We start from the raw sequence: 114,454 nt of genomic DNA, 5'->3' as shown, positions 1-114,454 counted from the left end.
CGAAGTCCGTGGCGCGCGGCGGTGGGCGCACGTCCTACCGCGGGCTCGTGCAGATCCTCGAGGGCGCGCACCACAGCGCGTCCAACGTCCTGTGCGACGCGCTGCTGGTCGACCAGATCTCCCGGTCGGACACGTACCCCTACGTCGACGTCCGCGAGGACGACGTGTCCATGGGCCACGAGGCGACGGTGTCGCGCGTGAGCGAGGACCAGCTCTTCTACCTCATGTCCCGCGGCATGGCCGAGACCGAGGCCATGGCGATGATCGTGCGCGGGTTCGTCGAGCCCATCGCGCGCGAGCTGCCCATGGAGTACGCCCTCGAGCTGAACCGCCTCATCGAGCTGCAGATGGAAGGGGCCGTCGGCTGATGACGACCACCACGAACACCCCCGCCACGACCCGCGCCCCCCGGACGCCGGCGGCCCTGTCCGACGAGGTCGCGCTGCCGCTCGAGCACGGCGCCGCCATCTCGGACACCGCGCACTCCCACGGGCCGGGCGCCGTGCCGGAGGCGTCGCGCGCGGAGCGCCGCACGTCCTTCGACGTCACCGACTTCGCCGTGCCGACCGGGCGCGAGGAGGAGTGGCGATTCACGCCCGTCGACCGGCTCGCCCCGCTGTTCGCCGCGTCGTCCGACGGCGTGCTCGACGGCCACGGCGTGCTGACGACCGTCGTCGAGGCGCCGGAGGTGCGCGTCGAGGTCGTGGAGCGCGACGACGCACGGCTCGGCACGGCCGGCGTCCCGGGGGACCGGGCCGCCGCCGTCGCGTGGGCGTCCTTCGACCGCGCCACGGTGGTGACCGTCCCGCAGGGTGCGGTCGCCTCGCAGGTGACCTCGGTCCGCGTCGAGGGCGTCGAGGGCGCCGGCACCCGGGCCCCGTCACTCGAGCCGACCGCGGCGCACCTGCTCGTGCACGCGCAGCCGCTGTCGCAGGCCACCGTGCTGCTCGACCACGTCGGGCACGCCGCGCTCACGGAGACGGTCGAGATCGTCGCCGAGGACGGCGCGCACCTGACGGTCGTGTCCGTGCAGGACTGGGCGGAGGGCTCGGTGCACGCGGCCTCGCACCGGCTGCGGCTGGGTCGTGACGCGACGGTCAAGCACATCGTCGTGACGCTCGGCGGCGACGTCGTGCGCGTCACGCCGGACACGGAGTTCACGGCCGAGGGTGCGTCGGTGACCAAGCTCGGCCTGTACTTCGCCGACGCCGGCCAGCACCAGGAGCACCGGCTCTTCGTCGACCACGCCGTCCCGAGCTGCACCTCCCGCGTCACCTACAAGGGCGCGCTGCAGGGTGAGGGCGCGCACACCGTCTGGGTCGGCGACGTGCTCATCCGGGCGGCCGCCGAGGGCACCGACACGTACGAGCTGAACCGCAACCTCGTGCTCACCGACGGCGCCCGCGCGGACTCCGTGCCCAACCTCGAGATCGAGACCGGCCTCATCGAGGGCGCGGGCCACGCCAGCGCCACGGGTCGGTTCGACGACGAGCAGCTGTTCTACCTGCGCTCGCGCGGCATCCCCGAGTCCGACGCCCGGCGCCTCGTCGTGCGCGGGTTCTTCGCGGAGCTCCTGCACGAGATCGGCGTGCCCGAGGTCGAGGAGCGCCTGCTCGCCTCCATCGAGTCCCAGCTCGAGCGCTCCATGAGCGAGCTCGTCGGCTCGACGACGGTCGCGACGGACGCCGGCGACGCCCTGCCCGGCGTCGGCCTCCTCGTCGAGAACGAGCCCGTCGCCGCCACCGCGGCGCCCGGCACGGCGGAGGCGGCGGCCGGCGACGCGGAGACCCGCGCGTGACCGCTCAGCACGTCTGCGACACCGCCGACCTGGCTCCCGCCGAGACGCTGCGCGTCGAGCTCGACGCGGCCGACGGCACGTCCGTCGAGGTCGCCGTCGTCCGCGACGAGGACGGCGACTGGCACGCGATCAGCGACGTCTGCTCCCACGGCCAGGTCTCCCTGGCCGAGGGCGAGGTCGAGGGCTGCGCCGTGGAGTGCTGGCTGCACGGGTCGAGCTTCGACCTGCGCACCGGCAAGCCGCTGGGCCCGCCCGCGATCCGCCCCGTCCCCGTCTACCCCGTGACCGTCGACGGCGAGCGCGTGCTCGTCGACGTCGACGCCCCGCTCTGACCCCCCGGAGGAACCCCGAGATGTCCACCCTGGAGATCCGCGACCTGCACGTCAGCGTCGAGACGAAGGAGGGCGCCAAGCCCATCCTGCGCGGCGTCGACCTCACGATCGGCAGCGGCGAGACGCACGCGATCATGGGCCCCAACGGGTCCGGCAAGTCCACGCTGGCCTACTCCATCGCCGGCCACCCGAAGTACACGATCACCGGCGGCACGGTGACGCTCGACGGCGAGGACCTGCTCGCCATGTCCGTCGACGAGCGCGCCCGCGCGGGCCTGTTCCTCGCGATGCAGTACCCCGTCGAGGTGCCGGGCGTGTCCGTGTCGAACTTCCTGCGCACCGCGAAGACGGCGATCGACGGTGAGGCGCCCGCGCTCCGCTCGTGGGTCAAGGACGTGCGCGGCGCGATGGACAACCTGCGCATGGACGCCGCCTTCGCCGAGCGCTCGGTCAACGAGGGCTTCTCCGGCGGCGAGAAGAAGCGCCACGAGATCCTCCAGATGGAGCTCCTCAAGCCGCGCTTCGCGATCCTCGACGAGACCGACTCGGGCCTCGACGTCGACGCGCTGCGCATCGTGTCCGAGGGCGTGAACCGCGCCAAGGCGACGACCGAGGTCGGCGTCCTGCTCATCACGCACTACACACGCATCCTCAAGTACATCCAGCCCGACTTCGTGCACGTCTTCGTCGACGGTCGCGTCGCCGAGGAGGGCGGGCCCGAGCTCGCCGAGCGCCTCGAGAACGAGGGCTACGACCGCTTCCTCACGGCAGCGGTCTGACGCGCGGGGCGCGGCCGACGGCACCCGTCGGCCGCGCCCGCCCGCACCTCGCCGGTCCCCCCGGGACCCGTGCGACCCCGCAGCACCTGCTCGATCCCCAGGAGGGGGCCCGACGTGACCAGCACGATCGATGCCGCGACGCCGTCCGTGGGCGACGCGACGCACCCCGACGGCACCGACGCGGCCGCGCCGCCCCGTCGGCGGCTGAGCGCGGCCGAGCTCGCGGCGGTCCGGGCGGACTTCCCCCTCCTGCAGCGCACGCTGCGCGACGGCAGGCCGCTGGTGTACCTCGACTCGGGGGCCACCTCCCAGAAGCCCGACGTCGTCCTCGACGCCGAGCAGGACTTCTACACCCAGCGCAACGCCGCCGTGCACCGCGGTGCCCACCAGCTCGCCGAGGAGGCGACGGAGGCCTTCGAGGCCGCGCGCGAGCAGGTCGCGCGGTTCGTCGGGGCCGACCCGGGCGAGATCGTCTGGACGTCGAACGCGACGGCCGCGATCAACCTCGTCGCGTACGCCATGGGCAACGCCTCGCTCGGCCGCGGCGGTGACGCCGCGCGCCGGTTCGCGCTGGCCCCCGGCGACGAGATCGTCGTGACGGAGGCCGAGCACCACGCGAACCTCGTGCCGTGGCAGGAGCTCGCGGCCCGCACGGGCGCCGTGCTGCGCTGGATCGGCGTGGACGACGAGGGCCGGCTGCGGGTCGACCAGCTCGACGAGGTGGTGAGGCCCCGCACGAAGGTCGTGGCCTTCTCGCACGCCTCGAACGTCACCGGCGCGGTCACCCGCGTGGCGCCCTTCGTCGCGCGGGCCCGCGAGGTCGGGGCGCTCACGGTGCTCGACGCCTGCCAGTCCGTGCCGCACATGCCGGTGGACCTGCACGCCCTCGGCGTCGACTTCGCCGCCTTCTCCGGGCACAAGATGCTCGGCCCGACGGGGGTGGGCGCGCTCTACGGCCGCCGCGAGCTGCTGGAGGCCATGCCGCCCGTCACCACCGGCGGCTCCATGGTCGAGGTCGTGACGATGGAGGCCACCACCTACGCGCCGCCCCCCGGGCGGTTCGAGGCGGGCACGCAGATGGTCTCCCAGGCCATCGGCATGGGTGCCGCGGCGACCTACCTGGCCGAGCTCGGCATGGACGCCGTCGAGGCGCACGAGCAGCACCTCACGCAGCTCCTGCTCGACGCGGTGGCCTCCGTCCCGGGCGTGCGGCTCATCGGCCCGGCGGACGCGCGCGAGCGCCTGGCGACGGTCGCGTTCGTGGTCGACGGCGTGCACGCGCACGACGTGGGGCAGGTGCTCGACGACGCCGGCGTGGCCGTCCGCGTCGGCCACCACTGCGCCCAGCCCCTGCACCGGAGGTTCGGCGTCGCCGCCACGGCCCGCGCCACGGCGGGCGTCTACACCAGCGAGGCGGACGTCACCGCGTTCCGGGAAGCACTGGCGGGGGTCCGGGCGTTCTTCGGTCTGGAGGACGCGCCCGACGACGCGTCCGGCGGCACGGCAGGCACAGACGGCAGGACGGTGGTAGGAGCACGATGAGCAGCTCGATGGAGCAGCTGTACCAGCAGGTCATCCTCGACCACGCGAAGTTCCCGCGCGGGCGGGGGCTCCCGGCCGACGGCCTCGGCCCCGTCGGCGCGTCCGCGACCGCGGTGCTCGACCACGGCACGTGCGCCGCCCAGTCGCACCAGGTCAACCCGACCTGCGGCGACGAGGTGACGCTGCGCGTCGACCTCGACACCAGCGGCACCCGGCCGGTGGTGTCCGGCGTGGCCTGGGAGGGGCAGGGCTGCTCGATCAGCCAGGCGTCCGTCTCGGTGCTGCACGACCTCGTCGTCGGCGCCGACCTGGGCCGGGTCGACGAGCTCGCCGGGCACTTCCGCCTCCTCATGCAGTCCCGCGGGCAGGGCGTGGACGAGGCCACGGAGGAGGAGCTCGGCGACGCCGCGGCCTTCACCGGCGTGTCCCGCTACCCCGCCCGCATCAAGTGCGCCCTGCTCGGCTGGGCAGCCCTCAACGACGCCCTCATCCGCACCGGCGCCACCGTCCCGACGAAGGAGCCCGCATGACGACCACCGACCCCACCGCTGCCCTCGGAGCGGACGAGGTCGCCACGGCGACCGCGGCGCCGTCGGTCCCATCCGCGCCCGCCCCAGCTGGTGCCGCCACGGCTGCCGACGTCGAGGAGGCGCTGCACGACGTCATCGACCCGGAGCTCGGCATCAACGTGGTCGACCTCGGGCTCGTCTACGGCGTGGCCGTCGACCAGGGCGCCGCGGTCATCGACATGACCCTGACGTCGGCGGCCTGCCCGCTCACGGACGTCATCGAGGACCAGTCGGCCCAGGCGCTCGACGGCCTCGTCGACAGCTTCCGGATCAACTGGGTGTGGATGCCGCCGTGGGGCCCGGAGAAGATCACGCCCGACGGCCGCGAGCAGATGCGCGCGCTCGGCTTCAACATCTGAGGGCCTCTCTCCACGACGACGACGCGCCCCGTCCCTCCGGCCGGGGCGCGTCGTCGTGCTGGGAGTCGGCGACGGGCGGGCGGGTCAGGCGCCCTCGCTGCGCCCCTCGCGCCAGTAGCCCATGAACGCCACCGACCGGCGGTCGACCCCGCAGGTGGCGACGAGGTGCCGGCGCAGCGTCTTGATCGCGCACGCCTCGCCGGCCAGCCACGCGTACAGCGCGGCCGAGTGCTGCAGGGGAGCGCCCTGGTCGTCGACCGGCACCTCCCACAGGATGCCGTGGTCGACGTCCACGTCCTCCAGCTCGAGCCCGGCGGGCACGGGCGCCTGCCCAGGCATGAGCCGGGCGCACGCGGCCTGCACCGCCGGGACGAGGCGTGCGCCGTGCGCGGCGCCGTCGCGCGGCAGCCACCGCACGGTCACGCCGTCGGGGGCGTCGTGGGGCAGGACGTCACCGGCGCAGGGGACCTCGAGCAGCGCCTCTCCGCGGGCGTCGCGCGGCAGCCGCTCCAGGACGGAGCAGATGGCGGGCACCGCGGTCTCGTCGCCGGCGAGGAGGAGGCGGTCGGCACGGGGCGGCGGGACGAAGTCGACGCCGCCGTAGGGGCCGCCGTGCAGCGCGTCGGGGCCGAGGATCACCAGCGGGTCGCCGGGACGGGCGGCACCGGCCCAGCGCGACGCCGGCCCGAGGTCCCCGTGCAGGACGACGTCCACGTCGACCTCGCGGCTCGCCTGGCGCACGGCCCGCACGGTGTACGTGCGGATCGGGTGGCGGTCGTCGTCGGGCAGGTCGCGCCACTGGGCGTACCAGTCCCCGCCGCGCGGCAGCCGCTCGTAGCCGCGGTCCGCCAGCGGGAGGAAGAACTTGATCCGCTGGTCGAACCCGTTGTCCGCGAACTCGTGCAGGTCCGGGCCGGTGAAGGTGAGGCGCCGGAAGCTCGGGCAGAGCTGGGTGACCCGCGCCACCTCGACGTCGAACAGCCGGAACGGCAGGTGCGTCGAGGGGGTGGCCGTGGTGACGGTCATGGCCTCACCGTACGCGGAAGGTAAGCCTTACCTCAACCATGTTCGGTCACGTCACAGCGCACGTCACGGCGCACGTCACAGCGCACGCCGCGGAGGGCGGCGCCGTCAGGGCGTCTGCACCGCGAAGGTGTCGCAGGCCTGCAGCGAGCCCTGCTCGTACCCGACGGTGAACCACCGCTGCCGCTGCTCGCTCGAGCCGTGCGTCCAGGTGTGCGGGTCCACGCCGCCCGACTGCGCCTGGATGTGGTCGTCGCCGACCGCGGCGGCCGCGCCCAGGGCGTCCTGGAGCTGCTGGGTGGTGACCGGCTCGAGGAACGTCACGCCGGTGTCGGGGTCGACGGTGGTGGCGGCGTCGCCGACGAACATGCCCGCGTAGCAGTCGGCCTGCAGCTCGAGCCGCACGGAGTCCGACGAGGCCCCGGTCCCGCTGCGGTCGGCGGCGTCGAAGGTGCCGAGCACGTTCTGCACGTGGTGGCCGTACTCGTGCGCCGTCACGTAGATCTCGGCCAGGGGGCCGTCCTGCGCGCCGAACCGGGAGGCCAGCAGGTCGTAGAAGCCCAGGTCGAGGTAGATCGTCTGGTCCGGCGGGCAGTAGAAGGGCCCGGTCGAGGCCGAGGCGGGGCCGCACGCGCTCTGCGTGCCCTCCTGGAACTCCACCGCCTCCGGCACCGGCAGGTCGGCCGCAGCGGTGCCGGCGAGCGCCGTGGGCCAGTACGCGTCGAGGGCCTGCAGGGTCGCCGACAGCCGGCAGTCCCGCTGCGTGTTCGCCTGCTCCGCCGTGCAGGCGCCGAGCTCCGTGCTCTGCTCGACCCCGCCGCCGCCCCCGGCGGCCCCGCCGACGGCGTTGAGCACGTCCCCGACGCCGCCGCCGTTGAGCAGCACGACGAGCGCGACGACGACGAGGCCGCCCACGCCGCCGCCGACCGCGATGCCGCGCCCGCCGCCGCCGCCCCCGCGCCGCGACTGCACGCGACCGCCCTCGAACTGGCCGCCCTCCTGGAACGTCATGCCGGGAGCGTAGGCCGGACCCGGGGGCCCCGCCCGGGCAGGGGACGCCCTCAGTCCTCGCCGAGGCCGCGGGCCGCGAGGGCCTCGCCCGTCGCGCGCGCGTGGGCGACGACGCGCACCGCCGCCGGCACGAGCAGGGCCCGCGGGTCGCGCTCGAGGCCGCGGGCCCGGGCGGCGTCGCGCGTCTCCAGCGTCGTGGCGACGAGCAGCGGCACCGTGCGCAGGGTGAGGGCCACCGCCAGCGCCACCGTCTGCGGCGCCAGGCCGACGTGCCGCAGCGGCGTCGCGGCGCGCACGAGCGCGTCGACCAGGCGGTCGGTCGGGGTGGTGGCCTGCACGACGAGGGCCCCCACGACCACCGCCAGCAGGTCCGCCGCGACCTCCACCGCGGCGCCCGCCCCGCGCGACCACCACGCCCACCCCCCGGCGAGCGCGGCGACGACCAGGAGGGGCACCAGCGCCCGCAGCGTCGGCCGCACCCGCAGCCGGGCCAGCCCGTGCGCCCCCACCGCCGCCGCGAGCAGGGCGACCGCGGTCAGGGGCCCGCGCGGCACGACCGTGAGCACGCCGAGCGCGACCAGCGCGAGGAGCTTCGGGCCCGCCGGCGCCCGGTGCAGGGGCGAGCCCCCCGGCTGGTGCACCGACAGCGGACCGGCCCATGCGGGGCGCAGGGGACCCCTCCCGGCGCCTCCTCCGGCAGCACGCCGGCGCGCACGTCCTCCTCCGCGGCCTACCCGTCGACGCCGCACACCACGTCCCGGTAGTGCGCGACGCCCTCCGCGGCGTCGCCGTCGAAGACGATGCGGCCGTCGTCGACGACGAGGACCCGGTCGGCGCGCGCCGCCGCCGCGAGGTCGTGCGTGACCTGCACCACCCGCTGCGGCAGCCCCTCGAGCAGCGCGTCGACGTGCCGGCGCCAGCGCAGGTCGAGGAGGGTCGTCGGCTCGTCGGCGACGAGCAGCGCGGGCTCCACGGCCAGCACGCCCGCCAGGGCCAGGAGCTGGCGCTGCCCGCCGGACAGCGCCTGCACGGGCGTGTCGGCGCGGTGGGCCAGCCCGAAGCGGGCGAGCACGGCCCGGGCCTCCGCCTCCCGCGCGCGGGCGTCCGGCAGCCGGCGCCGCAGGGAGAGGGCCACGTCCTCCAGCGGCGTGGGCAGCACCACCTGCGCGGCGGGGTCGGTCAGGAGGAAGCCGACGCGGCGGCGCACGGCGGGCCCGTCGGTGTCGGTGTCGAGGCCGTCCACGAGGACACGTCCCCGGCTGGGCAGCACGAGGCCGTTGAGCAGCCGGGCCAGGGTCGACTTGCCCGACCCGTTGGCCCCCACGACCGCGACCCGCCGCTCGGTCAGCCGCAGCGTCACCGGCCCGAGCAGCCGCACGACGGGCGCGTCCGCGGCGGCCGAGGCGTAGGCGGTGACGAGGACGTCGTCCAGCTCGACGACGCCCTCGGTCAGGGCCGCGCCGCCCCCTCGACTCCCGGCGCACCGGCGGCACGGCGCGCGGGCAGCAGGTCGGGGAAGGCGCGCAGGACGGCGGCGGCCACGACCGCCGCGAGGACGACCTTGGCCACGTCGCCCGGCAGGAAGGTGAGGTCGAGCGCGGCGGCCTCCCGCCACCCCAGCCCGAGACGGGCGTGCAGGCCGGCGATCCCCGCGGGGTGGTTGACGAGGAGCGTGCCGGCCAGGCCGGCGAGGACGAGCCCGGGGACGGCGCCCAGCCGCCGCAGGGCCGCTCGGCGGCCGAGCCCGGCGACGGCCGCCAGCAGCGGGAACGTCACGAGGTAGCCGACGCTCGGCCCCGCCAGGGCCCCGAGCCCCGACGCGCCCTGCGCGAAGACCGGCAGCCCCGCCAGGCCCAGCGCGAGGTACAGCAGGACGGCGAGCGCGCCGCGCCGCGACCCGAGCACGAAGCCGGCGAGCACCACGGCGAAGGTCTGCAGCGTCACCGGCACGTCGAACGGCGTCGGGATCGCCGGGACGACCGTGCAGACCACGACGAAGGCGGCGAGGACCGCCACGAGCGCGAGGTCCTGCGCGAGCGTGCGGCGACGCGCGGCCGGCGCGGGCAGGGCCGCCTCGGCCGGGAGGGCGGTCCTGCTGGCCCGCGGGGGAGGGGTCGACATGGGCGTCAAGGTAGCCGGTCGTAGACTCCTCACCGGTGGTGCCCACGGACAGGATCCGGGCCCGCCCGTGGTGCGGAGACGCCAGCCCGCCCCGGCGGCAGCCGCACGTCGTCCCGACAGCCGTCCTGATCGTCGTCCTGACCTCCGGCGAGGAGGTCGACCCGCCGCGCCCGCGGCACCCGAGGAGCCCCGTGATCGTCGCCACGTCCGTCGAGATGCGCATCGGCGCCCGCGTCCTGCTCGAGCCGACGAGCTTCCGCGTCGCCGCCGGGGACCGCGTCGGCCTCGTCGGGCGCAACGGCGCGGGCAAGACGACGCTGACGAAGACGCTCGCGGGGGAGACGCAGCCGACAGGCGGGACCATCACGGCGTCGGGGGAGATCGGCTACCTGCCGCAGGACCCCAGCAGCGGCGACCTCGACCAGCTCGCGCTCGACCGCGTCCTCTCGGCCCGGGGGCTCGACGCGATCCTGCGCGCGATGCGCGAGACCGAGGCGGCGATGGCGAGCACCGACCCCGTCGTGCAGGAGCGCGCCCTGGAGCGGTACCCGAAGCTCGAGGCGCGCTTCGTCGCCGGCGGGGGCTACGCCGCCGAGAGCGAGGCGCACCGCATCACCGCGAACCTCGCGCTCGACGACCGCGTGCTGTCCCAGACGCTCGGCACCCTGTCCGGCGGGCAGCGCCGCCGCGTGGAGCTCGCGCGGATCCTGTTCTCGGGTGCCGAGACCCTCCTGCTCGACGAGCCGACGAACCACCTCGACGCCGACTCCATCGCCTGGCTGCGCGACTACCTCAAGGGCTACTCCGGCGGGTTCGTGGTCATCAGCCACGACGTCGAGCTGCTGCGCGCCACGGTGAACAAGGTGTTCCACCTGGACGCCAACCGCAGCGCGCTGGACCAGTACGCCCTGGGCTGGGACGCGTACCTGCAGCAGCGCGAGACGGACGAGAAGCGCCGCCGCCGCGAGCGCGCCAACGCCGAGAAGAAGGCCGGCGTCCTGCTCGCGCAGGCCGCGAAGATGGGTGCCAAGGCCACGAAGGCGACGGCCGCCCAGAACATGGCCCGCCGTGCTGAGCGCCTGCTCTCGGGGCTCGACGAGGTGCGCGTCTCGGACAAGGTGGCCCGCCTGCGCTTCCCCGACCCGGCGCCGTGCGGCCGCACACCGATCACCGCCGCCGACCTGTCGAAGTCCTACGGGTCGCAGGAGGTGTTCACGGGCGTCGACCTGGCGATCGACCGGGGCTCGCGCGTCGTCGTGCTCGGCCTCAACGGCGCCGGCAAGACGACGCTGCTGCGGATCCTCGGCGGCGTCGAGCAGCCGGACACGGGGGAGGTGCGCCCCGGGCACGGGCTCAAGCTCGGCTACTACGCCCAGGAGCACGAGACGCTCGACCTGGACCGCACGGTGGTGGAGAACCTGCGCTCGTCGGCGCCCGACCTCACCGACACGCAGGTGCGGTCCGTCCTGGGGTCGTTCCTGTTCTCGGGCGACGACGCCGACAAGCCGGCGCGGGTGCTGTCGGGCGGGGAGAAGACCCGGCTCGCGCTGGCCGCGCTCGTCGTCTCGGCGGCGAACGTCCTGCTCCTCGACGAGCCGACGAACAACCTCGACCCGGCCTCCCGCGAGGAGATCCTGGCGGCCCTGCGCGGGTACAAGGGCGCCGTCGTGCTGGTCAGCCACGACGAGGGCGCGGTGGCGGCGCTGGACCCCGAGCGCGTCCTGCTGCTGCCCGACGGCGACGAGGACCTGTTCGGCCCGGACTACCTGGACCTCATCACCCTCGCCTGAGGGCGGCCCGTCCGGGACCGCCGGCACGTCAGCGGCGGTCGCCGCCCTGCAGCCAGGCGTCCACGAGCCGGTCCTCCTCCTCCTCGGCGCGGCCCTCGCGCCGGGGGGCGCGGCGGGCGCCGACGGGACGCGGCTCGGGCGCCGGCACGGGCTCGTCGCCGGCCGGGCCCGGCAGGGCACCCTCCTCCGCCTCCGCGCGCTCGTCCACGAGCTCGCGCCGGGCGAGCAGGGAGAACGACACGAGAGCGCCGAGGGCGAAGACCCACCACTGGAACGCGTAGGACAGGTGGGAGCCGAGGTCGACGTCGGGTGGCGGGAGCTGGCCGAGGGCGTCCGCGTCGGGGGTCGACGCCGTCACGGGGTCGGGACCGGCCTGGGTCCCGAACGCGCCGTAGGCGTCCCCGGCGGCGGGCGCGGGCACCCCCGCGGCGGCGGCGACCGGCGCGACGGCGATGGTCTGCACCTGCCCGGCCGGGGCGGACCGGGTGCCCGCGTCCTCCAGGGGACGCAGCCGGACCGTGAGCGTCACCTCGCCGGTCGGCGCGGCCGGCGCCCGGGCGGCACCGGTCGAGGCCGGCACCCACCCGCGGTCGACGACGAGCAGGGCCCCCGTCGACGCGACCTCCACGAGCCCGAGCACGTGGTACGCGGGGCGTGCCTCGACGGGCCGGTTCCGCAGCAGCACGCCCTCGCCGACGTACCTGCCGACGACCGTGACGGTGCGCCACTGCAGGTCCGGGTCGATGGCACCGCCCGGGTCGACGAGCTGCTCCAGCGGCACGGCGGGGGCACGCCAGTTCGTCTCGACGAGGTCCACCGCGGCGGCGCGGTCGACGTGCCGGTGCCACTGCCAGCGGCCGAGGAACGTGCAGGCCACGGCGAGCGCGACGGCGACCGCGACCAGGCCGGCGGCTCGGCGGCGCGCGGGGCTCATGCCCGCACCGCCCCGCGCGACCGCGTGATCGCCCGCACCACCCGACCGGTCACCATGCCCTCAGGATGCCCCCTCGGGGCGGTCGCCGGGCGTCGGCCCCGCAGGGCCGGGGTCCTCGGGCAGGTCCGCCACGGGGAGCGTGTCGCGGTGGAAGGCCCGCGCGCGGAGGAACTCCTCGAGCGAGCCGCGGTGGTCGTCGCACGCCAGCCACACCTTGCGGCGCTCGGGCGTGTGCAGCCGGGGGTTGTTCCAGCGGACGCCCCAGGACGCGGGTGCCCGGCACCCGCGGGCCGAGCAGGCGAGCGGGGTGCCGTCCCCGCTCACCACCCGCCCTCGAGGACGCGGGTCGGGGCGGGGGCCGCGGCGATCGCGGGCCGGTCCACGGCCGTCGGGCCCTGGCCCGGGTTCTCCCGGCCGGCGTTGGCGAGCAGGACGGCGAAGTAGGGCAGGACCGTCGCGGCGACGATCATGAGGAGCGACGCCCAGACGGGGACGACGTTCCAGGTGACCGCGGCGACGACGAAGCAGACCGCCCGGAGGGACATCTGCCACAGGTAGCGCCGCTGCCGCCGGGCGACGTCCTCCCACAGGGGCTCGGGAGCGGAGGTGATGGACTGGACGGCCTCGTCCGGCCGCTCGCGCTTGGTCACCCGGTGATCGTAGGTCGGTCGCGCTGAGGTACCGCTGTGCCGGACGGCCCCTCAGCAGGTGCGGAGCGGGAACAGGCGGGGGAGGAGTTGTCGCGTTGCGACAAACCGGCGGTGACGACACGGTCCGGGCCGGTACGCCGGGCGACCCGGGCGTCGACTAGCGTCGACGCGTGCCCGAGACGACCTCCGCCCCGCACCCCCCGCACGCCCCCCGCAGCGTCCTCGTCACCGGGGCCGCCCGCGGCATCGGCCGGGCGATCGCGGAGCGGTTCGTCGCCGCCGGGGACCGGGTGGCCACGATCTACCGCGGCGGCGACCTTCCCGAGGGCGTGCTCGGGCTCATCGGCGACGTGCGCGACACCGCCTCGGTCGACGCCGCCTTCGCCGAGGCCGAGTCCGAGCACGGCCCCGTCGAGGTGCTCGTCGCCAACGCCGGCGTGACCCGCGACGGCCTGCTCATGCGGATGTCCGACGAGGACTTCGGCGACGTGCTCGACGTCAACCTCACCGGCACCTTCCGCTGCGTGCGCCGGGCCAGCAAGGGCATGATCCGGCTGCGCCGCGGCCGCATCGTGCTCATCTCCTCCGTCGTGGGGCTCTACGGCGGGAGCGGCCAGGTCAACTACGCCGCCTCGAAGGCCGGCCTCGTCGGCATGGCGCGGTCGGTCACGCGCGAGCTGGGCGGGCGCGGCATCACCGCCAACGTCGTCGCGCCCGGCTTCATCGACACCGACATGACCCGCGCGCTGCCCGAGGCCCAGCAGGAGGTGTACCGGGCGGCCATCCCCGCCGGACGCTTCGCCGAGGCCGACGAGGTGGCCGGCGTCGTGGAGTTCCTCGCCTCGCCCGCCGCCGGCTACATCTCCGGCGCCGTCGTCCCGGTCGACGGCGGCCTCGGCATGGGGCACTGAGCGCCCGCACGACCCGCGCCTCCCGGCGCAGCCCGCACCACCCACCCCCGACGGACGGAGACCACCCCCATGGGGCTGCTCGACGGCAAGACCCTCCTCGTGACCGGCGTCCTCACGGACGGCTCCATCGCCTTCCACGTCGCGCGGCTGGCGCAGGAGCAGGGGGCCACGGTCCTGCTGACCTCCTTCGGCCGGCAGCACCGGCTCACGGAGGTCATGGCCCGCCGGCTGCCGCAGCCCGTGCCGGTGCTCCAGCTCGACGTGACGTCGGCCGAGGACCTGGCGGCGCTGCCCGAGCGGGTGCGCGAGCACGCCGACCACCTCGACGGCGCGGTGCACTCCATCGGCTTCGCGCCCCAGTCGGTCATGGGCGGCAACTTCCTGGCCGGCGAGTGGGCGGACGTCGCCACGGCGCTGGAGATCAGCGCGTTCTCCCTGAAGTCCCTCGCGGTGGCCACGCAGCCGCTGCTCACGCGGGGGTCGGCCCTCGTCGGGCTCACCTTCGACGCCCGGTACGCCTGGCCCGTGTACGACTGGATGGGCGTCGCGAAGGCGGCGTTCGAGTCGACGGCCCGCTACCTGGCGCGCGACCTCGGTCCCGAGGGCATCCGCGTGAACCTCGTGTCGGCCGGACCGATCCGCACCACCGCGGCGAAGTCGATCCCCGGGTTCGCGCAGATGGAGGGTGGCTGGCCCGACCGCGCCCCCCTGGGCTGGGACGTGTCCGACCCCGAGCCGGCGGCCCGCGCGGTCGCGGCGCTGCTGTCCGACTGGTTCCCGGCGACGACGGGCGAGGTCGTCCACGTGGACGGCGGCGTCCACGCGATGGGGCAGTGACGGGCCGTGCGACCATGACGCCGTGACCGCCGACGACCCGCGACGCCTCGTCCTGCTGCGCCACGCCCGCGCCGAGCACACCACCGGTGCGGACCACGTGCGGCCGCTGGCGGTCGAGGGGCGGCGCCAGGCCCAGGCCGTCGGTGCGACGCTGGCCGGCCTCGGGCTCGTGCCGGACCTCGTCCTCTGCTCCTCGGCCCTGCGCACGCGGCAGACCTGGGAGCTCGTCCGGCAGGGGCTCGGCACGCCTGCCGGGTCCCCACCGGTCGAGGTCCGCGACGCGCTCTACGAGTCGGGGCTGGCCGAGCTCGTGGCGCTCGTCGGCGGCGCGCCGGCGGACGCGCGCACGGTCCTCGTCGTCGGGCACGAGCCGACGATCTCGATGGCGTCGGCCGCGCTGGCCGGGCCCGGGTCGGACGAGGCGGTGGTCGCCCGGGTGCGCACCGGGCTGCCGACGGCCGGCTGGACCCTCCTCACGCTCGGGGGCGGGTGGCCGACGCTGGCCCCGCGGGCGGCGGCGCTGGTGCGCGCGGGCAGCCCGGACTGACCCGGCCGCCCGGGTCGGTCCGCGGCGACCTCAGGACGCCAGCGCGGGCAGCGTGAGGACCTCGTCGAGCCGGCCCTCGAGCGCGTGGTCGGCGGCCGCGGCGACGAGCGGCTTCGCGCGGTAGGCGATGCCCGTCCCGGCCGCCGCCAGCATGTCGAGGTCGTTCGCACCGTCGCCGATGGCGACCGTGCGCTCGAGCGGCACCCTGAGCTCGTCGGCCCACGCGCGCAGCGCCACGGCCTTGGCCGCCCGGTCGACGACCTCGCCGGCCACGCGGCCCGTCAGCACGCCGTCGGCCACCTCGAGCCGGTTCGCGCGGTAGCGGGTGATGCCCAGCCGCGCCGCGAGGGGGCCCACGACCTCCGTGAACCCGCCCGACACGAGGGCCAGCGGCCAGCCACGGGCCGCCAGCCCCGCGACGAGCTCCTTCGCCCCGGGGCTCAGCTCGACCTCGTCGAGCACGTCGGCGAGCACGGTGACGGGGACGCCGGCCAGCGTCGCCACCCGCTCGTGCAGCGACCGGGCGAAGTCGATCTCGCCGCGCATCGCCCGCTCGGTGACGGCCGCGACCAGCGCCCGCGTCCCGGCCCGCTCGGCGAGCATCTCGATCACCTCACCCGTGATGAGGGTGGAGTCGACGTCCATGACGACGAGGCGGCGTGCGGGCGGGGGGGGCACGGGCGGCAGGCTAGCCGCCGGCGCACCCCGCGCGGCCCGGGCGTTCAGAGCGCGGTGAGCAGCCCGATGAACTCGTCGGCCATGGCCAGCTTGCGGGCGAGGTCGGCCCGCCGCGTGCGGGCGGCCTCGACGTGCGCCGCCAGGCGCTCGCGGAGGTCCGTCCCGTCCGCCGCCGTGCGGTCGTCGGCCCCGTCCTGCGCGCTGCTCGTGGCCGCGATGCGGTCGGCGACGTCGAGGACGTCGCGCATCTCGCGGAGCCGGCCCGGCGCCGCCGGGGGGGCGGCACCGGGCCGGGGCCGGGCGGGTGGTGCAGGCGGGCGACGCCGTCAGTCGTGGATGACCGTGCCCTTGGGGACCACGGTGATGCCCGAGTCCGTGACGGTGAAGCCGCGGGCGAGGTCGTGCTCCCGGTCGACGCCGACCTTGACGCCCGCCGGCACCACGACGTTCTTGTCGAGGATCGCGCGGTGCACCTCGGCGCCGCGCTCCACGTGGACGTCGTTCATAAGGACGGAGTCCGTCACGTGCGAGTACGAGCGCATCCGCACGCCCGGGGACACGATGGAGCGGCTCACCTGGGCCCCCGAGACGACGACGCCCGGGGAGACGATGGAGTCGGCCGCGTGGCCCAGACGCCCCTCGCCCGCGTGCACGAACTTCGCCGGCGGCAGGCCCGTGTAGCCCGTGTAGAGCGGCCACTCGTCGTTGTAGAGGTTGAACACGGGCTCGATCGCGATGAGGTCCATGTTCGCCTCGAAGTACGCGTCGAGGGTCCCGACGTCCCGCCAGTAGTCCTTGTCGCGCGGCGCGGAGCCCGGCACGTCGTTGCGGATGAAGTCGTAGACGCCCGCGGTCCCCTTCGCGACGAACGCGGGCACGATGTCCCCGCCCATGTCGTGCTTGGAGGCGGGGTCGTCCGCGTCCGCCGTCACCGCCCGCACCAGGGCGGCCGCGTCGAAGACGTAGTTGCCCATCGAGGCGAGGATCTCCTGCGGGGAGTCCGGCACCGGGACGGGGTCCGACGGCTTCTCCCGGAACGCGGCGATGCGGGTCGGGTCCTGCGGGTCGGTCTCGATGACGCCGAACTGGTCCGCCAGGCCGATCGGCTGGCGGATGCCGGCGACCGTGAGCTCGGCACCCGAGGCGATGTGGGCGTCGACCATCTGGGAGAAGTCCATGCGGTACACGTGGTCCGCGCCGACCACCACGACGATGTCGGGCCGCTCGTCGTCGATGATGTTCAGGCACTGGTAGATGGCGTCCGCGGAGCCGAGGTACCAGTGCTTGCCGACGCGCTGCTGCGCCGGCACCGCGGCCACGTAGTTGCCGAGCAGCGGGGACATCCGCCACGTCTGGGCCACGTGCCGGTCGAGGCTGTGGGACTTGTACTGCGTGAGCACGATGACGTGTAGGTAGCCGGAGCTGATGACGTTCGACAGGGCGAAGTCGACGAGCCGGTAGATGCCGCCGAAGGGCACCGCCGGCTTGGCACGGGCGGCGGTGAGGGGCATGAGGCGCTTGCCCTCCCCACCTGCGAGGACGATCGCGAGGACGCGCGGCGCTGCCATGCCGCTCACGATAGGGGGTAGCGACGTGATGCGCGCCACCTCGCCCGGTCGGCGCTAGCGTGTCGGCCGAGGTCACCGGCGCCCGTCGGCGGTGCGCCCGCGACGAGGGGAGTCACGAAGGTGCGAGTCGATCTGCTGACCCGGGAGTACCCGCCGCACGTGTACGGCGGTGCCGGCGTGCACGTGGTCGGGCTGACGGAGGTGCTGCGCCGGACGCTGGACGTGCGGGTGCACTGCTTCGACGGCCCGCGCACCGGCGCCGACGAGGGCGCCGACGAGGGCGCCGACGAGGGCGTGGTCGGCTACGACGTGCCACCCGGCCTCGCGGGGGCGAACGCGGCGCTGGGAACCTTCGGGGTCGACCTCGAGATGGTCGCGGGGGTGGCCGCCGTCGGCGCCGACGGCGTCGCCACCGACCTCGTCCACTCCCACACCTGGTACGCCAACCTGGCCGGGCACCTCGCGGGTCTGCTCCAGGGCGTGCCGCACGTCCTGACGGCGCACTCCCTCGAGCCGCTGCGGCCGTGGAAGGCCGAGCAGCTCGGCGGCGGCTACGCGCTCTCGTCGTGGGCGGAGCGCACCGCCTACGTCGGTGCCGCCTCGGTCATCGCGGTGTCGGCCGGCATGCGCGAGGACATCCTGCGGGCCTACCCGGAGGTGGACCCGGCGAAGGTGCACGTCGTGCACAACGGCATCGACCTCGACCTCTGGCGCCGCCCGACGTCGCCCGAGGACCTCGAACGGGACGCCGCGACGCAGGCCCGGCTCGGCATCGACCCCGACCGGCCGACCGTCGTCTTCGTGGGGCGGATCACGCGGCAGAAGGGCCTGCCGTACCTGCTGCGCGCGTGCGAGCAGCTCCCGCCGGAGGTGCAGGTGGTGCTGTGCGCCGGCGCCCCGGACACCCCGGAGATCCTCGCCGAGGTGGAGGGGCTCGTCGCGGGCCTGCGCGAGCGGCGCTCGGGCGTCGTGTGGATCCGGGAGATGCTGCCGCGGGAGCAGGTCGTGGCCGTGCTGTCCGCCGCCACCGTCTTCGCGTGCCCGTCGGTGTACGAGCCCCTGGGCATCGTCAACCTCGAGGCGATGGCCGTGGGCGTGCCCGTCGTCGGGACCGCGACGGGCGGCATCCCCGAGGTCGTGGTCGACGGCGAGACGGGCTGGCTCGTGCCGATCGACCAGGTGCAGGACGGCACGGGCACGCCGACGGACCCCGACCGGTTCGTCGCCGACGTGGCCGCCGCGCTGACCACGGCCTGCGCGGACCGCGAGCGGGCGGCGGCCTTCGGCGCCGCGTCCCGCCGGCGGGTCGAGGAGCACTTCACGTGGGAGGCCGTCGCCGCCCGGACGGTGGAGGTGTACCGCTCGGTGCTCGGGTGACGGGCCGGGCCCGGCGCGTCAGGGGGTGCGCAGCTCGCTCGTCACGGCGGCGCCGAGCGCCCGGCGTGCCGAGCGGTCCACGTCGCGCAGCGCGCCGAGGCGGCGGTCGGCCTGGCCGACGGTGACGGCGGCGCCGTCGTCGACGGTGGCCAGCGCGACGACCGCGCGCAGCCGCACGGCGCTGAGCAGCAGGCGGACCCGCGCCCCCGCCAACCCCGGCGGCAGCAGGGACGTCACCGAGGAGTCCGCGCGCAGCTCGGCCAGGCGCTCGCCGAGCTCGGGGCGCCACCGGGCGACGTCCAGCCGCACGAGGGCGTCCGTGGCCTCCGCGAGGCCCGTGCGCAGGGCGCGGTCGGCCTCGTCGAGCAGCGGGACGGCCCCCAGCACGGGACGCCGCCAGTCGGGGACCGGCGCGACCTGCCACGTCACGAGGTGGCCGGGCTCGAGCGCGCTGCCGAACCGCTGCACCTCCGGCACGGCGGCCAGGCAGACGGTCGGGGTCCGCACGAGGAGGCACTCGCCCGCCGCGACCGCGGCCGCGGTCAGGGCCGGCGGGAGCCCGGGCGGCGGGTCGCCGGGGCCGGGCAGCAGGCAGGCGACCTCGCGCGGCTCGTCGGCGCACGCGTCGACCAGCCGCGACAGGGGCCGGTCGTCGTCGGCGAGGCCGACGACGCGGTGCGGCTCGTCGTCGCGCTGCACGGCCGCGACCAGGCGGGCGCGGTCGAAGGGACCGGTCAGCCAGGCGGCGAGCAGCACCGAGCGGGGGACGTCCAGGACGGGCACGCGCCCACGCTAGCGAGCGGTCGTGCCCCGGGCGCGCACTAGGGTCGGGGCCATGACCGACGTGCTCGACCTGCAGGACGTCACCGTGCGACGCGGTGCCACCACCATCCTCGACGGGCTCTCCTGGCAGATCCGCGACGGCGAGCGCTGGGTGGTGCTGGGACGCAACGGCGCCGGCAAGACCTCCCTGCTGCAGGTGTGCTCCGGCCGCATGCACCCCACGTCCGGCACGGCGCACCTGCTGGGCGAGCGCCTGGGCGGGGTCGACGTCTTCGAGCTGCGGCCGCGCATCGGGCTGTCCTCCGCCGCGCTCGCGGACCGCATCCCGTCGGGGGAGACGGTCCTCGACGTGGTGCTGACCGCCTCCTACGGCTACACCGGTCGCTGGCGGGAGAGCTACGAGGAGCAGGACGAGGCGCGCGCCCACGAGCTGCTGCGCGCGTTCGGCGTCGAGCACCTCGCCGCCCGGTACTTCGGCACGCTGAGCGAGGGCGAGCGCAAGCGCGTCCAGATCGCCCGGGCCCTCATGTCCGACCCCGAGCTCCTGCTGCTCGACGAGCCCGCGGCCGGCCTGGACCTCGGCGGGCGCGAGGAGCTGGTCGCGGCGCTCGCCGAGCTGGCCGCCGACCCCCGCTCGCCGGTGATCGTGCTGGTCACGCACCACGTCGAGGAGGTCCCGCCCGGCTTCACGCACGCGCTGCTGCTGCGCGACGGCCGCGCGCAGGCGGCGGGCCCCGTCGCGGAGGTCCTCACCGCCGACGAGCTGTCGGCCACCTTCGGCGTCCCGCTGGCCGTGCAGCGAGGCGGCGGCCGCTGGGCCGCGCGGGCCCTGCCGGCCGCGCTGACGGGGGCGCGCGCCGCCGCCCGCTGACCTCGGTGCCGCGGCCGTCCCTCCGCCGGGGCCGTCCGCGCCACGAGGCGCGACCACCAGCACTCGCCCTGCACACGGTCATGCGCTCGTGTACGCCGGGCATGGTGCTCCTCAGGTCCGCTGGGTACGGTGGGACCGCGACGCCCAGGGAGGCGCCGCGGCGTCGTCGCCCCGGGGTGGCCGCCGACGAGCGGGAGGGGGAGGCCATGGCCTGGCTCTGGTGGATGGGCGGGGCGGCGCTGCTGGCCGTCGTCGAGGTCCTCTCGCTCGACCTCGTGCTCATCATGTTCGCGGGCGGCGCCGTGGCGGGCGGGATCGCCGCCGCGTTCGGCGCCCCGCTGTCGGTCCAGGTGCTCGTCGCCGCCGTGTCCTCGGTGGTGCTGCTGACCACGTTGCGACCGCTGCTCCTGCGCCACCTGCGCGACCGCGTGCCGCTGCAGGAGACGAACGTGGCGGCCCTCGTCGGGCGACCGGCGCTGGCACTGAGCGCCGTCGACGCCGACGGCGGGCGCGTGAAGATCCACGGCGAGGTCTGGAGCGCGCGTCTCGACGGACCGGGGGAGCTGCCGGCCGACGCGCCCGCGGTCGTCCTGCGCATCGAGGGGGCGACGGCCGTCGTCGCGCCCGACCCGAGGAGGGGGACCTCATGACCGACCTGACCGCCGCGGCGGCCCACGCACCCGTGCTGGCCGCGGCCGCCGACGGGGACGGCGGCGGCGCCGTCGGCATCGCGACCGTCGTGGTGCTGGCGCTGCTCGTCCTGTTCGTCGTCGTCGCCCTCGTGCGGTCCGTGCGGATCGTGCCCCAGGCGGTGGCGATGATCGTCGAGCGCCTCGGCCGGTACTCCCGGACCATGGACGCGGGCCTGCACCTGCTCATCCCGTTCGTCGACCGGGTCCGTGCCGGCGTGGACCTGCGCGAGCAGGTGGTCTCGTTCCCGCCGCAGCCGGTCATCACCTCGGACAACCTCGTCGTCAACATCGACACGGTCATCTACTTCCAGGTCACGGACCCCAAGTCGGCGGTCTACGAGATCGCCAACTACATCCAGGGCGTCGAGCAGCTCACCGTCACGACGCTGCGCAACGTCGTCGGGTCGCTGGACCTCGAGCAGACGCTGACGAGCCGCGACCAGATCAACGGCCAGCTCCGCGGCGTGCTCGACGAGGCGACGGGCCGGTGGGGCATCCGCGTCAACCGCGTGGAGCTCAAGAGCATCGACCCGCCCCAGTCCGTGCAGGGCGCCATGGAGGCGCAGATGCGCGCCGAGCGGGACCGCCGCGCGACGATCCTCACCGCCGAGGGTGTCAAGCAGTCGCAGATCCTCACCGCCGAGGGCGAGAAGCAGGCCGCGATCCTGCGGGCGGAGGGCGCGGCCCAGTCGGCGATCCTCACCGCCGAGGGGGAGTCGCGCGCGATCCTCCAGGTCTTCGACGCCGTGCACCGCGGCGACGCCGACCCGCAGCTGCTCGCCTACCAGTACCTGCAGACGCTGCCGAAGATCGCGGCGACGCCGGCGAACAAGCTGTGGTTCCTGCCGTCGGAGCTGAGCGGCGTGCTGGGGCAGCTCGCGGACGGCTTCGCCGGGACGGGCGGCGGCGACGGGTCGGGTCGGCGGGCCCGCAAGGCCTCGCCGGTGCGGCCCGAGGACCTGCCGCCGAGCGCGCTGGAGGACCCGCGCGAGGCGCTGGAGCGCGCCCGCCGGGAGTCCGAGCGCGCGGCGGAGGAGGCCACGAGCTCCGGTACCCGCAGCGGCCGGCCGTTCAGCGCCGAGGCCGAGCGGGGGCAGGCGGCCACGGGAGCCGGCGGCCTGGCCGGGCCGGGCGGCGTCAACGGCGGGACGCCGTCGGCGGGCGGTCCTCCACCGGAGGGACCGGGGCCGTCGGGGTCGTCGGCGGCAGGGCCGGGCGGTCCCGCCTGACGTCGGCCGGGCCCGCGAAGACCACCTGGCTCTGCAGGCCGTAGGCCAGCACGAAGAGCGAGAGGTCCGCGAGCACCTTGGCGATCACGGCCGGCACGCCGAGGTCCGTCAGCGCCGTCACGACGCCGAGGGAGCCCGCGAGCAGCAGCAGCGCGAGGGCGACGTAACGCCCCGCCGCCCGGCGGAGCGGCGCCCCCGCGCCGCCGGGCGACGCGAAGACGGCGTGGCGGTTGACGAGGAAGTTCACGGCCGCCGACACCGCGCGCGCCCCGCCCACCGCGAGCGCGAGCGAGCCCGTCAGGGGCAGCAGCGCGGCGAAGGCCGCGACGTCGACCGCCGCCCCGAGCAGCGAGGACAGCGCGAAGGCGACGAGCGGCGCCATGACGCGCAGGGAGTCGGCGACGGGCCGGAAGTGCGAGGACGCGTTGCTCTCGAGGTAGATCGTGGCGATGGGGTGCTGCTCGACGACGACCCCGCTGCGGGCCAGGTGCAGCAGGAGGCGCAGCTCGTACTCGAAGCGGTCGCCGGTCACCGTCAGCAGGTCCGGCAGCAGCGCGGCCGGGTAGCCGCGCAGGCCCGTCTGCGTGTCGACGACGTCCTGGCCCGTGCTGAGCCGGAACAGCAGGCGGGAGGCCTCGTTGCCGACGCGGCTGCGCATCGGCACCGGGCCGGTGAACGCGCGCACGCCGAGCACCACCGCCCCGTCGCCGGTGGCCACGCGGCGGGCGACGGCCAGCACGTCGGCCGGCGCGTGCTGGCCGTCGCTGTCGGCGCAGACGACGTCCCGTCCGGGTCGGTGCGCCAGGACCCACGCGACGCCGGTGCGCAGCGCGGCGCCCTTCCCGCGGTTGACCGGGTGGGTGAGGACGACGACGCCCCGCGCGCGGACGGCGGCCAGCGCCGCGGCGCCGGCGGGCCCGGAGCCGTCGTCGACGACGACGACCTCGAGCGGGGGGCCGGACGCGGCGGCGGCGTGCAGCGCGTCGGCGAGGGCGACGAGGCGCTCGTCGGGGTCGAGCGCGGGGACGAGGACGATCACGGCCGGCCTCAGTAGCCCAGGTAGAGGATGTCGGAGGTGCCGCGCTCGGTGCCCTTGCCGAGCGGGTCGTTGACGAGCGCGCCGTCGAACACCATGGTCGAGGACCCGCCGCCGTCGAGGTTGTAGGCGGTGGTGGCGCCGAGGTCGAGCATCATCTGCGCCGCCTCGGTCATGGTCACGCCCGCGCTGTACCCGGGGCTGCGGCCGTCGACGACGACGAAGAGCAGGTGGTTGTCGTCGACGACCCCGACGAGCGTGCGCGGCTGGTCGCCCTGGATGGAGTGGTTGCCGACGTTCGTGTCGACCTCGACGTCCTCGATGCCGTCGACGACGGCCCCGTCCTCGACGATGGCCGGGCCGAACGACAGCGTGTTCCACACCCCGGCGGCGACCAGCTCGTCGGCGGAGGTCTCCGTCTCGTCGTACACCTCCACGTGGCCGTCGGTGTAGAACGCCAGCCCCTCGCGGGCACCCTCGTCGCGGTAGACGACGCCGTTGCGGATGACGATGCCCGTGTCGCGGAACCCGTAGTAGTCCCCGTTCACCGCGAACACCGCGTCGTTGTCGGCGGCGATGTCGCTGGTGGTCTCGGTGATATTGGTGCCGAACGCGTTCTGCGCGAAGGCGGAGCGCAGGTCGGTGGCGTCGGCCAGGACGACGTCGGCCACGTAGGAGCTCACCTGGTCGTCGCCCGAGCCGGTGACGACGGTGGAGATCGTGACGCTCGTGCCGTCGGCGGCGGTGTAGGACGTCGACGTGAGGGTGCCGGCGCCCGTGCTCGTGTCCCTGCTGGCGTCCGTGGTGGTCCCCGTCGTCGTGCCGTCCGTCGTCGTCGTGGTCCCGGCGGCGGCGGACTGCGCGGCCTCGTAGGCGTCGACGTCGGCGATCTGGACGTGGTCGACGACGAAGCGGTCGAGCGCCCACGAGGCCGTGCCGCCGGCGGCGAGCACGAGGCCGGCGGTGACGGCGACCGCGGTCCGGCGCAGGGCGCGGCGGCGCGGGCTCGTCGGGGTTGGTTCCGGGGCGGTGCGAGGTCGGTGTCGGGGCATGCGGCATGTCTAGGCAGGGCGCCCCGGTGCCCGGCCGGTCCCCGCTGTACGACCGCTGTGCGACGTGGCGGACCTTGCGAGTGAGTGCTCACTCACCATAGGTTGCTGCCTGTGCCGACCCGAGCACCCCGCATGTCCCGCGACGAGCGGCGCTCGGCCATCGTCGTGGCCACCGTGCCCCTGCTCGCCGAGCTGGGGGCGGACGTGACGACCCGGCAGATCGCCGAGGCCGCCGGCGTCGCGGAGGGCACGCTGTTCAAGGCGTTCGACGACAAGACGGAGCTCTTGCACGCGGCCGCGCTGGCCGCGATGGACGCCGCGCCCACGTGCGCCGCCGTCGCCGCGCTGCCCGACGCCCCGCTGGAGGAGCTCGTCGCGTCCGTGGCGCGCGTCCTCCAGGAGGGGATGATCGAGCGCACGCGCGTCATGCACGCGGTGCGCAGCATCTTCGCGCAGGTGCTGCGCGGCGAGGGCGCCGCACCCGGGACGGCCGGCGCCGCCGGGCCGCGACACGGCCCGCACGTCGAGCACGTGCTGGCCCTCCTGCGCTGCACCGCGGACCGGCTGGAGCCGCACGCGGACCGGCTCGGCGGGAACTCCTGGACAGCGGCGCGCGTCCTGCTCAACCTGGCGGTGGGGCTGGGGCCGCCGGGGATGGCCGGCGTCGGGCTGCTGCCGCCGGAGCTCGTGGCCGCGGTCGTGGTCCGCGGCCTGGCGCACGGCCCGGCGCCCGAGCTCCACCCCGACGACCGCCCGCTCGACGAGGTCCTGGCCGGACCCCTGCGCACCACCACCCCCGACGGCACCGACCTCGCGAGGCGACCATGCTGACCCGACTGCTGCGGACCCACCTGCGGCCCTACCGGACCGCCCTGCTCGTCGTCGTCGTGCTGCAGGCGGCGCAGGCGCTGAGCAACCTCTGGCTGCCGACCCTCAACGCCCGGATCATCGACCAGGGCGTCGTCACGGGGGACACGGGCTACGTCCTGCGGACCGGCGGGGTGATGCTCGCCGTGACCGTCCTGCAGGTGCTCTGCGCCGTGGTCGCCGTCTTCTTCGCGGCCCGCGTGGCGATGTCGGTGGGCCGTGACCTGCGCGGCGCGGTGTTCGCCCGCGTGCAGGAGTTCTCGGCGCAGGAGGTCGGCCGGTTCGGGGCGCCGTCGCTCATCACCCGCGAGAGCAACGACGTCCAGCAGGTGCAGATGCTCGTCATGATGGGGCTGGCGTTCCTCGTCGCCGCGCCCATCACCCTCGTCGGCGGCGTCATCATGGCGGTGCGTGAGGACGCGCGGCTGTCGATGGTCCTGCTCGTCATCGTGCCGGTCCTGCTCGTCGTGCTGGGGCTGACCATCCGGCGGATGCGGCCGCTGTTCGCCTCCATGCAGACCCGCCTCGACGCCATCAACCGGGTGCTGCGCGAGCAGATCACGGGCATCCGCGTCGTGCGGGCCTTCGTGCGCGAGGACGCGGAGGCGGCCCGCTTCGGCGCCGCGAACGACGAGCTGCGGGAGGTCGCCGTCGCCGTCGGGCGGCTCATGGCGCTCATGTTCCCCGTGGTGATGCTCGTGCTGAACCTGTCGAGCGTCGCCGTCATCTGGTTCGGCGGGCAGCAGATCGACGCGGGGCGGATGCAGGTGGGATCGCTGACCGCCTTCATCTCCTACCTCATGCAGATCCTCATGGCGGTGCTCTTCTCGACGATGATGCTGATGATCGTGCCGCGGGCCGAGGTCAGCGCTGGCCGCATCACCGAGGTCCTCCAGACCGAGCCCTCCATCCGCCCGCCCGCCGGCGGCGGCCGTCCCTTCGCGCAGCGCGGCGGGGTGGAGCTGCGCGGGGTCACCTTCGGCTACCCGGGCGCCGAGGCGCCGGTCCTGCACGACGTCGACCTCCTGGCCCCCGTCGGGCAGACCACGGCGATCATCGGCGCCACCGGCGCGGGCAAGACGACGCTCGTCGAGCTCGTGCCGCGGCTCGTCGACGTGACCGGCGGCGCGGTGCTCGTCGGCGGGGTGGACGTGCGCGAGCTCGACCCGCAGGTGCTGTGGTCCGCCATCGGCCTCGTGCCGCAGAAGCCCTTCCTCTTCTCCGGCACGGTCGCCTCGAACCTGCGCATGGGCAAGGGTGACGCGACGGAGGACGAGCTCTGGCACGCGCTCGAGGTCGCCCAGGCGGCGGACTTCGTCCGCGAGCTCGGCGGGCTCGAGGCGCCGGTGACGCAGGGCGGCACGAACGTGTCCGGCGGCCAGCGCCAGCGCCTGGCGATCGCCCGGGCCCTCGTCCGCCGCCCGGCGATCTACCTGTTCGACGACTGCTTCTCCGCGCTCGACGTCGCCACCGACGCCGCGCTGCGGGCCGCCCTCGTCCCGGAGACCCGGGACGCGACGGTGCTCGTCGTCGCCCAGCGGGTCAGCACGGTCCGAGGAGCGGACCGCATCGTCGTGCTCGACGACGGGCGCGTCGTCGGGACCGGCACCCACACCGAGCTCATGGCGTCGGACGAGACGTACCGCGAGATCGTCCTGTCCCAGGTGAGCGTGGAGGAGGCGGCGTGACCGCGCCGACGCGGACCAGGCCCGGCTCCCCGGCGCCCGGCGGCCCCGCGGCCGGCGGCCCGCCCCCGGGCGGACCGGCGCGGGGACCGATGGGCGGCCCCATGGGCGGGCGGCCCGGCGGGATGATGGGCGTGCCCGTCGCCAAGGCGATGGACTTCCGGGGGTCGCTGAGGCGGCTCGTCGGGATGCTGCGGCCCGAGCGCGCGGTGCTGCTCGTCGTGCTCGCGCTGACGGCGGTCAGCGTGACGCTCAGCGTGCTGGGCCCGCGGATCCTCGGGCACGCGACCGACGTCGTCTTCGAGGGCGTCGTGGGGCGCCGGCTCGGGGAGGTGTTCCCGGCCGGGACGACGAAGGCGCAGGCCCTCGCCGCGCTCGAGGCCCGCGGCGACACCGCGCAGGCGGACCTGCTGCGCCCCATGGACGTCGTCCCCGGGCAGGGGATCGACTTCGACCGCCTCGGCCAGGTGCTCCTCGTGGTCCTCGGGCTGTACCTCGCGGCGTCGCTGCTCGGCTACCTCCAGGGCGTGCTCACCACGCAGCTCGTCCAGCGGACCGTCTTCCGCATGCGCCGCGACGTGCAGGCCAAGCTCGGCCGGCTGCCGCTGTCCTACGTCGACCGGCACCAGCGCGGCGAGATCCTCTCGCGCGTCACCAACGACATCGACAACGTCGCGCAGACCATGCAGCAGACGCTGAGCCAGCTCATCACCTCGCTGCTGACCATCGTCGGCGTCCTGGCGATGATGGTCTGGATCTCCCCGCTGCTCGCCGTCGTGGCGCTCGTGACGGTGCCGCTGTCGGCCTGGGTCACGGTGCTCATCGCGAAGCGCTCGCAGCCGCAGTTCGTCGCCCAGTGGGCCTCGACCGGCAAGGTCAACGCCCACGTCGAGGAGATGTTCACCGGTCACACGCTCGTGAAGGTCTTCGGCCGGCAGGAGGCGGTCGCGGCGACCTTCCGCGCGGAGAACGAGCGCCTGTACGAGGCGTCGTTCCGGGCGCAGTTCATCTCCGGGGCCATCCAGCCGGCGATGATGTTCATCTCGAACATCGGCTACGTCGTCATCGCCGTCGTCGGGGCCCTGCAGGTGGCGGGCGGCGCGATGACGCTGGGCTCGGTGCAGGCCTTCATCCAGTACTCCCGGCAGTTCACGCAGCCGGTCACCCAGGTCGCGTCGATGGCCAACATCCTGCAGTCGGGCGTCGCGTCCGCCGAGCGGGTGTTCGAGCTGCTCGACGAGCCCGAGCAGCGCCCGGACCCGGTGCCGCCGGCGGCGGTGGCGCAGCCCGTGCGGGGCCGCGTCGCGTTCGAGGACGTCTCGTTCCGGTACGTCGCCGACACCCCGCTCATCGAGCACCTCGACCTCGTCGCCGAGCCGGGCCAGACGGTTGCGATCGTCGGGCCGACGGGCGCCGGCAAGACCACCCTCGTCAACCTCCTCATGCGGTTCTACGAGGTCGACGGCGGGCGCATCACGCTCGACGGCGTCGACACCGCCGCGATGCGCCGGGCCGACCTGCGCTCGCAGGTGGGCATGGTCCTGCAGGACACCTGGCTGTTCGGCGGGACGATCGCGGAGAACATCGCCTACGGCACGGGCGCCGACGCCGGCCCCGGCGGGCGCGACCGCGAGCGGATGCTGGCGGCGGCCCGCGCCACCTACGTCGACCGGTTCGTGCACGCGTTGCCCGACGGGTACGAGACCGTCATCGACGAGGAGGGCGGCAACGTCAGCGCGGGGGAGAAGCAGCTCATCACCATCGCGCGCGCGTTCCTGGCCGACCCGGCGCTGCTCGTCCTCGACGAGGCCACGTCCTCGGTGGACACCCGCACCGAGGTGCTGGTGCAGGGCGCGATGAACGCCCTGCGGCAGGGTCGGACGTCATTCGTCATCGCGCACCGGCTGTCCACCATCCGCGACGCGGACGTCATCCTCGTCATGGAGCACGGCGCGATCGTCGAGCAGGGGTCGCACGCGGCGCTGCTGGCCGCCGACGGCGCGTACGCCCGGCTCTACCGCTCGCAGTTCGCGGCGGCGACGGCGGCGGACGGCGTCTGACGGCGGCGTCCGACGGGCCGGGCGCCCCGGGCGGGGCTGGCAGGATGACGCGGTGCGTCACGAGCTCCTCCCGCTGACCGATCCCGACGACGCGCGGCTCGCGGACTACGTCGCGCTGACCGACGTGGCGCTGCGGCGGCGGTTCGAGCCCGAGCGCGGCCTCTACATCGCCGAGAGCTCGACGGTCCTGGGCCGGGCGCTGCGCGCCGGGCACCGGCCGCGGTCGGTCCTCCTGGCCCCGCGCTGGGTGCCGGACCTGCAGGCGCTGCTGGCGGAGCTGCCCGACGAGCCCGCCGGCCGTGACGGCGCCCCCGTGCCGGTGTACGTCGCCGACGAGGCGCTGCTCGAGGCCATCACGGGCTTCCACGTGCACCGCGGCGCGCTGGCCGCCATGCACCGGCCCGCGCTGGCACCGGTGGCGGACGTGCTGGCCGGCGCGCGGGGCGGTGCGGGCGCGCGTCGGGTGGCCGTGCTCGAGGACCTCGTCGACCACACGAACGTCGGGGCAGCCTTCCGGTCGGCGGCCGCGCTGGGCGTCGACGCCGTGCTCGTGACGCCGCGGTGCGCGGACCCGCTCTACCGCCGGTCGGTGCGGGTGTCGATGGGCACGGTCTTCCAGGTGCCCTGGACGCGCATCGACCCCTGGCCCGAGGGCCTGGACGTGCTGCGCGCGCTGGGGTTCGTCACGGCCTCGCTCGCGCTGGCCGAGCACGCCACGACGCTCGACGAGCTCGTGGCCGCGCCGCCCGACCGGCTCGCGCTGGTCCTCGGCGCGGAGGGCGACGGCCTGGGGGCGGCCACGGTCGCGGGGTCGGACCTCGTCGTGCGGATCCCCATGGCGGGGGGAGTGGACAGCCTCAACGTGGCCGCGGCGGCCGCGGTGGCGTTCTGGGCGGTGCGGGTGCCGGCGGGCTAGACGCCCAGCGGGTCGGCCGGTGCCGACGGGGCCAGGACGCGCGCGATCGTCTCGTCGACGAGGTCCTCCACGACGCGGTCGAGGGCCGGGTCGGCGTCGTGGCGCCGGTGGCCCGGGGCGCGGACGAGGTCGACGTCGACCCCGTGCCGGCGCGGGACGTACCGGAAGCCGTCCTCGGTGGACGGGTCGTAGTCGAGGACGAGGTCGGCCACCTCGAGCCGGTGGCGCCACGTCGCCAGGCGGCGGACGTCCTCGGGGGGCAGCGTCGCGCCGTCGCGCCGCGCCGCCTCGAGGTGCAGGAGCGCCAGGTCGGTGGACAGCCGGTGCTCCGGCAGCACGTGCCAGGGGACGAGGTGCCGGCCACGGTGCGCGTCGGCATGGTGCATGTCGGCCCGGTGCGTGTCGGCATGGTGCAGGAGCTGCTCGATGAGGGCGTCGACGTCGTCCTCGGGGGTGCGGACGTCGTCGTCCCGGAGCCCGCGCTCGACCGCGCTCATGGCGCCTCCTCTGTCGCAGCCGATGGTAGGGCCAGCCCGGCCACGACCTCGACCCCCGGGGCGGACCCCAGGAGCGCACCGGGCAGGGCGATCTTCGAGCGGCGGACCCCGCTGCCGACGACGACGTGGTCCCCGGCCTCGTCGGGCACGGTGACGGCCTCGTCGACGAGGACGCGCCAGCCGCCCGGCAGGCCGAGCGGGGTGATGCCGCCGTACTCCATCCCGGACTCGGTGGTCGCGCGGTCCGTGGGCAGGAACGACGCCTTGCGCACGTCCAGCAGGCGCTTGACGGCGGTGTTGACGTCCGCGCGGGTGGTGGCGCGGACCACGGCGGCGGCGATCCGCTCCTCGCCCGCGCGGCGGCCGGCGACGAGCACGCAGTTGGCCGACGCCGACGGCGGCAGCGCGAACGCCTCGGTCAGCGCCGCGGTGTCCGCCAGGTCGGGATCGATCTCCGCGACGAGGACGGCGGTGGCGACGAGGGGCTCCACGGCCGCCCACCGCTCGAGGGCTGCGCGCGTGGCGGGGGCGAGCAGGTCGGGGCGGGCGAGCGCCGGGCCCCAGGGCAGCGACCCGGGGGCGGGGGACGTGGGGGAGGGCACGGGGGCAGGGTAGCGACGACAGCGGGGCCCGGACCGGGCCGTCCGTCCCGGGCGGCCCTTCCTACGGGCACCGTCCGAGGGCCGGTGGCGGGTCGGTGCGGAGCGCGCTCGGTCCCGGGCCGACGCGCCGACGACACGCTGGAGCGAGGGCCACGGACGGCCGTGCTCCGCAGCGGTCCGCCGTCGCGCGACGGCGTCGAGGGTCGTTCGCGAGGTCGTGTCGGTGGTCGGCGGGAGGGTGTCCACGGGGGCGCTCGACGGATTGACACCGGGTCGCCGGGCGCGTGTACTAGTTATCGAACACGCGTTCGAACACGGCCGATGTGGTCGGTGCTCGGTCGCCTCCGCGACCGCTCCGAGCCGGCGGCCGGAGGGTCTTGGCGGGTCGTCAGGATGTAGCACGAGGGTACGGGAGGTGGTCGTGGTTCCGACGGCCGCCGCTGCGGAGGACCACCGCTCCCGGGCCGCCCGCGCCCGCGAGGTGCTGGCTCGTGCCGAGCTGCGGACGGGCGCCCGCAGCCTGGCGCTCGGCACCCGTCCCGGAACGCCGGCGGCCGTGACGGCGGTTCCGGCACCGGCGCCGTCCGTGCCGCCCGCGCCATCCGCGCCGTCCGGGCCGTCCTCGACCGCGCTGCCGACGGCACTGCTCACCACCGAGCGCCCGCCGCTCGCGGTGCCGCCCGCGCTGGTGCCGCTCCTGCCCGAGGGGCTGCGCCGCGGCGGGGCCACGGTGGTGACGGGGTCGACGTCGCTGCTCCTGGCCCTGCTGGCGCAGGCCTCGGCCGGCGGGGCGTGGGCCGCGGTCGTCGGGCAGCCGTCGATCGGCCTGCTCGCGGCCGCGCAGGCCGGGGTCGAGCTCGACCGGCTGGCGCTCGTGCCGCGTCCCGGTGCCGACAGCCCGGCCGTCGTGGCCGCGCTCGTCGACGGGCTGGACGTCGTCGTCGTGGGTGCGGGGGCGGTGCTCACCGACGCCGACCGGCGCCGGCTGACCGCGCGGGTGCGCGAGCGGGGGGCGGTCCTGCTGACGAGCACCGCCTGGCCGGGGGCGACGGCGGTGCTCGACGCGCGGCCGCTGGGCTGGACCGGGTTGGCCGACGGCGAGGGGCACCTGCGCTCCCACCGCCTGCAGGTGCGCCGCACCGGGCGGGGCGCGGCACCGGGGGACGTCGGGCTGGAGCTGGAGCTCCCGCTGCCCGTGCCGGGCGCGCTGCGCGTCGCACCCGCGGCACCGTCCGTGCCCCAGGTCGTGCCCCAGGTCGCGTCCCAGGCCGTGCCGCAGGCTCCCGACGAGGGCCACGAGGACGCCGACGGGTTCGTGCAGGGCCGGCTGAGGCTCGTCGGATGAGCGCACCCACTACGGGGCGCCCGACGACCCCGGCCCCGCCCCCCGCCGCCACCCGCACGCCGGAGGCACGCACGCCGGACGCACGCAGGTCCGGCCCCTCCACGACAGGCGCCCGTCCGTCCGGCACCCGCGCCCCCCGCCCGGCCGCCACCCGCACGACGGTGCTGTGGGTGCCCGACTGGCCCGTCGTGGCGGCCGCGACCCTGGAGGGCGTCCCGGCCGACGTGCCCACCGCGGTCCACGACGGCCGCCGCCTCGTCACGGTGTCCGCGGGCGCCCGTGCGGAGGGCGTGCGCCGGGGCATGCAGCGGCGCCAGGCCCAGGGGCTGTGCCCGGCGCTCGTGCTGCTCGACGCCGACGAGCCGCGGGACGTGCGGATGTTCGAGCCCGTCGCCGCGGCGGCCGAGACGGTCGTCAGCGGGGTCGAGGTGGTCCGCGCCGGCCTGCTGCTGCTGCCCGCGGGCGGGGCCAGCCGGTACCACGGCTCGGAGGACCGGCTCGCGGAGCTGCTGGTCAGCGCCGTCGCCGAACGCACGGGCCACGAGTGCGCGGTCGGGACGGCCGACGGGCTGCTGGCGGCGGTGCTGGCGGCGCGGACGGGGGAGGTGGTGCCGCCCGGGACGTCCCCGGCCTTCCTCGCGGGCCGGCCGATGGCGGACCTCGTGCACGCGGCCGTGACGGACGAGGACGCGGCCGAGGTCCTCGAGCTCGTCGACCTCCTGCACCGGCTGGGTCTGCGCCACCTGGGCCGTCTGGCCGCGCTGCCGCCCGCCGCCGTGCACGCCCGGTTCGGCCGCCGGGGCACGTGGGCGCAGACGCTGGCCCGTGGCGAGGACGAGCGTCCGCCGGTCCGGCGCCGCCCCGAGGCGGACGTGGAGGCCGCCACGGCGCTCGACCCGCCGCTCGACCGCGTCGACCAGGCGACCTTCGCCGGGCGCCGGCTCGCCGAGGAGCTGCACGCCGCGCTCGTCGCACGGGCGCTCACGTGCGGGCGGCTGCGGATCGACGCCCGCACGGAGGCCGGGGAGGAGCTCAGCCGGACGTGGCGGACGGACATGGGTGGCTGGGGCGGGCTGACCCCCGCCCGGATCACCGACCGCATCCGCTGGCAGCTCGAGGGGTGGCTGGCCTCCGCCGCGGCCGAGGCGGGACGTGCTGCTCGCGCGGCCCGGGCGCGGGCCGACCGCGAGGCGGGCCGGACGACGGGCCGGACATCGGGCCGGTCGTCGGGCCTGCGGACGCCCGGCGCCGACGGGGTCGACGCCGACGGGCCGGACGCACCTCCCGCGCTCGACGTGGACACCCCGGGCGTCACGCTCGTGCACCTCGCCGTGACGGCGCTCGACGTCGCCCCCGTCGGGGCGGAGCAGGGCCGGCTGTGGGGCGGCCCGTCGGGCGGGGACCTGCGCGCGCACCGGGCGCTGGACCGCGTCCAGGGCATCGTCGGGGTCGACGGTGTGCTGCTGGCGAGCCTGCAGGGCGGCCGCGACGTGCGCGACCAGGTGCACCTGCGTGCCTGGGGGGAGCAGGAGGCAGCCCCGCGCCCGGTGGACCGGCCGTGGCCAGGGCGCCTGCCCGACCCGGCACCGGCGTGCGTGCTCGCCGAGCCCGTGCCCGTGGAGGTGCTCGACGCGCACGGGCGGCCCGTCCGCGTCGACCCCCGGCAGTCGCTCAGCGGGGACCCAGCCGTCCTGCGCTGGACCGGCGACGGCGCCCGGGGTGACGACAGGGGTGGCGCCCGGGGTGACGACAGGGGTGGTGCCCGGGGCGACGACAGGGGCAGCGACGGGGGTGGTGGCAGCCGACGCGTCGTCGGCTGGGCCGGGCCGTGGCTGGTCCTCGAGCGGTGGTGGGTCCTCGGCGCCGCCGGGCAGGTCCGCGCGCACCTGCAGGTCGCGCTCGACGACCGCCGGGCGCTGCTGCTGACGGGCACCGCCGAGGGCTGGACCTGCGAGGCGACGTATGACTGACGCGTCGACGACCCACCTGGTGACCGGCCCGGCCCCGGCGTACGCCGAGCTGCACGCCCACTCGGCCTTCAGCTTCCTCGACGGCGCCAGCCAGCCTGAGGAGCTGGTCGCGGAGGCGGCCCGGCTCGGCCTGCGCGCCCTCGCCCTCACCGACCACGACGGGCTGTACGGCGTGGTCCGGTTCGCCCAGGCGGCGCGGGCCGTCGGCCTGCCGACCGTGTTCGGCGCCGAGCTGCACCTTCCCGCGCCCGACGGCCGGCGGCACGGCCGGGAGAGCGCGCGGGACCGCGCCCGCACGGTCCCCGGCCTGCCCGTCCTCGACCCGCCGACCGCGGTGCCCGACCCGCGGGCGGAGCACCTGCTCCTGCTGGCGCGGGGGCCGGACGGGTACCGCTCGCTGTCCGCCGCCATCGCCGAGGGTCACCTGCGCACGGGCCGCAAGGGCGCCGCCGAGTACCACCTGGAGGAGCTCGCGGCGGCCGCCGCAGGACGCTGGCTCGTGCTCACCGGCTGTCGCAAGGGGGCCGTCCGCCGGGCGCTGGCCGGGGGCGACCCGTCGGGCACCACCCCGGTGACGACGGCCGGCCTCGAGGCGGCGGGCCGTGAGCTGGACCGGCTCGTCGCCCTGTTCGGCCGGGACAACGTCGCGGTGGAGACGACCGCCGTCGGCGACGCCCACGACGCCGAGCGCGCCGACGCCCTCGCCGAGCTCGCCGCCCGGGCGCGGCTGCCCCTCGTCGCCACGGGCAACGTCCACTACGCGACGCCGCGCGACGCGGACCTGGCCGCCGCGCTGGCCGCCGTGCGCGCCCGGTCCTCCCTCGACGACATGGACGGCTGGCTGCCGGCGGCGCCGGGCGCGCACCTGCGCTCGGCCGCCGAGATGCTCGCGCGGCACCGGCGGTACCCGCAGGCCGTGGCGGCGGCGGCCGCGCTCGGGGCCGAGCTGGCGTTCGACCTCTCGCTCGTCGCCCCGTCGCTACCCCCGCATCCCGTGCCGCCCGGGCACACGGAGGCGACCTGGCTGCGCGAGCTGGTGCGGCGGGGCGCCGACGAGCTGTACGGCCCCCCGGACGACGAGACGGTCGCGGGCGCCCACGCCCAGGTCGAGCACGAGCTGGACGTCATCGAGCAGCTCGGCTTCCCGGGGTACTTCCTCGTCGTGCACGAGCTCGTCGACTTCTGCCGCCGCAACGGGATCCTCGCGCAGGGCCGGGGATCGGCGGCCAACTCGGCCGTCTGCTACGTCCTGCGGATCACCGCCGTCGACCCCGTGCGCCACGGCCTGCTCTTCGAACGCTTCCTGGCGCCCGAGCGCGACGGGCCGCCGGACATCGACGTCGACATCGAGTCCGCCCGCCGGGAGGAGGTCATCCAGCACGTCTACGAGCGCCACGGCCGCTCGCACGCGGCGCAGGTGGCCAACGTCATCTCCTACCGGCCGCGCTCCGCGGTTCGCGACGCGGCGCGCGCGCTCGGGTACGACACGGGTCAGCAGGACGCGTGGAGCGGGAGCATCGAGCGGTGGGGGACCCTGCGGGGCACGGAGAAACCCAGCCCCTGGTGGACGATGTACCGCTCGGGCACCGTCGGGGCGAGCAGCGCGGCGTCCGGGCCGTCGCCGTGGCCGGACCGCGCCGCCGACGGCGCGTGGTCACCGACGCTCGGCCGTCAGCCGACCGTCGACCGTCACGACGTGGCTCTGCCGCCGACGCCGCCGGCCGAGCTGGCGGAGATCCCCGACCCCGTGCTCGACCTCGCCGAGCGCTTCCTGCGCCTGCCGCGGCACCTGGGCATCCACTCCGGCGGCATGGTCTTGTGCGACCGGCCGGTCGTCGAGGTGTGCCCCGTGGAGTGGGCGCGGATGCCGGGGCGCACGGTGCTGCAGTGGGACAAGGAGGACTGCGCCGACGCGGGCCTGGTGAAGTTCGACCTCCTGGGTCTGGGCATGCTCACGGCGCTGCGGCTCGGCTTCGGGTTCGTCCGGGACCTCGAGGGCGTCGAGCTGGACCTGCACGCGCTGCCGCACGAGGACCCGCTGGTGTACGACCTCCTGTGCGCGGCCGACACCGTCGGGGTGTTCCAGGTCGAGTCCCGCGCGCAGATGGGCACGCTGCCGCGCCTGCAGCCGCGCCGGTTCTACGACATCGTCATCGAGGTCGCGCTCATCCGCCCCGGCCCCATCCAGGGCGGGTCGGTGCACCCGTACATCGAGCGGTACCACGAGCGGCAGCCGGTGACGTACCTGCACCCGCTGCTCGTCCCCTCGTTGGAGCGCACCCTCGGCGTGCCGCTGTTCCAGGAGCAGCTCATGCAGATGGCCATCGACGTCGCGGACTTCACCGGCGCCGAGGCCGACCAGCTCCGGCGGGCCATGGGGTCCAAGCGCTCGCTGGACCGCATGGAGGCGCTGCGCGAGCGGCTCGTGGCCGGCATGACCGCCAACGGCATCCCCGCCGACGCCCAGCAGGAGATCTACGACAAGCTCAAGGCGTTCGCCGACTTCGGCTTCCCCGAGTCGCACGCCTTCTCCTTCGCCTTCCTCGTGTACGCCAGCGCGTGGCTCAAGGTGCACCACGCCGCGGCCTTCTACGCCGGGCTGCTGGCGGCCCAGCCCATGGGCTTCTACTCCCCGCAGACGCTCGTCGCGGACGCCCGCCGGCACGGGGTGGAGGTGCTGCGCGCCGACGTGCAGGCGTCGCGCGCGCTGGCTTGCGTCGAGCGGGTCGCGCCGGCACCGCCCGACGGCGAGCCCGTGCTCGTGCCCGTCCCCGGCGGCACGGCACCCGTCCTCCCGCTGGGCGGGCGGCGCGGCGGCCGCGACGGTGCCGGCGGGTCCGGTGGCGTGAGGCCCGACGAGGGAGCCGTCGCGGGGGAGGCGCCCGCCGTGCCCGACGGCCGCACGCTGGCGGTCCGGCTCGGGCTGTCGTCGGTCCGGGGCATCGGCGAGGAGCTGGCGGAGACCCTCGTCGCCGAGCGCGACGCGCACGGGCCGTTCGTCGACCTGCGCGACCTGGTCCGGCGCGTCCGGCTCACGACGCCGCAGCTCGAGGCCCTGGCCACCGCGGGAGCCCTCGACGGCCTCGGCGTGGACCGGCGCGAAGCGCTGTGGGCCGCCGGCGCGCTGAGCCAGGAGGGCCCCGACACCCTGCCCGGCGTGTCCGTGGGCGTGGAGGCACCGACGCTGCCGGGCCTGGACCTCGTCGAGACGGCGACGGCCGACGTGTGGGCGACGGGGATCTCCGTCGACTCCTACCCCACGCAGTTCGTGCGCGAGGGGCTCGACGAGGCCGGCGTCGTGCGGGTGGCGGAGCTGTTCCGCAGCGAGACCGGCGGGCGCGTGGCCGTGGCGGGCGTGGTGACGCACCGCCAGCGGCCGGGGACCGCGCACGGCGTGACGTTCCTGTCCCTCGAGGACGAGACCGGCCTGCTCAACGTCGTGTGCTCCGCCGGGCTGTGGCAGCGGTTCCGCACGGTGGCGCGGACCTCGCGGGCCCTCGTCGTGCGCGGGAAGGTCGAGCGGGTGGACGGCGCGACGAACCTCGTCGCCGAGCACGTGGCGCCGCTGTCGCTGCGGGTCCGCTCCCGGTCGCGCGACTTCCAGTGACCAGGACGCCGGACGACGCGGTGTCCCGGGACACCCGACGCGGTGGTCGGCCGCCCCGGGTGCTGAGCCCCGGGTGCTCCGACGGCCCCGGTCCGCGTCACCGCGGGCCGGGGCCGTCGTCGTCATCAGCATCCGCCACCGCCCGCCGCACCCGCTTGTCCTCGTCGGTGCGTGCTGACCCGTCCCCGGCTCTTGGGGACCGTCGGTGGCTGCCACGCGGGCCACGTCCGTCCACCCCTCTCGCAGGGGTGCGTGCTCCGTGCCCGGTCCGAGCCGGCGACGACGGGATGCTGCACCGCCGGTCCGCTCGGGAGTCTTCAGTTGTCCTTCCTAACCGGCGGGACGTCCGATCCATTCCCGCCCGCCGGGACCAGCACGTGCCACCGCCCGCGGCGCCCGCTTGTCCTCGTCGGCGCCGTCTGACCGTCCCGGGCCCGGGGACCGTCGGTGACCGCTCCCCGGTCCGCGTCCGTCCACCCCTCTCGTAGAGGTGCGTGCTCCGCGACCGGGCCGGGCGGGACCAGGTGCTGGTGCCGGTCGCCGTCCGGGTGGTACACCCCGTCCATCGGCGGCCGCCGCCGACGGCTTGAGCCGTTCGGGTCGTGAGTTCACCCGATCGTGACGACCGGCGGCGACGGCCGCTCGACCTGTCTCGGGCAGCCCCGTGTGGCACGGTCGTCGCGTGAAGCTCGTCGACGCGACCGCCGCCCTCGCCCCCGCCGCCGTGCCGGCCGCCGCCACGGTCCTCGACGTCGTCGACTGGCGACGACGGACCGCCGCCCTGTACGCCGCCGTCCGCGAGCAGGCCGCGCAGGACCCCGCCGCCGCCCACGCCCGCTGGGTCGCCGGCCGCGACGCCCTGCTGGCCTCGCACCCGGCGTCGCCGGTCCTGCCCGACGACCGCGCGGGCTTCACCGGGGTGCCGGTCGCGCCCTACGACCCGGCCTTCCGGTTCGTCGTCGCCCTCGAGCCCGGCGCGCCGCAGCACCGGGACGTCGCGACCGGCACGGACGGCGTCGTGCCGTTCGAGAGGATCGGCACGGTGCGGCTCGGCGACCTCGGCACGCTGGACGTCTGGGCGCTGCGCACCTACGGCGGCGGGGTCTTCCTGCCGCTGCTGGACGCGACCTGCGGCCTCCCCGACCCGGCGGACGCGCCGGGGACCGCGGCCTACGGCGGCGGGCGCTACGTGCTGGACACGATCAAGGGCGCAGACCTGGGCGGTGCGCCCGACGCCCTCGTCGTGGACCTCAACTTCGCCTACAACCCCTCGTGCGCGTACGACCCGGCGTGGGCGTGCCCGCTGCCGGGTGAGGGCAACACCCTGGCCGCGCCGGTGCCCGTCGGGGAGCGCGCACCCGCCGCGCACGCCTGACGGCGCCTGCCGAGCGGGTCGAACGCCCTTCCCCCCGCTCGTCGCCCGCGCCACACTGACGTCGAGCCGGGTCCGCCGGGGGCCCGCGGAGGGAGTCCGCCGTGCTGGACCCGACGACCGCCTTCAGCGGCTTCTCCGTCGACGACGTCGAGCGCGTCGTGCCGTTCTACCGGGACGTGCTCGGCGTGCCCGTCGACGTGCGCGACGGGATGCTGAGCCTGGAGCTGGGCCCCCGCACCGTCCTCGTCTACCCCAAGGGCCCCGCGCACGCCCCGGCGTCGTTCACCGTGCTCAACTTCCCGGTCGACGACGTCCCCGGCACCGTCCGCGAGCTGACCGCCCGCGGCGTCCGCATCGAGCGCTACGAGGGCACGCCCGTCGCGACCGACGACGAGGGCGTGTTCCGCGGCGGGGTCCGCTCATCGCCTGGTTCACCGACCCCGCGCGCAACGTGCTGTCGGTGGTCGAGGCCTGATCGACGCCCCGCGCCACCCGGCGGCACCCGCCGCACGGCATCGGACGCCGGTGCCGGGAGCACCCAGGAGGTCTGCTATCGTTTCCGACCGCACGCCCGGCCAGGACGTGATCGGTACGGCCTGTCCGTGCTGGTGGGAGGGGCCGGAGCGTAACCACCTGTCCGGGTGGCGGAATGGCAGACGCGCTAGCTTGAGGTGCTAGTGCCCGAAAGGGCGTGGGGGTTCAAGTCCCCCTCCGGACACCGCCGCGGGCGCGTCCCGGGAGCATCACGACGAGAGCCCCTGCTCCGGTCATGGACCGGAGCAGGGGCTCTCGTCGTCGTGCGGCGCCCGTCGTGCCGCCGCTGCGGCCACGCGCCCCACCCGCCCGTCGTCGGAGCATGGAACGGCCGGCGCGTCCACCGCGTACGCACCTCGAGGAACGACAGCCTGCCGAAAACGGTATCGACAACGGTTGCGAAACTTTCCGGCGAAACGTACGGTCGCCAAGTCCCGGCCGGGCACCAGAGCTGGCATCCAAGTCCGGAAGGCGCCTCTTCGGCGTCGCATGCGAAGGAGCATGACGTGTCCCTCTGTCACCCCCTGCTCGTCGGCACCCTCACGCTGGCGGTCCTCACCGCCGGCGCGTCGACCGCCGCCGCAGCCCCCGCCGACCCCCGCGCGATCGACCGGTCGCCGGCCCTCCAGCGATCGACGCTGGCGAGCCTCGCCGAGGCCTCCGGCCTGGAGATCGGCGTGGCGGTCGCCGCCGACCAGTACGGCACCGACCGCAAGTACACGAAGCTCGTCGACGGGCAGTTCTCGTCGGTCACGGCCGAGAACGCCATGAAGTGGGAGTCCGTCGAGCCCGTGCGCGGGCAGTACGACTGGGCCGACGGCGACGCGCTCGTCGCCGCCGCCCAGGCCAACGGGCAGCTCGTGCGCGGCCACACCCTCGCAGGGGGCGCACCACGACGGAGAGGGGCACCGCATGGTCGCGGGCTCGGACCACGGCACGACGGACGGCACGGACGGCGCTGACGGCACGACGGACGGCACGACGCGGCGGGCGCTCGTCGTGCGTGGCGGGTGGGACGGGCACCAGCCGGAGGCGGCGACCGACCTGTTCATCCCCTTCCTGCGCGAGGAGGGCTTCACGGTCGACGTGGAGACCGACAACGAGGTGTACGCCGACGCGGACCGCATGGCGGCGACGGACCTCGTCCTGCAGTGCGTGACGATGTCGGAGATCAGCGGCCCGGCGCTCGCGGGCCTGCGCGCCGCCGTCGAGGCGGGCACGGGCTTGGCCGGCTGGCACGGAGGCATCGCCGACTCCTACCGCGCGAGCTCGGACTACCTGCAGCTCGTGGGCGGACAGTTCGCGACGCACCCGGGCCGCGAGCCCGGGCAGCGGCACGGCGACGCGTCCGACAACTTCTTGCGGCACACGGTCGAGTTCACGGCGCTGGGCAAGGAGCACCCCGTCACCGCCGGGCTGCCCGACGTCGAGCTCGAGACCGAGCAGTACTGGGTGCTGCACGACGACCTCATCGACGTCCTCGCCACGACCACCCACCCGGTGCAGCCGTGGCACCCCTGGCACCGGCCGATCGTCTCGCCGGCGGTGTGGACGCGGTCGTGGGGTGCCCGGGCGCGTCTTCGTCGCCACGCCCGGGCACTCGCCCGACGTGCTCGACCAGCCCGTGATCCGGACCGTCGTCGAGAGGGGGCTGCTGTGGGCGAGCCGCACGCGGTAGGCGTCGTCGGGCTCGGGGTCATCCTCGAGCAGTACCTCGTGACCCTGGCCGACCACCCGGGCGTGCGTCTGGCCGCCGTGGCCGACCTCGACCCCGAGCGGGCGCGGGCGGTCGCCGCGCGCGTCCCGGGGGCGCGGCCCTGCACGGTGGCCGAGCTCATGACCGACGACGAGGTCGCGACCGTCCTGGACCTGACGACCCCCAGCGCCCACGCCGACGTCGCGCTCGCGTGCTCCGCGGCGGGCAAGGACCACTACGGGGAGAAGCCGCTGGCAGCCACGTGGGAGGACGCGCAGCGCGTCGTGGCGGCCGCGGCGGCCGCCGGCACGCGGGTGGGGTGCGCGCCCGACACGGTGCTGGGGACGGGCGTCCAGACGGCCCGCGCGGCTGTCGACGCCGGGCGGATCGGCCGGCCGACGGCGGCCGTCGCCACGTGGATCTCGCCCGGGCACGAGGCCTGGCACCCGCAGCCGGACTTCTACTACCGGGCCGGAGGCGGGCCCCTGCTCGACATGGGTCCCTACTACCTGACGAGCCTCGTGCACCTGCTGGGCCCGGTCGTCGCGGTGACGGGGACGGCCGCGATGCTCCGCACCACCCGCACGATCGCCAGCGGCCCGCGGGCGGGCGAGGTCATCCCGGTCGAGGTGGCCACGCACGTGGCGGGCACCCTCGAGCATGCCGACGGCGTCGTGTCGACGGTGACGATGAGCTTCGACGGTGCCCGGACGCGGGCCCGCCCGATCGAGGTGCACGGCGAGGAGGGCTCGCTGGCGGTGCCCGACCCCAACACCTTCGCCGGGGACGTCGAGCTGTTCGCGCGGTCGTCGGGGGAGTGGGAGGTGCTGCCGCCGAGCGCGGGGTTCGTCGACGCGGGGCGTGGCGTCGGGCTCCTGGAGATGGTCGGCGCGGCCGGGCTGGGCGCGGCCCCGGAGGAGCCGCGTGCCGGCGGTGCGGTCGCCCTGCACGTCACCGAGCTCATGACGGGGCTGCTGCGGTCGGCCGACGAGGGGCGGCGGATCACCCTCACCACGGCGCCGGACCGCCCGGCACCCCTGCCCCTCGTGCCCTCGACGACCTGGCGGTCCTCGCGGGCCTGAGCCCTCGCGCCGGGCCTCGCACCCCGGCACCGTCGCCCACCGACCCCGGCCGGCCACCGCCGCGCCGGGGTCCCGTCGCGTCCGCCCCCGGTCGGCGACGCGCCTCGACGGCACGGTTCGGCGCCGGCGCCGCGGTCTGGGCGGCGTCCGGGCGGGAATGGACATCGGGCACGGCGGATGCCCGGACGGACACGCGGACCGGACCCGGTTCGTTCCGGATGACACGAGGAAGTGATTGATAGCACAGCAGAACGGGCGTCGACACAGCCTTGCCACGACGACGAGGCGAGGAGGACAGGGCCGTGTACGCACCGGAGCGCCAGCGCGAGATCGTCTCGCTCGCGCGCGCCGTCGGACGGGTGGACGTCCGCGGCCTGGCGCAGTGCCTCGAGGTGACGCAGGAGACGGTGAGGCGGGACCTGACGACCCTCGAGCAGGCCGGCCTGCTGCGCCGCGTCCACGGCGGCGCGATCCCGGCCGAGCGCCTCGACCTCGAGCCGCCGGTGGCCGAGCGCGAGGGGCGGATGATGGCCGAGAAGGAGCGCATCGCCACGGCCGCGCTCGACGAGCTGCCGGACGGCGGGTCCGTCGTCCTCGACGCGGGCACCACCACCGTCCGGCTCGCCCAGCTGCTGCCCACCGACCGCGAGCTGACGGTGGTCACGCACGCGCTGCCGGTGGCCTCGTTGCTGGCGCCGCGGCCGAACGTCACCGTCCACCTGCTGGGCGGCGTGGTGCGCACCCGGACGCTGGCGGCGGTGGGGGACTGGGCGCGCGAGTCGCTGGGCTCCCTCTTCGTCGACGTCGCGTTCCTCGGCACGAACGGGCTGAGCGCGGATCACGGTCTGACGACGCCGGACCTGGCGGAGGCGACCGTCAAGCGGGCCCTCGTCGAGCGGTCGCGCCGCACGGTCGTGCTGGCCGACCACATGAAGATCGGCCGTCGCGACTTCGCGCACGTGTGCCCGCTGGCGTCGGTCGACGCCGTCATCACCGACACCGGCCTGTCCGACGCGCTCGCCACCGAGGTCGAGGCCGCCGGCCCGACGGTCGTGCGCGCATGAGCGCCGGACCTGCAGCGACCGGCCACCCGGGCGCACCGGCGGATCGGCCGGCACCCGCACACCGGTCGGCGCCCGCCGTCCCGGCCCCCGACCCCGACCCCGCGGCGACAGCCGCCGACACGAGGAGAGTCATGAAGGTCCTACGGTTCTACGCCCCCGGCGACGTGCGCGTGGAGGACGCTCCGGAGCCCGTGGTGGGCGCGGGCGAGGTGAAGCTGCGCGTGCGGGCCTGCTCCACGTGCGGCACCGACGTGAAGATCACGAAGGCCGGGCACCAGCGCATCGTCCCGCCGCGGGTGATGGGCCACGAGATCGCGGGCGAGGTCGTGGAGGTCGGCGAGGGCGTCGAGGGCTGGGCGCCGGGCGACCGGGTCCAGGTCATCGCGGCCATCCCGTGCGGCACCTGCGAGTTCTGCCGCGCCGACCTCATGACGATCTGCCCCAACCAGCTCTCCATGGGCTACGACTTCGACGGCGGGTTCGCCGAGTACGTCATCGTCCCGCCGCAGGTGCTCGCGGTGGACGGCCTCAACCGCATCCCGGACGGCGTCTCCTTCGCGGAGGCGTCCGTCGCCGAGCCGTTCGCCTGCGCCATCAACGCCCAGGACTTCGTCGACGTGCACGCCGGCGACGACGTGGTCGTCGTCGGGTCGGGCCCCATCGGGTGCATCCACGTCCGCCTGGCCCGGGCGCGCGGCGCGGCCCGCGTGTTCCTCGTCGAGCTGAGCCGCGAGCGGCTGGACCTCGCGGCCAAGGTCGTCGAGCCCGACGCGGCCATCTGCGCCTCGGAGGTCGACCCGGTCGAGGCCGTTCTCGAGGTCACGGGCGGCCGGGGTGCGGACGTCGTCATCACGGCGGCGGCGTCGGGGGCGGCGCAGGAGCAGGCGCTGCGCATGGTCGCGCCCCGCGGGCGCATCAGCTTCTTCGGCGGGCTGCCCAAGGACCGCCCGACGATCACGCTCGACTCCAACGTCGTGCACTACAAGGAGCTGACGATCAAGGGCGCCAACGGCTCGAGCTCGGCGCACAACAAGGAGGCGCTGGCGATGATCGCCGACGGCCGCGTGCCGGTCGCCGACCTCATCACCCACCGGATCCCCCTCGAGCAGGTGCTCGACGGCATCGCCGTCGTGTCCGCGGGGACCGGCATCAAGGTCACCGTCGAGCCGTAGCCCCGGCAGGCGCACCACCCCGCGGCCCCCGGGCCGCGGGAGCACCACCCCACCAGCTCGAGGACGGTCGAGCGGAGAGTGTCGAGGATGACCACAGCAACAGCCGCCCCACGGGCGCGGGCGGGAAAGAGCGCGCAGGTGCGCGTGCAGCGGTTCGGGGCGTTCCTGACCGGCATGATCATGCCCAACCTGCCGGCCTTCGTGGCCTGGGGCCTGATCACGTCCCTGTTCATCTCGGTCGGCTGGGCGCCGAACGGGATCCTCGGCGGTTTCGCCAACGCCGACAACTCCTCGTGGAGCGGCGCGGCCACGCAGCTCGTGCAGGCCGACGACGGCACGACGTTCCGCCAGTACCTGGGCCTCGTCGGCCCGATGATCACGTACCTCCTGCCCATCCTCATCGCCAACTGATGATCGTCGGCCCGCTCGCGGGCTGGGTGATGAAGAAGGTCGACGCCCTGTGGGACGGCAAGATCCGGCCGGGCTCCGAGATGCTCGTCAACATGTACTCCGCCGGCATCGTCGGCATGCTCCTGGCGATCGCGGCGTTCTTCGGCATCGCGCCGGTCGTCACGGCGCTGAGCACGGCCCTGGGCGACGTCGTGGAGTGGCTCGCCGACAACAGCCTCCTGCCGCTCATGGGCATCATCGTCGAGCCCGCCAAGGTGCTCTTCCTCAACAACGCCATCGGCAACGGCGTCCTGGTCCCGCTGGGTGCGCAGCAGGTCGTCGAGAACGGCAAGTCCCTGCTGTTCATGGTCGAGTCCAACCCCGGGCCGGGCCTCGGCATCCTGCTGGCCTACACGCTGTTCGGCCTCGGCGCGGCGAAGGCGTCGGCCCCCGGCGCGCTCGTCATCCACTTCTTCGGCGGCATCCACGAGGTGTACTTCCCGTTCGTCCTCATGAAGCCGGTGCTCATCGTCGCCGCGATCGCCGGCGGCGCCACGGGCATCGCGACGAACGCCGTGTTCGGCAGCGGCCTCGTGGGCCCCGCTGCTCCCGGCAGCATCTTCGCCACCTTCGCGCAGACCTCCCGCGACAGCTTCGTCGGCGTGACCCTGGCCGTCGTCCTGTCCGCGGCCGTGTCGTTCCTCATCTCCGCGGTCATCCTGCGGGCCTCCCGCCGCCGCGATCTCGCGGCGGGTGAGAGCGGCGACCTCGCGGCCGCCATCGCGCAGACCGAGGCGAACAAGGGCCGCAGCAGCGCGGCGCTCGGCGCGATGAGCGCCCGGTCGACGAACGGCACGGCCGCATCCGCCACGAACGGCACGACGAACGGGACCGCTGACGGGACCGCGAACGGGACCACGGCCGCCACGCTCGACCGGCCGGTGCGTCAGATCGTCTTCGCCTGCGACGCCGGCATGGGCTCCAGCGCGATGGGCGCCAGCGTCCTGCGCAAGAAGCTGAAGACCGCCGGGGTGGAGGGCGTCACGGTCGTCAACCGGGCCGTCGCGAACCTCACGGACGGCGAGGCCGAGCTCGTCATCAGCCAGCGCGAGCTGACGGACCGAGCGCGGCACCAGGCGCCGCACGCGGTGCACCTGTCCGTGGACAACTTCATGAACAGCCCCGTCTACGACGAGGTCGTGCAGCTCGTGCGGTCGTCCTCCGACCGGGAGGGTGCGGGCCTGTGACCGCCGTGCTGACGCGTGAGCTCGTCCGGCTCGGGGGACGGGCCCGCACGAAGGACGAGGCGATCCGCGAGGCCGGGGAGCTCCTGGTCGAGGCGGGCGCCGTCGGCCCGGCGTACGTGGACGCCATGGCGGAGCGGGAGCGCACCATCTCGACGTACATGGGCAGCCTGCTGGCCATCCCGCACGGCACGAACGACGCCAAGAAGGAGATCCGCCGCTCGGCGGTCTGCCTCGTGCGGTACGACGAGCCCATCGACTGGGGCGGCGGACCCGTCCGGGTGGTCGTCGGCATCGCGGGGGCCGAGGACGAGCACCTGGAGATCCTGTCCTCGATCGCGCAGGTGTTCTGCGAGCCGGCCGAGGTGGACAAGGTCCTCGCCGCCCGCAGCGCCGACGAGATCACCGACGTCCTCGCGGCGGCGGGCGAGGAGTAGCCCACCCCTCGCGGTCCGCCACGGCCCCGGTCCCTGCGACGACGTCGCGGGGCCCGGGGCCGTCCGCCTGTTCGGCACGTCCTGGGGCCCGGCTGCACCACGGGCGCGCCCGGCCCGCGCAGAGGGCAGACTGACCGATGGGTGCCGACCGGCCCCACGGGCGACGAGGAGCGGCCAGCCATGTCCGACAGCACCGGGACGGGCGCCGGCCCGCGCACGACCGTGGCGGGACGCCCGGTGGTCCGCCGCGTCGCCGGGCACCGGCCCCGGCCCGTGCCGGCCCCCGGTGCACCGGCCCCGCAGTGGCTGCAGGTGCTCGCGGCCGTCTCGTGGCGGCTGCTCGTCGTCGTCGCCGCGGTGTCCCTCGTCTTCTACGCCACCGCGCAGGTGCAGCTGCTGTTCGTCGCGCTGTTCCTCGCGCTCGTCTTCACCGCCGTGCTGCGGCCCCTGGTCGACCTGCTGGACCGGGTGATGCCGCGGGGGATCGCCACGGCGATCGGCCTGCTGGCCGGCTTCGCGTTCTTCGCCGGTCTCGTCGCGTACGTGGCCTACTCCGTCGCCGACCAGTGGAGCGCGCTGCAGCGGCAGTTCGGGCAGGGCATCGAGCAGATCACGGACTACCTCGAGGGCGGCTCGCTGCCCTTCGTCATCGACCGTGACCAGATCGCCGAGTGGGTCGCCAACGCCCAGGTGTGGGTCCAGGAGCACTCCGGGGAGCTGGCGTCCCAGGCGGCCGAGCGGGCGGGGTCGGTCGTCGAGATCTTCACCGGGCTGGCGCTGGCGATCTTCTGCGCCGTGTTCTTCCTGGCCCGCGGCACGTCGATGTGGACGTGGTTCCTCAACCAGCTCCCCGCCCGCGTGCGCGGCACCTGGCAGGAGGCGGCGGACGCGGGGTGGAGCACCTTCTCGGGCTACACGCGCGGCATCGTCTTCGTCGCCCTGTCCGACGGGCTGCTGGCGCTCGTGTTCCTCTCGGCCCTGCAGGTGCCGCTCGCCGCGCCCCTGGCCGTCCTCGTGTTCGTCGGCGCGTTCATCCCGCTCATCGGCGCCCCCCTGGCCATGGTCGTGGCCATGATCGTCGCGCTCGCGGCGAACGGGTTCTGGGCGGCCGTGGTCGTCGGCCTGGGGATCGCGGGCATCGGGCAGATCGAGGGGCACGTCCTGCAGCCGCTCATCATGGGCAAGCAGGTGTCCCTGCACCCGGTCATGGTGGCGGTGGCGGTGACGGCGGGCACGCTGACCGCGGGAATCCTCGGGGCGGTCGTGGCCGTCCCGCTCGTGTCCGTGGCCTGGGCGATCTTCTCCCGGCTGCGGACCGTCGACCCCCCGCTGCCCGACGAGGACGAGGACCCCCTCGTCGAGCACGTCGGCGAGCGGGGGGACGGCGTGCCCGACGAGGAGGGCGCCGCACCCGCCCGCGTCTAGGGGCGGGCGCCGTCGTCGGGTCGCGTGCCACCAGGCACGTCGGGCGGCGGGACCGCGACGGGGCGCAGGCCGTGCACCACGTCGAGCAGGAGCCGGTTGAACGCGACCGGGTGCTCGCTGTTGACGTCGTGGCCGGCGCCGGGCACGACGTGCACCCGCAGCCCGGGCACAGCGCGGCGGTAGCGCCACTCGTCGAACCGGAGGGGGTCGCGGCGGCCGTTGACCACCCACACGGGCACGGTGAGCCGGCGCAGGTCGTCCAGCGGCGAGTAGCCCGCCAGCGTCGTGAGCATGTCCGTCACCACGTGCCACGTCCCGCCGCCGAGGCCGAACGTCCGCGTGACGTACCGCGACAGCTCGCGGTAGGCGCGCAGCGGCTTGCCGCGCAGCTGCGTCGAGCACCCGGCCAGCACGACGCCCGCGAGGTGGTCGCCGCCCGCGGCCGCGTACGCCAGGCACAGGTACCCCCCGAGCGAGAGCCCGACGAGCAGCGGCGGCACCTCGCACCCGCGGACGGCGGCGTCGATGGCCTCCAGGGCGCCCCGCCGGGTCAGCCGCTCCCCGCTGCGCGTGCCGTGGCCGGGCAGGTCGATGGCGTGGACGGGGTGCCCGTGCGCGGCCAGCGCCGCCGCCTGCCCGGACCAGATGGCCGACGAGGTGCGCGTCCCGTGCACGAGGACCACCGGCCGGCCCAGCACCTCCTCGGGGGTCACCGGCCCGACCACCGTCCCAGCAGCGAGCGCAGCCGGCCCACGTACCCGCCGCCGAACAGCACGGCGTGCACCGCGAGCGGGAAGAGCTGGTGCAGCGACGTGCGCCCCTGCCAGCCCGGCCGCAGCGGGTGGGCGGCGTCGTAGGCCGCGAGCACGGCGTCCAGGTGCGGCAGGCCGAACAGCGCGAGCATCGCGAGGTCGTCCTCGCGGTGGCCGCCGTGCGCCGCGGGGTCGACGAGCACCGCGCCGTCGGCGGTCCACACGACGTTGCCGGACCACAGGTCGCCGTGCAGCCGCGCCGGCGGCTCGTCGTCGCCGCCGAGGCCGGCGCGCAGCCGGTCGGCGACGCGCCCGGCCGCGGCGAGGTCGTCGGCGCCGAGCACCCCGCGCGTCACGCCCTCGCGCACGGTCGGCAGGAGGCGCGCGTCCGCCAGCAGCTCCCCCCAGGACGACGCCGTGTCGCCCGGCAGCGTGAGCGGGTCGTCGAGGGGGCCGAAGAAGAAGGGGCCGGGTGCGTCCGGCGGCGCCGCCCCGAACGCCGGCGCACCCGCGTCGTGCGTCCGTGCGAGGGCCGTGCCGAAGGCGGCGGCCGCGGCGGCGGTGGGGGCCGCCGGCTCGAGGCGGTCGAGGGTGAGCGACCCCTCGTCGACGTCCCGCACCGCGACCACGGCCGCCCCGCCCGCGGCGGCCAGCCAGCGCAGGCCGGCGGCTTCCCGGCGGAAGAACCCGGGGGGCGCTCCCGTCCGTGCCTTGCGGAACTCGGGGGTCCCGGGCCGGCGGTCGTGCGAGGTCACCGCCCCAGCCTGGCGCACGGGCAGGAGGGGAGCACGGCGACGGGCGGGTGATGATGGGGGCATGACCGACGGCACCACCGCCCCCGAGCCCGCCGACCACTCGCTGACCGACCGGGCGCTCGACCCGTCCAACCCCTTCGCGGCGCCGTCCGTGCTGCCCTACGGGCTGCCGGACTTCCGCGCGATCCGCGTGGAGCACGTGCGTCCCGCCGCGCTCGCGGGCATGGCGCAGCAGCGGGCCGAGGTGGAGGCGCTCGTCACCGACCCCGCGGCACCGACGGTGGAGAACACCCTCGAGGCGCTCGAGCGCTCCGGCCGGCTGCTGGACCGGGTGCTGTCCGTGTTCTTCACGCTCGTCAGCTCCCACGGCACGCCCGACGTCGAGGCGCTGCAGGTCGAGCTGGCGCCGCTGCTCGCCGCGCACCACGACGCCATCGAGCTGGACCCGCGCCTCTTCGCGCGCGTGGACGCGCTGCGCGCGCAGGCCGCGGCGGGCGACCTGGTGCTCGAGCCCGACACCGCCTGGTTGCTGACGCGCACCCACCGCCGGCTCGTGCGCGCCGGGGCGCAGCTCGACGACGCGCAGCGCGCGCACCTGACGGAGCTCAACACGGAGATCAGCCGGCACTCCACGGACTTCGAGCGCACGCTCCAGGCGGCGACGAACGCCGGCGCGCTCCTGCTCACCGACGAGGCGGAGACCGCCGGCATGCCGGCCGGTGCGCTCGCGGCGGCCCGGCAGGCGGCGGCCGGGCGCGGGCAGGAGGGCTGGCTCGTCGAGCTCGTCCTCCCCTCGCAGCAGCCGGCGCTGGCCTGGCTCGAGGACCGGTCCGTGCGCGAGCGCCTGTACCGCGCGACGGTCGAGCGGGGCCTGGGCGGCGAGCACGACACCCGTCCGCACCTGCTCGCCCTGGCCCGGCTGCGCGCCGAGCGCGCCCGGCTGCTCGGCGCCGAGCACCACGCGGCGTACGTGGCGCAGGACGCGACGGCGGGGTCGGCGGAGGCGGTGGCCGAGATGCTCGCGCGCGTGACGCCGCCGGCGGTCGCCAACGGGCACCGCGAGGCGGCCGAGCTGCAGGCCGCGCTCGAGCGGGACGTGCCGGGTGCGACCCTCGAGCCGTGGGACTGGGCGTTCTACGCCGAGCGGGTCGGCGCCGACCGCGGGTCGGTCACCGACGCCCAGACGCGGCCCTACCTCGAGCTCGACCGCGTCCTGCGCGACGGTGTGTTCGCGGCCGCCCACCGGCTCTACGGCCTCACCGTCGCCGAGCGCGACGACCTCGTCGGCTACCACCCGGACGTGCGGGTCTTCGAGGTGCGCGACGCCGACGGCACCGGCGTCGGCCTGTTCCTCGGCGACTGGTTCACCCGGGACACGAAGAAGGGCGGGGCCTGGATGAACCACCTCGTCCACCAGTCCACGCTGCTCGACGAGCGGCCCGTCGTGATCAACAACCTCAACGTGCCCAAGCCGCCGCCGGGCGAGCCCGTGCTGCTCACCTGGGACGAGGTCATCACGATGTTCCACGAGTTCGGGCACGCGCTGCACGGGCTGTTCTCGTCCGTCCGCTGGCCGTCCCAGTCGGGCACGAACGTGCCGCGCGACTTCGTCGAGTACCCCTCGCAGGTCAACGAGATGTGGGCGTGGGAGCCCGAGGTGCTGCGGTCCTTCGCGGTGCACCACGCGACGGGCGAGCCCATGCCGGCGGAGTGGGTCGACACGCTGCTCGCGGCCCGGCAGGACGGGGAGGGCTACGCGACGACGACCTACCTGTCGGCCGCGCTGCTCGACCAGGCGTGGCACCGGCTGGCGCCCGAGGAGGTGCCGGCCGACGTCGCCGAGGTCGAGGCGTTCGAGGCGGCGGCGCTCGAGCGTGCGGGCCTGACCGTGCACGCCATCCCGACGCGGTACCGGTCCACGTACTTCGCGCACGTCTTCGCCGGGGGCTACGCGGCCGGCTACTACTCCTACATCTGGTCGGAGGTGCTCGACGCCGACACCGTGGAGTGGTTCCGGGAGAACGGCGGCCTGCGGCGGGAGAACGGGGACACCTTCCGCGCCCGGCTGCTCTCGCGCGGGCACGCCCAGGACCCGCTCGCCTCGTTCCGCGACCTGCGCGGGCGGGACGCCAGCATCGAGCCCCTGCTCGTCCGGCGCGGGCTCACCGGGGCGGCGGCCTGACGCGCGGCCGCGGGACGGCGTCCGCCCGGGTGTCCGCCTAGGGTGGGCGCCATGGCCGCACCGCACCCCACCGCCGCCGACGAGGTCCTCGGCATCTGCCGGGACCTCATCCGGTTCGACACGTCGAACTACGGCGACGGGTCCGGGCCCGGTGAGCGGGCGGCGGCCGAGCACGTCGCCGGCCTGCTCGACGAGGTCGGCATCACGCCGGAGGTCTTCGAGTCCGCGCCCGGCCGCACGAGCGTCGTCGCCCGCATCGCGGGGGAGGACCCGTCGCGGCCCGCCCTCGTCCTGCACGGGCACACCGACGTCGTGCCGGCGCGCGCCGAGGAGTGGACCGTCGACCCCTTCGCGGCGGAGGTCGCCGACGGCATGGTCTGGGGCCGCGGCGCCGTCGACATGAAGGACATGGACGCGATGATCCTGTCCGTCGTGCGGCAGATGGCCCGCGAGGGCCGCCGGCCCGCGCGCGACGTCGTCGTCGCCATGTTCGCCGACGAGGAGGCCGGCGGCGTCTGGGGCTCGCGCTGGACGGTCGAGCACCGGCCGGAGCTGTTCGAGGGGGCGACCGAGGCGGTCAGCGAGGTCGGCGGCTACTCCGTCGACGTGCAGGGGCGGCGCCTGTACCTCGTGCAGACCGCCGAGAAGGGCATCGCGTGGCTGCGGCTGCTCGCCGAGGGGCGCGCGGGGCACGGCAGCCAGGTCGCGCCGGACAACGCCGTGACGCACCTGGCCGAGGCGGTGGCCCGCATCGGCCGGTACGCGTGGCCGCTGCACCTCACGCCCACGGTCCGCACCCTGCTCGAGGGGGTGGCCGACCTCACCGGCCTGCCGTTCGACCCCGAGGACCCGACGACGATCGACGCGCTCGTCGCGGCGCTCGGGCCGGCCGCGCGCTTCGTCGGCGCCACGCTGCGGCACACGACCAACCCCACGCAGCTCGGTGCCGGGTACAAGGCGAACGTCATCCCGCGCACCGCGGAGGCCACCGTCGACGCCCGGTTCCTGCCCGGGCTCGAGGACGACTTCGACCGGACGATGAAGGACCTCGCCGGCGACCACGTGCAGGTCGAGGAGATCAACCGCGACGTCGCCCTCGAGGCGCCGGTGACGGGCGACCTCATGGACGCCATGGTCGACGCGCTGCTGGCCGAGGACCCGGACGCCGCCGTGCTGCCGTACACGCTGTCGGCCGGCACCGACAACAAGGCCCTGTCCCGCCTCGGCATCGCCGGCTACGGGTTCGTGCCGCTGCTGCTGCCGCCCGAGCTGGACTTCCCCGGGATGTTCCACGGGGTCGACGAGCGCGTCCCCGTCGACTCGCTCGTCTTCGGCACGCGCGTGCTGGACCGGCTGCTGCGGACCTGCTGACCCGCCGCAGGCGGCGGCGTCCCCCTAGTGCTCCCCGAGCGTGCTGCGCACGCGGATGATGCGGCGGCGCAACCACACCTTGCGCAGCCCGCCCGCGAAGAGGCGGGTGCGTGCCAGCTCCCAGCGGCCGTACTCGGCCTGCTCGGACAGCAGCCGCGTGGCGTCGGAGCGGCTCGTGCTGCCAGGCAGGGTCAGCACGCGGTACTCGTAGGCCGCGCCCTGGTCCGCCCACGTGCTGCGCACCCGCGCGCCCCCCGCCGTCCCGGCGCCCGTCCCCGACCCGGTGCCTGATCCGGTGCTCGACCCGGTGCCCAGGAACGGGCGCCCGGGGACGACCCCGTCCGTGCCGTCGTCGTGCCGTCCGCGCATGCGCGCCCTCCGTCCCTCCGCGTCCCGGCAGATCCTGCCGTCGTCCGGTGACCGAACGCCACCGCTGGCCGGGCTGTTCCCGCCGGCGTCCCGCGGACCCCGTGCCGACGTCGGTCCCGAGGACCGTTCCCGCAGGTGCCGACCACGTGCCCCCGGCGCTACGGTCAGGGCATGACCGTCGACCCGCGCGCCGCCCTGGACCGCCTCATCGCCGCCCTCGAGGCGCACTACGCGGCCGTCGCCCAGCGCCAGGGGGAGGACGACCCGGCCGTCGACGACGCGTACGACGTGCTGGCGGACGCGTTCGAGGTCTACGACGACGCGCTCGGCACCGTCCACGGGGAGGCGACGCCGTTCTACCTGGCCGAGGACGACGAGGAGGGCGACGACCTCGACGACGAGGACGACCTCGAGGACGACGACCTCGACGAGGACGCCCCCGCGCCGGCGCGCTGACCCCGGGCGCCGCCCGCGCGCGGGACCGGGCTCACGGCCGGGCTCACGGCCAGGCTCACGGCCGGGCTCAGGGTCGGGCTCACGGCCGGGCGGCCGGGCCGAACCGCTCCGGGTAGCCGACGACCGGTGCCGTCACCTCGTCGAGGGCGGCGCGGATCTGCGGCGGGAGCACGACGTCGTCGGCCGCCAGGCACGCGCGGAGCTGCCCGGTGGTGCGCGGCCCGACGAGCGCCGCGGCGACGCCCGGCCGGTCCCGCACCCACGCCAGCGCGACGTCCAGCGGGGACACCTCGAGCCCGGCCGCCGCGGTCGCGCACGCCTCGACGACGGTCGCGGCGGCACGCGTGAGGTAGGGCTCGACGAACCCCGCCAGGTGGGTGGAGGCGGCGCGGGAGTCCGGCGGCACGGTGCGGCGGTACTTGCCGGTCAGCACCCCGCGGCCGAGCGCCGACCAGGCCAGCAGCCCCGCGCCCAGCGCCTGCGCCGCGGGCAGCACCTCCCGCTCGACGCCGCGCTGCAGGAGGTTGTACTCCGCCTGCACCGCGGCCAGGCCCGTGCCGTCGTCGAGCAGGCCCGCGGCCCGCGCGACCTGCCACCCGGGGTGGTTGGCGAGGCCGACGTACCGGGCCCGGCCGGTGCTCACGGCCAGCCGCAGGGTCGCCACCGTCTCCTCCAGCGGCGTGCGCGCGTCCGGCCCCTGCACCAGCCAGAGGTCGACGTGGTCGGTGCCCAGCCGGCGCAGCGACGCGTCCAGCGACGCGAGCATGGCCCCGCGCGAGGCGTCGACCACCCCGCCGCCCGCGGTCGACCGGACGCCCGCCTTCGTGCACAGCACGACGTCCTCGCGCGCCACGTCGCCGCGCAGCAGCTCGCCCAGCAGCTCCTCGGCACCGCCGTCCGCGTAGGAGGCCGCGGTGTCGACGAGGGTCCCGCCCGCGTCGAGGAAGGTGCGCAGCTGCTCCCCGGCGTCGTGCGGGTCGGTGTCGCGGCTCCAGGTCATCGTCCCGAGGCCGAGCCGGGACACCTGCAGCCCGGTCCGACCGAGGTGGCGCTGCTCCATGGCCGGTCACCCTACGCAACCGCCCGTGGGGCCAGGTGGTGTGAGGCAGCCCTCGTCACGGGGACCGGGGGCGCCGCGGCGGGGGCGGTTAGGGTCGGCGCTCGTGGAGAACGGCATGGGAGTCATCGAGGCGGCGGTCCTGGGTCTGGTCCAGGGGCTGACCGAGTTTCTGCCCATCTCCTCCAGCGCGCACCTGCGGATCGTCGGGGAGCTCATGGGCTCCGACCCGGGGGCCGCCTTCACGGCGATCATCCAGCTCGGCACCGAGCTCGCCGTGCTCCTCTACTTCCGCAAGGACATCGCCCGCATCGTCGCGGCGTGGTGGCGGGCGCTGACCGGTCGGCTGGGCACGGACCTGCGGTCCCGGCTCGGGGCTCCCCGGGGACGGGCGCAGGACCACGACGCGCTCATGGGCTGGTTCGTCATCCTCGGCTCGGTGCCCATCGTCGTGCTCGGGCTCGCCTTCCAGGAGCAGATCGAGGAGCCGTTCCGCAACCTCTGGCTCATCGCGGGGACGCTGGCGGTCTTCGCGCTCGTGCTCGGCTGGGCCGACCGCGTCGGCGCCAAGCGGCGCATGCTCGAGGAGCTGACGCCGAAGCACGCGCTGTACTTCGGCCTGGCGCAGGCGCTGGCGCTCGTGCCCGGCGTCTCCCGCTCGGGCGGCACCATCACCTTCGGGCTGCTCATGGGCTACACCCGCGAGGCCGCGGCCCGGTACTCCTTCCTGCTCGCGCTGCCGGCCGTGTTCGGCTCGGGGCTGTTCCAGCTCGTCAAGAGCGCGGGCGACCTGGGGACGGCGGGGACGCCCGGCGCGCTGCCGACCCTCGTCGCCACGGTCATCTCGTTCGTCGTCGGCTACGTGGTCATCATCGGCTTCCTCAAGCTCGTCTCCACCCGCAGCTACTGGCCGTTCGTCTGGTACCGGCTGGGCCTGGCGGCGCTCGTCGTCGTCCTGCTGCTGGTCGGCGTGCTGGAGCCGCTGTCGGGCGCCTCGGCCGCCTGAACCGGCCGCGCTCACACCGGCCCCGGGCCGGGTGAGAGACAACCGTTCCGACGAGGAAACGACGCGCACCTCGCGGTGTAACACCGCGCTCGTAGCGTCGGGGACGTCACAGGGCACCACCGCCCGCACCGCCTGACGGTGCGGAGGCACCGCCGGCACCGCCGGCCACGCACGCCCCGCTGCCCCCCGCACGCTCCCGAGGAGCCGACATGGCCGTCCCCACGCTCGAGGCGACACCCGCACCGCCCTCCCCGTCCGGCCGCCGGCGCGGCCGCTGGATCGACCACTGGGACCCCGAGGACCAGGGGTTCTGGGAGCGGACCGGTCGCTCCGTCGCCCGCCGCAACCTCGTCTGGTCCGTCCTGGCCGAGCACATCGGCTTCTCCGTCTGGCTGCTGTGGAGCATCGTCGTCGTCCAGATGACCGCCGACGCGACGACAGGGCTGTCCGCGGCGCCCGGCTGGAACCTGACCACGAGCCAGGCGCTGTGGCTCGTGGCCGTGCCGTCCGGCGTGGGCGCGCTGCTGCGCATCCCGTACACCTTCGCGGTGCCGGTCTTCGGCGGGCGCAACTGGACCGTCGTGTCCGCGCTGCTGCTCGTCATCCCGTGCCTGGGCCTGGCCTGGGCGGTGTCGAACCCCGGCATCCCCTTCGGGCTGCTGCTGGCCGTCGCGGCGACCGCGGGCCTCGGCGGGGGCAACTTCGCCTCGTCCATGGCGAACATCTCGTTCTTCTACCCCGAGCGGGAGAAGGGCTTCGCGCTCGGGCTCAACGCCGCGGGCGGCAACATCGGCGTCGCCGTCGTGCAGAAGGTCGTGCCCCTGGTGGTGGTCGCCGGCGGCGGGCTGGTGCTGGCGCGGGCCGGGCTCATGTACGTGCCGCTGGCCGTGGCGGCCGCGGTGCTCGCGTTCCTCTTCATGGACAACCTCACCGAGGCCAAGGCCGACTGGCGCCCCGTCGTGGACTCCACGCGCCGCCTGCACACCTGGGTGCTGTCCTTCCTCTACATCGGCACCTTCGGCTCCTTCATCGGCTACTCCTCCGCGTTCCCGTCGCTGCTGAAGAGCGCCTTCGACCGCGCCGACATCGCGCTGGCCTGGGGCTTCCTCGGGGCGGGCATCGGCTCCGTCGCACGGCCGATCGGCGGCAAGCTGTCGGACCGGTACGGCGGCGCGCTCATCACGGCGCTGAGCTTCGGCCTCATGACGGTGGGCGGCGTGCTGGCCATCGTGGGCGTCCAGACCGCGCGGCTGCCCGTCTTCTTCGCGGCGTTCATGCTGCTGTTCGTCGCCACCGGCATCGGCAACGGCTCGACGTACCGCATGATCCCGGCGATCTTCCGCTCCCAGGCCCTGGCCCGCGGCGCGGGTCCCGACGAGCTCGTCGCCACGAAGCGGGAGGCCGCCGGCGCGCTGGGCATCATCTCCTCGGTCGGCGCGTTCGGCGGGTTCCTCGTCCCCATCTGCTACGCCTGGGCGAAGGCGAGCACCGGCTCGATCATGCCGGCGCTGCAGCTCTACGTCGGCGTCTTCGTCGTCATGCTCGTCGTCACGTGGGCCTTCTACCTGCGCAGGGGCGCCGCCGCCCGTGCGATCGGCGCCTGATGGGCGCCGACAGCACAGCCGCCCGGCACCTCGTCGTGGTCGGGGGCGGCATGGTCGCCCAGCGGCTCGTCGAGGCCCTGCTGTCCCGGCTCGACGAGGGGTCGGCCGGGACCGGCACGCCCGGCGCCGCCGGACCCGGCTGGCGCGTGACCGTCCTGGCCGAGGAGACCCGGGTCCCGTACGACCGCGTTGCGCTCACGTCCTTCTTCGCGGGCCGGACCCCCGACGAGCTCGTGCTCGGGGACCGTGCGCTGTGGGCCGACCGCCGTGTCGACCTGCGGCTCGGCGAGGCGGCGACGGGGATCGACCGGGCGGCGCGGACGGTCGTCACCTCCACGGGGGCGGCGTTCGCCTACGACGCCCTCGTCCTGGCGACGGGCTCGTCGGCGTTCGTGCCGCCAGTGCCCGGCACGGACCTGCCCGGCGTGTTCGTCTACCGCACGCTCGACGACGTCGAGGCGCTGCAGGCCTACGTGACGGACCTGGCCGCGCGGCGCGCGGCGGAGGGCCGGCCGGTCGTCGGCGCGGTCGTCGGCGGCGGGCTCCTCGGGCTCGAGGCCGCCGGGGCGCTCGCGGCCCTCGGCGCGACGAGCCACGTCGTCGAGTTCGCCCCCCGGCTCATGCCCCTGCAGGTCGACGAGGGCGGCGGCGAGGCGTTGCGCCGCCTCGTCGAGGGCCTGGGCGTCAGCGTGCACACCGGCACGGCCACCGCGCGGCTGCACCCGGTCCCCGCGGACGCCCCCGACGCCGCGACCCGCGCCGGGCACGTCGGGGCGATGGAGTTCGCGCCCCGGCCGGGCGAGGACCGGGGCGAGGTCCTCGACGTCGACGTCGTCGTGGTGGCCGCCGGTGTGCGCCCGCGCGACGAGCTGGCGCGGGCGGCGGGCCTGCCCGTCGGGCCGCGCGGCGGGGTCGTGGTGGACGACGCGTGCCGGACCGACGACCCTGCCGTGTGGGCCGTCGGGGAGGTGGCGTGCCTGGAGGGCCGGTGCCTGGGGCTCGTCGCCCCCGGGTACTCGATGGCCGAGGTGGTCGTCGACCGGCTGCTCGGCGGCGGGGCCTCGTTCCCGGGAGCCGACCTGTCGACGAAGCTCAAGCTGCTCGGGGTCGACGTCGCGAGCTTCGGCGACGCGATGGGCGCCGCCCCCGGTGCCCTGGCGGTCGTCTACGCCGACCCGGTGGCCGGCGTCTACAAGAAGCTCGTCCTGTCCGACGACGCGCGCACCCTGCTCGGCGGCGTCCTCGTCGGCGACGCGTCCGCCTACGCCGGGCTGCGGCCGCTGCTCGGGACCGAGCTGGGCGGGGACCCGGCGGCCTGGCTGCTGCCCGAGGGCGCGGAGGGCGGCGCCGCGGCGCGGACCGCCCTGCCCGACGAGGCGACGGTCTGCTCCTGCAACAACGTCACCGCCGGCCGCGTCCGCGACGCCGTCCGCTGCGACGGGTGCACCGACGTGGGCGCCGTGAAGGCGTGCACGCGCGCCGGCACGAGCTGCGGGTCCTGCCTGCCGCTGGTCAAGCGGCTCGTGACCACCGAGCTCGAGGCCGCCGGCGTGGCCGTGTCGCGCGGGCTGTGCGAGCACTTCGCGCAGAGCCGGGCGCAGCTGTTCGACATCGTGCGCGTCACGGGCATCACGACGTTCACCGAGCTCGTCGAGCGGTACGGGTCCGGGCGCGGCTGCGACATCTGCCGGCCCGTGGTGGCCTCGGTCCTCGCGTCCCTCGTCGGCGGGCACGTGCTCGACGGCGAGGCCGCCGCGCTGCAGGACACGAACGACCACGTCATGGCCAACATGCAGAAGGACGGCACGTACTCCGTCGTGCCGCGCATCCCCGGCGGGGAGGTGACGCCCGCCGGGCTCGTCGCGATCGGGCGGGTGGCGGAGGACTTCGGGCTCTACACGAAGATCACCGGCGGCCAGCGCATCGACCTGTTCGGCGCGCGGATCGAGCAGCTGCCGGCGATCTGGGAGCGGCTCGTCGCCGCGGGGTTCGAGTCCGGCCACGCCTACGGCAAGTCCCTGCGGACCGTGAAGTCGTGCGTCGGTTCGACGTGGTGCCGGTTCGGCGTCCAGGACTCCGTGGCCATGGCGGTGCTGCTCGAGCTGCGGTACCGGGGCCTGCGCAGCCCGCACAAGCTGAAGCTCGGGGTGTCGGGCTGCGCCCGCGAGTGCGCCGAGGCCCGCGGCAAGGACGTCGGCGTCATCGCCACCGACAAGGGGTGGAACGTCTACGTCGGCGGCAACGGCGGCTTCACCCCGCGCCACGCGCAGCTCCTCGCGGAGGACCTGGACGACGAGGCGCTCGTGCGCACCATCGACCGGTTCCTCCTGTACTACGTCCGCACGGCCGACCGGCTGCAGCGCACGGCCCCGTGGCTCGAGGAGGTCGAGGGCGGGCTCGAGCACGTCCGCGCGGTCGTCCTCGAGGACTCCCTGGGCATCGCGGCCGAGCTCGACGCGCAGATGGCGCGGCACGTCGAGGGCTACACGGACGAGTGGGCGGCCACGCTCGCCGACCCCGAGCGGCTGCGGCGGTTCGCGTCGTTCGTCAACGCCCCGGACGCCGCCGACCCCGACCTGACCTACGTCCCGGAGCGGGGCCAGCGCCGCCCCGCGACCCCGGCCGAGCGCGCCGCCGGCGGCGCGGTGCTCGTCGCCGGCCCGACCCTCGAGGTGATGACGCGATGACGACGACCCTGCCCGCCCCCGCGCCTCCCGCCGGGTCGTCCGCACCCGAGGACGCGGCGGCCTCCACCGCCGACGTCATCTGGGTCCGGGTGTGCCGGCTGGCGGACCTCGTGCCCGAGCGCGGCGCGGCGGCGCTCGTCGACGGGCACCAGGTGGCCCTGTTCCGCCTCGTCGACGACGAGGTGCTGGCCGTCGACCACCGGGACCCCGTCTCGGGCGCCAACGTGGTGGCGCGCGGGCTGGTCGGGACGCGGGGCGGCCGGGCGACCGTGGCGGGGCCGCTGTACAAGCAGGTCTTCGACCTGCGCACGGGGGAGTGCCTCGACGACCCCGGCGTGCGGCTCGGGACGTACCCGGTCCGGGTGGAGGGCGACGAGGTGCTCGTGGGACGCCGGTAGGCTCGACCGGTGCTCACCTGGCCGGCCCCGCAGATCCCTGCGCTCCCGGGCCGGGGGGACCCCGTGCGGCTGCGCGACTCCGCGACGGGGACGCTCGTGGTGCCGGCCGACGGCCCGACGGCGTCCCTCTACGTCTGCGGGATCACGCCCTACGACGCGACGCACCTCGGCCACGCGGCCACCTACGTCGCCTTCGACGTGCTCGTCCGCGCCTGGCGGGACGCCGGCCTGGCCGTGCGGTACGCCTCCAACGTGACCGACGTGGACGACCCGCTGCTGGAGCGCGCCGCCGCCACCGGGCGCGACTGGCGCGAGCTGGCCGCCGAGCAGGTGGCGCTGTACGGGGAGGACATGGCCGCGCTCGGCGTCGTGCCGCCGGACGTGTGGACCGGCGCGGTGGAGTCCGTGCCCGCGGTCGTCGCCGCCGTGGAGGCGCTGCTCGCCGCCGGGGCCGCGTACCGCGTGCCGTCGCCGGACGCCCTCGACGACGACCCGGCGCGCGGCGACGTGTACGCCGACCTCGCCGTCGACCCCGCGTTCGGCGCGCTGGCCGGGCCCGGCACCCCCGCCGGGCTGGACGCGGCGGGCATGCGCGCGGTGTTCGCCGAGCGCGGGGGCGACCCGGACCGGCCGGGCAAGCGGTCCCCGCTGGACCCGCTGCTGTGGCGGCGGGAGCGCGCCGGGGAGCCCGCGTGGGACGGCGGGGTGCTGGGTCGCGGCCGGCCCGGGTGGCACATCGAGTGCGCCGTCATCGCCCGGGACGGGCTGGGCCTGCCGTTCGACGTGCAGGGCGGCGGCAGCGACCTCGTCTTCCCGCACCACGAGATGAGCTCGTCCCACGCCCGGGTGCTCGACGACGGCGCCTCGGCGCGCACGCACCTGCACACGGGCATGGTGGGGCTGCACGGCGAGAAGATGAGCAAGTCCAAGGGCAACCTCGTCCTCGTCTCCGTCCTGCGCGCGCGGGGCGTCGACCCCATGGCCGTCCGGCTGGCGATCCTCGCCCACCGGTACCGGGACGACTGGGAGTGGACCGACGAGGTGCTCGCGACGGCGCAGGAGCGGCTCGCGCGCTGGCGCGACGCGCTCGGCGGGAACGGCGGCGCGGAGGCGTCGGGCACGCTCGCCGCGGTGCGGGCGGCGGTCGCCGACGACCTCGACACCCCGACGGCGCTCGCGGCCGTCGACGCGTGGGCGGAGCGCACGTCGGCCGGTAGCGCGACCGACGGGACCGGCGGCACCGGCGGCACCGGCTGGGACGAGGGCGCGCCCGGGCTCGTGGCGCGCACGATCGACGCCCTGCTCGGCGTCCGCCTCTGACGGCCCCCGGCTCGGGCGCGTAGCGGGAGCCGTCGCCGCCCCGCGTCAGCCGTTGGTGCCGCGGTCCCGCCGGCGCAGGTAGCGCTCGAACTCCTGCGCGATCGCCTCGCCGGACGCCTCGGGCAGCTCCGCGGTGTCCTTGGCCTCCTCGAGCTGGCGCACGTAGTCGCCGATCTCGCTGTCCTCGCCCGCGAGCTCGTCGACCCCGTGCTGCCACGCGATTGCGTCCTCGACCAGCTCGCCCAGGGGCACCGTCGCCCCGATGACCTGCTCGATCTTGTGCAGGATCGCCAGCGTCGCCTTCGGCGACGGCGGGTGCGCGACGTAGTGCGGCACCGCGGCCCACAGCGACAGCGCGCGCCGGCCCTGCGCCCGCGCCTCGTGCTGCAGCACGCCGACGATCCCGGTCGGGCCCTCGTAGGTGTTGGCCTCGAGGCCGAGCGCGTCGCGCAGGTCCGGGTCGTCCGTCGTCGCCGACACCGGGATGGGGCGGGTGTGCGGCACGTCCGCCAGCAGGGCCCCGACCGTCACCACGGAGCCCACGTGCAGGTTCGTCGCGATGTCGAGCAGCTCGGCGCAGTAGCGGCGCCACCGCATCGACGGCTCGATCCCGTGCACGAGGACGACCTGGCGCCCGCCGGGCAGCGTCGCGACGGACACCTTCGTCGTGGGCCACGTCAGCCGGCGCTCGCCGTCCGGACCCGGGCCGACGGTGGGGCGGTTCACCTGGAAGTCGTGGTACTCCTCCGGGTCGAGCTCGTCGACCTGCTCCGCGCCCCACACGTCCGCGAGGTGCTCCAGCGCGAGCGACGCGGCGCTGCCCGCGTCGTTCCAGCCCTCGAAGGCCGCCAGCATCACGGTGTCGTCGGACGACAGGGTCCCGCCCTCGGCGGGCACGTGCTCGGTCACCCGCCCAGCCTAGGCGGCGGGTGCCCCGGTAGGCTGACGGTGCCCCGACGGCGTGGCCGCCCCGCGCGGGCCTCCCGCTCCGCGCGTCGCCCCCACCGTCCCGAGGAGCCCCGTGCACCCCACGCCCGTCACGCCTGCCGAGCTGCCCGCCGTCCTGCCCGCCGCCGTCCTGTTCGACATGGACGGGACGCTCATCGACAGCGAGCCGTTCTGGATCGCGGCGGAGACCGACCTCGTCACCGCGCACGGCGGCACGTGGTCGCACGCCGACGGCATGGCGCTGGTCGGCCGGCCGATGCGGTACTCCGCCGGCGTCCTGCAGGCCCGCGGGGTCGACCTCGGGGTCGAGGAGATCGTCGCCGAGCTCAACGCGCGCATGGCCGCCGCCGTCGCGGCGCGCACGCCGTGGCAGCCCGGCGCGCTGGAGCTGGTCCGCGCGGTCCGCGCCGCGGGCGTGCCCACGGCGCTCGTGACGTCGTCCTTCCGCACGCTCGCCGATCCGTTCGCCGCGGCCACCGGCCTGTTCGACGTGGTCGTCGCCGGGGACGACGTCGAGCACCCCAAGCCGGACCCCGAGCCCTACCTGCGCGGCGCCGACCTGCTGGGCGTGGACGTCACCGCGTGCGTCGCGCTCGAGGACTCGCCGTCGGGCATCGCGTCCGCGCTCGCCTCCGGGGCCCGCACCCTGGCGGTGGAGGCGGTCGTCCCCGTGCAGGAGCAGCCCGGGCTCAGCGTGGTGCGCTCGCTCGTGGACGTCGACCTCGCCGTCCTCGCGCGCGTCGCGGCGGGCGAGGTGCTGCGCCGGGCCGACGCGGCCTGACGGGCGCTGCCCCCCCCGCCGTCAGGCTGCGGGGGCCGCGTCGAGCGGCCGGACCCCCGTGGCGTGCTCGACCGCGTCGGGGTCCGGCGGCACGACGGTCCCGCCGAAGGACGGGCACCGGTCCCGGAAGGAGCACCAGTCGCACAGGCGCGAGGGCCGCGCCTCCCACCGGCCCGTGCGGGCGGCCTCCTGCACCGCGGCCCACACCGCGCGCACGCGCTGCTCGAGGACGAGCAGCTCGGCCTCCGTGGGCTCGTGCCGCACGACCGTGCCGTCGCCGAGGTACTCGAGCTGCAGGAGCTTGGGCACGACGCCCCGGGTCCGCCACAGCACCAGCGCGTAGAAGCGCATCTGGAACAGGGCGGACGCCTCGAACCCGGGCGAGGGCGAGCGGCCGGTCTTGTAGTCCACGACCCGCACCCAGCCGTTCGGCGCCACGTCGACGCGGTCGACGATGCCGCGCAGCTGGGGCCCGTCCTCGAGGTCGTGCAGCACGGCGAGCTCCCGCTCCGAGGGCTCCAGCCGCGTCGGGTCCTCGAGGCGGAAGTAGGTGTCGAGCAGCGCCTCGGCGGAGCGCAGCCACGCGGACAGCGCCGCGGGGTCGTCGAACAGGGCGGTGCAGCGCGGGTCCTCGAGCAGGAGCTGCTCCCAGCGGCCCGCCACCATCGCCCGCGCGGCGGCCGGCGTGCGCTCCGCCGCCGGCAGGTCGAACAGGTCCTCGAGCACGGCGTGCACGAGGGTGCCGCGGGCCGCGGCCGGGCTGGCCGGCTCCGGCAGCCGGTCCACCGAGCGGTAGCGGAACAGCAGCGGGCACCGCTGGAAGTCACCGGCCCGGGAGGGGGAGAGCCCCGGCCGCCGCGCGGGTCCCGCGTCGAGGTCGGGGCGGACGGGTGCGTCGATGGTCACGCGTCGAGGGTAGGTGGCCCCACCGACACGCCCCGGCAGGACACCCGCGCAGGACACCGCGCAGCACACCGCGCAGCACACCCGACAGCACACCCCGTGCCACGCCTGGCACCCGGCTGGCATCCGGCTGGCACCCGGCTGGGAACGTCCCCGCACCGCGCCGCGCCCGGACCCCGCGCCACCTACCCTGACCCGGTGAGCGACCCGGTCAGCGCGCCCCCGCCCCCCTCCGCCGCCCGGCCCGTGGCGGCCCCGGGGCGGACGGGCACGCGCAGCCCGGGCTGGGTCCTGGGGCGCGTCGCCGGTGCGCCCGTCGTCCTCGCGCCGAGCTCGGTCGTGGCCGCGCTCGTGCTCGCGGTGGTGTTCCTGCCGGTCGTCGGGAGCCAGTTCCCGGGGCTCGGGGTGGGTGCCTACGGCATCGCGCTGGTGTTCACGGTGCTGCTGTTCGCCTCCGTGCTCGTGCACGAGCTGGCGCACGGCTTCGTCGCGCGGTCGCGCGGGCAGCAGCCGCACGAGTTCGTGCTGACGCTGTGGGGCGGGCACACGTCCTTCGGGGGGGCGTCGCCGACGCCGCTGACCAGCGCGCTCGTGGCCGTCGCCGGGCCGGCCGCGAACCTCGTGCTCGCGGGGGTCGGGTTCGCGGGCGCCTCGCTCGTGGCACCGGGCGGCGTGGCGGACCTGCTCCTGTGGGGGCTCGGCGTCGCCAACGCCTTCGTCGCCCTGTTCAACCTGCTGCCCGGGCTCCCGCTCGACGGGGGACGGGTGGTCGAGGCGGCGGTGTGGGGCGCGGTCCACGACCGGTCGACGGGTACGCGCGTGGCGGCGTGGGCGGGCGTCGTGCTCGCCGTCGGCGTGCCCGTGTGGGTGCTCGGCGGGCCGCTGCTGCGCGGGGAGCGGCCGAGCCTGCTCGGTGCCGTGTGGTCCTGCCTGCTCGGCGCCCACCTGTTCCAGGGCGCCCGCGACGCGCTCGCGGCCGACCGGTGGGAGCGCCGCCGCGACGCCCTGCGGCTCGAGGCGGTCGTGCGGCCGGCGGTCACGGTGCCCGCCGGCGCCAGCGTGGCGCACGCCGTGGGCACGGCCGCCGCCGCGGGCGCGGGGGAGATCGTCGTGCTCGACGAGGCGGGGCGTCCCGTCGGGCGGGTCCGCCGGCCCGACGCCCTCGCCGTGCCCCCGGCCGCCGCGGCGACCACCCCGGTGTCGGCGGTGACCGCCGCGCTGCCGGCCGGAGCCGCGGTCGACGGGCGGCTCGCGGGACCCGCTCTCATGCGGGCGCTCGTGGCGGCCTGCGAGCACTCCGACGTGGCCGTGGCCGTGGTGGACGGCCGCGTCGTCGGGCTCGTCAGCGCCGTCGACGTCGTCGCCCACCTGAGGGCGCGCACCTAGACTGGCCCGTCGTGACCACACCCCCCGCCCCCTCCGGCCCGACGGGCGCCCACCTGCGCCGCGGGGTCTTCCGCCTCGGGGAGCGGGTCCAGCTCACGGACGCCCGGGGGCGGCTGAGCACCATCACCCTCACCGAGGACGGCGCCTTCCACACCCACCGCGGCTACCTGCGCCACGACCTGCTCGTCGGCGCGCCCGAGGGCACGGTCGTGCAGAACACCTCCGGCGTGGAGTACCTCGCGCTGCGGCCGCTGCTGGCCGACCACGTGCTGTCCATGCCGCGCGGGGCCGCGGTGGTCTACCCCAAGGACGCCGGGCAGGTCGTGGCCATGGCGGACATCTACCCCGGGGCGCGCGTGCTGGAGGCAGGCGTCGGTTCCGGCGCGCTGACCATGTCCCTGCTCCGGGCCGTGGGCGACGAGGGTGCCGTGCACAGCGTCGAGCGCCGCGAGGACTTCGCGGCCATCGCGCGCGGGAACGTCGAGGGCTTCTTCGGCGGTCCGCACCCGGCGTGGACGCTGTCGGTCGGGGACCTCGCGGACGTGGCCCCGGCGGCGCACGGCCGCGGGGAGGTCGACCGCGTCGTGCTCGACATGCTCGCGCCGTGGGAGAACATCGACGCGGTGGCCGGTGTGCTCGCGCCGGGCGGCGTGCTCATCGCCTACGTCGCGACGACCACGCAGCTGTCCCGCACCGCCGAGGACCTGCGCAGCGACGGCCGGTTCACCGAGCCGGAGGCCTGGGAGTCGATGGTGCGGGGCTGGCACCTCGAGGGGCTCGCCGTGCGGCCGCAGCACCGGATGGTCGGGCACACGGGCTTCCTGCTGACCACCCGCCGCCTGGCCGACGGGGTCGAGGCGCCGCTGCGCAAGCGGCGCCCGGCGAAGGGCTCCTACCCGGTGACGCCCGACGGCCGCCCGGGCGACGACGGCGGGGAGGACGAGCTGTGGACCGCCGAGGGCCTCGGCGAGCGGTTGCCGTCCGACAAGCACGTGCGGCGCGCGCGACGCGCCGTCGGGCAGCCGCCGGCCGACGCCTGACGGTCCGCCCCCCGGTCCTCGTCGCGAGCAGCCGCACCGCCTGCGCCCGTCCTGGCCGTCGGGGCGTGGTGGCGGTCACGCGCCGCGTTGCGGCGGTGTGACGGGCCGGATACCTGTGTGTCGGTCCGGTGACGACGCGGCCGCACGGCTCGTCGTCGGACCGCGGGCCGCACTAGGGTCGGCGGGGCCGGGTCCTCGGACCAGTCCGCGGGGGCCGGCGCGCCACGACGGACGGAGGCCGACGCGATGACGGACGCGATGACGGGCATGGACGACCGGGGCGGTGCCGAGACGGCCCGCCAGCTGGCGGTGCTCGCCGCGAAGAACGAGCGCCTGACGGAGGCGCTCCTGGCGGCGCGCGAGCAGATCGTCGAGCTCAAGCGGCAGGTGGACGACCTGGCCAAGCCCCCGGGGACGTACGCCACGTTCCTCGGGGCACGCGCCGACGGCAGCGTGGACATCGTCTCGGCGGGCCGCAAGATGCACGTGGGCGCCAGCCCGACGCTCGAGGTCGGCGCCCTGCGGCCCGGCCAGGAGGTCATGCTCAACGAGGCGCTCACCGTCGTCGAGGCGGGCGGGTACGAGAAGGTCGGCGAGCTCGTCACCGTCAAGGAGCTGCTGGGAGACGGGCGGGCGCTCGTCGTCGGGCGGGGCGACGAGGAGCGGGTCGTGCGGTTCGCCGGCCAGGTGGCCGACGCCCGCGTGCGCGTCGGCGACGCGCTGACGGTCGACTCGCGCTCCGGGTTCGTGTTCGAGGTGATCCCCAAGGCCGAGGTCGAGGAGCTCGTCCTCGAGGAGGTCCCGGACATCGAGTACGAGGACATCGGCGGCCTCGGCCCGCAGATCGAGGCCATCCGCGACGCGGTGGAGCTGCCCTTCCTGCACCCCGAGCTGTTCCGCGAGCACGGCCTCAAGCCGCCGAAGGGCGTGCTGCTCTACGGCCCGCCCGGCTGCGGCAAGACGCTCATCGCGAAGGCCGTGGCGCACTCGCTGGCGCAGACGGCGGCCCGGCTGCGCGGCGAGGAGGGCGTCACCGACACCCGCAGCTACTTCCTCAACGTCAAGGGCCCCGAGCTGCTCAACAAGTACGTGGGGGAGACCGAGCGGCACATCCGGCTCATCTTCGCCCGCGCCCGGGAGAAGGCGTCGCAGGGCAACCCCGTCGTCGTCTTCTTCGACGAGATGGAGTCCCTCTTCCGCACCCGCGGGACGGGCGTCTCCTCGGACGTCGAGACGACGATCGTGCCGCAGCTCCTGGCGGAGATCGACGGCGTCGAGCGGCTCGAGAACGTCATCGTGATCGGCGCCTCCAACCGCGAGGACATGATCGACCCCGCGATCCTGCGTCCCGGCCGCCTCGACGTGAAGATCAAGATCGAGCGGCCCGACGCCGAGGGCGCCCGCGAGGTGTTCGCGAAGTACCTCACGCCGGACCTGCCCGTCCACGCCGACGACCTGGCCGAGCACGGGGGCGACGCGCGCGCCACGGTCGAGGGGATGATCGGCCGCGTCGTGGAGCGCATGTACTCCGAGAGCGACGAGAACCGGTTCCTCGAGGTCACGTACGCCAGCGGCGACAAGGAGGTCCTGTACTTCAAGGACTTCAACTCCGGCGCGATGATCCAGAACATCGTCGACCGCGCGAAGAAGACGGCCATCAAGGACCTCCTGGCCACGGGTCAGCGCGGCATCCGGGTGGACCACCTGCTCGCGGCCGTCGTCGACGAGTTCAAGGAGAACGAGGACCTGCCCAACACGACGAACCCCGACGACTGGGCGCGCATCTCCGGCAAGAAGGGCGAGCGGATCGTGTTCATCCGCACGATCGTCCAGGGCAAGAAGGGCCAGGAGGGCGCGCGCACCATCGAGACGGTGACGAGCACGGGGCAGTACCTGTAGGGACGCCCCGGGGGGCGGGCCGTCGGCGCGACGGCCCGCCCCCGTGCCGCGCCTAGGCTGACGCCGTGACGGTGCAGCGGGTGATGGGGATCGAGACCGAGTACGGGGTGCTGCAGCCGGGCAACCCGATGGCGAACCCGATGCTGATGTCGAGCCACGTGGTGGCGGTGCACGCCTCGGCGCGGGAGGGCGCGCGGACCCGGGCGCGGTGGGACTACGACGACGAGGACCCGCTGCACGACGCGCGCGGCTTCCGCCTGGAGCGGGCCTCCGCGCACCCGTCCCTGCTCACGGACGACCCGTCGCGCGCGGCGCCGGCGGGCCCGTCCGGCGACGGGCTGCAGGACCTGCCGCGCTCGGTGGTGGAGGAGTACGACGACCCCGGCGCCGCCAACGTCATCCTCACCAACGGGGCGCGGCTGTACGTCGACCACGCGCACCCCGAGTACTCCTCGCCCGAGGTGCTCAGCCCGCGCGAGGCCGTCCGGTACGACCGGGCGGGCGAGCAGGTCATGCTCGCGTCGGTGCGGGCGCTCGCGGCCAACCCGGCGCTGCCGGACGTGACGCTGTACAAGAACAACGTCGACGGCAAGGGCGCCACGTACGGCATGCACGAGAACTACCTCGTGGAGCGTGCGGTGCCCTTCGCGTCGCTGGCCGCACGCCTCATCCCGTTCCTGGCCACGCGGCAGGTCTACACGGGCGCCGGGCGCGTGGGCCTGGGCCAGCACGGGGAGCGCGCGGGGTACCAGCTCTCCCAGCGCGCGGACTACGTCGAGGCCGAGATCGGGCTCGAGACGACCCTGCGTCGGCCCATCGTCAACACCCGCGACGAGCCGCACGCCGACCCGGACCGGTGGCGCCGGCTGCACGTCATCGTCGGGGACGCGACGATGCTGGAGGCCGCCACGTACGTCCGGCTCGGCACGACCTCGCTCGTGCTGTGGCTGCTCGAGCAGGACACCGCCGGGGAGCACGGCCCGCTGGCCGAGGCGCTCGACGCGCTCGCGCTGCGCGACCCGGTGACGGCGGTGCACACCGTGTCGCACGACCTCACGCTGACGGCCCGGCTGCCGCTGGTGGACGGCCGGTCGCTCACCGCGCTGGAGGTGCAGCGCGCCTACCTCGACGCGGTGCGCGCGGGCCTGGCGGCCGTCACCGGCAGCCCGGACGGCGCCGACGACGAGACGGCCGACGTCCTGCGACGGTGGGCCTCGCTCCTCGACCGGCTGGGCACCGACCCCGCGTCGTGCGCGCGGGAGGTCGAGTGGCTGGCCAAGCTGCGGCTGCTGGAGGGCATGCGCCGGCGGGACCACCTCGGGTGGGACCACCCCCGGCTCGCGGCCGTCGACCTGCAGTGGTCGGACCTGCGGCCGGAGCGCGGGCTGTACCACCGCCTCGTCGGGGCGGGCGCGGTGGAGCTGCTCCTGGCGCCGGACGACGTGTCGGCTGCGGTCCGGCGGCCGCCCGAGGCGACGCGGGCCTACTTCCGGGGCGAGGCCGTCGCCCGCTACGGCGGGCACATCAGCGCGGCGAGCTGGGACTCGATCGTCTTCGACGTGCCCGGGGCCGCGACGCTGCAGCGCGTGCCCATGCGGGACCCGCTGCGCGGCACGCGGGCGCACGTGGGGGACCTGCTCGACGCCAGCCCCGACGCCCGCACGCTGCTGGAGGCCCTCGGCCGGTGACGGCCGCCGCGGGCCGGGCGCGCCGACCCGCGCGGAGGTCACCTGTGGGCGGCCTGGCGACCCGCGTCACACCCGTGGGCCGCGGCCGGGCGCGCGTCCCTCGCGGGCATAGGGTGGAGCAGGTCAACGACCCACCCGGGAGGTCACCATGGCAGGCCAGGAGTACGCCCAGTCCCGCCGGGACGACGAGGAGCCGGACGACGGCGCCGACGTCCCCGTGCCGGCGGCCCCGTCCGCGCAGGACCGCGACGCCGAGGTCGACGCGCTGCTGGAGGAGATCGACGACGTCCTGGAGACCAACGCGGAGCAGTTCGTCCGCGGGTTCGTCCAGAAGGGCGGCCAGTGACGGCCGCCCGCCGTCGCTGAGCACGACAGGGAGGTCAGCATGGTCGACGGTCGCCTGCCCCAGGCGTACACCACCGCCGGGTCGGCGTCGTTCCTGGAGTTCCTGCAGGGGCACGCGCCGGACCTGGTCCCGGGCCGCCTGAGCGCGGCGGCGGGCGCGGCGGGCACGCCGCTGGCGCCGCACGGCACGACGATCGTGGCGCTGACCTTCGAGGGCGGCGCTGTCCTCGCCGGCGACCGGCGGGCGACCATGGGCAACGTCATCGCCAGCCGGGAGATCGAGAAGGTCTTCCCGGCCGACGAGTACTCGGCGGTGGGCATCGCCGGCACGGCGGGCCTGGCGGTCGAGCTCGTGCGGCTCTTCCAGCTCGAGCTGGAGCACTACGAGAAGATCGAGGGCAGCCTGCTCTCGCTCGACGGCAAGGCGAACCGGCTGTCGACGATGATCCGCGGCAACCTCGGGCTGGCCATGCAGGGGCTGGCCGTCGTGCCGCTGTTCGCCGGGTACGACCTCGACCGGCGGCACGGGCGCATCTTCTCCTTCGACGTCACCGGTGGGCGGTACGAGGAGCACGACCACCACAGCGTCGGGTCCGGCTCGCTGTTCGCGCGCGGCTCCCTGAAGAAGCGGTGGCGCCCGGGGCTCGACGCCGCCGGTGCGGTGCGCGTCGCGGTGGAGGCGCTGCTCGACGCGTCCGACGACGACTCGGCGACGGGCGGGCCGGACACGCTGCGCGACGTCTACCCGGTCGTCGCGACCGTGACGCAGGCCGGGTACCTGCGCGTGCCGGACGCGGAGCTGGCCGGGCACGTGGCCGCGCTGCTCGACGAGCGCCGTGCGCTGCACCGGCAGGCGCACCCCGCCCCCAGCACGGACCCGGAGGCCGCCCGATGAGCATGCCGTTCTACGTCTCGCCCGAGCAGCTCATGAAGGACCGGGCGGACTACGCGCGCAAGGGCATCGCGCGCGGTCGCTCGGTGGTGGTGCTGCAGTACGACGAGGGGATCGCCTTCGCGACGGAGAACCCGTCGCGGGCGCTGCACAAGGTCTCGGAGATCTACGACCGCATCGCCTTCGCGGCGGTCGGCAAGTACAACGAGTTCGAGAACCTGCGGGTGGCCGGCGTGCGCTACGCCGACCTGCGCGGCTACTCCTACGCCCGGCAGGACGTCACGGCGCGCGGCCTGGCCAACGCGTACGCGCAGACGCTCGGCACCGTGTTCACGACGGAGTCCAAGCCGCTGGAGGTGGAGATCGTCGTCGCCGAGGTCGGCGCCACCGCGGCCGACGACCAGGTGTACCGGCTCTCCTACGACGGCTCCGTGGCCGACGAGCACGGGTACGTCGTCATGGGCGGCCAGGCCGAGCGCCTGAACGGGATCCTCCAGGCGGGGTGGCGGCCGGGGCTGACGCTGGCGGAGGTGCTCGCGCTCGCGCTGCGGGCGCTGGGTGCGCCGGCGGAGGAGGGCGGTGAGCCGCGGACCCTGGCGGCGGCGCAGCTCGAGGTCGCGGTGCTCGACCGGACGCGGCCGCGGCGCACCTTCCGGCGGCTGGCCGGCGGGCTGCTGGAGGAGCTGCTGGCGGCGCCCGTGGGTGGACCGGCGTAGGTCCGCCGGCGTCGCCGTGCCCCCGACGGGGTGCGACGATGCGCACGGCACGGTGCGTGCACGGTGCCGTGCATGGTCCGGCAGCGGCAGGACCGGGACCTGGACCGGCACGACGAGGCAGCGGGAGGAGCAGCGTGGACCGACGCATCTTCGGGCTCGAGACGGAGTACGGGGTCACGTGCGCGGCCCAGGACGGACGCGGCCTGTCCGCGGACGAGGTGGCGCGCTACCTGTTCCGCAAGGTCGTCGCGTGGGGCCGCTCGTCGAACGTGTTCCTGCGCAACGGCTCGCGGCTCTACCTCGACGTCGGCTCGCACCCCGAGTACGCGACGGCCGAGTGCGACGACGTGCGCCAGCTCGTCACGCACGACCGCGCGGGCGAGCGGATCCTCGAGGGCCTCGTCGCGGACGCCCAGCAGCGGCTGGAGCACGAGGGGCTGCCCGGCCGCATCCACCTGTTCAAGAACAACACGGACTCGGCGGGCAACTCCTACGGCTGCCACGAGAACTACCTCGTGCGCCGCCAGGGGGACTTCTCGCGCCTGTCGGACGTGCTCGTGCCGTTCCTCATCACGCGGCAGGTGCTCACGGGCGCCGGCAAGGTCGTCGTGACTCCGCGCGGCGCCACCTTCTGCCTGTCGCAGCGCGCCGACCACATCTGGGAGGCGGTGTCCTCGGCCACCACCCGGTCGCGCCCCATCATCAACACGCGCGACGAGCCGCACGCCGACGCGGAGCAGTACCGCCGGCTGCACGTCATCGTCGGCGACTCGTCGATGGCGGAGCCGACGACGATGCTCAAGGTCGGCGCGACCGACCTCGTGCTGCGCATGGTCGAGGCGGGCCTGCAGCTCCGGGACCTGTCGCTCGAGAACCCGATCCGCGCCATCCGCGAGATCAGCCACGACGTGACGGGCCGTGCGCCGGTGACGCTGGCCAACGGGCACACGGTGACGGCGGTGGACGTGCAGGCGGAGTACCTGCAGCGGGCCACCGACTTCGCGGCCACGGAGATGGACGTCACCCCCACGGTCAAGGCGGTGCTCGACCTGTGGGAGCGGGGGCTGCGGGCGCTGCGCGAGGACGACCTGTCGCTCGTCGACCGCGAGCTGGACTGGGTCATCAAGTACAACCTCGTCGAGCGGTACCGCGCCAAGCACGGGCTGGACCTCGGCGACGTGCGCGTGCAGCGGCTGGACCTGGCCTACCACGACATCTCGCGCACCGAGGGGCTGTACAACCTCATGGCGGCCAAGGGGCTCGTCGACCGGGTGACGAGCGACCTCGAGGTGTTCGAGGCGACGAGCGTGCCGCCGCAGACCACGCGGGCGCGGCTGCGCGGGGAGTTCGTGCGCGCGGCGCAGGAGGCGCGCCGCGACTACACGGTGGACTGGGTGCACCTCAAGCTCAACGACCAGGCCCAGCGGACGGTGCTGTGCAAGGACCCCTTCCGCAGCGTCGACGACCGCGTGGACCGGCTGATCGAGTCGATGTGAGCCGGCGGGTGCGGGCGGTCGCGGGGCTCGCGGCCGCGCTGCTCGCCGTCGGGTCGCTGGCGGCGTGCACGGCCGACGAGGAGCCCGTGCCGGACCCCGAGGTGACGGTCCAGGGGCTGCCCGGGGAGCGGCCGACGCTCGTGTACGACACGCCCCTCGTCGTGCCGCGGACGCTGCGGGAGACGGTGTGGCCGGGGTCCGGGGACCCGGTGGCGACCGGTGACACCGTGCTGCTCGACTACCTCCTGCAGGACGCGCGCACCGGCGCGGTGCTGGCGGACACGTGGTCGGGCACCCCCGAGGTGCGCACGGTCTCGCCGGAGGAGCTCGGCGCCGACCTCGCGCGGACGCTGACCGGTGCCGCGCCAGGAGCGCGGCTGCTGCAGGTCGGGGCGGGGACCGTCGGCGCGACGGCGGCCGCGGGGGGTGGTGACCCGGCGGCGACGCCCGGGGCGACCTCCGCGGCGACGGGGGCCGCGGGACCGTCGGGGCCGACGGTGACGGTCATCGACGTGCTGCCGCTGCGGGCACAGGGGACCGCGGTGGAGGCCAGGGCCGGCCTGCCGACCGTGACGCTCGACGAGGCGGGCCGCCCGACGCTCGTCCCCGTGGCCGACCCGCCGCCGGCGGACCTCGTCGCCCAGCCGCTGCTGCGGGGCACGGGACCCCAGGTGGCCGCCGACGACGTCGTGACCGTGCAGTACGCGGGCTTCGCCTGGAACGGCGAGGGGTTCGACACGACGTGGGAGACGCGCGAGCCGGTGTCGTTCGCGCTGGCCGACGTGCCGTCCTGGCAGGCGGGCCTCACCGAGCAGACCGTCGGGAGTCAGGTCCTCCTGGTCGTGCCGCCCTCGTATCCTCTCGGGGTGACGACGGAGGGGGCCCGCCTGGCGGGTCAGACGGTGGTGTTCGTGGTGGACGTCCTGGCCGCACGGCCGGTCGGCGGGCTGCCGGCCGCGCAGGCGGCGCCGACGGCGGGGGCGACGGCGGGGGCGACGTCGTGACGCTGGCGCTGCGGGTCATCCCGTGCCTGGACGTCGACGCCGGGCGGGTCGTCAAAGGGGTCAACTTCACGCAGCTGCGCGACGCCGGCGACCCGGTCGAGCTGGCCCGGCGGTACGACCTCGAGGGCGCCGACGAGGTGACCTTCCTCGACGTGTCGGCCTCGTCGTCGGACCGCGAGACGACCTACGACGTCGTGCGGCGCACGGCGGAGGAGGTCTTCGTCCCGCTGACCGTGGGCGGCGGCGTGCGGTCCACGGCGGACGTGGACCGCCTGCTCCGGGCCGGGGCCGACAAGGTCGGGGTGAACACCGCGGCGATCGCCCGGCCCGAGCTCGTCGCCGAGATCGCCGAGCGGTTCGGGTCGCAGGTGCTCGTGCTGTCCGTCGACGCCCGGCGCGTCGTCGACGGCCCGCCCACGCCGTCCGGGTTCGAGGTCACGACGCACGGCGGTCGGCGGGGCACTGGCATCGATGCCGTCGAGTGGGCCGAGCGCGCCGCCGGTCTGGGTGCCGGGGAGATCCTGCTCAACTCCATGGACGCGGACGGCACGACCGCCGGGTTCGACCTCGAGATGCTGCGCGCCGTGCGCGCGCGCGTCGGGGTCCCGCTCATCGCGAGCGGAGGGGCCGGGACGCCGGAGCACTTCGTCGAGGCGGCGCGGGCCGGGGCCGACGCCGTGCTCGCCGCGAGCGTGTTCCACTTCGGCACCATGACCGTCGGGGACGTGAAGGCGGCGCTGGCCGCGGCGGGGGTCGTCGTCCGCTGACGGCGGCCGGGCTCGTCGTCCCCCGGCATGCAGGTGGTATCGCGTCGGCCGTGACGGCCGGATGCGCGGAGGAGTGCCGGGTGGTCGCGGGCGTCGATCAGGGTGCGCCGAGGGACGTGGCGACGTCGCGGGCGTCGGCGGGGTCGCCGGTGACCGTCACGTCGGCCACGCGGCCGCGGCCGGAGAGCCAGAGCTGCAGCTCGACGACGCCGCCCCGGACCACGACCGTGCCGCGGCCGGGGGCAGGTCGGCGCAGGGCTGCGCGACGGCCGTCGGGCAGGACCACGACGACGCCCGGACCGGGCCGGCGGAAGGCGAGGCGGCCGGTGGTGCGCACGCCGCGCCAGAGCGCGTCGCCGAGCCCGGCGTCGGCCAGGGTGCCGGGACCGCCGTCGGGACCGCCGTCGGGGGAGGCCTCGGCGGCCCAGGCGGCGAGGCGGGCGTCGCGGTCGGCGTCGTCCCTGACGGGGCCGCCGTCGGAGGCGGTCGGGTCGTCGGCGCCGGCTCCGCGGCGCACGTCCTCGGCGTGGACGACGTGCTCCACGACGTCGACGACGCGGCCGGCCCAGGAGAACGGCGAGAGCCGGGCCGGGGGCGCGGCGACCTGCGCCACGAGGGCCGCGTAGGCCACGGGGTCCGCGGACCGGTCGGCGAGGGCGTCGACGGCGGCGGCGGTGCGCCCGGCGAGCGCCGGCACGACGACGCCGGCGGCCACGAGGGGCGCGTGCTCGCGCAGGTGCAGGTGGGCGGCCAGGTGCCGCGCCTGCCACCCGGTGCACACCGTCGGGTCGGTGGGCGCGGCGGCGGCGAGCAGGGCGGCGAGGCGGGCGCGCGTGCGCAGGTGCAGGGCGGTCACGCGGGCACTCTGCCAGGGCGGCTCGGCCGGTGCCCTGAGGACCGGCGCGGAGGACCCGGCGAGGACGCCGCCGAAGGCCCCGCTGAGGACCGCGCCGAGGACCGCACCGAGGCCTCGTCCGAGGCCCCCGTCGGAGGCCCCCGTCGAGGATCCGTCGGCAGGACCGTGTCGGACGCGCGTGCGAGGATCGACGCAACCCCCCGGTACCACCTGGAGCCGCACGTGCCACCGACGCCCGACCGGCGTTCGCCCGCCCCCCACCCGCCCCTGACCACCGCCGGCGCACCGGCGGACCCGGCGCCGACGTCCGCCGCGCGGCGCAGCCACGGCCTGACGGGGACGACCACGCGGCGGGCCGCCGCGGTCGTGTGGCGCGGGATGCGGGCGCACCCGTGGCTGTACGTCGTGGCCGTCGGCATCTCCGCGGTCTTCGGCGTCGCGACCGTCCTCGTCGGGCGGGTGCTCGGGGTCGTGACGGACCGGGTCGTCGTGCCCGCCGCGCAGGGTGACGCGGCGGCGCGGGCCCAGCTGCCCTGGGCGGGGGTCGCGCTGCTCGGCGTGGCGCTGCTGCTCGCGCTGACGGTCGCCGGACGGCGCATCTACGCCGGGCAGGGGTTCGCGGCGATCCAGGCCGACCACCGCACCGGCGTGACGCGCCAGCTCGTCCGGCTGCCCATGGCCTGGCACCGCGGCCGGCCCGCCGGGCAGCTGCTGTCGCACACGAGCGCGGACGTCGAGGCGGCGACGGCCGTGTTCAACCCGCTGCCGTTCGCGCTCGGCGTCGTCGTCATGATCGTCGTGGCCGCCGTGGGGCTCGTGCTCACCGACCCGTGGCTCGCGCTGGCCGCGCTCGTCGTCCTGCCCCTGGCGACCGGGGCGAACGTCGTCTTCCAGCGCCGCATGTCCCCGCACGTGCAGGACGCGCAGCGCCTGCGGGCGCAGGTCGCGGACGTCGCGCACGAGAGCATCGACGGCGCCGCGCTCGTCAAGGCGCTGGGCCTGCGCGAGCGGGAGGTCCGCCGCTTCTCCGGACGCGCGGACGCCCTCGCCGGGGCGAACGTCCGGGCCGGCCTCGTCCGGGCCTGGTTCGACCCGGTCATCGAGCTGCTGCCGAGCGTCGGGACGCTGCTCGTCCTGGGCGTGGGGGCCACCCGCGTCGCGGCGGGCGCCATCGGCACGGGCGACGTCGTCGGTGCGGCGTACCTGCTGACCCTCCTGGGCACGGGGGTGCGCAGCTTCGGCTGGGTGCTCGGGGACCTGCCGCGCGCGCTCGTCGGCTACGGCCGGATCGCGGACGTCCTCGACGCGACGCCCCCGGCGGCCCCCGGACGGCGGCGCTGGACGCCCGAGCGCGGCGCCGCGGCCGTCCGGATGCGCGACGTGCGCGCCGGGGTCGAGACGCCGGACGGCCCGGTCGAGATCCTGCACGGGCTCGACCTGGACGTGCCTGCCGGTCGCGTCGTCGCCGTGGTCGGGCCCACGGGCGCCGGCAAGACGACCGCCGTCTCGCTCGTCGCAGGGCTCTCGCACCCGACCACCGGGGCCGTCCTGCTCGACGGCACGGACCTGCGCGAGATCGCGCCGGCGGACGTGTCGCGGCACGTGGCGTACGTGTCGCAGCAGACCTTCGTCTTCGAGGACACCGTGCGCGGCAACGTGACGCTCGCCGACCCGGGGGACCCGGGCGCGCCCGACGACGCGGCCGTCTGGGACGCGCTGCGCCTCGCGCGCGTCGACGACGTCGTCCGCGGCCTGCCCGCGGGCCTCGACACGCCGCTCGGCGAGCGCGGGGCCAACCTCTCGGGCGGCCAGCGGCAGCGCCTCGCCCTGGCGCGCGCCCTCGTGCGCCGACCCTCGGTGCTCGTCCTCGACGACGCGACCTCGGCCGTCGACCCGCAGGTGGAGCGCGACGTGCTCACCGGGCTGCGCGAACGCGGCGGCGCCGGGCCGACCGTGCTGCTGGTCGCCTACCGGATGAGCTCCGTGCTGCTCGCGGACGAGGTCGTGCACGTGCGCGACGGTCGGGTGGTCGGGCGCGGCACCCACGCCGAGCTGCTGGCGCGCGACCCGGGGTACCGGGAGCTGGCCACGGCGTACGAGGCGGAGTCCGCCCGCCGCACGCGCGAGCAGGACGACGACGCGGGCCGCCCTCGCGCGACGGCAGGGGGACGGGCGTGACCAGCACGACGACGGGGACCCCGTCCGGGACCGCCGACGCCCCGCCCGCCGCGGGGCGGGCGCTCCCGCGCGAGGGCCGGTTCACCTCCGCGAGCGAGCTCGGCGTCGGTGCGACCCTGCGCCGGGCCGCCCAGGTCTCGCCGGAGCTCGTGCAGGGGATCTGGCTGACCCTGCTCCTCGCCGTGCTGGCGGCCGGCGGGCGCGTGCTCGTGCCCGTCGCGGTGCAGCAGGTCGTGGACGGCGCGCTGCTGGCCGACGGCGGGCCCGACCTGCCGCGGGTGTGGCGGCTCCTGGCGGCCGCGGCGGTGGGGCTCCTCGTCGCCGGCGCCTGCACCACCGCCGTCAACGGGCGCCTCATCCGGCGTGCCGAGGCCGGGCTGCGCACGCTGCGGGTCGCCGCGTTCGACCACGTCCACCGGCTGTCGGTGCTCACGCAGGGCACCGAGCGCCGCGGCGCCCTCGTGTCCCGCGTGACGTCGGACGTCGACACGATCTCGCTGTTCGTGCAGTGGGGCGGGCTCATGCTGCTCGTCTCCGTGCTGCAGGTGACGGTGGCGACCGTCCTCATGGCCGTCTACTCCTGGCAGCTCACGCTCGTCGTCTGGTGCACCTTCGTGCCGCTGGCGGTCGTGCTGCACCGCGTCCAGCCGCGGGTGAACCGCCGCTACACGCGCGTGCGCGAGCGCTACGGCGCCATGCTCGCCGCGGTGTCGGAGGCCGTGGTCGGGGCGGAGACCATCCGTGCCTACGGGGTCGCCGACCGCACGGAGCGCACGCTGGACGCCCGCATCGAGGACACGCGCGCGGCGCAGGTGCGCGCGCAGAACCTCGTCGCGACCGTCTTCTCCTCGGGGACGCTCGTGGCGACGGGCGTGCTCGCGGTGGTCGTCGTGGTCGGCACGGTGCTCGCCGCCCGCGGCGACCTCACCGTCGGGGCGCTGCTCGCGTTCCTCTTCCTCGTGCAGCTCTTCACGCAGCCCGTGCAGATGGCGACCGAGATCCTCTCGGAGCTGCAGAACGCGGTGGCCGGCTGGCGGCGCGTGCTCGGCGTCCTCGAGACCGAGGTCGACGTGCCGGAGCCGACGGACGACGAGGTCCTGCCGACGTCCACCGGTCCGGGGCGCGTCGAGCTGCGGGGCGTCTCCTACGGCTACCCCGGCGGGCCGACCGTGCTGCACGGGGTCGACCTCGACGTGGCGCCCGGCTCCTCGGTCGCCGTCGTGGGGACCACCGGGTCCGGCAAGACGACCATCGCGCGGCTCGTGGCCCGGTTCGTCGACCCGCGGGAGGGGCAGGTCCTGCTCGACGGGGTCGACGTGCGCCGGCTGCGCGACGCGGACCTGCGCCGCCGGGTCGTGCTGGTCCCGCAGGAGGGCTACCTGTTCGACGGCACCCTCGCCCAGAACGTGGCCGACGGCCTGCGCCTGGCGGCCGACGCCCCCGACGGGACGGCGCCGGGGCCCGACGACCCGCGGGTCGTGCAGGTCCTCGAGGAGCTGGGGCTCGGACCCTGGGTGGCCGGGCTGCCCGCCGGGGTGCACACGCCGGTGGGGCAGCGCGGGGAGGCGATGTCGGCGGGGGAGCGGCAGCTCGTCGCGCTCGCCCGGGCGCACGCGGCGGACGCGGACGTCCTCGTGCTCGACGAGGCCACCTCCGCGGTCGACCCGGCGACGGAGGTGGCCATCGCCCGCGCGCTGGCCCGGCTCACGGCCGGCCGCACGACGGTGACGATCGCGCACCGCCTCTCGACCGCCGAGGGCGCCGACCAGGTGGTCGTCGTCGACGCCGGCCGGGTCGTCGAGCACGGGCCGCACGCGCGGCTCGTCGCGGCCGGCGGCCGGTACGCGGCGTTGCACGCGGCGTGGGTCGCGCAGACGCGGTGAGGTGGGCGCGGGGGGTTCCGGAGGTGCGTGGGAGGATGCCGCGGTGACCGTGGACCCCACCTCGACCGACGCCCCCGACCGTCCCGGCGACCCGCGCACCGACCGTCCGACCGGCAGCCCGACCGGCCACCCGACCGGCCGGTCCGCCGGCGCGCTGGACCCGGCCGTCGCCGACCGGCTGCGCCGCGACCCGTCGGGGCTCGTCGCCGCCGTCGTGCAGCAGCACGACACCCGCGAGGTGCTCATGCTGGGCTGGATGGACGACGAGGCGCTGCACCGCACGCTGACGACCGGGCGCGTGACGTTCTGGAGCCGGTCGCGCCAGGAGTACTGGCGCAAGGGCGACACATCCGGGCACGTCCAGCTCGTGCACCGGGTCAGCCTCGATTGCGACGGCGACGCCCTGCTCGTCGAGGTCGACCAGGTGGGAGCCGCCTGCCACACGGGGACGCGGACGTGCTTCGAGGCCGGGGGCGACCTCGGTGCGGTGGTCGGGACGGCGGTCGGTGCGGAGGTCGGCGCGGCTGTCGGGACGGCGGACGTCGTCGCCGCCGGGGCCGGTGCGACGGGGGGCGTCCGGTGACGGCCGGCACGGCTCCGGGCGGGGTGCGCGCCGGGGCGCAGGCGGGCACGCCGGACGGGCTGCCCGACGAGGCGCCGGTCCACGTGCCCTGGGGCGCGACGTGGCCGGACCTGCCGACCTTCCGGCGGCTCGCCCGCGACCGGCGCGTCGTGCCCGTCGTGCGGCGCCTGCTCGCCGACGACGTGACGCCGGTGGGGCTCTTCCGCACGCTCGCGGCCGGGCGGCCCGGCACCTTCGTCCTCGAGTCGGCCGAGTCGGACGGGACGTGGGGCCGGTTCTCCTTCGTCGGCGTGCGGTCGATGGCCTCGCTGACGGTCCACGAGGGCCGCGCCCGCTGGACGGGCGAGGTCCCGGCCGGCATCCCTACCGAGGGGGACGTGCTCGACGTCCTGCGCACGACGCTCGAGGTCCTGCGCACGCCGCGGATCCCCGGCCTGCCCACCCTCACGGGCGGCCTCGTCGGCTCGCTCGGCTGGGACGTCGTGCGGCACTGGGAGCCGACGCTGCCCGCGGCCGCGGTCGACGACCTCGGCGTCCCCGAGGTCGCGCTCGTGCTGGCCACGGACCTGGCCGTCGTGGACCACCACGACGGGTCGGTGTGGCTCGTCGCGGACGCGGTCAACACCGACGGCACGGACGAGCGGGTGGACGAGGCCTACGCGGACGCGCTCGCCCGCGTCGAGGCGATGCACACCGCGCTCGGGCACCCCGCGCCGCCCGCACTGGCGGCCCTCGCGGACGTGGAGGAGCCCGCGCTCGAGTTCCGCACCACCCAGGCGGAGTACGAGGACGCGGTGCGCGCCGGGCAGCGCGCGATCCGGGACGGGGACGTCTTCCAGGTGGTGCTCTCGCAGCGGCTGGACCTGGACTGCCCGGCGGAGCCGTTGGACGTGTACCGGGTGCTGCGCACGCTCAACCCGAGCCCGTACATGTACTGCGTCCACCTCCAGGACGCGGACGGGCGCGACTTCGCGGTGGTGGGGTCCAGCCCGGAGACGCTCGTCAAGGTGGAGGCGGGGCACGTCACCACCTTCCCCATCGCCGGTTCGCGCCCGCGCGGCGCCACCCCGGAGGAGGACCGGCGGCTCGGCGACGAGGTGCTGGCCGACCCCAAGGAGCGCGCGGAGCACGTCATGCTCGTCGACCTGTCGCGCAACGACCTGGCCAAGGTGTGCGACCCCCGCTCGGTGGAGGTCGTCGAGTTCATGACGGTCCGCCGGTACTCCCACATCCAGCACATCTGCTCGACCGTGGTGGGGCGGATGCACGAGCGCGCCACGGCGCTCGACGCGTTCACGGCCACCTTCCCGGCCGGCACGCTGTCGGGGGCGCCGAAACCGCGGGCGATCGCGCTCATCGACGAGATCGAGCCGACGCGTCGCGGCACCTACGGCGGGACCGTCGGCTACTTCGACTTCGCGGGGGACATGGACATGGCCATCGCCATCCGCACGGCCCTCGTGCGGGACGGGCGCGCCAGCGTGCAGGCCGGCGCCGGGATCGTCGCCGACTCCGTCCCGGTGACCGAGTACGAGGAGTCGCGGAACAAGGCGGCCGCCGCCGTGCGGGCCGTCCAGATCGCGGCGCGCCTGCGGGGGGCGGCGCGGCCGTGACGTCCCGGGGGCGCACGAGCGTCGGCGTGCTGGCGCTGGCCGCAGCCGCCGGCCTCGTGAGCCTCGCCGGCTGGGTGCGGTCCACGGTGACCACACCGGTGGACGGCACGGTGACGCTGTCCGTCACGGGGGCGGTCGCCGCGCCGGCGGTGCCCGCCGTCGCGCTGGTGCTGGCGGCCTGCGCGCTGGCCCTGCTGCTCGTCGGGCGCGTCGGCCGCTGGCTCGTCGCCGTGGTGCTCGTGCTGGCCGGGGGCGTGCTGGCCGTGGTGTCCGACGGCGTCCGGCGCGGGGCGCAGGCGGTCGCGGAGGACGCCGCCCGCGCGCGGACCGGGGTGGACGTGCTGGCCGGCCCCGTGACCGTGTCGCCGATGGTCGAGGTGGCGGTGGTCGTCGGGGTGCTGGCGGCCCTGTCCGGGCTCGCCGTGGTGCGCTCCGGCCGCAGCTGGTCGGCGCCCTCGCGCCGCCACGAGCGGACGCAGGGGCAGCCCGGCGCGGTCGCGGACGGGCTGACCCTCGGGGGGGCGTCCGGCCCGGCGCGGGACAGGGCGGCCGGCACGACGTCGCACCGCGCGGTCCGCGGCACCCCGGCGGGGACGCAGGCCGGCGATCCCCCGACGCCGGGGAGCGCGGGCCCGGGAGCCGGGGGCGATGCGTCACGGCCCGTCGATTGGGACGCGCTCAGCCGGGGCGAGGACCCCAGCTGACGCCGGCCCCACCCGGGACGCCCCGGTCCCCGGACCTCGGCCGACGCACGGCTCGGCTACGCTGGCGGGCAGCACCTGCCCGCAGCCCGTGGGCACCCACGTCTGCACGGAGGACGCCACCATGGCCGACAACTCGCTGGCGCACCGCGCGCAGAACGCCACCCGCACGGAGGCCGTCCACCTGCCGCCCGTCGCCCCGGCGACCAACCACGGCAGCACGGTCGCGGCCTGGACGACGGTGTACGGGATCCTCGCGGGCGCGGTCCTGGCCTCGCTCGGCGTCATGTTCGCGCTCGTCTGGCTGTTCTGGGTGGGCATGGGCGTCGTCGTCGTCGCCCTCCTCGTCGGCTTCGCCCTGCGCCGTGCGGGGTTCGGGCAGGGCGGGGAGAAGACGAAGGCCAAGGCGGAGGCGGCACGCCGCGAGGGCCGCGGCCACTGACGTCGGACCCGCGACGGGACGTCCGCGCGACGCCGGCGGCGACCGTCGTGGACGCCTCGGGCCGGTCGCGGGACGCGCTGGTGATCCGCCGAGGGGACGGCCGGACGGAGCCCACGGCCCCACGCGGCCGCGGGGCACGGGTGCGCGACCCGCTGGTCCTCGGCGGGCTGGCGGTGGCGGGCACGCTGGCCGTCGCGCTCCTCGACCCGCGGTCCTCCGGCGTCTGGCCCGCGTGCCCGCTGCTGTCCCTGACGGGCCTGGCCTGCCCGCTGTGCGGCGGCCTGCGGGCGGTCCACGACCTCGCGCACGGCGACGTCGCCGGGGCGTGGGGGAGCAACCCGCTGCTCGTCGCGCTCGTCGTGCCCGTCGTCCTCGCATGGCTGGCCTGGACGGTGCGCCAGGGGCGAGCGCCCCGCGACGGGCGGCCGACGCGGGTGCCCCCCGGCGGCCGAGGCCCGGACGTCACGCCGGGTCACGGGACCCTCGGGGCGACCGCCCGGCGGGCCCTCGGGCCCGTGCTGCTGGTGGTCCTCCTCGTCTTCGGGGTGCTCCGCAACGTCCCGGCGCTGGCGGGTGCGCTGGGGCCCTGACCTGCGGCACCGGCTCCGGCTGAGGGATGCAGCGGTGGGCGTCGTCCGGACGTGTCGGACGACGCCCGTACGATGAGCGCGAGTGCGGCACCGTCGTCGGGCCGGTCGCGGACGGTCGCGAGCCGGAGGGCGGGTCGCGGCAGACGGACGGACGGTGCCAGCGCCGCTCGCGGGAAGGGGTCCGATGACCGTTCTGGACGACATCGTCGCCGGTGTGCGGGAGGACCTCGCGGTGCGCGAGGCGGCCACCCCGCTGGACCGGCTCAAGGAGCTCGCCGCCCGCCGGCAGTCGGCCACGGGCTGCCGTGACCGCCTCAAGCAGGAGGACGCCGTCACCGTCATCGCCGAGGTGAAGCGGTCGAGCCCCAGCAAGGGCCCCCTGGCGACCATCGGGGACCCGGCCGCCCTCGCCGTGGAGTACGAGCGCGGTGGCGCCACGGCGATCTCGGTGCTCACCGAGCAGCGGCGGTTCGGCGGGTCGCTGGCCGACCTCGACGCGGTGCGTGCGGCCGTGGACTGCCTCGTCCTGCGCAAGGACTTCGTCGTCACGCCCTACCAGGTGTGGGAGGCCCGCGCCCACGGCGCCGACCTCGTCCTGCTCATCGTCGCGGCGCTGGAGCAGACGGTGCTGGAGTCCCTGGTGGACCGGGTGCACTCCCTCGGCATGACCGCCCTCGTGGAGGTCCACGACGAGGAGGAGGTCGCCCGCGCGGTCGACGCCGGCGCGTCGGTCATCGGCGTCAACGCCCGCGACCTGCGCACCCTCGACGTAGACCGCACGACGTTCATGCGCCTCGCGCCGTCCATCCCGTCGGACGTGGTGAAGATCGCCGAGTCTGGTGTGCGGGGGCCGCGCGACGTCATGGAGTACGCCCGCGCAGGAGCGGACGCCGTCCTGGTGGGCGAGGCGCTCGTGACCGACGACGCGCCGCGCCAGTCCGTCGCCGACCTCGTCGCCGCGGGGTCGCACCCGTCCCTGCGCGCCGTGCGCCAGTAGCCGTCCGCCGGTCGTCGGCGCCACCCGCAGCACCACGGAGCAGGAGAGCATGAGCCAGACCCAGCAGGCCGCCGTCCAGCGAGCGGGCGCCGAGGCCGTCGGGACGACGGACGGCGGCACGACGACGCCCGACGCGCCCCCGGCGACGCAGGCCGTGCCGACGGCACCGCCGACCGCACCGCACGGCGGCGCGTCCACCGGCGCCTCGCGGGCGGTGACGGACGGGCAGGCCGCCCCTCGGGTGCCCGTGCGCGCGACCGGCCCGCTCGCCACCCAGCAGGGCCCCTACTTCGGGGAGTTCGGCGGCCGGTTCGTGCCGGAGGCGCTCGTCGCCGCGCTCGACGAGCTCGACGAGCAGTACCACGCCGCCCTCGCCGACCCGACGTTCCACGCGGAGCTGTCGCGGCTGCACCGCACCTACACCGGCCGCCCCAACCCGGTCACGGAGGTCCCGCGGTTCGCGGCCCACGTCGGGGAGGGGGTGCGGGTCCTGCTCAAGCGCGAGGACCTCAACCACACGGGCTCGCACAAGATCAACAACGTGCTCGGGCAGGCGCTGCTGGTCAAGCGCATGGGCAAGACGCGTGTCATCGCCGAGACCGGGGCCGGTCAGCACGGCGTCGCCACGGCGACGGCGGCCGCGCTCCTGGACCTCGAGTGCGTCGTCTACATGGGCGAGGAGGACACGCGTCGGCAGGCGCTCAACGTCGCGCGCATGCGGCTGCTCGGCGCCGAGGTCGTCGCCGTGCAGAACGGCTCGCGCACCCTCAAGGACGCCATCAACGAGGCGCTGCGGGACTGGGTGGCCTCCGTCGACACGACCCACTACCTGCTGGGCACCGTCACGGGCCCGCACCCGTTCCCCGAGATGGTCCGCGACTTCCACTCCGTCATCGGCGAGGAGGCGCGCGCCCAGGTGCTCGACGCCGTCGGGCGGCTGCCCGACGCCGTGCTGGCGTGCGTGGGCGGCGGCTCCAACGCCATGGGCATCTTCAACGCGTTCCTCGACGACCCCGAGGTGCGGCTGTTCGGGTTCGAGGCGGGCGGCGAGGGCGTCACCTCCGGCCTGCACGCGGCGCGGTTCTCCGGCGGCAGCCCCGGCGTGCTGCAGGGCACCCGCTCGTTCGTCCTGCAGGACGAGGACGGCCAGACGCGCGCGAGCCACTCCGTCTCCGCCGGCCTCGACTACCCGAGCGTCGGCCCCGAGCACGCCTGGCTGCACAGCATCGGCCGCGTCGACTACCGGCCCGTCACCGACGCCGAGGCGATGGAGGCGTTCCGGCTCCTGTGCCGCACCGAGGGCATCATCCCGGCCATCGAGTCGGCGCACGCCCTGGCCGGGGCCGTGCAGGTGGGGCGCGAGGTGGCGGCCGCCCGCGCCGCCGACGGGGCCACGGACGAGACGGTCCTGCTGGTGAACCTCTCCGGCCGCGGGGACAAGGACGTCGCGACGGCGGCCGCCTGGTTCGACCTCATCGACGACGAGGAGCCGCTGCACGCGGGCGAGGGGGAGCAGCTGTGAGCACGACGACCGGCACGACGACCGGCACGACGACGGGCACGCCGTCGGGCACGACGACCGGCACGCGCCCCTCGCCGACGGGCGCCCGCCTCGACGCGCTGGCCGCCGGCACGGACGGCACCCCCGGCCGGGCCGCGCTCGTCGGCTACCTGCCGGTCGGGTTCCCCGACGTGCCCGGGTCCGTCGAGGCGGTCCGGACGATGGTCGCCGCGGGCGTCGACGTGGTCGAGCTCGGGATGCCGTACTCCGACCCGCTCATGGACGGACCGGTCATCCAGCACGCGGTGGAGCGGGCGCTGGCCGGCGGCACCCGCGTGCGCGACACGCTGCGCGCGGTCGAGCAGGTCGCGGACGCCGGGGCCCCCGTGCTCGTCATGACGTACTGGAACCTCGTCCTGCGCTACGGCGTCGAGGCGTGGGCACGCGACCTCGCGGCCGCCGGCGGCGCGGGCCTCATCACGCCGGACCTCGTGCCCGACGAGGGTGCCGACTGGTTGGCCGCCGCCGACGAGCACGGCCTCGACCGCGTGTTCCTCGTCGCGCCGAGCTCGACGCCGGAGCGCCTGGCGTCCACCGTCGCCGCCTCGCGCGGCTTCGTGTACGCCGCCTCCACCATGGGCGTGACCGGCGTGCGCGCCGAGGTCGGGTCCCAGGCCGAGCGGCTGGTCGAGGACACCCGGGCAGCCGGGGCTGCACGCGTGTGCGTCGGGCTGGGCGTCTCGACGCCGGCGCAGGCGGCCGAGGTCGCCACCTACGCCGACGGCGTCATCGTCGGCTCCGCGCTGGTGCGCGCGCTGGCCGACGCGGAGACCACCACCGGCGGCCTCGCCGCGCTGGAGGCGGTGACGGCGGGCCTCGCCGAGGGCGTGCGCGCGGCGGCCACCGCCCGCGGCGACCGGTGATGCCCCTCGCGGCGTGGGCCGGCGCGCTGCCGGCCGCCATCCCGAGCCCGTCCCAGGGGGTGTGGCACCTCGGGCCGCTGCCCCTGCGGGCGTACGCGCTGTGCATCCTCGCGGGCATCGTCGCCGCGACGCTGCTCACGCAGCGGCGCTGGGCCGCCCGCGGCGGCAAGCCCGAGCAGGTGCTCGACATCGCGTTCTGGGCTGTGCCGTTCGGCATCGTCGGCGGGCGGCTCTACCACGTCGTGTCCTCGCCGGACGCCTACTTCGGGCCCGGCGGTGACCCCTGGCGGGCGTTCGCGATCTGGGAGGGCGGCCTCGGCATCTGGGGAGCCATCGCCCTCGGCGCGGTCGGTGCCTGGATCGGGTGCCGACGTGCGGGCGTACGGCTGCCGCCGTTCGCGGACGCGCTCGCGCCGGGGCTGCTCGTCGCCCAGGCGGTCGGACGGCTCGGCAACTGGTTCAACCAGGAGCTCTTCGGCGGCCCGACGACGCTGCCCTGGGGGCTGCGCATCGACGACGCGCACCTGCCGGCCGGGTACGACAGCGGGACGCTGTTCCACCCGACCTTCCTCTACGAGCTGCTGTGGAACCTGGCGGCCGCCGTGGTGCTCGTCGTGGTCGACCGTCGTCGCCGGCTCGGCCACGGGCGCGTGTTCTGGCTGTACGTGGCGCTGTACACGGCCGGGCGTTTCTGGATCGAGCTGCTGCGCATCGACGCCGCGGAGACGGTCCTGGGGCAACGGCTCAACGTCTGGGTCGCCGCCCTGGTGTGCCTGGGGGCGCTGGTAGCCTTCGCGCTCGTCGGCCGTCGGCACCCCGACCGCGACACCGAGGTCCTGCGCCCCGCACCCGGGCAGCCGCAGGACCGCGAGCACGATCCCGAGCAGGACGTCCAGCAGGACGTCGAGCAGCACGTCGAGCAGGACCCCGGGGCCGCCGTGCCGGCCACGGGGACGCAGGCCGGACAGGCCGCCGGCTCCGCGGACGGACCCCTCGGGTCGCGCTGAGAGCCCCCGCCGGGACGACCCGGTCGAGCCCCTGTGCGTGGCCGTATAGTCGCCTGCACACAGGTGGGCCGACGACGTCCCCGCGATCCCCTTGCACAGCTGGACCTCGTGGGGTCCGTGAGGACGGTGCCATGTCGACGACGCCCGCGAGCCCCCCGGGGCTCGTCCCGGGAGCCCAGGGTCTCTACGACCCCGCGGCCGAGCACGACGCGTGCGGCTTCGCGTTCGTCGCGACGCTGCGCGGCACGCCGGGGCGCGACATCGTCGACGCCGGGCTGACCGCGCTGCTCAACCTCGACCACCGCGGCGCCGTCGGCGCCGAGATCGACTCCGGCGACGGTGCGGGCATCCTCACGCAGATCCCCGACGCCTTCCTGCGGGACGTCGTCGACGCGGAGCTGCCGCCGGTCGGCCAGTACGCGATCGGCATGGCGTTCCTGCCCGCCGACGAGGCCGCCCGCGCGGAGGCCTGCCGCCGCATCGACGCGATCGCGGCGGAGGAGAAGCTCGACGTCCTGGCGTGGCGCGACGTGCAGGTGACCGCCGACCTCGTCGGGCCCACGGCTCGCGCGTCCATGCCCGCGTTCCGCCAGCTCGTCGTCGCCGACCCGTCCCGCGCCCTGGCGGGTCTGGACCTCGACCGGCGCGCCTTCCGCCTGCGGCGCCGTGCCGAGCGCGAGGCGGGCGTCTACTTCGCGTCCCTGTCCTCCCGGACGCTCACCTACAAGGGCATGCTCACCACCGCGCAGCTCGAGCCGTTCTTCGCCGACCTCTCGGACCCGCGCTACGCCTCCGAGCTCGCGCTGGTGCACTCGCGCTTCTCGACGAACACGTTCCCCTCCTGGCCGCTCGCGCAGCCCATGCGGCTCATCGCGCACAACGGCGAGATCAACACCGTGCGCGGCAACCGCAACTGGGTCGCCGCGCGCGAGGGCCGGCTGGCCTCCGAGGCGCTGGGCGACCTGGCGCCGCTGCTGCCCGTCTGCACGCCCGGGGGCTCGGACTCCGGCTCCTTCGACGAGGTGCTCGAGCTCCTCCACCTGGCGGGGCGGTCCCTGCCGCACGCCATCCTCATGATGGTCCCGGAGGCGTGGGAGAACCACGCGACGATGGACCCGGCGCGGCGTGCCTTCTACGAGTACCACTCGACGCTCATGGAGCCGTGGGACGGCCCGGCCGCGCTGACCTTCACCGACGGCACGCTCATCGGCTCGCTGCAGGACCGCAACGGCCTGCGCCCCGGACGGTTCTGGGTCACGGAGGACGGGCTCGTCGTGTGCGCGTCGGAGGCGGGCGTCCTCGACCTCGACCCGGCGACCATCGTGCACAAGGGCCGGCTCGAGCCAGGCCGCATGTTCCTCGTCGACACCGGCACGGGCCGGATCGTCGCCGACGACGAGGTCAAGGGGCAGCTCGCCGCGCAGAAGCCCTACGCGCAGTGGGTGCAGGAGAACTCCGTCTTCCTCGAGCAGCTGCCCGAGCGCGAGCACGTCGCGCACTCGGCCGCCTCCGTCCGGCGCCGCCAGCGCGCGTTCGGCTACACGGAGGAGGAGCTCAAGGTCATCCTCGGCCCCATGGGCGCCACGGGTGCCGAGCCCCTGGGCGCCATGGGGTCCGACACACCCGTCGCCGTGCTGTCCTCGCGCCCGCGGCTGCTGTTCGACTACTTCACGCAGATGTTCGCGCAGGTGACGAACCCGCCCCTGGACGCCATCCGCGAGGAGCTGGTCACCTCGATCGGCGGCGCCATCGGGCCCGAGCCGAACCTGCTGGCGGACGGCCCCGAGCACGCGCGCAAGCTCGTGCTGCCGTTCCCGGTCCTCGACAACGACCAGCTCGCCAAGATCGTGCACGTCCAGCGCGAGCCCCGGTACGACTTCCGCTCGACGATCGTGCGCGGCCTGTACAAGGCCTCGGGCGGCGGCGAGGCCCTCGAGGCACGCCTGGAGGAGATCTTCGCGGAGGTCGACGCGGCGATCGCCGACGGCGTCAGCTTCCTCGTGCTGTCCGACCGCAACTCCGACGCCGAGCTCGCGCCGATCCCGTCGCTGCTCCTGCTGTCGGCCGTGCACCACCACACCCTGCGCCGGCACACCCGCACCCAGGTGTCGCTCGTCGTGGAGGCGGGGGACGTGCGCGAGGTCCACCACGTCGCGCTCCTGGTCGGCTACGGGGCGGCCGCGGTCAACCCGTACCTCGCCATGGAGACGGTCGAGGACATGGCGCGCTCCGGCTACCTGCAGGTGGAGCCGGAGAAGGCGGTCGCCAACCTCATCAAGGGCCTCGGCAAGGGCGTCCTCAAGGTCATGTCGAAGATGGGCATCTCGACGATCGCCTCCTACCGCGGGGCGCAGGTCTTCGAGGCCATCGGCCTGTCCCAGCCCTTCGTCGACAAGTACTTCACCGGCACGACGAGCCGGCTCGGCGGCATCGGGCTCGACGTCGTCGCGGCCGAGGTCGCGGCGCGTCACGCCGACGCCTACCCCGCGTCGGGCAACCGCCAGGCGCACCAGCGCCTCGCCTCCGGCGGCGAGTACCAGTGGCGGCGGGACGGAGAGGACCACCTCTTCGACCCCGAGACGGTGTTCCGCCTGCAGCACGCCACGCGCTCGCGCCAGTACGACGTGTTCCGCGAGTACACCGACCGCGTCGACGGGCAGTCCGAGCGGCTCATGACCCTGCGCGGGCTCCTGCAGCTGCGCGAGGGCGTCCTGCCGCCCGTGCCGGTCGAGGAGGTCGAGCCGGTCAGCGAGATCGTCAAGCGCTTCCAGACCGGCGCCATGTCCTACGGCTCCATCTCCGCCGAGGCGCACGAGACGCTCGCGATCGCCATGAACCGGCTCGGCGGCCGCTCGAACACGGGCGAGGGCGGCGAGGAGAGCGAGCGCCTGCACGACCCGGAGCGCCGGTCGGCGATCAAGCAGGTCGCCTCGGGCCGCTTCGGCGTCACCAGCGAGTACCTCACCTTCGCCGACGACATCCAGATCAAGCTCGCCCAGGGCGCCAAGCCCGGCGAGGGCGGCCAGCTGCCCGGCCACAAGGTGTACCCGTGGATCGCGCGGACCCGGCACTCCACGCCGGGCGTCGGCCTCATCTCGCCGCCCCCGCACCACGACATCTACTCCATCGAGGACCTCAAGCAGCTCATCCACGACGTCAAGAACGCCAACCCGTCCGCCCGGGTGCACGTCAAGCTCGTCAGCGAGTTCGGCGTGGGCACGGTCGCGGCGGGCGTGGCCAAGGCGCACGCGGACGTCGTCCTCATCGCGGGCCACGACGGCGGCACGGGCGCGAGCCCGCTGACGTCGCTCAAGCACGCGGGGACGCCGTGGGAGATCGGCCTGGCCGAGACGCAGCAGACCCTCGTCCTCAACGACCTGCGCGACCGCGTGAGCGTCCAGGTCGACGGCCAGCTCAAGACCGGCCGCGACGTCGTCATCGGCGCGCTGCTGGGCGCCGAGGAGTTCGGGTTCGCGACCGCGCCGCTCGTCGTGTCGGGCTGCGTCATGATGCGCGTCTGCCACCTCGACACCTGCCCGGTGGGCGTGGCCACGCAGAACCCCGAGCTGCGCGCGCGGTTCACGGGCAAGCCGGAGTTCGTCGTGACGTTCTTCGAGTTCCTGGCCCAGCAGGTGCGCGAGTACCTGGCGGCCCTCGGCCTGCGCTCGGTGCAGGAGGCCGTCGGGCGGGTGGACCTGCTCGACGCGCGCCAGGCGGTGGACCACTGGAAGGCTGCCGGGCTCGACCTGTCGCCGGTGCTCGCCGCGCCGGAGCCCGCCGAGGGCTCCACGCTGCACCGGTCCCGCTCGCAGGACCACGGCCTGGAGCGGGCGCTCGACCAGCAGCTCATCCGGCTGTCGGCCGACGCCCTCGAGCGCGGGGAGCCCGTCCGCATCGACCTGCCCGTGCGCAACGTCAACCGCACCGTCGGGACGATGCTCGGTCACGAGGTCACGCGCCGGCACGGCGGCGACGGGCTGCCCCCGGGCACCATCGACATCACGCTGACCGGCTCGGCCGGGCAGTCGTTCGGCGCGTTCCTGCCGCGCGGCATCACGCTGCGGCTGCAGGGCGACGCGAACGACTACGTCGGCAAGGGCTTGTCCGGCGGCCGGATCGTCGTGCGGCCCGACCGCAGCGCGCAGCTGGCCCCGCACCGCAACGTCGTGGCCGGGAACGTCATCGGCTACGGCGCGACGAGCGGCGAGGTCCTGCTCTCGGGCCTGGCCGGCGAGCGCTTCGCCGTCCGCAACTCGGGCGCCACGCTCGTCGTGGAGGGCGTGGGCGACCACGGGCTGGAGTACATGACCGGCGGCACCGTGCTGGTCCTGGGCCCGACGGGCCGCAACCTCGGCGCCGGCATGTCCGGCGGGACGGCCTACGTGCTCGACCTCGTGCACGGGCAGCTGAACCTCCAGTCCGCGGGAGGCGAGCTCGCGCTGGACCCGCTGGACGACGAGGACGCCGCGACGGTCGAGCGCCTGCTGCGCCTGCACGCCGAGGAGACCGGCTCGCAGGTCGCGACCGCGCTGCTCGACGACGCCGCCGGCTGGCGGCACCGCTTCACCCGGCTGCTGCCGCTGGAGTACGCGCGCATCCGCCGCGCCCTGGACGAGGCGGCGCAGCGCGGCCTCGACCCGATGGCGCCGGGTGCCTGGAACGAGATCCTGGAGCTGGCGCATGGCTGACCCGAGGGGGTTCCTCCGGACGCGGGAGCGCGAGCTCCCGCCGAGCCGGCCGGTCCCCGTGCGACTCATGGACTGGCGGGAGGTGCACGAGCACCTCGCGGTCCGCCCGTCGCAGGACCCCGTGCTCAACCGCCAGGCGGGGCGCTGCATGGACTGCGGCATCCCGTTCTGCCACAACGGCTGCCCGCTGGGGAACCTCATCCCCGAGTGGAACGACCTCGTCTGGCGCGGGCAGTGGGACGAGGCGATCGAGCGGCTCCACGCCACGAACAACTTCCCGGAGTTCACCGGCCGCATCTGCCCCGCCCCGTGCGAGTCGGCGTGCGTGCTCGGGATCAACCAGCCCTCGGTGACGATCAAGCAGGTCGAGGTCTCGATCATCGACGAGGCGTTCGCCGCGGGGCTCGTCGCGCCGCAGGTGCCGCAGCGGCTCACCGGTCACACGGTGGCGGTCGTCGGGTCCGGCCCCGCCGGGCTGGCCGCCGCGCAGCAGCTCACGCGCGCGGGGCACACGGTGGCGGTCTACGAGCGGGACGACGCCATCGGCGGCCTGCTGCGCTACGGCGTGCCGGACTTCAAGCTGGAGAAGCACCACATCGACCGCCGGCTGGCGCAGATGGAGGCCGAGGGCACCCGGTTCCGCCCGGGTGTCCACGTGGGTGTCGACGTGAGCTGGGAGCAGCTGCGGGCGCGGTACGACGCCGTCGTCATCGCGACGGGCGCCACGGTGCCGCGCGCGCTGCGCGTGCCGGGCAACGATCTCGCGGGCGTGCACATGGCGATGGACTTCCTCACGCCGGCCAACAAGGTCGTCGCGGGGCGCCTCGACCGGACGCCGATCTCCGCCGAGGGCCTGCACGTCGTCGTCATCGGCGGCGGCGACACCGGGTCGGACTGCGTCGGCACCGCTCTGCGCCAGGGGGCCGCGTCCGTGCGGACGCTCGCCATCGGCAAGCGGCCGCCGGAGGAGCGCCCGGAGGGCCAGCCGTGGCCCATGGACCCCGTCGTCTACGAGATCTCCAGCTCCTACGAGGAGGGCGGCGAGCGCGAGTTCCTCGCCTCGACCGTGGCGTTCCTCGGCGGGGAGGGCGACGACGCCGGGCACGTGCGCACCCTGCGCATGGCCCGCACGGAGTACCGCCCGGACGGCTCGCGCGTGCCGACCCCCGGCACGGAGCAGGACCTGCCGGCGGACCTCGTGCTCGTCGCCATGGGGTTCACGGGGCCCGAGACGGAGGCCGCGGTCGCCCAGCTCGGGCTCGAGGTCACCTCGCGCGGCGCGTTCGCGCGGCGCGACGACTTCGCCACCGCGCTGCCCGGCGTCTTCGTCGCAGGGGACGCCGGTCGCGGGCAGTCGCTCATCGTGTGGGCGATCGCGGAGGGCCGGGCCGCGGCGGCGGCCGTCGACGAGCACCTGTCCGGCTGCACGGAGCTGCCCGCGCCGGTGCGCGCCAGCACCGTCGCGCTGCGTCCCTGAGGCACGGCGACGGGCGTCCCACCGTGGGACGTCCGTCCCGGTCCGGGGGACGCGGTGGCATACGCTCTGAACATGCGTAGAGCGAAGATCGTCTGCACCATCGGTCCGGCGACCGAGTCCCCCGAGCAGATCCAGGCGCTGGTCGACGCGGGCATGGACGTGGCCCGCATCAACCGCAGCCACGGCGACACCGAGGCCCACACGCGCGTCTACGAGAACGTCCGGGCCGCGGCCCAGGCGTCCGGCCGCTCGGTGGCGGTCCTCGTCGACCTGCAGGGCCCGAAGATCCGACTCGGGCGGTTCGTCGAGGGCAAGCACGACCTCGCGGTGGGGGACGTCTTCACCATCACGACCGAGGACGTCGAGGGCACGAAGGAGCTCGTCTCGACGACCCACAAGGGCCTGCCGGGGGACGCCCGCGTGGGCGACCCGATCCTCATCGACGACGGCAAGGTGCTCGTGCGCGTCACGGCGGTCGAGGGCCCGCGCGTCGTCACCCGCGTCGAGGTGGCCGGTCCCGTCTCGAACAACAAGGGCCTCAACCTGCCCGGCGTCGCGGTGTCCGTCCCCGCGATGAGCGACAAGGACGAGGAGGACCTGCGCTGGGCGCTGCGCATCGGCGCGGACATCATCGCGCTGTCCTTCGTCCGCACCGCGGCCGACTACGACGACGTGCGCCGGATCATGGACGAGGAGGGGCGCGTCGTCCCCGTCGTCGCCAAGGTCGAGAAGCCGCAGGCGGTGGAGAACCTCTCCGAGATCGTCGCCGCCTTCGACGGCATCATGGTCGCCCGCGGCGACCTGGGCGTGGAGCTGCCGCTCGAGCAGGTGCCGCTCGTGCAGAAGCGCGCCGTCGAGCTGGCCCGCCGCAACGCGAAGCCCGTCATCGTCGCCACGCAGGTGCTCGAGTCGATGATCACGAACCCGCGGCCCACCCGCGCCGAGGCCTCGGACTGCGCCAACGCGGTGCTCGACGGCGCCGACGCGGTCATGCTGTCGGGGGAGACGTCGGTCGGCGACTACCCGATCGAGGCCGTCCGCACGATGGCGCGGATCATCGAGAGCACCGAGGAGCTGGGTCGGGAGCGCATCGCGCCCCTGGGCTCCACGCCGCACACCCGCGGTGGCGCGATCACGCGGGCGGCCGCCGAGATCGGCGGGGTGCTCGACGTGAAGTACCTCGTCACGTTCACGCAGTCCGGCGACTCCGCCCGCCGCATGTCCCGGCTGCGCTCGGCCATCCCGCTGCTGGCCTTCACGCCCATCGAGGCCGTGCGCAACGTGCTGTCCCTGTCGTGGGGCGTGAAGACCTACCAGGTCCCGCACGTGGAGAACACGGACGCGATGGTCAACCACGTGGACGAGACGCTGCAGCGCGAGGGCCTGGCGGAGGTCGGCGACTACGTCGTCGTCGTCGCGGGGACGCCGGTGGGCGTCGTGGGGTCGACGAACACGATCCTCGTGCACAAGATCGGCGACGAGAACTCGGCCGGCCGCATCGCCTGACGCGGCTGCCCCGCGCGGTCGGGCAGGACGACGACGCCGCCCCCGGGAGGAGGACTCCCGGGGGCGGCGTCGTCGTGCGGCCGTCGTGCGGCCGTCGTGCGGCCGTCGTGCGGCCGTCGTGCGGCGGCCGTGCGCTGCTCAGGTCGTGCGCGGGTTGAGCATGTCCGGGTCGGCGTCCGGGTCGCCCGAGCTGTCGCCGCCCGACGCCTCGCCCCCCGTGCGGGGGTTCAGCATGCCGGGGTCCGCGTCCGGGTCGTCCGCGGTGCCGACCTCGTCGGAGGTGGGCAGGTCCTGGTCCTGGTCGCCGGCGGTGCCGGTGGTGTCCTCGCTCATGGTCCGAGCGTGGCACCGGCACGGGCGTGCCGCACGCCGACGGGGGCGCGGGACCGGTCGTCCGCCGTCCCGTGCCTGTCCTCCCGCCCTGCCGGCCGTCCTGCCAGTGGTCCCCTCAGCTGCCGCGGTACGTCGAGTAGGCGTACGGGCTCAGCAGCAGCGGCACGTGCAGGTGGGCCGTCCGCGCCGGACCGGGCGCGTCGAGGGCCGGCACCTCCTCGGTGGCCGGGACCGTGAAGGCCACCGTCACGGCCGGGTAGAAGGTGTCCACGGCGAGCGCCGCGTAGTAGGCGCCCGTCTCGAACGTGAGCGACCAGGTGCCGGGTGCGAGGGCCGGGGGGCCGAGCTCGCCGACGCGCCCGTCGGCGTCGGTGACGGCGGTCGCCACGACCGTGCCGTCCGGGGCTGTGAGGCGGACCGTGACGCCGACGGCGGGCCGGCCGCGGGAGCCGTCGAGCACGTGGGTCGTCACGTGGCTGCGCACCGTGCCCGTCACGGGGCCACCGCCGGTGCGGGCGGGGCGGCCGGTGCGGCGGCCGGAGCGGCCGTGAGGGAGGTCCGCAGCCGGAGGAGGGCGATCTGCCGGAGCTGGTCCGCGACCTCGGCGCTCTCCTCGTCGGGGTCGGCGTCGAGGCGCCGCCGCAGGTGGGCGAGGATCTCCTCGGGGGAGCGCCCCGCGGCCCGGATGAGGAAGACGCGGTCGAAGCGGCGCTCGTAGGCGGCGTTCCCCGCGGCGAGGGCCTCGGTCACGGACGTGCCGGCACCGGCCACCGCGGCCTGCTCCCGGCGCGACGCCGCCGCCCCGGCGTCGTCCCCGACGGGCCGCTCGCCGATGCGCGGGTGGTGGGCGAGCGCGGCCTCCACCTCCGCGCGGGTCCAGGTGCGGGCGAGCGCATCGGCGCGGGCGGCGAGTGCTTCCAGGTCGCCCCAGGGGCGGCCGGCGACGAGGGCGTCGACCCAGGACGGCACGGCCGCCCACACGCCGGCCGCCGCGCGCGCCTCGTCCGGGGGAGCGGTGTCGAACTCGCTGAGGTCCACGGCGGCGACGGTAGCGGCCGGACGGCACCGGGCCGTGACGGCGGTGTGACCGGCACGTGTCCGGGACGCGGTCCCCGGACCTCAGGCCGGCGGCGCGGTGGCCGGTGCGCGCAGGGCGGGGTGCTCCTCGAGACCCGGGTGCACGATGAGCCACGTCGCCACAGCCGTCTCCGTGCCGCGGTTGCTCAGCCGGTGCGGGGTGCGGCAGCTGTAGGACACGGAGTCGCCGGGGCGCAGGACGACGCGCTCGTCGGGCAGGTCGAGCGTGAGCTCGCCGGCGGTCACCGTGCCGATCTCGTAGCCGCGGTGGGCGAGCAGCTCGTCGGCGTCCCCGGCCGTCGCACCGGGCGGGTAGGTCGACTCGAAGAAGTCGACGTCGTGGACGGGCCCGGGGGACAGGCGGCGGAAGGTCACGCCGCCGGCCAGCGTGACGGCGGGCTGCTCGACGGCCCGGCGGACGACGGCCTGCCCGGCGCCGTGCAGGCCGTGGTCGTCCGCCGTGGCCGAGGCCCCGCCCGCCGGTACGTCCCGCGGCAGCGTCGGCGGCCCCCCGGCGCTGGCGAAGACGTCGACGAGCGAGGCGTCCAGCGCGGTGACGAGCGAGAAGAGGCGGTGCACCGACGGGCGGAGCACGCCGCGCTCGATCTGCGACACGGCGCTCGTCGAGATGCCGGTGCGCCCGGCGACGTCCCGCAGGGTCAGGCCGGCGGACTCCCGCAGCGCCCGCAGCCGGCTGCCGAGCACCTCCGCGTCGAAGCCCTCGAGCGCCGCGACCTCGTCGAGCACCGTCCCGCCTCCCCTCGCAGCCGTGCCGCCCCGTGCCCCCCGAAACCGTGTCGCACACGAACGACCCGCAACGTTCACACGGACGAAACCGACCAGGGGTTGTGAAGCCATAGGTTCACCGCATCGCCCCAGCAGCCACCAGCTGCAGGAGGCGCTTCACCGTACGGGACGCCGCGGGGCCGCACCAGGCCCGTGCCCGCCCCCGAGCGCGACGCCCATCATCAGCACCGCCCCCACGCCACCCCTCCTGCCCCGAGGTGTCCCATGAGTGCTCCCACCGACAGCGCCGGCGACCGCACCGCGGTCGCCGCGACCCCGGCGACCGACGGCCACGCCGTCTACGACCCCCGCCTGACCAACGAGGACCTCGCGCCGCTGCGCGACCAGCGCTGGTCGTCGTACAACATCTTCGCCTTCTGGATGTCCGACGTGCACAGCGTCGGCGGGTACGTCACCGCCGGGTCGCTGTTCGCGCTCGGTCTCGCGTCCTGGCAGGTGCTCGTCTCGCTCGTCGTCGGCATCTGCATCGTCCAGGTCTTCTGCAACCTCGTCGCGAAGCCGAGCCAGCGCACGGGCGTCCCCTACCCCGTCATCAACCGCGCGGTGTTCGGCGTGCTCGGCGCCAACATCCCGGCCATCATCCGCGGGCTCATCGCGGTGGCCTGGTACGGGGTGCAGACGTTCCTGGCGGCCGAGTCGCTGAACATCGTCTTCCTCAAGTTCGTCCCGTCCTCCGCGGCGCTGCTCGCGCCGACGTTCCTCGGCATGTCGGCGCTCGGCTACGTGTCCTACGCGATCCTCTGGGTCGCGCAGGCCGCCCTGTTCTGGCGCGGCATGGAGACGATCCGGCGCTTCATCGACTGGGCCGGCCCCGCCGTCTACGTCGTCATGATCGTCCTGGCCGTCTACCTCGTCTCGCAGGCGGGCTGGGAGAACATCTCGCTCAACCTCTCGAGCGGGCCGCAGCTGTCGTTCGCCGCCTCGATCCCGGTCATGCTGTCGGCGATCGCGCTCGTGGTGTCGTACTTCTCGGGGCCCATGCTGAACTTCGGCGACTTCGCGCGGTACGGCCGCTCCTTCGCGGCGGTCAAGCGCGGCAACCTGCTCGGCCTGCCGGTGAACTTCCTCTTCTTCTCCGTGCTCACCGTCATCTGCGCCTCGGCGACGGTCCCGGTGTTCGGGGAGCTCCTCACCGACCCCATCCGCACGGTCGAGGCCATCGACACGCCCTTCGCGATCCTGCTCGGCGGCCTCACGTTCGTCACCGCCACCGTCGGCATCAACATCGTCGCCAACTTCATCTCCCCGGCGTTCGACTTCTCGAACGTCTCGCCGCAGAAGATCTCCTGGCGCGCCGGCGGCATGATCGCCGCGGTCGGCTCCGTGCTGCTGACGCCGTGGAACTGGTACGGCAACGCCGACGCCATCCACTACACGCTCGGCGTGCTCGGCGCCCTCATCGGCCCGCTGCTCGGCATCCTCATCGCCGGCTACTACGTCATCGGCCGCCAGCGGGTGCACGTGGACGACATGTTCACGATGGCGACCACGGGCCGGTACTGGTTCTCCGGCGGGTACAACCGCAACGCCCTGGCCGCCACGGCCATCGCCGGCGTGGTCTCCATCGCCTCGGCGGTCCTGCCCAAGACGGTCTTCGACCTCAGCGGCGGCGGCGCGGGCGCGGTGGACGTCCGCTGGATCGCCTCGTACTCCTGGTTCATCGGCTGCGCGCTGGGGTACGCCGTCATGGTGCTCCTCGAGCGCCGGAACCCGCAGATCCCGCTCCTGGACCCGACGGACCCGCAGGTCTCGGTCGGCCAGGCGGACGGCGCCCCGGCGACGAGCACGCGGGCGACCGCCTGATGCACCTCCGGGTCATCAACCCCAACACCACGGCGAGCATGACGCTGCTCGCCGGCCGGGCGGCGGCCGCAGCGGCCCCGCCCGGCGCGGTGGTGGACGCGGTGCATCCCACCATGGGACCGGCGTCCATCGAGAGCCACTACGAGGAGGCCCTGGCGGTCCCGGGCGTCCTCGAGCAGGTCGCGATCGGCGAGCGCGAGGGCGTGGACGGCTACGTCCTGGCCTGCTTCGGCGACCCGGGCCTCGACGCCGCGCGCGAGCTGGCCCGCGGCCCGGTCCTCGGCATCGCGGAGGCCGCCATGCACGCGGCCACGATGGTGGGCCGGCGGTTCTCGGTCGTGACGACGCTCGGCCGCACCGTCGGGCGGGCCCGCGAGCTCGTCGACCGGTACGGGTTCGCCGGCGCGTGCGCCGGGGTGCACGCGGTCGAGATCCCCGTCCTGGCGCTCGAGGACCCGCGCTCGGGCGCCCGCGAGGCCGTCACCGAGCGGTGCCGGCGCGCGGTGGTCGAGGACGGCGCCGACGTCGTCGTCCTCGGCTGCGCCGGCATGGCGGAGCTGTGCGCCCACGTCTCGGCGGAGGTCGGCGTGCCGGTCGTGGACGGGGTCGCGGCGGCGACCGCCCTGGTGGCGGCCCTCGTCGGGATCGGGCTGCGGCCGGGGGCCGGCGGGGAGTACGCCCCGCCGCCGCCCAAGCCCGTGGCCGGCCTGCTCGCCGGCTTCACCGTCGCGCCGCGGGTGCCGGCGGTGTCGCGGTGAGCGACCACGCCGCGGCGCTCCCCTCCGTCCAGGGGCCGACCGGGGCGACGCTCACCGTGGCCGCGGCCCGGGCCTGGGTCGGCGGGGCGTTCCTCCCGGCCCGGGTTCGCGCCGAGGACGGCGTGGTCGCCGCGGTGGAGACCCTCGCGGCGCCGCCGGGCCCTGCGGACGCGGACGTCGTGCTCGGCGCCGACGAGGTCCTGCTGCCAGGTCTCGTCGACAGCCACGTGCACGTCAACGAGCCGGGCCGCACGCGGTGGGAGGGCTTCACGTCGGCGACGCGGGCCGCGGCCGCCGGCGGCGTGACGACCATCGTCGACATGCCGCTGAACTCGGTGCCGCCCACGACGACCCCGGCCGCGCTCGACGCCAAGCTCGCGGCGGCGGCAGGGAAGCTGAGCGTCGACGTCGCGTTCTGGGGCGGGGCCGTGCCGGAGACCCTGGGGTCGCTCGCCCCGCTGCACGCCCGCGGCGTGCGCGGGTTCAAGGCGTTCCTGACGCCGTCCGGGGTGGACGAGTTCGGCCACCTGGACCCGGCGGGGCTGGCGGCCGCGCTGGCGGAGGTGGCCGCGCTGGGCACGGTCCTCGTCGTGCACGCGGAGGACCCGGAGGCGCTGCTGCCCGCCGCGCCCGACGGGCGCCTCGGCCCGGTCTACGCCGACTTCCTCGCCTCCCGGCCGCCGGCGAGCGAGCGGGCGGCGATCGCGCGCGTGGTCGAGGGCGTGCGTCGCACGGGTGCGCGGGCCCACGTGCTGCACCTGTCCGACGCCGGCGCGCTGCCGCTGCTCCGCGCGGCGAGGGCCGAGGGGCTGCCGGTCACCGTCGAGACCTGCCCGCACTACCTCGTCCTGCACGCGGAGGACGTCCCGGACGCCGGCACGCAGTACAAGTGCTGCCCGCCGATCCGCTCGGCCTCGAACGCGGACGCGCTGTGGGACGCCGTCGTCGACGGGACGATCGACGCGGTCGTGTCCGACCACTCGCCCGCGACGGCGGACCTCAAGCACGTCGCGGGCGGGGACTTCGGGCTGTCGTGGGGCGGCATCGCCGGACTGCAGCTCGGCTTCACCGTCGTGGCCGACGAGGCCCGCCGCCGCGGGGTGCCGCTCGCGGCCCTGCTGCCGGCGTTCACGACCGGGCCGGCGCGCGTGGCGGGCCTGCCCGGCCTCGGCGAGCTCGTCGTCGGGGCGCCCGCCCACCTCGTCACCTGGGCGCCCGACGAGGAGCACGTCGTCGACGTCGAGCGGCTCGAGCACCGCAACAAGGTGACGCCCTACGACGGCCGGCGCCTCGTCGGCCGCGTCCGGGACGTCTGGCTGCACGGCGTGCCCGTCGTCACGGGCGGTGCGGTCGTGCAGCCCGGGCTCGGCCGGACCCTGCTCCCGGTGCCCACCGGTGCCTAGGCGGGGCCGTCAGGCGCGGGCGGCGTCCGGTGCGGCGGGTGCCGGGGTGCGGCGGTGGTGCGCCCAGCGGTGGCCGACGGTGGCCGCGACGAGCGTCGCCACGCCCGCGATGACCATGCCCGTCCCCACGCCCGACTGCCCGCCCACGTGCAGCAGCAGCGCGCCGACCCCCGCACCGGCCAGGATGAGCACCACCGCGAGCAGCCGCCGCGCCCAGCCCGCACCGGTGCCGCCCGCCAGGCGGGAGTCGGCCGCCAGCCCCGTGAGCGTGGAGGTGACGACGACGGTGGTGACGTCCTTGACCGCGAGCCGGCGGGCGGTGGCCGCCTGCAGCCCCATCGCCACGGCCAGCACCGTCGTCACCGCGAAGGCCCAGACCGTGCGCTCGGCGGGCGGCTCGAGCAGCGCCGCGACGCCCAGCCCGAGCGCGAGGACCCCCGTCGCCGCGAAGGTGCCGGTCGACCGGCCGCTCCAGCCCTGCGGGGCCCGAGCCGTGACGCGTCCGCCGACGGCGGCCCCCAGCATGAAGCCGACCAGGGCGAGCGCCGGGCCGAGCACCGGCAGGTCGTCCGAGCCCGCGAGCGCCATGCCGAGGATGACGACGTTGCCCGTCATGTTCGCGGTGAAGACCCGGTCCAGGCCGAGGTACCCGACGGCGTCGACGATCCCGGTCGTGAAGGTCAGCGCCAGCATGAGCACCAGGTGCAGGCGGGCGGGGTCACGGGGGGCGCGCGGGGAGGTCACGGCGCACATCCTGGCAGCCGCCGACCCGGCGACCGCCGCCCGTCCCGCCCTCGCCCGTCCCGCCGCCGCCCGCCGCGCCCCGGTCCTACCGGTTCCGGTCCTGCCCGTCCCGTCCCCCGGAGGTACCCGCCCGTGACCACCCCGCCGAGCGCACCGGCCGCCGCACCGGCCGCCACACCGGTCGTCGCGGTCCTCGCGCGTCCCGCCGTGCCGGTGCTGCAGCCCGGCGAGGGCCTGCCGGAGGGCGTCGCCTACCTGCCGTCCACGCCGGGGACCGTGCTGTGGGGCCGCCTGCCGTGCGCGGCCGACGCGCCCGTGCTGCGCCTGGCCGCGGGCGACGAGCTCGTCGTCGACACCGTCAGCCACGAGGGCCTGCTCGAGGACCAGGGCTCGGACCCGCTCGCCTACTTCACGGGGCACGGCGTGAGCGCGCCGCACGTGCTGCGCGACGCCGTGGAGGTCGCGGCGGCCTGTCACCGCGACCCCGCCTCCGACGGCCCGCACGTCGTCACGGGGCCCGTGCACGTGGAGGGGGCGCAGCCGGGTGACCTGCTGGCGGTGACGGTCCTCGCCGCCGACCCCCGCGTGCCCTACGGCGTCATCTCCAACCGTCACGGCCGCGGCGCGCTGCCGGGGGAGCTGCCGCGCGGCGAGCGCGCGGTGTCGGTGTTCACGCCGGTCGGGCGTCGCGGCGACGGCCTCGTCGGGCTGCTGCCGCTGCAGGACGGCGGGGCGCGGGTGGTGGCGCTGCCGCTCGCGCCGTTCCTCGGGATCGTCGGCGTCGCCACGGCGGGCGACGAGCGCGCCCACTCCGTGCCGCCCGGCGCGCACGGCGGCAACATCGACATCAACCTCCTGCAGGTCGGCACGACGCTCTACCTGCCGGTGCAGGTGCCCGGTGGGGGCCTGTACGTCGGGGACCCGCACTTCGCGCAGGGCGACGGCGAGGTGGCGCTCACGGCGCTCGAGGCGTCCCTGCGGGTGCGGCTGCGCGTGGACGTGGTGCCGCGCGCACAGGCCCTGGCGGCCCTGGGCGAGCTCGACGGGCCGCTGCTGCGCACGCCCGAGCACCTCGTGCCGACCGGCCTCGACCCGGACCTCGACGAGGCGGTGCGCCGCTGCGTGCGGGCGGCGCTGGCCGTGCTCGTCGCCCGGTACGGCATGGCCGAGCACCTCGCCTTCGCCTACCTGTCCGCGGCCACCGACGTCGACATCTCGCAGGTCGTCGACCGCGTGTGCGGGGCGCACGCGCGCATCCGGCTCGCCGACTTCGCCGACGTGCCGCCGGCCGCCGCCCCCGTGCCCGTGCTGGGGGACCCCGGGGTGGCGGCGTCGCCCGCGGCGCCGGCGCCGGGCGTGCAGCCGTGACGGGACCGGTGACCGCGCCGTCCGCCGGCCCGGTGGTCGACCCCGTCGATACCCCCGTCGATACCCCCGTCGATACCCCCGCCGATCCCGTCGTCGACCCGCGGACGGGGGAGACCGTGCCCGCGGCGCTGCTGGTGGCTCTCGACGCCTACGAGGCCGCGCTCGCGGCGGACGACCTCGTCGCGCTCGACGACGCGTTCGTCGCCGGGCCCGGGACGCTGCGCGGCGACGCCGCGGGGCTGCTCGTCGGGCACGACGCCATCCGCGCCTTCCGCAGCGCGCGCGGTGGCGTGGCGCCCCGCCGGACGGCCCGGCTCGAGGCGCGGCGGCTCGCGCCCGGGACGTGGCTCCTCGTCGGGGTGTCCGCCTACGCCGGCGGCGGGTCGGGCCTGCAGACGCAGGTGTGGACGGACGACGACGGCACGTGGCGGGTCCTCGCCGCCCACGTCACCGGCCGGCCGGCCGCCCTCGACCGCGCCGTCTGGCGGGTGGTCGGCGACCCCCTGCACGCGGGCGCGGCGACCGGGCCGCTCGCCGGGCTGCACGTCGCGGTGAAGGACGTGGTCGCCGTGGCCGGGCACCCGGTCGGTGCCGGCAACCCCGCGTGGCTGCGCGGGGCGTCGCCGGAGCGCGCGCACGCCCCCGCGGTCGCGGACCTGCTGGACGGCGGCGCGTCGGTGCGCGGCATCGCCCGCACCGACGAGCTCGCGTACAGCATCGCCGGCGTCAACGCGCACCACGGCACGCCCGTCAACGGCGCGGTGCCGGGCGCCCTGCCGGGGGGCTCGTCGAGCGGGCCCGCGAGCGCGGTCGCCACCGGCCAGGCCGACGTGGGCCTGGCCACCGACACCGCCGGCTCGGTGCGGGTGCCCGCGAGCTACCAGGGCCTGTGGGGCCTGCGCACCACCCACGGGCTCGTGCCGCGGGAGGGGGTGCTGCCCCTGGCGCCGTCGTTCGACACGGTGGGGTGGCTGACCCGTGACGGGGCGACGCTGGAGGCCGTGGTCCGCTGGTGCCTGCCGGGGGCGACGGACGGCACGGGCGGACCCCTGCGCCTTCGGGTGCCGGCCGAAGCCCTCGCCGTCGCGGAGCCCGGCACCCGGGCGGCCTTCACCGCCTGGCTCGACGGGGTGCGCGACGGGCACGGCGTCGTGGTCGAGACCGTCGAGGTCGGCCCGCTCGACCACTGGCTCGACGCCTTCCGCACGGTGCAGGGCGCCGAGGCCTGGCGCGCCCACGGCGCCTGGGTGACCGCGCAGCCGCATGCGCTGGGTCCGGGCGTGCGCGAGCGGTTCGCCGTCGCCGCGACGATCACGTCCGCCGACGAGGCCGCCGCGCGCGCCGCCGCGGAGGTCCTGCGCGACCGCGTGCGGGCCCTCGTCGCCGACGACGCCCTGCTCGTGCTGCCGACGGCCCCCGGGCCGGCCCCGTCCCGGACGGCGGACGCCGAGACCCTCGAGGCCGTCCGCGGGGCGACCCTGCGCACGACGGCGCTCGCGGGCCTCGGCGGCCTGCCGGCCCTGTCGGTGCCGGCGCTCGTCGTGCCGTCGCCGCTCGGGCCCGCGCCGGTCGGCGTGAGCCTCGTCGGCCCGCCCGGGTCCGACCTCGCGCTCGTCGGGCACGGGCGCGCGCTCGCCGGCGTGCCCTGACCGCCTCGCCCTCGTCCACGCCCCCTGTCCCACCGCCCCGCCCCGTCACCACCCGAGAGGCCCCGCGTGACCGCCCTGCCCGCCACACCCGCACCCGCCACATCCCTGCCGGCCGCGTACCTGCCCGGCCCGGTCAACCCGCCCGCGCGCCTGCTCATGGGCCCCGGTCCCATCGACGCGGACCCCCGCGTCCTGCGCGCGCTGTCGACGCCGCTGATCGGGCAGTACGACCCCGTGATGACCGGCTACATGAACGACACCATGGCGCTGTACCGGCAGGTCTGGGCGACGACGAACGAGGCGACGTTCCTCGTCGACGGCACGTCCCGGGCGGGCATCGAGGCGGCGCTCGTGTCGCTCGTGCGGCCGGGTCAGCGCGTCCTCGTCCCCGTGTTCGGGCGGTTCGGGCACCTGCTGACGGAGATCGCCCACCGCGCGCAGGCCGAGGTGCACACGGTCGAGGCGCCGTGGGGGCAGGTCGTCACGCCGGCGGCGGTCGAGGAGGCGGTCGTGCGCGTGCGCCCGCACCTCCTGGCCGTCGTGCAGGGGGACACGTCGACGACGATGTGCCAGCCGTTGGAGGACCTCGGCGAGATCTGCGCCCGGCACGGCGTGCTGTTCTACACCGACGCCACCGCGTCGCTGGGCGGCAACCCCTTCGAGGCGGACGCGTGGGGCCTGGACGCGGCGACCGCCGGCCTGCAGAAGTGCCTGGCCGGGCCGTCGGGGAGCGCGCCGATCACCCTGTCCCCCCGGGCGGTGGAGGTCGTCCGGGCGCGCTCCCGCGTCGAGGCGGGCATCCGCGAGGAGGGCGACGCGGACGCCGACGACCCCATCCGCTCGAACTACTTCGACCTCGGCATGATCCTTGACTACTGGGGGCCGCGGCGCCTGAACCACCACACGGAGGCGACGAGCATGCTCTACGCCGCCCGCGAGTGCGCCCGGATCCTGCTCGAGGAGGGCCGGCAGGCCGTCATCGACCGGCACGCACTGCACGGCCGGGCCATGCTGGCCGGCGTGCGCGGCCTGGGCCTGCAGGTCTTCGGCGACGTGGCGCACAAGATGCACAACGTCGTCGCGGTGGAGATCCCCGCCGGCCTGGACGGCGACGCCGGCCGCGCCGCGATGCTCGCCGACTTCGGCATCGAGATCGGCACCTCCTTCGGGCCGCTGCACGGCCGCGTGTGGCGGATCGGCACCATGGGCTACAACGCCCGCCAGGACACCGTGCTGCTCACGCTCGCCGCGCTCGAGCAGGTGCTGCGCCGCGGCGGGGTGCGGGTGCCGCCCGGCGGCGGGGTCGACGCCGCGTACGCGGTGTACGACGAGGTGCGCGCCCCGTGAGCCCGGCCATCGGCACCGGCACCGGCACCGGCACCGGCACCGGCACCGGCGCCCTGCCGCCGCTGCCGCCGGACCTCGTGCACGCCGCGGCCCGCCGTGTGATGGCACGGTGCGACGAGCTCGCCGCCATCACGTCGATGACCGGCGGCATCGAGCGCGTCTACCTGTCACCCGAGCACGCCCGGACCAACCGCGTCGCGGCCCGCTGGATGACGGAGGCCGGGTTGACGACCCGGCAGGACGCCGTCGGCAACCTCGTCGGCCGCCTGCCCGGCCGCGACCCCGACGGGCCCGTCCTGCTGCTCGGCTCGCACCTGGACACCGTGCGCGACGCGGGCCGCTACGACGGCATCGTCGGCGTCCTCATGGCCGTCGAGGTCGTGCGGCTGCTGGCCGCGCACGTGCCGTCCTGGCCGTTCGGGCTCGAGGTCGTCGCCTTCTGGGACGAGGAGGGTGCGCGGTTCGGCCGGGCGCTGCTCGGCAGCGCCGCACTGGCCGGTGCGTGGGACCCCGCGTGGTGGGACCTGCGCGACGGCGACGGCGTGACCCTGCGCGAGGCCCTCACCGCCTTCGGGCTCGACCCCGCCCGCGTGGCCGAGGCCGCGCGGGCGCCCGCCGACCTCGTGGGGTACCTCGAGGCGCACATCGAGCAGGGTCCGGAGCTGGACCGGCAGGGCGAGGCCCTGGGCGTCGTCACGTCCATCGCCTCCGCGCGGCGGTACGCGCTGTCCGTCGTCGGGGAGGCGCGGCACGCCGGCGGCACGCCCTACGACGCGCGCCGGGACGCGCTCGTCGGCGCCAGCGAGGCGGTGCTCGCCGTCGAGCGCATCTGCCGCGGCGAGCACCACGTCGTCGGCACGGTCGGGCAGCTCGAGGCGTTCCCGGGAGCGGCGAACGTCGTCCCGGGGGAGGTGCGGCTGTCGCTGGACCTGCGCGGCGAGCTCGACGAGACGCGGGACGCCACCTGGTCCCGCATCGCCGCCGAGCTCGACGCGATCACCGGGCGCCGGGGGCTGACGTGGTCGGCCCGCACGGTGCACGACGCGCCGGCGGTGCGGTGCGGCGGGCTGTTCCAGGACGTCCTGCACGCCGGCATCGGCGCGACCGGCCAGCGCGAGGCGGCGTCCCTGTTCTCCCGCGCCGGCCACGACGGCATGGCCGTCGCGCGCCTCACCGACGTGGGCATGCTCTTCCTGCGGAACCCGGACGGCATCAGCCACCACCCCGACGAGGGGGTCGCCGCCGCCGACGTCGAGCGCGGCATCGCGGCGCTCGCGGCCGCCGTCGTGCACCTCGCGCACGAGCGCGCGGTGGCCTGAGCGGCCTCCGCCGGGAAGAGTGGGCGCCGGGGGACGGGCGCGGCCGCCGGGCCGCACGACGACGACGGAGGCCACGATGGGACTGCTCGACCGGCTCCTGGGACGCGTGCGCGGCGACGGGCGCGGCCACGGGCAGGGCGACGGGCGCGACAGCGGCAGCCGGGCCACCACCGCGGCGCCGGCCCCGGGGTGGAACGGCACCGGTGACCCGTGGCAGGCGCCCGGCGGGGCCGGCGCGCCCGCGCCCGGCGGCGCCGGGAGCCCGGCCGGCGGCCGCGGTGCCGCCCTGTCCGACGAGCAGGCGGTCGAGCGCTACCGCTACCTGCTGCGCACCGCACCGCCGGAGCGCATCGAGGAGGCGCACGCGGAGGCCTTCGCGGCCCTCACGCCGCAGCAGCGGCGTCAGGTGCTGGAGCAGCTCTCCGACCAGGTGCCGCCGGGGGAGCGGTCGACCGCCGACGACCCGCGGTCCCTGGCGCGCATGGCCACGCGCGCCGAGCTGCGCCGGCCGGGCACGCTCGAGCGGTCCTTCGGCGGTGGCGGGTACGGCGGCGGCTACGGCGGCGGGTTCGGGGGCGGGTTCGGGGGCGGTGGCATGTCGATGGGCGGCATGCTCGCCGGTTCGCTGCTCGCGAGCGTGGCCGGCGCCTTCGTCGGCACCGCGATCGCCGACGCGATGTTCGACATGGGTGACGGGTTCGGCGCCGGGGACATGCAGGACGCCTACGCGGACGGCTACGGCGACGGGTACGGCGACGGCGACGCCGCCGACACAGGTGGCGACGTGCAGGCGGACGGCGGCGGCTACGAGGACCCGGGGTTCGACGGCGGCGGCTTCGATGGCGGCTTCGATGCGGGCGGCTTCGATGCGGGTGGCTTCGATGCGGGCGGCTTCGACGGCGGAGACTTCTGACGGTTCGTCCCATCTGCTGGTCCCACTCGGTCCGAGTGCTGGAACGGACGTAGCGTCGCCGGCCATGTCCGTCGCACCAGCCCCCGCCCCGGCGAACAGCCGGTCCCGCGTCGTCACCGCCAGCCTCGTCGGCACGACGATCGAGTTCTACGACTTCTACGTCTACGCCACGGCCGCCGTCCTGGTCTTCCCGCGGCTGTTCTTCCCGACCGGCAACGAGACGACCGCACTGCTCGCCTCCTTCGCGGTGTTCGGCGCCGCGATGGTCGCGCGGCCGGTCGGAGCCGTGGTGTTCGGGCACCTGGGGGACCGACGCGGCCGCAAGGCGACGCTCGTCGGGTCGCTGCTGGTGATGGGCGTGGCGACGTTCCTCATCGGCGTGCTGCCGACGTACGACCAGGTCGGGCTGCTCGCCCCCGCGCTCCTGCTCGTCCTGCGCCTCGCGCAGGGCTTCGCGCTCGGCGGGGAGTGGTCGGGCGCCGCGCTCGTCGCCACGGAGAACGCGCCGCGCGGCAAGCGCGCCTGGTACGGCACGTTCCCGCAACTCGGTGCACCGCTGGGCTTCATCATCGCCAACGGGTTGTTCCTCAGCATCAACGCGGCGCTGCCGCACGCGCAGGACCCGCTCCTGCCCTCCGAGGCGTTCCTGTCCTGGGGCTGGCGGATCCCGTTCCTGTTCTCCGCGGTGATGGTGGTCGTCGGCCTGTGGGTGCGGCTGCGGCTGGTCGAGTCCACCGCGTTCACGAAGGTCGAGGAGGCGGGCGCCATCCGTCGCCTGCCGCTCGGTGACGCGGTCCGCAACCACGGCCGCGCGCTCGTCCTCGGGACGTTCATCATGCTGGCGACCTACGTGCTGTTCTACCTGATGACGAGCTTCACGCTGAGCTACGCCACCGCCGGGCAGGACGCCGCGACGCCGGGTCTCGGCATCCCCTACACGCACGTCGTGCTTATGCAGATCGTCGGCGTGGTGTTCTTCGGCCTGTTCACGCTGCTGTCCGGGCCCGTGGCGGACACCGTCGGGCGCCGGCGGCTGCTGCTCGTCGTCACGGCGCTCATCGCCGTCTTCGGGCTGACCTTCGCGCTGCTCCTCGCCGACCGGCCCGACCGGGCGTTCACGGGCGCGCTCGTGCAGGCGTTCCTCGTCCTGGGCTTCACGCTCATGGGCGCGACCTTCGGCCCCATGGGCGCGCTGCTGCCCGAGCTGTTCCCGACCCACGTGCGGTACACGGGTTCGGCCATCGCCTACAACGTCAGCTCCATCCTCGGCGCGGCGCTCGCGCCGATCGTCGCGGTCGCGCTCTGGGCGCGGGCCGGCGGCAGCCCGTGGCTGGTGGGCGTCTACCTCAGCGCCGCGGCCGTCGTGACGCTCGTCGCCCTGACGCTCTCGCGGGAGACCCGCGACGTCGAGATGGACGACGCCGTGCCCGCCGAGGGGGAGCGAGCGGCGGTCGGCGCCCGCTGACCGTCCCGCGGCGGCAGCGCCGTCGAACCCCCTCGCTCGACCGCGGGTCATCCGGACGGGTGATGTACCGGGTGACAACCGGCCACCCACCGGGACACGGTCGCGACCGGGACCGACAGTCACGGGGTGAGCGTGCTGTCGGGCCTGGTGGCGTGGGTGGTGGCGGGGGCCCTGCTCACCGCAGGGCTGCCCGTCCTGGTCGGGTGGGTGCTGGTGGTGCTGCGCCGACGATGGGCCGTGCTGCGACGCGCCCGCATCCGGGCGGCGGCGGCCCGGCGCGCCGCGGCCGCGAGCCCCGCGGGCGTGCTCGTTGACGAGGGGCCCTGACGGGTGCGTCGATGGCCGCCGCCGGCGCTCCTCCGGTGCGCCCGGCCCGAGCACGGACGCCCGCCGACGTCAGGCGAAGGTCGCCCTGCCGCTGAACCGGTCCACCCACAGGGACCCGTCGGCGGCGATGCCCACGTAGGGCGTGACCAGCCAGGACCACGGGGCCCTGCTCATGTCCGCCGCGGTCCTGCTCGTCCACACGACGGAACCGTCCGCCCGGCGCAGCTCCGCCTCGCCGTCACGACGCAGGCCGAGCTCGACGGCGACGGAGCCGACGGTGCCGGAGGACCACGTCGCGCGACCGTCGGGCGCGTACCGCACGAGGTTACCGTCGCGCTGCAGCACGAGCCGGTGGGGCGCGGGGTCGTCGGGCAGTCCGGTCCGCAGCTCGTCCCCGGGCAGGAGCACCTGACCGGTGCAGAGCGCGTTGCCGAAGGACAGGCAGTCGCCGGGCATGCGAGGCGACCATGACGAGGACCAGGCGGCCCGGCCCTCGGCCGTGTACAGGACGAGGTTCGTGTCGTCCTGGAGGACGAGCCGCACGACCCCGCGTCCCGCGGTGCCGGACTGCCACAGCGGCCGACCGCTCGGGTGGTAGGCCACGAGGTTGCCGTCGCCCTGCAGCACGAGGGTGACGTCGCCCCCGCGCGTCTGGGTGTGCCAGACCGTCGCCCCGAGAGCGCGCACGGACCAGTCGCCGGTGTCGACCGAGAGCCGGACGGCGCCGTTCGGCGAGAGCATCTGGGTCACCCGTGTGTCGAGGCCGATCTCCGCCGGGACCGTCGGCCGCCGGACGGTCCAGAGGAGCCGCCCGTCCCCCGCGTACAGATCGAGGCCCGGGCCCGTGCCCACCTCGAGGCGCACGCCCTCGCCGCGCGTCCCGGACTGCCACAGCGGGCGCCCCGCCCGGTCGTAGAGGACGGCGTTGCCGTCGGTCTGCACGGCGAAGCGGTCCGCATCGGTCCCGGCCGTCCCCGCGTGCCACGCCGCGGTGCCGGACACGTAGAGCACCAGGTTGCCGTCGCCCTGCAGGACCAGCTCGGTGCCGTGTCCGAGGAGGCGGTCACCGACGAGCAGCTCCTGCCCGACGAGCAGGGAGCTCCCGCGATCGGCCGCCGCGGCGGGCCGGGCGGCGCCGAGGGGGACGACGAGGGCCAGGGCGACGGCGACGAGCAGTGCGGCGCGGGCGCGCCGGGGCGGACGGGCGGCGCCGCGCGAGGAGGTGAGCACGGTGCGGATCGTAGGGCGGCCCGGTCGCTCAACGACCACTCGAAGTGGGCACCAACTCCTCGTACCGCTCGAACGTGTCGTCCAGGACCGGAAGCTCCAGGGTCGCCGTGCCGTGCTCAGGCGATGCGAATGTCATCTCCACGGTCGCGCCCGGAGGCTGCGGCATGTCGGCCAGACGCACGCGCGTGTCCCGCGGCCCCAACAGCACCGTCTGCCCAGCAGTCACCTCGATGGTCGCTGCCGGGTCGCGGTCCATGATCGAAACGACGACCTCAGCATCCACCTCACCGTCGTTGCTCACCGCACCGAGCAACGTCCCTGAGTTGAGTCCAGCAGAGTGGTGTACCGGTAGCCCGGTGGGCGCGTCGTCGTAGACGAGGACGCGGTCACCGCGTGACCCTTCGAGTGAACCTCTCACAGCACTCTCGAAGTGGAGCAACACGATGACCGCACCGACGAGTATCGACCCTGCCCGGTTCTTGCACGAGCACCTGGAGCAGGCTTCCCCAGATCTGATGCGTCACCTGCTGAGCACGTTCATCGACGTGCTGCTCTCGGCGGATGCCGACGCGGTGTGCGGCGCCGAGTGGGGCCAGCGCAGCCAGGACCGGGTCAACCGCCGCAACGGGTACCGGCACCGGGACCTGGACACCCGGGTCGGGACGATCGAGGTGGCGGTGCCCAAGC

The 114,454-nt window shown here is 75.8% G+C and carries 104 protein-coding genes, 1 tRNA gene and 2 pseudogenes (1 of these 107 cut by a window edge); 77 read left to right on the top strand and 30 right to left on the bottom strand.

Annotated features, from left to right (window positions below; translation table 11 throughout):
* The 7 genes from sufB to BM048_RS13360 all read left to right on the top strand — a co-directional run.
* A protein-coding gene (gene sufB / locus BM048_RS13395; RefSeq protein ID WP_090033786.1) for a Fe-S cluster assembly protein SufB crosses the window boundary here: on the top strand, positions 1-368 show its 3' portion. Its footprint begins 1,075 nt before the window's first position; only the last 368 of its 1,443 coding nucleotides appear in the window; its start codon lies off the left edge, out of view; the stop codon is at positions 366-368.
* The gene (gene sufD, locus BM048_RS13390; RefSeq protein WP_090033785.1) at positions 368-1,798 is read left to right on the top strand and encodes a Fe-S cluster assembly protein SufD; all 1,431 of its coding nucleotides are present in this window, start codon (positions 368-370) and stop codon (positions 1,796-1,798) included. Before sufB ends, sufD begins: the two co-directional genes overlap by 1 nt.
* Complete coding sequence (locus BM048_RS13385) at positions 1,795-2,130, top strand: non-heme iron oxygenase ferredoxin subunit (RefSeq protein ID WP_090033783.1); 336 nt, start codon at positions 1,795-1,797, stop codon at positions 2,128-2,130. The genes sufD and BM048_RS13385 overlap by 4 nt, the downstream gene beginning before the upstream one ends.
* Before the next feature lie 20 nt (positions 2,131-2,150).
* Positions 2,151-2,909, top strand: a complete 759-nt coding sequence (gene sufC / locus BM048_RS13380) for a Fe-S cluster assembly ATPase SufC (RefSeq protein WP_090033782.1) — start codon at positions 2,151-2,153, stop codon at positions 2,907-2,909.
* A 114-nt stretch (positions 2,910-3,023) separates the two neighbouring features.
* Positions 3,024-4,451: a SufS family cysteine desulfurase gene (locus tag BM048_RS13370; RefSeq protein WP_373308418.1), complete on the top strand. Its 1,428-nt coding sequence runs from the start codon at positions 3,024-3,026 to the stop codon at positions 4,449-4,451.
* Positions 4,448-4,981, top strand: coding sequence for a Fe-S cluster assembly sulfur transfer protein SufU (sufU, locus tag BM048_RS13365; protein WP_090033777.1), 534 nt, complete (start codon positions 4,448-4,450; stop codon positions 4,979-4,981). The genes BM048_RS13370 and sufU overlap by 4 nt, the downstream gene beginning before the upstream one ends.
* On the top strand, positions 4,978-5,379 hold the full coding sequence (locus tag BM048_RS13360) for a metal-sulfur cluster assembly factor (protein WP_090033776.1): 402 nt from the start codon (positions 4,978-4,980) through the stop codon (positions 5,377-5,379). Before sufU ends, BM048_RS13360 begins: the two co-directional genes overlap by 4 nt.
* Positions 5,380-5,463: 84 nt before the next feature.
* On the opposite strand, the gene BM048_RS13355 is transcribed toward BM048_RS13360, so the two are convergent.
* The 5 genes from BM048_RS13355 to BM048_RS13335 all read right to left on the bottom strand — a co-directional run bounded on the left by BM048_RS13355 (position 5,464) and on the right by BM048_RS13335 (position 9,534).
* Complete coding sequence (locus BM048_RS13355) at positions 5,464-6,405, bottom strand: siderophore-interacting protein (protein WP_090033775.1); 942 nt, start codon at positions 6,403-6,405, stop codon at positions 5,464-5,466.
* Positions 6,406-6,510: 105 nt separating this feature from the next.
* Positions 6,511-7,413 (bottom strand): KPN_02809 family neutral zinc metallopeptidase, encoded by a 903-nt coding sequence (ypfJ, locus tag BM048_RS13350; RefSeq protein WP_090033773.1) that lies wholly within the window; start codon positions 7,411-7,413, stop codon positions 6,511-6,513.
* 50 nt (positions 7,414-7,463) lie between these two features.
* Positions 7,464-8,054 carry an energy-coupling factor transporter transmembrane component T gene (locus tag BM048_RS13345; RefSeq protein ID WP_239078782.1) on the bottom strand — a complete coding sequence of 197 codons (591 nt, stop codon included), beginning with the start codon at positions 8,052-8,054 and terminating at the stop codon, positions 7,464-7,466.
* An 89-nt stretch (positions 8,055-8,143) separates the two neighbouring features.
* Positions 8,144-8,845: an energy-coupling factor ABC transporter ATP-binding protein gene (locus BM048_RS13340; RefSeq protein ID WP_239078798.1), complete on the bottom strand. Its 702-nt coding sequence runs from the start codon at positions 8,843-8,845 to the stop codon at positions 8,144-8,146.
* Between the two features lie 17 nt (positions 8,846-8,862).
* A complete protein-coding gene (locus BM048_RS13335) occupies positions 8,863-9,534 on the bottom strand; it encodes a biotin transporter BioY (protein ID WP_090033769.1) in 672 nt (223 codons plus the stop codon).
* A 191-nt stretch (positions 9,535-9,725) separates the two neighbouring features.
* Between BM048_RS13335 and BM048_RS13330 the strand changes: the two genes are divergently transcribed.
* Positions 9,726-11,324: an ABC-F family ATP-binding cassette domain-containing protein gene (locus BM048_RS13330; protein ID WP_090033845.1), complete on the top strand. Its 1,599-nt coding sequence runs from the start codon at positions 9,726-9,728 to the stop codon at positions 11,322-11,324.
* 28 nt (positions 11,325-11,352) lie between these two features.
* On the opposite strand, the gene BM048_RS13325 is transcribed toward BM048_RS13330, so the two are convergent.
* Genes BM048_RS13325 through BM048_RS13315 form a run of 3 tightly spaced genes read right to left on the bottom strand, consistent with a single transcriptional unit; the run spans position 11,353 to position 12,908 of the window.
* Complete coding sequence (locus BM048_RS13325; protein WP_090033768.1) at positions 11,353-12,258, bottom strand: SURF1 family cytochrome oxidase biogenesis protein; 906 nt, start codon at positions 12,256-12,258, stop codon at positions 11,353-11,355.
* Between the two features lie 60 nt (positions 12,259-12,318).
* The gene (locus BM048_RS13320; RefSeq protein ID WP_308439504.1) at positions 12,319-12,582 is read right to left on the bottom strand and encodes a hypothetical protein; all 264 of its coding nucleotides are present in this window, start codon (positions 12,580-12,582) and stop codon (positions 12,319-12,321) included.
* Positions 12,579-12,908, bottom strand: a complete 330-nt coding sequence (locus BM048_RS13315; protein WP_090033765.1) for a DUF3099 domain-containing protein — start codon at positions 12,906-12,908, stop codon at positions 12,579-12,581. Before BM048_RS13315 ends, BM048_RS13320 begins: the two co-directional genes overlap by 4 nt.
* A gap of 170 nt (positions 12,909-13,078) precedes the next feature.
* On the opposite strand from BM048_RS13315, the gene fabG reads away from it, so the two are divergent.
* The 3 genes from fabG to BM048_RS13300 all read left to right on the top strand — a co-directional run bounded on the left by fabG (position 13,079) and on the right by BM048_RS13300 (position 15,203).
* Positions 13,079-13,819, top strand: a complete 741-nt coding sequence (gene fabG, locus BM048_RS13310; protein WP_090033764.1) for a 3-oxoacyl-ACP reductase FabG — start codon at positions 13,079-13,081, stop codon at positions 13,817-13,819.
* A gap of 69 nt (positions 13,820-13,888) precedes the next feature.
* The gene (gene fabI, locus BM048_RS13305; protein WP_090033763.1) at positions 13,889-14,656 is read left to right on the top strand and encodes an enoyl-ACP reductase FabI; all 768 of its coding nucleotides are present in this window, start codon (positions 13,889-13,891) and stop codon (positions 14,654-14,656) included.
* 22 nt (positions 14,657-14,678) lie between these two features.
* A complete protein-coding gene (locus tag BM048_RS13300) occupies positions 14,679-15,203 on the top strand; it encodes a SixA phosphatase family protein (protein ID WP_090033761.1) in 525 nt (174 codons plus the stop codon).
* 30 nt (positions 15,204-15,233) lie between these two features.
* Here the strand turns inward: BM048_RS13300 and serB are convergent, their stop codons facing one another.
* The 3 genes from serB to glgC form a co-directional block, all read right to left on the bottom strand.
* Positions 15,234-15,881, bottom strand: a complete 648-nt coding sequence (gene serB / locus BM048_RS13295) for a phosphoserine phosphatase SerB (RefSeq protein ID WP_275407337.1) — start codon at positions 15,879-15,881, stop codon at positions 15,234-15,236.
* A gap of 44 nt (positions 15,882-15,925) precedes the next feature.
* Positions 15,926-16,129, bottom strand: coding sequence for a hypothetical protein (locus tag BM048_RS13290; RefSeq protein ID WP_090033758.1), 204 nt, complete (start codon positions 16,127-16,129; stop codon positions 15,926-15,928).
* A gap of 78 nt (positions 16,130-16,207) precedes the next feature.
* On the bottom strand, positions 16,208-17,449 hold the full coding sequence (gene glgC / locus BM048_RS13285) for a glucose-1-phosphate adenylyltransferase (RefSeq protein ID WP_090033757.1): 1,242 nt from the start codon (positions 17,447-17,449) through the stop codon (positions 16,208-16,210).
* Positions 17,450-17,569: 120 nt separating this feature from the next.
* Here glgC and glgA point away from each other — a divergent pair, with 120 nt between their 5' ends.
* Positions 17,570-18,826 (top strand): glycogen synthase, encoded by a 1,257-nt coding sequence (glgA, locus tag BM048_RS13280; RefSeq protein WP_090033755.1) that lies wholly within the window; start codon positions 17,570-17,572, stop codon positions 18,824-18,826.
* Between the two features lie 18 nt (positions 18,827-18,844).
* On the opposite strand, the gene BM048_RS13275 is transcribed toward glgA, so the two are convergent.
* The gene (locus BM048_RS13275) at positions 18,845-19,609 is read right to left on the bottom strand and encodes a hypothetical protein (protein WP_090033754.1); all 765 of its coding nucleotides are present in this window, start codon (positions 19,607-19,609) and stop codon (positions 18,845-18,847) included.
* Between the two features lie 52 nt (positions 19,610-19,661).
* On the opposite strand from BM048_RS13275, the gene BM048_RS13270 reads away from it, so the two are divergent.
* From BM048_RS13270 to BM048_RS13260, 3 genes are all read left to right on the top strand, one after another.
* The gene (locus BM048_RS13270) at positions 19,662-20,480 is read left to right on the top strand and encodes an ABC transporter ATP-binding protein (RefSeq protein ID WP_090033753.1); all 819 of its coding nucleotides are present in this window, start codon (positions 19,662-19,664) and stop codon (positions 20,478-20,480) included.
* 206 nt (positions 20,481-20,686) lie between these two features.
* Entirely contained in the window at positions 20,687-21,130 is a 444-nt protein-coding gene (locus tag BM048_RS13265) for an NfeD family protein (protein WP_090033843.1), read from the top strand.
* Positions 21,127-22,401, top strand: a complete 1,275-nt coding sequence (locus BM048_RS13260) for an SPFH domain-containing protein (protein WP_090033751.1) — start codon at positions 21,127-21,129, stop codon at positions 22,399-22,401. Before BM048_RS13265 ends, BM048_RS13260 begins: the two co-directional genes overlap by 4 nt.
* On the opposite strand, the gene BM048_RS13255 is transcribed toward BM048_RS13260, so the two are convergent.
* Positions 22,310-23,440, bottom strand: coding sequence for a glycosyltransferase (locus BM048_RS13255; RefSeq protein ID WP_239078783.1), 1,131 nt, complete (start codon positions 23,438-23,440; stop codon positions 22,310-22,312). The two genes, BM048_RS13260 and BM048_RS13255, sit on opposite strands and share 92 nt — an antisense overlap.
* An 8-nt stretch (positions 23,441-23,448) precedes the next feature.
* Entirely contained in the window at positions 23,449-24,489 is a 1,041-nt protein-coding gene (locus tag BM048_RS13250; protein ID WP_090033750.1) for a phosphodiester glycosidase family protein, read from the bottom strand.
* Positions 24,490-24,621: 132 nt separating this feature from the next.
* Between BM048_RS13250 and BM048_RS18260 the strand changes: the two genes are divergently transcribed.
* The 4 genes from BM048_RS18260 to BM048_RS13225 all read left to right on the top strand — a co-directional run bounded on the left by BM048_RS18260 (position 24,622) and on the right by BM048_RS13225 (position 30,017).
* The gene (locus tag BM048_RS18260) at positions 24,622-25,320 is read left to right on the top strand and encodes a TetR/AcrR family transcriptional regulator (RefSeq protein WP_175499545.1); all 699 of its coding nucleotides are present in this window, start codon (positions 24,622-24,624) and stop codon (positions 25,318-25,320) included.
* The gene (locus tag BM048_RS13240; protein WP_090033748.1) at positions 25,314-27,044 is read left to right on the top strand and encodes an ABC transporter ATP-binding protein; all 1,731 of its coding nucleotides are present in this window, start codon (positions 25,314-25,316) and stop codon (positions 27,042-27,044) included. Before BM048_RS18260 ends, BM048_RS13240 begins: the two co-directional genes overlap by 7 nt.
* A 101-nt stretch (positions 27,045-27,145) precedes the next feature.
* The gene (locus BM048_RS13230; protein ID WP_203708809.1) at positions 27,146-29,101 is read left to right on the top strand and encodes an ABC transporter ATP-binding protein; all 1,956 of its coding nucleotides are present in this window, start codon (positions 27,146-27,148) and stop codon (positions 29,099-29,101) included.
* Positions 29,102-29,153: 52 nt separating this feature from the next.
* Positions 29,154-30,017 (top strand): TrmH family RNA methyltransferase, encoded by an 864-nt coding sequence (locus BM048_RS13225; RefSeq protein ID WP_090033744.1) that lies wholly within the window; start codon positions 29,154-29,156, stop codon positions 30,015-30,017.
* On the opposite strand, the gene BM048_RS13220 is transcribed toward BM048_RS13225, so the two are convergent.
* Positions 30,014-30,514 carry a hypothetical protein gene (locus tag BM048_RS13220; protein ID WP_090033743.1) on the bottom strand — a complete coding sequence of 167 codons (501 nt, stop codon included), beginning with the start codon at positions 30,512-30,514 and terminating at the stop codon, positions 30,014-30,016. The genes BM048_RS13225 and BM048_RS13220 overlap by 4 nt on opposite strands.
* Positions 30,511-31,116, bottom strand: a complete 606-nt coding sequence (locus BM048_RS13215) for a YbaK/EbsC family protein (protein WP_090033741.1) — start codon at positions 31,114-31,116, stop codon at positions 30,511-30,513. The genes BM048_RS13220 and BM048_RS13215 overlap by 4 nt, the downstream gene beginning before the upstream one ends.
* 415 nt (positions 31,117-31,531) lie before the next feature.
* Here BM048_RS13215 and BM048_RS13210 point away from each other — a divergent pair, with 415 nt between their 5' ends.
* The 14 genes and pseudogenes from BM048_RS13210 to BM048_RS13145 all read left to right on the top strand — a co-directional run bounded on the left by BM048_RS13210 (position 31,532) and on the right by BM048_RS13145 (position 48,457).
* On the top strand, positions 31,532-32,461 hold the full coding sequence (locus tag BM048_RS13210) for a hypothetical protein (RefSeq protein WP_090033740.1): 930 nt from the start codon (positions 31,532-31,534) through the stop codon (positions 32,459-32,461).
* 170 nt (positions 32,462-32,631) lie between these two features.
* Positions 32,632-34,431, top strand: a complete 1,800-nt coding sequence (locus BM048_RS13205) for a DNA polymerase Y family protein (protein WP_239078784.1) — start codon at positions 32,632-32,634, stop codon at positions 34,429-34,431.
* Positions 34,424-38,038 carry a DNA polymerase III subunit alpha gene (gene dnaE, locus BM048_RS13200; RefSeq protein WP_090033737.1) on the top strand — a complete coding sequence of 1,205 codons (3,615 nt, stop codon included), beginning with the start codon at positions 34,424-34,426 and terminating at the stop codon, positions 38,036-38,038. Before BM048_RS13205 ends, dnaE begins: the two co-directional genes overlap by 8 nt.
* A 682-nt stretch (positions 38,039-38,720) precedes the next feature.
* Positions 38,721-39,413 carry a DUF1684 domain-containing protein gene (locus BM048_RS13195; protein WP_203708811.1) on the top strand — a complete coding sequence of 231 codons (693 nt, stop codon included), beginning with the start codon at positions 38,721-38,723 and terminating at the stop codon, positions 39,411-39,413.
* 101 nt (positions 39,414-39,514) lie between these two features.
* A complete protein-coding gene (locus tag BM048_RS13190; protein WP_308439505.1) occupies positions 39,515-40,042 on the top strand; it encodes a VOC family protein in 528 nt (175 codons plus the stop codon).
* A gap of 6 nt (positions 40,043-40,048) precedes the next feature.
* Positions 40,049-40,131: transfer RNA gene (locus BM048_RS13185), tRNA-Leu, on the top strand.
* Positions 40,132-40,453: 322 nt separating this feature from the next.
* Positions 40,454-40,909, top strand: a complete 456-nt coding sequence (locus tag BM048_RS13180; RefSeq protein WP_203708813.1) for an endo-1,4-beta-xylanase — start codon at positions 40,454-40,456, stop codon at positions 40,907-40,909.
* Positions 40,910-40,946: 37 nt separating this feature from the next.
* Positions 40,947-41,625: pseudogene (locus tag BM048_RS13175) on the top strand (ThuA domain-containing protein).
* Positions 41,604-42,725: a Gfo/Idh/MocA family protein gene (locus BM048_RS13170; protein ID WP_090033736.1), complete on the top strand. Its 1,122-nt coding sequence runs from the start codon at positions 41,604-41,606 to the stop codon at positions 42,723-42,725. Before BM048_RS13175 ends, BM048_RS13170 begins: the two are co-directional and overlap by 22 nt.
* 302 nt (positions 42,726-43,027) lie before the next feature.
* Positions 43,028-43,789 (top strand): DeoR/GlpR family DNA-binding transcription regulator, encoded by a 762-nt coding sequence (locus BM048_RS13165; protein WP_090033734.1) that lies wholly within the window; start codon positions 43,028-43,030, stop codon positions 43,787-43,789.
* 131 nt (positions 43,790-43,920) lie between these two features.
* Positions 43,921-44,961: a zinc-dependent dehydrogenase gene (locus tag BM048_RS13160; RefSeq protein WP_090033732.1), complete on the top strand. Its 1,041-nt coding sequence runs from the start codon at positions 43,921-43,923 to the stop codon at positions 44,959-44,961.
* A gap of 87 nt (positions 44,962-45,048) precedes the next feature.
* A pseudogene (locus BM048_RS13155) lies at positions 45,049-46,598 on the top strand (PTS mannitol transporter subunit IIBC).
* The gene (locus BM048_RS19185; RefSeq protein ID WP_090033730.1) at positions 46,595-47,032 is read left to right on the top strand and encodes a PTS mannitol transporter subunit IIA; all 438 of its coding nucleotides are present in this window, start codon (positions 46,595-46,597) and stop codon (positions 47,030-47,032) included. Before BM048_RS13155 ends, BM048_RS19185 begins: the two are co-directional and overlap by 4 nt.
* Positions 47,033-47,212: 180 nt before the next feature.
* Positions 47,213-48,457 (top strand): AI-2E family transporter, encoded by a 1,245-nt coding sequence (locus BM048_RS13145; RefSeq protein ID WP_090033729.1) that lies wholly within the window; start codon positions 47,213-47,215, stop codon positions 48,455-48,457.
* Here BM048_RS13145 and BM048_RS13140 read toward each other — a convergent pair.
* Positions 48,454-49,170: an alpha/beta fold hydrolase gene (locus BM048_RS13140; protein ID WP_239078785.1), complete on the bottom strand. Its 717-nt coding sequence runs from the start codon at positions 49,168-49,170 to the stop codon at positions 48,454-48,456. The genes BM048_RS13145 and BM048_RS13140 overlap by 4 nt on opposite strands.
* A complete protein-coding gene (locus BM048_RS13135; protein ID WP_239078786.1) occupies positions 49,167-49,964 on the bottom strand; it encodes a fructosamine kinase family protein in 798 nt (265 codons plus the stop codon). Before BM048_RS13135 ends, BM048_RS13140 begins: the two co-directional genes overlap by 4 nt.
* Positions 49,965-50,025: 61 nt before the next feature.
* Here BM048_RS13135 and BM048_RS13130 point away from each other — a divergent pair, with 61 nt between their 5' ends.
* Positions 50,026-52,146: a M3 family metallopeptidase gene (locus BM048_RS13130; protein WP_090033727.1), complete on the top strand. Its 2,121-nt coding sequence runs from the start codon at positions 50,026-50,028 to the stop codon at positions 52,144-52,146.
* Between the two features lie 51 nt (positions 52,147-52,197).
* The gene (locus tag BM048_RS13125; RefSeq protein ID WP_090033832.1) at positions 52,198-53,517 is read left to right on the top strand and encodes a M20/M25/M40 family metallo-hydrolase; all 1,320 of its coding nucleotides are present in this window, start codon (positions 52,198-52,200) and stop codon (positions 53,515-53,517) included.
* A 24-nt stretch (positions 53,518-53,541) separates the two neighbouring features.
* Here the strand turns inward: BM048_RS13125 and BM048_RS19060 are convergent, their stop codons facing one another.
* Positions 53,542-53,886 carry a DUF5703 family protein gene (locus BM048_RS19060; RefSeq protein ID WP_308439506.1) on the bottom strand — a complete coding sequence of 115 codons (345 nt, stop codon included), beginning with the start codon at positions 53,884-53,886 and terminating at the stop codon, positions 53,542-53,544.
* Positions 53,887-54,057: 171 nt separating this feature from the next.
* On the opposite strand from BM048_RS19060, the gene BM048_RS13115 reads away from it, so the two are divergent.
* Positions 54,058-54,342 carry a primosomal protein gene (locus tag BM048_RS13115; RefSeq protein ID WP_090033830.1) on the top strand — a complete coding sequence of 95 codons (285 nt, stop codon included), beginning with the start codon at positions 54,058-54,060 and terminating at the stop codon, positions 54,340-54,342.
* 79 nt (positions 54,343-54,421) lie between these two features.
* Here the strand turns inward: BM048_RS13115 and BM048_RS13110 are convergent, their stop codons facing one another.
* Entirely contained in the window at positions 54,422-55,402 is a 981-nt protein-coding gene (locus tag BM048_RS13110) for an aldo/keto reductase (RefSeq protein WP_090033726.1), read from the bottom strand.
* Positions 55,403-55,517: 115 nt separating this feature from the next.
* On the opposite strand from BM048_RS13110, the gene BM048_RS13105 reads away from it, so the two are divergent.
* From BM048_RS13105 to mshC, 5 genes are all read left to right on the top strand, one after another.
* Positions 55,518-56,405: an undecaprenyl-diphosphate phosphatase gene (locus BM048_RS13105; RefSeq protein ID WP_090033724.1), complete on the top strand. Its 888-nt coding sequence runs from the start codon at positions 55,518-55,520 to the stop codon at positions 56,403-56,405.
* 209 nt (positions 56,406-56,614) lie between these two features.
* Positions 56,615-58,009, top strand: coding sequence for an MFS transporter (locus tag BM048_RS13100; protein WP_090033723.1), 1,395 nt, complete (start codon positions 56,615-56,617; stop codon positions 58,007-58,009).
* On the top strand, positions 58,009-60,696 hold the full coding sequence (gene nirB / locus BM048_RS13095; RefSeq protein ID WP_090033721.1) for a nitrite reductase large subunit NirB: 2,688 nt from the start codon (positions 58,009-58,011) through the stop codon (positions 60,694-60,696). Before BM048_RS13100 ends, nirB begins: the two co-directional genes overlap by 1 nt.
* Positions 60,693-61,094, top strand: a complete 402-nt coding sequence (gene nirD / locus BM048_RS13090) for a nitrite reductase small subunit NirD (protein ID WP_090033719.1) — start codon at positions 60,693-60,695, stop codon at positions 61,092-61,094. Before nirB ends, nirD begins: the two co-directional genes overlap by 4 nt.
* A gap of 9 nt (positions 61,095-61,103) precedes the next feature.
* The gene (mshC, locus tag BM048_RS13085) at positions 61,104-62,414 is read left to right on the top strand and encodes a cysteine--1-D-myo-inosityl 2-amino-2-deoxy-alpha-D-glucopyranoside ligase (RefSeq protein WP_090033718.1); all 1,311 of its coding nucleotides are present in this window, start codon (positions 61,104-61,106) and stop codon (positions 62,412-62,414) included.
* A gap of 45 nt (positions 62,415-62,459) precedes the next feature.
* Here mshC and BM048_RS13080 read toward each other — a convergent pair whose 3' ends face one another.
* A complete protein-coding gene (locus tag BM048_RS13080) occupies positions 62,460-63,269 on the bottom strand; it encodes a PAC2 family protein (protein ID WP_090033828.1) in 810 nt (269 codons plus the stop codon).
* A 166-nt stretch (positions 63,270-63,435) separates the two neighbouring features.
* On the opposite strand from BM048_RS13080, the gene BM048_RS13075 reads away from it, so the two are divergent.
* A complete protein-coding gene (locus BM048_RS13075; protein ID WP_275407338.1) occupies positions 63,436-64,143 on the top strand; it encodes an HAD family hydrolase in 708 nt (235 codons plus the stop codon).
* A 21-nt stretch (positions 64,144-64,164) separates the two neighbouring features.
* Here BM048_RS13075 and BM048_RS13070 read toward each other — a convergent pair whose 3' ends face one another.
* On the bottom strand, positions 64,165-65,049 hold the full coding sequence (locus BM048_RS13070) for a RecB family exonuclease (RefSeq protein ID WP_239078787.1): 885 nt from the start codon (positions 65,047-65,049) through the stop codon (positions 64,165-64,167).
* Positions 65,050-65,244: 195 nt separating this feature from the next.
* Between BM048_RS13070 and BM048_RS13065 the strand changes: the two genes are divergently transcribed.
* The 10 genes from BM048_RS13065 to hisF all read left to right on the top strand — a co-directional run bounded on the left by BM048_RS13065 (position 65,245) and on the right by hisF (position 76,279).
* Positions 65,245-66,432 (top strand): site-2 protease family protein, encoded by a 1,188-nt coding sequence (locus tag BM048_RS13065; RefSeq protein WP_239078788.1) that lies wholly within the window; start codon positions 65,245-65,247, stop codon positions 66,430-66,432.
* Between the two features lie 11 nt (positions 66,433-66,443).
* Complete coding sequence (locus tag BM048_RS13060) at positions 66,444-67,472, top strand: tRNA (adenine-N1)-methyltransferase (RefSeq protein ID WP_090033715.1); 1,029 nt, start codon at positions 66,444-66,446, stop codon at positions 67,470-67,472.
* Between the two features lie 246 nt (positions 67,473-67,718).
* Positions 67,719-69,371 carry a proteasome ATPase gene (gene arc, locus BM048_RS13055; protein ID WP_239078789.1) on the top strand — a complete coding sequence of 551 codons (1,653 nt, stop codon included), beginning with the start codon at positions 67,719-67,721 and terminating at the stop codon, positions 69,369-69,371.
* Between the two features lie 65 nt (positions 69,372-69,436).
* The gene (gene dop, locus BM048_RS13050) at positions 69,437-71,059 is read left to right on the top strand and encodes a depupylase/deamidase Dop (protein ID WP_090033714.1); all 1,623 of its coding nucleotides are present in this window, start codon (positions 69,437-69,439) and stop codon (positions 71,057-71,059) included.
* A gap of 148 nt (positions 71,060-71,207) precedes the next feature.
* On the top strand, positions 71,208-71,405 hold the full coding sequence (locus BM048_RS13045; protein WP_090033712.1) for a ubiquitin-like protein Pup: 198 nt from the start codon (positions 71,208-71,210) through the stop codon (positions 71,403-71,405).
* Positions 71,406-71,444: 39 nt separating this feature from the next.
* The gene (gene prcB / locus BM048_RS13040; RefSeq protein ID WP_090033710.1) at positions 71,445-72,299 is read left to right on the top strand and encodes a proteasome subunit beta; all 855 of its coding nucleotides are present in this window, start codon (positions 71,445-71,447) and stop codon (positions 72,297-72,299) included.
* Positions 72,296-73,012 (top strand): proteasome subunit alpha, encoded by a 717-nt coding sequence (prcA, locus tag BM048_RS13035; protein ID WP_090033709.1) that lies wholly within the window; start codon positions 72,296-72,298, stop codon positions 73,010-73,012. Before prcB ends, prcA begins: the two co-directional genes overlap by 4 nt.
* 134 nt (positions 73,013-73,146) lie before the next feature.
* Positions 73,147-74,508, top strand: coding sequence for a Pup--protein ligase (pafA, locus tag BM048_RS13030; RefSeq protein WP_090033707.1), 1,362 nt, complete (start codon positions 73,147-73,149; stop codon positions 74,506-74,508).
* Positions 74,505-75,512, top strand: coding sequence for an FKBP-type peptidyl-prolyl cis-trans isomerase (locus BM048_RS13025; protein WP_090033706.1), 1,008 nt, complete (start codon positions 74,505-74,507; stop codon positions 75,510-75,512). The genes pafA and BM048_RS13025 overlap by 4 nt, the downstream gene beginning before the upstream one ends.
* Positions 75,509-76,279 carry an imidazole glycerol phosphate synthase subunit HisF gene (gene hisF, locus BM048_RS13020; protein ID WP_090033704.1) on the top strand — a complete coding sequence of 257 codons (771 nt, stop codon included), beginning with the start codon at positions 75,509-75,511 and terminating at the stop codon, positions 76,277-76,279. The genes BM048_RS13025 and hisF overlap by 4 nt, the downstream gene beginning before the upstream one ends.
* A 97-nt stretch (positions 76,280-76,376) precedes the next feature.
* Here hisF and BM048_RS13015 read toward each other — a convergent pair whose 3' ends face one another.
* Positions 76,377-77,135, bottom strand: a complete 759-nt coding sequence (locus BM048_RS13015) for a TIGR03085 family metal-binding protein (RefSeq protein WP_139224455.1) — start codon at positions 77,133-77,135, stop codon at positions 76,377-76,379.
* A 378-nt stretch (positions 77,136-77,513) separates the two neighbouring features.
* Here BM048_RS13015 and BM048_RS13010 point away from each other — a divergent pair, with 378 nt between their 5' ends.
* The 14 genes from BM048_RS13010 (at position 77,514) to pyk (ending at position 97,224) form a co-directional block, all read left to right on the top strand.
* Entirely contained in the window at positions 77,514-79,313 is a 1,800-nt protein-coding gene (locus BM048_RS13010) for an ABC transporter ATP-binding protein (RefSeq protein WP_090033822.1), read from the top strand.
* Between the two features lie 116 nt (positions 79,314-79,429).
* Positions 79,430-81,196 carry an ABC transporter ATP-binding protein gene (locus BM048_RS13005; protein ID WP_239078799.1) on the top strand — a complete coding sequence of 589 codons (1,767 nt, stop codon included), beginning with the start codon at positions 79,430-79,432 and terminating at the stop codon, positions 81,194-81,196.
* A gap of 154 nt (positions 81,197-81,350) precedes the next feature.
* Positions 81,351-81,779 (top strand): phosphoribosyl-AMP cyclohydrolase, encoded by a 429-nt coding sequence (hisI, locus tag BM048_RS13000; protein ID WP_175499547.1) that lies wholly within the window; start codon positions 81,351-81,353, stop codon positions 81,777-81,779.
* Positions 81,780-81,838: 59 nt separating this feature from the next.
* The gene (locus tag BM048_RS12995; RefSeq protein ID WP_090033821.1) at positions 81,839-83,392 is read left to right on the top strand and encodes an anthranilate synthase component I; all 1,554 of its coding nucleotides are present in this window, start codon (positions 81,839-81,841) and stop codon (positions 83,390-83,392) included.
* Positions 83,389-84,096 (top strand): Trp biosynthesis-associated membrane protein, encoded by a 708-nt coding sequence (locus BM048_RS12990; RefSeq protein WP_090033700.1) that lies wholly within the window; start codon positions 83,389-83,391, stop codon positions 84,094-84,096. The genes BM048_RS12995 and BM048_RS12990 overlap by 4 nt, the downstream gene beginning before the upstream one ends.
* Before the next feature lie 121 nt (positions 84,097-84,217).
* Positions 84,218-84,535, top strand: coding sequence for an HGxxPAAW family protein (locus BM048_RS12985; RefSeq protein WP_090033699.1), 318 nt, complete (start codon positions 84,218-84,220; stop codon positions 84,533-84,535).
* A 140-nt stretch (positions 84,536-84,675) separates the two neighbouring features.
* The gene (locus tag BM048_RS12980; RefSeq protein WP_090033820.1) at positions 84,676-85,125 is read left to right on the top strand and encodes a DUF2752 domain-containing protein; all 450 of its coding nucleotides are present in this window, start codon (positions 84,676-84,678) and stop codon (positions 85,123-85,125) included.
* 184 nt (positions 85,126-85,309) lie between these two features.
* Positions 85,310-86,122 (top strand): indole-3-glycerol phosphate synthase TrpC, encoded by an 813-nt coding sequence (gene trpC / locus BM048_RS12975; RefSeq protein ID WP_090033698.1) that lies wholly within the window; start codon positions 85,310-85,312, stop codon positions 86,120-86,122.
* 49 nt (positions 86,123-86,171) lie between these two features.
* Positions 86,172-87,644: a tryptophan synthase subunit beta gene (gene trpB, locus BM048_RS12970; RefSeq protein ID WP_239078790.1), complete on the top strand. Its 1,473-nt coding sequence runs from the start codon at positions 86,172-86,174 to the stop codon at positions 87,642-87,644.
* A 98-nt stretch (positions 87,645-87,742) separates the two neighbouring features.
* Positions 87,743-88,546, top strand: coding sequence for a tryptophan synthase subunit alpha (gene trpA, locus BM048_RS12965; protein WP_090033817.1), 804 nt, complete (start codon positions 87,743-87,745; stop codon positions 88,544-88,546).
* Positions 88,546-89,553, top strand: a complete 1,008-nt coding sequence (gene lgt, locus BM048_RS12960) for a prolipoprotein diacylglyceryl transferase (RefSeq protein ID WP_090033696.1) — start codon at positions 88,546-88,548, stop codon at positions 89,551-89,553. The genes trpA and lgt overlap by 1 nt, the downstream gene beginning before the upstream one ends.
* A 131-nt stretch (positions 89,554-89,684) precedes the next feature.
* Positions 89,685-94,241: a glutamate synthase large subunit gene (gltB, locus tag BM048_RS12955; RefSeq protein WP_090033695.1), complete on the top strand. Its 4,557-nt coding sequence runs from the start codon at positions 89,685-89,687 to the stop codon at positions 94,239-94,241.
* Positions 94,234-95,718, top strand: a complete 1,485-nt coding sequence (locus BM048_RS12950) for a glutamate synthase subunit beta (RefSeq protein WP_090033693.1) — start codon at positions 94,234-94,236, stop codon at positions 95,716-95,718. Before gltB ends, BM048_RS12950 begins: the two co-directional genes overlap by 8 nt.
* 72 nt (positions 95,719-95,790) lie before the next feature.
* The gene (pyk, locus tag BM048_RS12945; protein WP_090033692.1) at positions 95,791-97,224 is read left to right on the top strand and encodes a pyruvate kinase; all 1,434 of its coding nucleotides are present in this window, start codon (positions 95,791-95,793) and stop codon (positions 97,222-97,224) included.
* A gap of 138 nt (positions 97,225-97,362) precedes the next feature.
* On the opposite strand, the gene BM048_RS12940 is transcribed toward pyk, so the two are convergent.
* The 4 genes from BM048_RS12940 to BM048_RS12925 form a co-directional block, all read right to left on the bottom strand.
* Positions 97,363-97,557, bottom strand: a complete 195-nt coding sequence (locus tag BM048_RS12940; protein ID WP_090033691.1) for a hypothetical protein — start codon at positions 97,555-97,557, stop codon at positions 97,363-97,365.
* Between the two features lie 115 nt (positions 97,558-97,672).
* Positions 97,673-98,053, bottom strand: coding sequence for a hydroxyisourate hydrolase (gene uraH / locus BM048_RS12935; RefSeq protein ID WP_239078791.1), 381 nt, complete (start codon positions 98,051-98,053; stop codon positions 97,673-97,675).
* A complete protein-coding gene (uraD, locus tag BM048_RS12930) occupies positions 98,050-98,595 on the bottom strand; it encodes a 2-oxo-4-hydroxy-4-carboxy-5-ureidoimidazoline decarboxylase (protein WP_090033689.1) in 546 nt (181 codons plus the stop codon). Before uraD ends, uraH begins: the two co-directional genes overlap by 4 nt.
* An 81-nt stretch (positions 98,596-98,676) precedes the next feature.
* Entirely contained in the window at positions 98,677-99,381 is a 705-nt protein-coding gene (locus BM048_RS12925; RefSeq protein ID WP_239078792.1) for a helix-turn-helix domain-containing protein, read from the bottom strand.
* 264 nt (positions 99,382-99,645) lie between these two features.
* Between BM048_RS12925 and BM048_RS12920 the strand changes: the two genes are divergently transcribed.
* Genes BM048_RS12920 through allB form a run of 3 tightly spaced genes read left to right on the top strand, consistent with a single transcriptional unit; the run spans position 99,646 to position 103,405 of the window.
* Entirely contained in the window at positions 99,646-101,244 is a 1,599-nt protein-coding gene (locus BM048_RS12920; protein WP_090033686.1) for an NCS1 family nucleobase:cation symporter-1, read from the top strand.
* Positions 101,244-102,002, top strand: a complete 759-nt coding sequence (locus BM048_RS12915) for an aspartate/glutamate racemase family protein (protein ID WP_090033684.1) — start codon at positions 101,244-101,246, stop codon at positions 102,000-102,002. The genes BM048_RS12920 and BM048_RS12915 overlap by 1 nt, the downstream gene beginning before the upstream one ends.
* Positions 101,999-103,405: an allantoinase AllB gene (gene allB / locus BM048_RS12910; protein ID WP_239078793.1), complete on the top strand. Its 1,407-nt coding sequence runs from the start codon at positions 101,999-102,001 to the stop codon at positions 103,403-103,405. The genes BM048_RS12915 and allB overlap by 4 nt, the downstream gene beginning before the upstream one ends.
* 9 nt (positions 103,406-103,414) lie before the next feature.
* Here the strand turns inward: allB and BM048_RS12905 are convergent, their stop codons facing one another.
* Entirely contained in the window at positions 103,415-104,149 is a 735-nt protein-coding gene (locus BM048_RS12905) for a YoaK family protein (RefSeq protein ID WP_239078794.1), read from the bottom strand.
* 207 nt (positions 104,150-104,356) lie between these two features.
* Here BM048_RS12905 and BM048_RS12900 point away from each other — a divergent pair, with 207 nt between their 5' ends.
* The 7 genes from BM048_RS12900 to BM048_RS12870 all read left to right on the top strand — a co-directional run bounded on the left by BM048_RS12900 (position 104,357) and on the right by BM048_RS12870 (position 112,537).
* Entirely contained in the window at positions 104,357-105,517 is a 1,161-nt protein-coding gene (locus BM048_RS12900) for an acetamidase/formamidase family protein (protein ID WP_090033812.1), read from the top strand.
* An 8-nt stretch (positions 105,518-105,525) separates the two neighbouring features.
* Entirely contained in the window at positions 105,526-107,166 is a 1,641-nt protein-coding gene (locus BM048_RS12895) for an AtzH-like domain-containing protein (protein WP_239078795.1), read from the top strand.
* A gap of 156 nt (positions 107,167-107,322) precedes the next feature.
* On the top strand, positions 107,323-108,513 hold the full coding sequence (locus BM048_RS12890) for a pyridoxal-phosphate-dependent aminotransferase family protein (RefSeq protein WP_090033810.1): 1,191 nt from the start codon (positions 107,323-107,325) through the stop codon (positions 108,511-108,513).
* Positions 108,510-109,832, top strand: coding sequence for an allantoate amidohydrolase (locus tag BM048_RS12885; RefSeq protein ID WP_239078796.1), 1,323 nt, complete (start codon positions 108,510-108,512; stop codon positions 109,830-109,832). The genes BM048_RS12890 and BM048_RS12885 overlap by 4 nt, the downstream gene beginning before the upstream one ends.
* A 76-nt stretch (positions 109,833-109,908) precedes the next feature.
* The gene (locus BM048_RS12880) at positions 109,909-110,745 is read left to right on the top strand and encodes a hypothetical protein (RefSeq protein ID WP_090033806.1); all 837 of its coding nucleotides are present in this window, start codon (positions 109,909-109,911) and stop codon (positions 110,743-110,745) included.
* A gap of 64 nt (positions 110,746-110,809) precedes the next feature.
* Entirely contained in the window at positions 110,810-112,210 is a 1,401-nt protein-coding gene (locus BM048_RS12875) for an MFS transporter (protein ID WP_090033682.1), read from the top strand.
* A 126-nt stretch (positions 112,211-112,336) separates the two neighbouring features.
* Positions 112,337-112,537 (top strand): hypothetical protein, encoded by a 201-nt coding sequence (locus tag BM048_RS12870; RefSeq protein ID WP_090033680.1) that lies wholly within the window; start codon positions 112,337-112,339, stop codon positions 112,535-112,537.
* A gap of 69 nt (positions 112,538-112,606) precedes the next feature.
* Here the strand turns inward: BM048_RS12870 and BM048_RS12865 are convergent, their stop codons facing one another.
* Both BM048_RS12865 and BM048_RS17915 read right to left on the bottom strand, forming a co-directional pair.
* Positions 112,607-113,767, bottom strand: a complete 1,161-nt coding sequence (locus BM048_RS12865; RefSeq protein ID WP_139224454.1) for a hypothetical protein — start codon at positions 113,765-113,767, stop codon at positions 112,607-112,609.
* 28 nt (positions 113,768-113,795) lie between these two features.
* Positions 113,796-114,209 (bottom strand): hypothetical protein, encoded by a 414-nt coding sequence (locus BM048_RS17915; RefSeq protein WP_139224453.1) that lies wholly within the window; start codon positions 114,207-114,209, stop codon positions 113,796-113,798.
* 1 nt (position 114,210) lies between these two features.
* Between BM048_RS17915 and BM048_RS12855 the strand changes: the two genes are divergently transcribed.
* Positions 114,211-114,454: transposase (locus BM048_RS12855; RefSeq protein ID WP_175499543.1), on the top strand; the 244-nt coding region annotated here is incomplete at its 3' end.

Source organism: Cellulomonas marina (assembly GCF_900111925.1).
GTDB classification, from domain to species: domain Bacteria; phylum Actinomycetota; class Actinomycetes; order Actinomycetales; family Cellulomonadaceae; genus Cellulomonas; species Cellulomonas marina.
Note: the sequence above shows the minus strand (reverse complement) of the source record. Positions and strands in the feature narration are given on the sequence as shown.

Excerpts from the sequence above, each read along its gene's own strand:
- BM048_RS13125 (WP_090033832.1), top strand. The coding sequence starts at position 52,198 with ATGGCCGCACCGCACCCCACCGCCGCCGACGAGGTCCTCGGCATCTGC.
- BM048_RS13100 (WP_090033723.1), top strand. The coding sequence starts at position 56,615 with ATGGCCGTCCCCACGCTCGAGGCGACACCCGCACCGCCCTCCCCGTCC.
- BM048_RS13360 (WP_090033776.1), top strand. The coding sequence starts at position 4,978 with ATGACGACCACCGACCCCACCGCTGCCCTCGGAGCGGACGAGGTCGCC.
- lgt (WP_090033696.1), top strand. The coding sequence starts at position 88,546 with ATGCCCCTCGCGGCGTGGGCCGGCGCGCTGCCGGCCGCCATCCCGAGC.
- ypfJ (WP_090033773.1), bottom strand. The coding sequence starts at position 7,413 with ATGACGTTCCAGGAGGGCGGCCAGTTCGAGGGCGGTCGCGTGCAGTCG.
- trpC (WP_090033698.1), top strand. The coding sequence starts at position 85,310 with ATGACCGTTCTGGACGACATCGTCGCCGGTGTGCGGGAGGACCTCGCG.
- gltB (WP_090033695.1), top strand. The coding sequence starts at position 89,685 with ATGTCGACGACGCCCGCGAGCCCCCCGGGGCTCGTCCCGGGAGCCCAG.
- BM048_RS12950 (WP_090033693.1), top strand. The coding sequence starts at position 94,234 with ATGGCTGACCCGAGGGGGTTCCTCCGGACGCGGGAGCGCGAGCTCCCG.
- prcB (WP_090033710.1), top strand. The coding sequence starts at position 71,445 with ATGGTCGACGGTCGCCTGCCCCAGGCGTACACCACCGCCGGGTCGGCG.
- BM048_RS13260 (WP_090033751.1), top strand. The coding sequence starts at position 21,127 with ATGACCGACCTGACCGCCGCGGCGGCCCACGCACCCGTGCTGGCCGCG.
- prcA (WP_090033709.1), top strand. The coding sequence starts at position 72,296 with ATGAGCATGCCGTTCTACGTCTCGCCCGAGCAGCTCATGAAGGACCGG.
- BM048_RS12940 (WP_090033691.1), bottom strand. The coding sequence starts at position 97,557 with ATGAGCGAGGACACCACCGGCACCGCCGGCGACCAGGACCAGGACCTG.
- BM048_RS13265 (WP_090033843.1), top strand. The coding sequence starts at position 20,687 with ATGGCCTGGCTCTGGTGGATGGGCGGGGCGGCGCTGCTGGCCGTCGTC.
- BM048_RS13290 (WP_090033758.1), bottom strand. The coding sequence starts at position 16,129 with ATGCGCGACGTCCTCGACGTCGCCGACCGCATCGCGGCCACGAGCAGC.
- BM048_RS13325 (WP_090033768.1), bottom strand. The coding sequence starts at position 12,258 with ATGAGCCCCGCGCGCCGCCGAGCCGCCGGCCTGGTCGCGGTCGCCGTC.
- BM048_RS12880 (WP_090033806.1), top strand. The coding sequence starts at position 109,909 with ATGGGACTGCTCGACCGGCTCCTGGGACGCGTGCGCGGCGACGGGCGC.
- pyk (WP_090033692.1), top strand. The coding sequence starts at position 95,791 with ATGCGTAGAGCGAAGATCGTCTGCACCATCGGTCCGGCGACCGAGTCC.
- sufD (WP_090033785.1), top strand. The coding sequence starts at position 368 with ATGACGACCACCACGAACACCCCCGCCACGACCCGCGCCCCCCGGACG.
- arc (WP_239078789.1), top strand. The coding sequence starts at position 67,719 with ATGACGGACGCGATGACGGGCATGGACGACCGGGGCGGTGCCGAGACG.
- BM048_RS13250 (WP_090033750.1), bottom strand. The coding sequence starts at position 24,489 with ATGCCCCGACACCGACCTCGCACCGCCCCGGAACCAACCCCGACGAGC.
- trpB (WP_239078790.1), top strand. The coding sequence starts at position 86,172 with ATGAGCCAGACCCAGCAGGCCGCCGTCCAGCGAGCGGGCGCCGAGGCC.
- BM048_RS13045 (WP_090033712.1), top strand. The coding sequence starts at position 71,208 with ATGGCAGGCCAGGAGTACGCCCAGTCCCGCCGGGACGACGAGGAGCCG.
- BM048_RS13080 (WP_090033828.1), bottom strand. The coding sequence starts at position 63,269 with ATGCTGGCGGCCTTCGAGGGCTGGAACGACGCGGGCAGCGCCGCGTCG.
- BM048_RS12985 (WP_090033699.1), top strand. The coding sequence starts at position 84,218 with ATGGCCGACAACTCGCTGGCGCACCGCGCGCAGAACGCCACCCGCACG.
- sufC (WP_090033782.1), top strand. The coding sequence starts at position 2,151 with ATGTCCACCCTGGAGATCCGCGACCTGCACGTCAGCGTCGAGACGAAG.
- BM048_RS13230 (WP_203708809.1), top strand. The coding sequence starts at position 27,146 with ATGGGCGGGCGGCCCGGCGGGATGATGGGCGTGCCCGTCGCCAAGGCG.
- BM048_RS13130 (WP_090033727.1), top strand. The coding sequence starts at position 50,026 with ATGACCGACGGCACCACCGCCCCCGAGCCCGCCGACCACTCGCTGACC.
- BM048_RS13240 (WP_090033748.1), top strand. The coding sequence starts at position 25,314 with ATGCTGACCCGACTGCTGCGGACCCACCTGCGGCCCTACCGGACCGCC.
- BM048_RS12920 (WP_090033686.1), top strand. The coding sequence starts at position 99,646 with ATGAGTGCTCCCACCGACAGCGCCGGCGACCGCACCGCGGTCGCCGCG.
- BM048_RS13105 (WP_090033724.1), top strand. The coding sequence starts at position 55,518 with ATGGGAGTCATCGAGGCGGCGGTCCTGGGTCTGGTCCAGGGGCTGACC.
- nirD (WP_090033719.1), top strand. The coding sequence starts at position 60,693 with ATGACGACGACCCTGCCCGCCCCCGCGCCTCCCGCCGGGTCGTCCGCA.
- BM048_RS13160 (WP_090033732.1), top strand. The coding sequence starts at position 43,921 with ATGAAGGTCCTACGGTTCTACGCCCCCGGCGACGTGCGCGTGGAGGAC.
- BM048_RS13220 (WP_090033743.1), bottom strand. The coding sequence starts at position 30,514 with ATGAGCGCGGTCGAGCGCGGGCTCCGGGACGACGACGTCCGCACCCCC.
- BM048_RS13110 (WP_090033726.1), bottom strand. The coding sequence starts at position 55,402 with ATGGAGCAGCGCCACCTCGGTCGGACCGGGCTGCAGGTGTCCCGGCTC.
- BM048_RS12915 (WP_090033684.1), top strand. The coding sequence starts at position 101,244 with ATGCACCTCCGGGTCATCAACCCCAACACCACGGCGAGCATGACGCTG.
- BM048_RS12890 (WP_090033810.1), top strand. The coding sequence starts at position 107,323 with ATGGGCCCCGGTCCCATCGACGCGGACCCCCGCGTCCTGCGCGCGCTG.
- dnaE (WP_090033737.1), top strand. The coding sequence starts at position 34,424 with ATGACTGACGCGTCGACGACCCACCTGGTGACCGGCCCGGCCCCGGCG.
- BM048_RS18260 (WP_175499545.1), top strand. The coding sequence starts at position 24,622 with ATGTCCCGCGACGAGCGGCGCTCGGCCATCGTCGTGGCCACCGTGCCC.
- BM048_RS13335 (WP_090033769.1), bottom strand. The coding sequence starts at position 9,534 with ATGTCGACCCCTCCCCCGCGGGCCAGCAGGACCGCCCTCCCGGCCGAG.
- nirB (WP_090033721.1), top strand. The coding sequence starts at position 58,009 with ATGGGCGCCGACAGCACAGCCGCCCGGCACCTCGTCGTGGTCGGGGGC.
- BM048_RS19060 (WP_308439506.1), bottom strand. The coding sequence starts at position 53,886 with ATGCGCGGACGGCACGACGACGGCACGGACGGGGTCGTCCCCGGGCGC.
- BM048_RS13355 (WP_090033775.1), bottom strand. The coding sequence starts at position 6,405 with ATGACCGTCACCACGGCCACCCCCTCGACGCACCTGCCGTTCCGGCTG.
- sufU (WP_090033777.1), top strand. The coding sequence starts at position 4,448 with ATGAGCAGCTCGATGGAGCAGCTGTACCAGCAGGTCATCCTCGACCAC.
- glgC (WP_090033757.1), bottom strand. The coding sequence starts at position 17,449 with ATGGCAGCGCCGCGCGTCCTCGCGATCGTCCTCGCAGGTGGGGAGGGC.
- BM048_RS13115 (WP_090033830.1), top strand. The coding sequence starts at position 54,058 with ATGACCGTCGACCCGCGCGCCGCCCTGGACCGCCTCATCGCCGCCCTC.
- BM048_RS13010 (WP_090033822.1), top strand. The coding sequence starts at position 77,514 with ATGCGGGCGCACCCGTGGCTGTACGTCGTGGCCGTCGGCATCTCCGCG.
- BM048_RS12875 (WP_090033682.1), top strand. The coding sequence starts at position 110,810 with ATGTCCGTCGCACCAGCCCCCGCCCCGGCGAACAGCCGGTCCCGCGTC.
- fabI (WP_090033763.1), top strand. The coding sequence starts at position 13,889 with ATGGGGCTGCTCGACGGCAAGACCCTCCTCGTGACCGGCGTCCTCACG.
- BM048_RS13145 (WP_090033729.1), top strand. The coding sequence starts at position 47,213 with ATGTCCGACAGCACCGGGACGGGCGCCGGCCCGCGCACGACCGTGGCG.
- BM048_RS13270 (WP_090033753.1), top strand. The coding sequence starts at position 19,662 with ATGACCGACGTGCTCGACCTGCAGGACGTCACCGTGCGACGCGGTGCC.